Genomic DNA, 108,332 nt, shown 5'->3' on the forward strand with positions numbered 1-108,332 from the left:
GGATTGCCACGATCCATGCGGTTATGGAACCTGGATTTTCAATTTGGCTCACCCCGGGCTTTTTCAGGGTTTACGCCGTCTTAAAGTCTTGCAGTCGATAATGCGCCTCAATCCGGTCGGAGGGGCTTTCCGCCTCGCCGGCAGCTCTCTACAGGAGCAGGCAAGGTGCGGGCACTTACGGCAGAAATCTCGACGATCCCCGGCATCCGTCATTATGGCCGGGTGGCGAGCATCCAGGGCCTCATGGTGGAGGTGGCCGGGCCGCTGCATGCCATGGGCGTGGGCAGCCGCCTTTCGGTGACCACGCGCGCGGGTGACGAAGTCATCTGCGAAGTGGTCGGCTTTCGCGACGATCATGCGCTTTGCCTTCCTTTCGGTCCCCTGACGGGTATCGGTGTCGGCTGCAAGGCGGAGCTGTGTGCCGAGGAACCGCATGTCTATCCCTCCAGCGCCTGGCTCGGCCGCGTCGTTAATGCGATGGGCGAGCCGATCGACGGCAAGGGGCCGATCGCGCAAGGGGCGGAGCCGTGTCCGCTACGCAATGCGCCGCCGCCTGCCCATCTGCGTCAGCGGGTGCGGGGCAAGGTCGATCTTGGCGTCAAGGCGCTCAATACATTCATCAGCTGTTGCCGCGGGCAGCGCATGGGCATTTTCGCAGGCTCCGGCGTCGGCAAATCGGTGTTGATGTCGATGCTGGCGCGCAATACCGATTGCGACGTCTCCGTTATCGGCCTTATCGGCGAACGCGGCCGCGAAGTGCAGGAATTCATCGAGGACGATCTGGGCCCTGAGGGGCTGGCGCGTTCCGTCGTGGTTGTGGCGACATCCGACGAGCCGGCGCTGATGCGCCGTCAGGCCGCGCTCATGACGCTGACGCTTGCCGAATATTTTCGCGACAAGGACCAGGATGTGCTCTGCATGATGGATAGCGTGACCCGCTTTGCCATCGCGCAGCGCGAAATCGGCCTTGCGACCGGCGAGCCGCCGACCAGCAAGGGCTATACGCCGACCGTATTCGCGGAATTGCCGAAACTTCTCGAGCGCGCGGGCCCCGGGACGGGGAGTGGCTCCATTACCGGCCTTTTCACCGTGCTGGTGGATGGCGACGACCATAATGAGCCGGTGGCCGACGCGGTACGGTCCATTCTCGACGGGCATATCGTTATGGAGCGCTCGATTGCCGAGCGTGGACGCTATCCGGCGATCAATGTGCTGAAATCGGTGTCGCGCACCATGCCGGGCTGCAACAGCGAGGAGGAAAACCTCCTCATCCGCCGCGCCCGCAACCTGCTCGCGACATATGACGACATGGAAGAACTGATCCGGCTCGGTGCCTACCGGCCCGGTGCCGACCCGCAGGTGGACGAGGCGATCCATTTCCAGCCGGCGCTCGACGCGTTTCTGGCACAGCGCAAGGACGAGGCGATGACGCTCGAGCAGGGCTATGCGCGGCTTGCGGAAATTCTCGCGGATCATCCGGCTGTGCCGGAGGAGGATGAGTAATGCGAAATCGCGAATCCCTGATCCGGCTCCACAAATTTCAGGTCGATGAACGCCGCCGCAAGGTCGCGGAGATCGAGCTGCTGCTGACCGAATTCCGCAACAAGGAGCGCGAGCTGGAAGCGCAGGTGCTGGCGGAACAGGAAAAGGCGGGCATTTCCGACGAGGCGCATTTCGCCTATCCGATGTTCGCCAAATCGGTGCAGAAGCGCCGGACCAATATTCTGCAGTCGATAGCCGATCTGGAAGTCCAGCTCGGCGCGGCGCAGGAAGAGCTCGCCGCCGCCTTCCGTGAACTCAAGAAATACGAACTCATGGAAGAAAGCCGCAAGCGCAAGATGCAAAAGCAGACCCAGCGTCTGGAGCAGGCGGCGCTCGATGAAATCGCGCTGCAAATTCATCGCCGCAGCTGAGGTATCCGTCTTTCGGAGCCGAATTTCCATCGAGGGCCAAGAGCGTTAGACTGTTCGCTTCACGAATAACGAGATGCGGACCCAACCTCATGCCTTCATTCGATATCGTCTCGAAGACCGACTTGGCCGAATTCGACAATGCCATTTCCAATGTGGAGCGCGAAATCTCGCAGCGCTACGACTTCAAGGGATCGCATTGCACGCTGGAGCGTAACGAGCACGAACTCACCATCAATGCCGATGACGATCTGAAGCTCAAACAGATGCATGAAGTCCTTCAGGGCCATCTGTCCAAGCGCGGGATCGAAACGGGTGTGCTTGACTACAAGACGCCTGAAAAGGCGGCAGGCCAGGCCGTGCGCCAGAAAGTGGTCATCCGAGAGGGGATCGATCGCGATCTGTCGAAGAAAATCGCCAAGGAGATCAAATCGTCAGGGGTCAAGGTGCAGGTCGCCATTCAGGGCGACGAATTGCGCGTGACCGGCAAGAAGCGTGACGATCTTCAGGCTGCGATCCAGCATGTGAAGGGGCTCAAACTGGAGCAGCCGCTTCAATATGTGAATTTCCGCGACTGATCGTCTTTAATATGGAAGTGAAAAGGCCCGGCACTGGAAGATGCCGGGCCTTTGTCGTTCGATCGAAGCGCTCTCAGCGCCTGAAGAAGAGCCGGCGCACCAGATAGATCAGGCTGATGGCGATGAGATAGCCGACAAACCGGATTGCCACGAGTTTCAGCACGTCCGGATTGAGATAGTCCGGAAGCGGGTTCGGCGCATCGGCAAGCACGCGGCGGCCGATGTTGATTGCCTCATGGACAAGCGTGGCGCCGATCGCGAACACGAAAATGCGCCTGTATTGGGTCATCAGGAACGCCGCAATGAGCGCGATGATGAGCCCCTGAATGGAATTGACGTTGTCGAATCCTTGTTGCGCCCAGGTCAGCGCGGTGTTCAGTACGTCTTGTACCGTATCCATGGAAAACCCCCTCTTGATACGCTGCCGGGAAACCCCGCCCGGCGAACAGGGTGCCACTGACGCCACCTGGCAGCGTGCACCTCTCTAACGGGGGGCAAGCCTATCCAAAAATGGGACAGGGTCCAGTGCAAAGCTTGCCGCTGGACTGTCCGCATGCGTTGCAAAAGCGTCATCGCGCCGGAAAACCGGGGCTTTCCGGCGCAACGGCGTTAATCATAACGCAGGTTAGATCGTGCCGACGGTTCGCAGTTTGGCGCGGGGATGGATTTCGCTCTGCGACATGACGAAGGTCTGAGGGCGGAACCTCTCCACAATGGAGCGCACATAGGGGCGGATGCCGGGGCTCGTCAGCAGGACCGGGATCTCGCCGCCTTGCGCGGCGTCCTCGAAGCTGGCGCGCATGTTCTGAATGAATTCCTGGAGAAGCGAGGGCTGCATGGCGAGCTGCTTTTCCTCGCCCTGACCGACCAGCGCGTCGGCGAAAGCCTGTTCCCAGTTCGCCGACAGGGTGACCAGCGGCAGGAACCCCTTGTCGTCCGTGTGGGCCGCGCAGATCTGCCGTCCGAGCCGGGCGCGCACATGCTCGGTAATGAGCGTCAGGTTCTGCGTGTGGCCGACCGCTTCGGCGATGCCTTCGAGAATGGCGGGGAGGTCGCGAATGGAGATGCGCTCGGTGAGCAGCGTCTGGAGAACGCGCTGGATACCGGTGACGGTGATCTGGGACGGCACGAGATCGTCCACCAGCTTCTTGTGTTCCTTCGGCAGTTCGTCGATCAGCTTCTGTACCTCGCCATAGGACAGGAGGTCGGCCATGTTGTCCTTGATGATCTCGGTCAGATGCGTGGTCAGCACCGTGGGCGGATCGACAACCGTGTAACCGCGGAAGGAAGCTTCCTCGCGCAAGCCTTCGTCCACCCAGGTTGCGGGCAGGCCGAAAGCGGGCTCGGTCGTGTGGAGGCCGGGAAGCTGTATCTGGCTGCCCTGCGGATCCATGACGAGGAGCTGGCCGGCATAGACTTCGCCGCTGCCGGCTTCGACCTCCTTCACGCGGAAGATGTAGTCGTTCGAGCCGAGCTGCACGTCGTCGAGAATGCGGACCGACGGCATGACGAAGCCCATATCCTGTGCGATCTGACGGCGCAGCGCCTTGATCTGATCGGTGAGCTTGCGGCTGTCCTTGCCGTTGATGAGAGGCAGCAGGGCATAGCCGATTTCAAGACGCAGCTCGTCCATGCGAAGCGCCGAGGTGATCGGTTCTTCGGGGATGGGCTTGTTGTCCTCTTCCTGCTGGACGGCGAGTTCTTCGGCCGCCGCCGTTTCCTTGCGCGATTTGGCGAGATACCAGGCCAGTCCGCCCGAGGCTCCGGCGAGCAGCAGGAAGGGGAATGTCGGCATGCCGGGCAGGATCGACATGGTCGCCATCACGAAGGACGACATGCCGAGCGCCTGGGGGTAGCCGGAGAGCTGGTCGAACAGCGCTTCGTCGGCGGCGCCCTCGACACCTGCCTTGGAGACGAGAAGACCCGCCGCCGTGGAGACGATGAGCGCCGGGATCTGGCTGACGAGTCCATCGCCGACCGTCAGCAGTGTGTAGGTGTGGGCGGCTTCGCCCATGGTCAGGTTGTTCTGCGCGACACCGACGATGATGCCGCCGATCACATTGATGAAGGTGATGAGCAATCCGGCCACGGCATCGCCGCGCACGAATTTCGAGGCGCCGTCCATGGCGCCGAAGAAGGAGCTTTCATTTTCGAGATCGGTGCGGCGGCTGCGCGCTTCCTTTTCGTCGATCAGTCCGGCGGACAGGTCGGCGTCGATCGCCATCTGCTTGCCGGGCATCGCGTCCAGGGTGAAACGGGCGGCCACTTCCGCGATACGGCCCGAGCCCTTGGTGATGACGACGAAGTTCACGATGACGAGGATCGCGAAGACGATCACGCCGATCACGAAATTGCCCTGCATCACGAAGCTGCCGAAGGCCTGAATGACATGACCCGCAGCGGAGGTGCCTTCATGTCCATGGCCGAGAATGAGGCGCGTGGAGGCAAGGTTGAGCGCGAGCCGCAGCATGGTCGCAATCAGAAGAACGGTCGGGAAGGCGCTGAATTCCAGCGGCTTCTGGATGAAAAGCGCCGTCATCAGCACCAGCACCGAGAAGGTGATGGAGATGGCGAGCGAGAAATCCAGCAGAAAAGCCGGCATGGGCAGGATGAGGACGACGATGATCGTCATCACACCCAGCGCAAGCGCGAGATCGCCGCGCTTGGCCATAGCCGTCATGATGCTCATCGGCGTTATGCCGCGCAGGTTGAAGGCTGTTCCCAGCCCGCCTCCCGTCTTTGCCTCGGCCGCACTCGCTTCGCTCATTGCCGGTCTTTCTTCAGAAAGGGGTTTCGTAAATCAGGACTGGATATCCCGGTCGGCTTTATCAGCCGGCATGGGCACGGAGTTCGCCGGGCTGAGGCACGCGGACGCCTTGCTCGGAATATTCCTTGAGCTTGTTGCGCAGGGTCCGGATGGAAATGCCGAGAATATTGGCGGCATGGGTCCGGTTGCCCAGGCAATGGTCGAGCGTGTCGAGAATGAGGTTCTGTTCCACTTCGGCGACGGTCTTGCCGACGAAGGAACGGGCCGTTGCATCCGCCACAGCGGCGGCGCGCAGGGCGACGTCGGCTTGCGGCGTGGTGTCGATGCGCGAGCCGTCCGGCAGGCGGATGGCGTCGATGCCGATTTCGTCGTCGGTGGCGAGAAGTACGGCGCGATGCATGGTGTTTTCCAGCTCGCGCACATTGCCCGACCAGTGGTGGCGGGTCAGGAAGGTTTCCGCCTCCTCGCTGAAGGGACGTTCGGCGACGCCATTGGCATGGGCGAAATGCGTGATGAAGTGTTTCGACAGCGCCAGAATGTCGGCCGGGCGTTCGCGCAGCGGCGGGATCTGGAGGTTCACGACGTTGAGGCGATAGAAAAGGTCTTCGCGGAAGTTGCCGTTGCGCGCTTCCGCGGCAAGGTCGCGGTTCGAAGTTGCGACGATGCGGATATTCACCTTGACCGGCGTCTTGCCGCCGACGCGATCGATTTCGCGCTCCTGGATTGCGCGCAGGAGCTTGGCCTGCAGGCGGACATCCATTTCCGAGATTTCATCGAGCAGCAGCGTGCCGCCATCGGCTTCCTCGAATTTGCCGATACGGCGGGCCACGGCACCGGTGAAGGCGCCTTTTTCATGACCGAAGAGTTCGGATTCCAGGAGGTTTTCCGGAATGGCCGCGCAATTGACGGAGATGAAGGGTTTGTCCTTGCGGCGGGAATGGGAGTGGATGTAGCGCGCCATCACTTCCTTGCCGGTTCCGCTTTCGCCGGTGATCAGGATGCTGGCATCCGAGCCCGCCACCTGATCGGCAAGCTTCACGACCTGGCCCATGCGCTCATCCTTGTAGATGAGGGCGTGACCGTCATCGGACACGGCGGCGAGAACGGCGGCGATGAGGTCTGCGTCGGGCGGCAAGGGGATGTATTCCTTGGCGCCGGCGCGGATCGCGCTCACCGCGGCGCGCGCATCGTTTTCGATGCCGCAGGCGACGACGGGCACGCAGATATGCTCTTCGGCCAGCCGGGCGATGAGGTTTTCGATGTCGAGCTTGACGTCCACCATGACGAGGTCGGCGCCACGGCCGGCGCGCAGCGTCTCGAGCGCCTGGTCGATCGTATCGGTATGCGTCACCTTGGCGCCCTTCGACATGGCGATCTTGGTCGCTGTCGAGAGCTGGCCGTTCAGGGTTCCTGCAATCAGAAGGCGCATCTTGGTGTACTCCGGCGTTCCAGAATTCTTGTGGTTGCGGTCAAATCGTGTGGCCGTCAGGCGAGGCCGCCCTTGATGATCTCGGTCATGGTGACGCCCAGCCGGTCCTCGACGAGGACGACTTCGCCGCGTGCGACGAGACGGTCGTTCACATAGATGTCGATGGCTTCGCCGACCTTGCGGTCAAGTTCGACCACCGTGCCGCGATCCAGCTTCAGGAGCTTGGAGACCTCGATGTCGGTCTTGCCGAGCACGGCGGAGACATTCACCGGCACGTCGAACACGGCTTCGAGATCGTGCGCCGTGCGGTGCTCCGGCGTATCTTCTTCTTCCTCTGCACCCGGTGCGACGGCCGGCAGCGCGTCGGTCTCGGTGAGGTCGGGGAGGGACATTTCATCATCCTTGTCGGCCATGGTTCTCTCTCCTCAAAAATCTGTTCAGGCGCCCGGGACGTCGCCATGCGGCGCGCTTTGGGCTTCGCCGGTCGACGCTGCGGGCTCGGGCATTTCGAGCGCGTTCGTCTCGGCAGGTTTGGGGGCGATCGTTTCGATGTAGCGGGCGATGGCCGTATCGATACGGGCGAGCATCGCGTCATAATCCCGGGTGACGCCGCCATCGGCCCATTCGACCGTGCAGTCGCCTTCTTCCATGCCGGGCTCGCCCAGCAGAATGATCCGTCCGCTCATGCCGCGTTCCATCGCCATACGGTCGACGGTTTCCTTCATGCGATCCATCATGGACGGCGCGATGCGAAGCAGAATGTGCGGCTCGCGGTTGAGGTGCGACAGGCATTCCTGCAGCACCGCCTCGATCTCCGTTTCGGGGCGCACGCCGATGGAAGCGGACGCGAGGCGCTTTGCCGTCTCGTGGGCGAGCTTCACAGCGTCGGATTTCAGATCGCCCGATATCGCGTCGAGCGAGGACAGGATCGAGGCCGCGTTCTCGGTGAGCTTGCCGAGCGTGGCGGTGATGTTTTCGTCGGCCCTGGCGACGGTGTCCTTTTGTCCCTCGGCAAAACCCTGAGCATAGCCCTCTGCGCGCGCGGCGGCGATGTCCGCCTCGGTATAGGCACGCGGCGCCTCATCCGCAGGGCGGGGTTCGACAGATCGCTTGGCGGAGGCCGGGGCCTCGCCGAACTGTCTGTCGAATGTGAATTTGACCGCCTGTTTCATGGGTTTCGCGTTGCTCTATGTGTTCCGGTGTGTGCCTGCAAAAAACCGATCAGTAGATCAGCTCGTTTTCCTCGCTGTCGGTCGCCAGCATGATTTCGCCCTTGTTGGCGAGATCCTTTGCAATGTTGACCATGGTGGTCTGCGCTTCATCGACATCCTTGAGGCGGACGGGGCCCATCAGGTTCATGTCTTCGCGCAGAATCTTGGCGGCGCGTTCGGACATGTTGGCGAAGAAGAGGTCGCGCAACGTGTCGGACGATCCCTTGAGCGCGATGCCGAGCTTGTTCTTGTCCACGGCGCGAAGGAGCGTCTGGATGCCGCCCGGATCGAGCTTGCCGAGGTCCTCGAAGGTGAACATCAGCGCCTTGATCTTCTCCGCGCTGGGCGCGGCGCGCTCTTCCAGCATGGCCAGGAAGCGGGTTTCGGTCTGGCGGTCGAAATTGTTGAAGATTTCGGCCATCAGCTCATGGGAGTCGCGGCGGTTGGTGCGCGACAGGTTCGACATGAACTCCGAACGCAGCGTCTTTTCGACCTTGTCGAGGATTTCCTTCTGTACCGATTCCATGCGCAACATGCGGGTGACGACTTCGAGAGCGAAATCTTCCGGCAGGCAGGTCAGGACACGCGCGGCATGCTCGGTGCGGATTTTCGAGAGGACGACGGCGACGGTCTGCGGATATTCGTTCTTCAGATAGCTGGCGAGCACGGTCTCGTGCACATTGCCGAGCTTTTCCCACATGGTGCGGCCTGCCGGGCCGCGGATTTCGTCCATGACGTTGGTGACGCGTTCTTCGGGCAGGAATTTCAACAGCAGGCGTTCGGTCGATTCATACGAGCCCACCAGCGCGCCCGTGCCGGAAATCTTGGAGGCGAATTCGACCAGCAGCTTCTCGACGTGATTGGCCTGAATGGTGCCCAGCGTGGACATGGTGGTGGAGAGTTCGCGAATTTCGTCGTCGTCGAACATCTCCCACAGGGAGGCTGCGTCTTCCGCGCCCAGGGCGAGCATGAAGATCGCGGCCTTCTGGGCGCCGGTCAGCTGCTTTTCTTCCTTGATCTTTGCGACGGTCGTGGCCATTCAGCCTACTCCTCAAGCGGGTTCGTGCAGCCAGGTGCGCAGGATCGAGAGCGATTCATCCGGGTGGTTGTTCACCAGTTCGCCGATCTTGCGCACGGAGGATTGCTTGACCTTGCCCGCGACCTGGGCAATGTCGATCATCATGTCTTCGGTAAGGTGTTCGTTGCCCTCGAACGAAACGTTCTCGCCTTCGCCGGACGGGCCGGCAATGGCGGCCACCGGCGTTTCCGTGCCGTCGGCAAGCGCGAGCTGCGCGTCGGCCGAAGAGGGGGCGATCTTCACAAATCCCAGGCGCGCAATCAGCGGACGAAGCACGAAGAACATGGCGACCAGGGCCAGCAATGCGATCATTGCCATTTCGCCGATGCGCATCAGGTCGGCCTTGCTCAGCCCCCACATGCCGCCTTCCGGCGCCGGCGTGGCGACCGAAGCGGCCTCGATCGTTTTCGGTGCGGCGAATTGCAGGTTCACGACTTCGACCTTGTCGCCGCGCTTCTCGTCGAAGCCGATGGCGGATTTCACCAGCGTGGCAATCTTGGCCAGCTCTTCCGGGGAGCGCGGCTGATAGGTCTTTGTGCCGTCGGCGGCGGTCGTATAGGTGCCGTCGACCAGAACGGCGACGGAAACACGCTCAACGCGACCGGGTTCTTTCGTCTCGGTGCGCTGCGTCCGCGAAATCTCGTAATTGACGGTTTCTTCGGTGCGGTTCGCGGCGTCTCGCGAGGTGGCGCCGTCGCCGGCGCCCGCCTGGTTGGCGTTCGGCAGGTTGTTGCCGACGGTGACGCCATCATTCTGTTTGCCGTTCTGGCTGGAAGAGGTGTCCTCCACCGTCTGGGTGGAGCGAACGACCTGGCCGTCGGGATCGTAGAGGTCGGAGGTCTTGACCACGCGCGTCATGTCCATCTGCGCGGTGACTTCCACGCGTGCGCCACCGGCACCGACGACACGGCCGACGATGTTTTCGACGTGGCCGCGCAAGCGGCGTTCATAGGCGATGCGGCGTTCTTCCGCCGTCGCGGTGATCATGGCCTGCCCGTCGTCGCCCATGCCGGTCGCGAGCAAAGTGCCGCGCTCATCGACGATGGAGACATGGCCGGGCGTCAGTCCTTCCACGGCGGAGGAAACGAGATACTGGATCGACTTCACCTGCTGGCCGGAGAGGGCGCGCGTGGCGAGTTTCAAAACGATGGAGGCGGTCGGGTCGCGCTTGTCGCGGGAAAAGAGTTCGCGTTCCGGCAGTACGAGGTGAACGCGTGCGCTGGAAATACCGTCGATCGAGGCGATGGTGCGCGCCAGCTCGCCTTCGAGCGCGCGCAAATGGTTGATGTTCTGAATGAAGCTGGTCGTGCCGAGCGCGTCGGCGTTGTCGAAGATTTCGTATCCGACCGTGCCGCCCGCGGGCAGGCCTTTTTCGGCCAGTTGCATGCGCAGGCGGAGGACCTGGCTTTCCGGCACGTAGATTTTCGTGCCGTCGCCCTTCAGCGTGTAGTCGACCTTCATCTGGTCGAGGGCTTCGACCATCTTGGAGGCGTCGCTGACATTGACGTCGGAAAAAAGAAGAGCTTTGGGCTCACCGGAATAGTTGGCGGCAATGACGGCAAAGAAGCCGAACAGAACTGCACCGACCACACCGAGGACGGCAAGACGCACCGGTCCAAGAGACTTCACGAGATTCTGGAGATTGCTCAAAACCCACCCCATTTGTCAGCATCCGGAAATCTTCCGCAATTCTCGGGAAGCCCTCCTTCGCCAGACACAAGACGGACTGCAATTCCTTTGCGCCCTTCAGTCCGCACCCCCGAGTTGCCCAACTCGTTGCCCAGGCGCGGTCTGCCTTTGTCAGTAGGCAATTTTTACCGGGCACCCTCTAAACAGATGTTTAACGCACACGGCAAAATTTGCCGGGCCGGGGAAAGCGCACAAAAAAGCGCCGGCGGATGATCGCCGGCGCTTCTTGGCAGCACGTACGCTGTGCGGGAAAAGTCTACTGCCTGTATTGCTGGACGCGGGTTGCGCGCAGACCTGCCAGACCATGGCGCTCGATGGAGCGCTGCCAGCTCAGAAATTCCTCCACCGTCAGCGTGTAGCGCCGGCAGGCTTCGTCCAGACTGATGAGGCCGCCACGCACTGCGGCTACCACTTCGGCCTTGCGTCGAATGACCCAGCGCTTCGTGTCCGGGGGCGGCAGATCGGCGATCGTGAGCGGGCTCCCGTCGGGGCCGATCACGTAATTCACCTTGGTTGCGTGCTGTTCACTCATGTCACCCGGATCTCCATGCTCGAAACGTGAACACAGATTAGCGCCGCGGCTTTAAAAAACGCCTAAGCTCGAGAGTAAAAAATCCTCAAAATCAAGGGGTTAGTTGTTCCAAGGCGGGACATGACGAGAGTGAATTCTTAACTTCCGGCCGCTTTTGGCTCGGCGATGCCGGTGATTTCGGAATATCGGATCTGGGCGCCGTTGATCGTCAGCAGCGGATCGGTGGTGCTCATGTCGATCGCGGTAACGATCCCCTTGGTCTTTGTATCGGCGGCCACGGCGTTGCCGTCGGCGTCATTGGCCGTCACTTTCAGGAAATAGGAGCCGTCCGGATAGCTGGAGCCGTCGCTGCCGATGCCGTCCCAGGCGAATTCGTTGGAGCCCTCCTTGCCCTCCATCTCCTCGCTGTAGACGGTGGCGCCTTGCCCGTTCACCACGGAGACCGTGGTGCTCGGCGCGTCGGCGGCGAGGTCGAAGCTCCAGTCCGCCTGGCCGTTCTTGAGCAGGGAAGCCGTACCGGACCCCTCCACCTGCTTGCCGAGCAGCGATACGGCGGTATTCGCATTGGCGATCGAGTTCGTGGTGATGAGCGTTTCCAGGTTCCTGTTGGTCTGGATCTGCTGCTCCACGCTCGACATCTGCACCAGTTGCTGGGTGAACTGGTTGCTGTCCATCGGGTTGGTGGGATCCTGGTTCTGCATCTGGGTGATCAGCATCTTCAGAAAGGCGTCGAAATTCGCATTGAGCGCCGTGGAGGCGGAACTCGACTGCGAATTGGTCGAGGACTGAAGCGAGCTGATGGTTGCGATATCCATGGGAACGGATCCTTAGATGCGGATGTCTACGCCGCCATTGGCAGCGATGTTGACGTTGTAGACGGGCGCCGGGGCGAGATCTTCGGTGCCGTCGGTGGCTCCGGCGCCGCCTGCGGTTCCGCTATTGCCATTGCCGGCAAAGGCACCCCCGCCGTCGGGGTTCTGGTCGCGCAGGGAGAAGCTCAGGGAGCTGTTGTCGGTATCGAGACCGGCATTCTGCAATGCTTGCTGGAGCGCGCGCTGGTCGCGCTGCAGAAGGTCGAGCGTGTCCTGCTTGTCGGCCATCATGTGCGCCGAAACATGGCCGTCCTTGTGGACTTCCATTTTCACGTCGATCCGGCCCATTTCAGGCGGATCGAGGCGGATTTCGAAGCGATCCACACCTTTGTTGAGGTTGCGCGCCATCTGGATGGCAAGCGCGGAGGCGGGAAGCTGGGTCGGTTGCGTCTGGCCGGGCAGGGTGCCGATGCGAACGGTGGGCGAGGCGCCGTTGCCGCGCCCACCCGATGCGGGCACGCCGGTCAGAAGGTCGTTATTCGCCGAATTGCCGTTGGAAGAGGTTCCCTGGGCCTGCTGCGGCGCGGCGGCGGCGGGCTCGGCCCTGGGTGAGGCCGCCGTCTTGGCGTGTTCATGACCGGCCTGTCCGGGCGCGGCATTGGCCGTCGGCTGGGTCTTGGCGGCGTCGCTCTTGGCCTCTGCGAGTTTCTGGGCCGCTTCGTGTCCGAGGCCTTTCTTGCCCTTCTCCGAAATCGCCAGATCGTCCTTGCCGTCGCCCGTCGCGGCCTTGCCGCTTGCCTGCGTTTCGGCATTGGCGAGGGCCTGAGCCGTGACCTTGTCGGCTGCTTTATCGGCAGGCTTGCCTTCCGCCGTCTTGCCGTCGGTCGATGCTTCGGCGGTCTTGTCCCCGGTGGCGTCCCCCTTTTGTGGCGTCGCGTCGGCGGCCCCGGCCTTGCCGGCGGCCTGCAAGGCGGCTTTCTTTTCTTCCGGGGTAAGCGGGGCCGCGGCCTTGCCGTCTGCGGCAACTGCCGTGTCCGCAGTGTCGCCCTTGGGTGTCGCTGTCTTTTCAAGCGGGGCCTGAGGATCGACGGCGGCGGCCTGCGCAGCGGGATCGTGCTGTTTTTCGTCCTTGTCGTCGGCCTTCTGGTCGTCATCGCCGGATTTGGCGTCGGATTTGTCGGCAGATGCCGTCTTATCGCCGTCACCGTCGGCTTTCGTCGCGTCGGCGGTATCGGTTTCGGCGTCGGTGACACCGCCCTCGGCGGGTGCGGACGCATCCTGCGCATCGGCCTCAGTGTCGCCGGAGCGGGCGGATTTGTCGGTGCTGTCGCTGTTCTGCTTGCGGCGTGTCTGGTCAGCGCGGTTTTCCTCGGCTTCATCCCGGCGGGCCTGCGCGGTGTCGCGCTCCCTGCGATGGCTGGGCGCCTTGGTATGCGCTTCGTCGGCGCGCGCGCGGTCCTTCGCAGCGCGGGCCAGATGTTCGGCGAACATATCCGCGCCCGTCGACGGCGTAGCCGCCACGCGCAGGGCCTCAGGGCGCAGGGAAAGCGCTTCGCCTGTCGTGCCGCTGCGTTTCACGGAGGAATTCGCAGAGGAAGATGAATAATCCATGGCCTGCCGGTCCCGTCATATTGCCGAGTATGGAGCGGAGACGGCATGAGAGCCCTCCGCGCCGGTTAGGTAGCAAGCCCCGGGCCAGCGCGATTTGTCGTTGCAGTGCAGAAAATATCTTGTATTTACAAGGGCTTCGGCATCGGTGCGTCGTCCGGCCTGTTGACGGAAGGGGCCGCTGCACCGATATTTCTGCCGGGTGGCGGCAGTTTTTGCCGCCTTTTGATTTGGATGCCCGCGCGTTTTGCGCGAGCCGGATTGTGCAATGCGCGCGAGTTTCGACGAAAAGACGGGATTGAACAGCCTCGATCTCCCCGGGCGACCGGAGGAGACGCGGGTCGTCGTCGCCATGTCGGGCGGGGTGGACAGTTCTGTCACGGCCGCGCTGCTTGCCGAGCAGGGCTATGACGTGGTGGGCATCACCATGCAGCTCTACGATCACGGCATGGCGGTACAGAAGAAGGGCGCCTGCTGCGCGGGGCAGGATATTCACGATGCCCGCCGTGTCGCCGAGCAGATCGGTATTCCGCATTACGTGCTCGATTACGAAGACCGTTTCCGCGAAGCGGTGATCGAGGATTTCGCCGATTCCTATGCGGCAGGCGAAACGCCGATCCCCTGCATTCGCTGCAATGAGCGGGTGAAGTTCCGCGATCTGCTGGAAACGGCGCGCGATCTGGGCGCGGCGGCGCTGGCTACCGGTCATTATATTGCGACGAAGCCGGGCGCGAACGGGCATCGCGAGCTGCACCGCCCGCGCGACGACGATCGCGACCAGAGCTATTTCCTCTTCACGACCACGCAGGACCAGCTCGACTATCTGCGTTTTCCGCTGGGCGACCTGACCAAGCCGGAAGCGCGGGCGATTGCCGAGCGCATGGGGCTGCATGTGGCGGCAAAGCCCGACAGCCAGGACATCTGCTTCGTACCGACGGGGCGCTATACCACCATCGTCGACCGGCTGCGCCCCAATGCGGCGATGGCCGGCGAGATCGTCCATCTGGACGGGCGCGTGCTGGGCCGCCATGAAGGGATTACGCGGTTTACCATCGGTCAGCGCCGGGGCCTCGGTATCGGTGCGGCGGAGCCGAACACCGAGCCGCTTTTCGTCGTCGGGCTCGATCCCGCCCGCAAGCAGGTTATTGTCGGGCCGCGCGAGGCCTTGCTGACGCGACGGCTGACCTTGCGAGAGGTGAACTGGCTTGGGGATGTTCCGCTGGCCGGGGTGCCGGCGGGGGGCCTCAATGTGCTCGCCAAGGTGCGCTCCACGCGGCCGCCCGTGCCGGCACGCCTCTTCGTCGAATCAGGCGCGGTGGAAGTCGAGCTCGCAAATGGCGAGGAGGGGGTGTCGCCCGGTCAGGCCTGCGTCTTCTATGGCATGGAAGATGAAGGAAGCCGGGTATTGGGGGGCGGATGGATCGCGAAAGCGTTCAATCCGGTGCTCGAAACCTTGCGGGTTGCGGAAAACATGGCGCAAGACGCCGCCGCAAGGTAGATTGCCATTGAGGCAATAGTGTCATATTGGCTCAATTCCGCCGTAATCGGTTCTTAAATGAAGAGCGCCGAACGACCGGCAGGTATCAAGGAGAGAGTAAAGTGAACGGAGCCGCCCGCATCGACGAGCAATCGGTCATCAAAGCCTATGCGCGGTGGGCGCCTGTTTATGATTTCTCTTTCGCGCATATCGCGGCCGCCGGCCGGAAATCGGCCATCGACATCATCAATCGCCGCGAGGGCACGCTGCTGGAAGTCGGCGTGGGGACGGGGGTGGCGCTGCCGCGCTATGCACCGCATCTGCGCGTGACCGGCATCGACCTGTCGCCCGACATGCTCAAAAAGGCGCATGAGCGGGTGAAGGACAAGGGCCTTGCCAATGTGCTCGGCCTTTACGAGATGGATGCAAGCGACCTCCGGTTCGAGGACGGATCCTATGAAACCGTCGTCGCCATGTATGTGATGACGGTCGTTCCCGACCCTGTGAAGGTGATGAAAGAGCTTGAGCGCGTCTGCGCGCCGGGCGGCGAGGTCGTCATCGTCAACCACTTCGCGCAGGATCACGGCGTGCGCGGGCGTGTAGAACGCTGGATGGCGCCGGCGGCGCGGGCGCTGGGCTGGCATCCCGATTTCCGGATCGAGACGATCGACAGCATCACCGATCTGGAACTGGTGGAGACGCGGGCCATCAACCCGATGAAGCTCTTCACCATGCTCCGCTTCCGCAAGCCGGAATAAGAGGCGGATCAGTCCGCCGCGCGGACGGCTATCTTCTCGTTCTGTTTCTTTCGCTCTTCATCGCGGCGTTTCAGTTCGTCCGATGTCATGCGGCTGCCGTCATGCGACCAGCCGGGCGGCGCGAAGAAATAGGCGAGACGCTGGCGTATGGTGAGCCCGCGCTGCGCAACGTCTTTCAGAATGCCCACATATTCATGCGTGGCGACGCGCAAGGGGTTGAACGTGCCGAGGTTCTTTACCAGGCCGTATTCGGCCGGTTCGGCGTCGTCCTCGGGGATGAAGCTGCCGAACAGCCTGTCCCAGACAATCAGTGTGCCCGCATAATTCGCATCGAGATATTTCGCATTGCGCGCATGGTGCACGCGGTGATGCGACGGCGTGTTGAACACCGCTTCGAACCAGCGCGGGAAGCGGCCCACCGCTTCAGTGTGGATCCAGAACTGATAGACGAGGTTCAGCGCGCCCACAAAGGCCAGCGCGGCAGGGTGGAAGCCGATCAGCGCGAGGGGCGTTTGCAGCAGGAACATGCCGCTGATGCCGCTGAGCCAGGGCTGGCGCAGCGCGGTGGAGAGATTGTAGTGCTGGCTGGAATGGTGGATCACATGGTCGGCCCAGAACCAGCGGATGCGGTGGCTGAAGCGATGCCCCCAGTAGAAGCGCATATCGTCCAGCAGAAAGAGCAGGAAGAGGCTGAGCGGCGTTGTCTGGATGGTGGTGAGGCGCATGTCATAGGCGCCGAGAAGACAGAGATAGCCGAGCCCGCCCAGCAACACGCCGCCCAGCACACTGCCCGTGCCCATGATGAGGCTTGTCAGTGTGTCGCGAGTCTCATAGTCGCCCTTCAGGCGCCGCCGATGCACCAGAGTGAGTTCGATCAGTACAAAGAGAATAAAGAGAGGCGTTGCCACCTGTTTGGGGTCCGGCAGCGTTGCCGGGTCGAGAAGCGGACCGAAGAAACTCATGCCGTCGCCTTCCGTTCGATAGGGCCGCGTTCAGGCGGCCGGGCCGCATTTTCCATGGCCTCGATCCAGCGTTCGCGCTCGTTTTCATCGGCGAGCGCGATGGTGAGGCGGGGCATCGTGTAGTCGGCCAGGATCAGGCGCAGCCGGTTTGCCGAAAGGCGTTTCACCGCTTTTACGCTTCCGGCGGGCAGGTCGCGCGCCATCCATTTGCTGCCCATCGCATAAAGAAGTCCCGCATCGCCGTTTTCAAGCATGACGAGGGCCGCGTGCCGGTCGCCGGCAAGTCGTGCCTGGCGTGCCTCCAGATCGGGGCAGGCGGCTTGGAAGAGGCGCAGGGCGTCCTCCGTATCGCTCAGCGTTTGGCGGGCGGAGCGGCCGAGCCAATGCGCATAGGCGGCGATGACCGCGCAGGCCGCGAGACCGACGGCAATAAAGACAGGGAGCGGCATGGGCGTTCCATTTTTCCGTTTGCGTTTCTTGAGAGTGATAATATTTCAGTAAAATGACATAATAAGTGAATTATGCGACCCAATTGGTGAGCGGGCCGCTCGCTGGAAGGTTCGGCTTTCATGGATATGCGCCAGATCCGCCATTTCGACGCGCTTTACAGGCTGCGCTCCTTCCGGCTCGCCGCGGACGAGCAGGGCCTCACCCATTCGGCGCTGACCAAGAGCCTGCAAAGGCTGGAGGCCGATACGGGGCTGAGCCTTTTCGACCGGACGACGCGGCAGGTAGTCCCCACCTCGGCGGGGGAGCGGCTGGCTGCGCGGGCCCGCGAGTTGCTGCGCGGCATGGGGGATTTCGAGGCGGAAGCCCGTGCCCTCAAGGGCGGTGTGGAAGGGAACCTCAGGATCGGCGCTTCGCCCCAACCGGCGGAATCGCTTGTCATTGATGCGCTGACCCGGTTCACGCCGGCCAATCCCACCGTGCGCGTGGCGATGGAAAGCGCGCTTCAGCCGGATCTGATCGGGGCGCTGATGGCGCGCGAGATCGATTTCGCCGTGCTGGGCTGGATCGCTTTTGAGCCGGTGCATTTCGAGGAGGATGTGCTGATCGAGCAGCTCGGCGCGGAACCTTCCGTCATCGTGGCGCGGGGGGGGCATCCGCTGGTGCAGGCGGGGGCGCCTTCCGAGGCCTATCTCGACTATCCTTGGGCGGCGGCGCATTTCGCCGAAGAGGACTACCGGCACTTTCCGGGCGATTTTGCGGTGGAGATGAAGCGCCGGGGGATACCGCAGCTGCGGCTTGAAAGCGTCTCGGCCTGTCTGGAGCTTTCGCGACGGACGGACATTCTGACCGGGGTCGCGCGCTCCATCGGCGAGCGGGCGGTGGAGCGGGGCGGGGTGACACTGGTGGAGTATCCCTTCGAGGTCGAGACCCGCTACGCGATCCTGCGCCGCCGGGACCGGAGCCTTCTGCCTGCGGCGGGCCGCCTGCGCGCGGAAATCGTGGAGATCGCGCGCGAAAGAGGCTGGCGCGGCCGGTAGCTCTCCCCTCGCGGCATGGCGCTTGCTCCTGTTTCTCCAACAGGCAGCTTTCTCCGCGAAAGCGGTCTTGGGTGTCTCATAATAAAACACATGGCGGATTTGCCATTGTTGCGGAGTTGAACAGATGAAACAGCTTTTCCTGAAACTGGCCATGCCGGCGTTCCGTTGGTTCAGCGGGCTGGCCCGTCTCGATCGCTGGCTGGCGGCCGGCACGTTCGGTACGGCAGTGACCGGCGGCCTTGCGCTGATGCTTTATGCATTCGTCCTGGCGACCCCCGCGGCGGCCTGCGAGAGCGGCGGTGGCGGCGGCGGCTGGTGGGGCGGCTGGTGGGGCGGCGACAGCGGCTGGAACTGGAGCTCCAACTGGAATTCGAACAGCAATTACAACGCGAATAGCTGAACCATTCGGGCGATGGGTGGCGGCAGGCGGTCCGGAAGGAATTCCGGGCCGCTTTCGCTTGTCCAGCGCCCGGATTTGAGGGCGAAAGACCGGCATTTCGCCGCGTGTGCCTGTCTTGCTTGACAGGGCCAGCCGACGCCCCTTATATCCCGGAACTCTCGCGCAACCGGGGGCCTCAAGGTCTCCCGAAAGCGCCGGATCAGGCCCTCCCCGGGCCACGCCTTACGGCGCATGGGGCGGAGTAGCTCAGCTGGTTAGAGCAGCGGAATCATAATCCGCGTGTCGGGGGTTCGAGTCCCTCCTCCGCTACCAACTCAAACCCACTATGTGACAACGTTCCGGCCGGATCAGGCCGTCTCCAGCAGCGCCTCGCTGATTTCCCAGAGGCGTTCGGCCGCGTCGTCGCTGCACGCATGGGCATCGACGCCGCGGAATCTTGCAAAGGGGCTTTCGGGGTCGGTGGGTTCCGCGATGTCGCAATCCTCGCAATAGACGCCGGGCTTGCCGTCGAGCAGCGGTGACGTCGCCGCCCAGGCTGTGGTCGCGCAGCCTTGTTCGGGCGTCTTGAAGCCCTGCTTTGCCAGTTCCGACAATTCGCCGTTTTCGTCCAGCCAGCCGAGCGCGATCATCTCTTCCTTTTCGAGATGGCGCTGGAGTGGCGTGAAGATGCCGCCGGGATGTACCGAGAAGGCGAGGCCGCCGCTATCGCGCAGGCGGCGTGACAGCGCATTGGCAAAGAGCGCATTCGCGGTCTTGGCCTGCCCGTAGGCCACCCATTTGTCATAGGGCGCCTTCTCGAACTGGATGTCGTCCCAAAGAATGTCGGATCGCTTGTGCCCGGTGGAGGAGAGCGCCACGACGCGCAATCCCGGTGTGGCCGTGAGCAGCGGCCACAGCGCCCTGGCGAGCGCGAAATGTCCCATATGGTTCACGCCGAACTGTGCCTCCCAGCCCGGGCCGACGCGGGTTTCGGGGCAGGCCATGATGCCGGCATTGTTGATGAGAAAATCGAGCCGGGATGTGGCGTCGTTCACTTGCTTTGCAAAGCGGCGCACGGAGGCGATGTCGCCAAGATCCATCTCATGAGTGACGATGTCGCCCGCGATCCCGGCAAGGCTTTCCCGGGCTTTCTCCGGCGAGCGGACGGGCACGATGATCTTCGCGCCTTTCTTCGCCATGGCGCGCACCAGTTCCAGCCCGATACCGCTGTATCCGCCGGTGATGATGGCGGTCTTGCCCGTCAGCTCGGCACTGTCCAGCACCTCGTCGACCGTTGTCTTGCCGTCGAAGCCCGAACGGACCGGTTGTTGATCGCCTGTGCTCATGTCGTCCTCCCTGCTGCGGGCCGCTGCCTGCTGCCCGGCCGGGCGTGGCATTGGCGCGTTTCTTTGGGCCCGCGTGTCTGAACCATACGCCGACCTCGGGGGCGTGTAACCGGCACGACATCGGTCTTTATCGTTTCTGAACGAATTTACGGAATGATAACACCGGCTTGGCGGCGGCATATATTTGCGATGGTCGAGGTCGGAGCAGTTCTTCGTAACCTTAAATTTACCGCATCGGCCCGCTTGCCCGGATTCGTTAAAATTCGAATGATCCTGGTTATCCCGGCTTAAAGGGAGCCTCCTCATACTCCGGCATGGCCAGAGTGAAACGGGGCAGCTCTATGACAACTGACGAGGACGCCATTCTACGGCGTTATCTCCTAAGCTGGATCGAGTTCCAGGACCGTTTGTTCCTGCTGCGTTTCCCGTATTATCCGCTCCTTATCGGCTATGTCGGATGGGATGCCTGGGGCAATTTATCGGCCGCGCTTGCGTCGGGGCTGGTGCCGGCCATCATCGAACTCGCGGCGCGGGAATGGCGCAAGACGATCAAGCGCGAGATCGAGACGATCGACCTCGAAGTGCACCTGCGCGAACTCGCAATCTATGTTGGCGTCATCTACCTGATGCTTCTGCTGCCGCTGATCGCGGCGCTTTTTGCCCCCGGTTTCAAGCAGACATTTCTGGTGGCATGTCTTGCCGCCACGCAGATCGCGACCATGTGCGCCGATCCGCCTTTGCAGCCCAAGCACGCCATTCTGGCCGCGTCGATCGCGCTGGTCGGTTTCGTGATCCCGCCTTTTGCCGCGCAGTATCATTGGGCGGGCATCGATTTCGTTTTCTTCGGCCTTCTTGTCGCCGGCGTGGTCTCGCTTTCCGTGTCGCAGATGAACATTCGCCACGATCTGTTCAGCAACATCATCGAAAACGAGAGACATGTCCGTGAGAAACAGCTTCTGGTGCATGAACTGTCGAAGGCAAAGGTGGAAGCGGAACGCGAGCGCGATCGCGCGGAGGAAGCCAACCGCGTCAAATCCTCCTTCCTTGCCATGATGAGCCATGAAATCCGGACGCCGATGAACGCGGTGGTCGGATTTTCAGACCTGTTGGCCAACGGGAGCGAGGATGAAAAGACGCGCGAATATGGCGGGTATATTCGCAGCGCCTCGCATAATCTGCTCTCGATCCTGGACGATGTGCTCGATTTTTCGAAGATGGAAGCCGACCGTATCGAGCTGGAGCGCGAGCGGCTGCGGCTCGACGATTTCATGGAGAGCATGAGCTTCTGGGCGCGCCGTGCCGGCGACAAGCAGGTCGAATTCGACAGCCATTACGAAACGCTGGACGGGCTCATCGTTCTCGGGGACGAGGGCCGGCTGCGCCAGATCCTTTCCAATCTCATTTCCAATGCCGTGAAATTCACGCCGGAAGGCGGCCGCGTGTCGTTGAACGCTTTCATCGTGTCCTCCGACAGCAAGAAAGTGAAAGTACGGTTCGAGGTGGCGGATACAGGGATCGGGTTTTCGGACGATGTCGCCCGCAAGCTTTTCCGGCCCTTCGTTCAGGCCAACAGCGCGGTGTCGAAAAATTTCGGCGGCACGGGACTTGGTCTCGCCATCTGCTCCAAGCTCGTCTCGCTGATGGATGGCGAAATCGGCGCCACGGGGCGCGAGGGCGAGGGGGCTCTCTTCTGGTTCGAGCTGCCGTTCGAGCGCGCTGAATGCGGCGGCGCGCACGCGGTGGACGCTGCCTGAGGGTTATCCCTCAGGCAGCTGTTCCGTTCATTCTTCCATTTTGCCGAAGCCCTTGCCGTCATCGCGCAGCCAGACATAGATGGCCGGGATGACGAGGATCGTCAGCGCGGTGGATGAGGCGAGGCCGAAGACCATCGAAATCGCCAGTCCCTGGAAGATCGGATCCGTCATGATGAAGGCGGCGCCGATCATGGCCGCGCCCGCGGTAAGCACGATGGGCTTGAAGCGGATCGCACCTGCTTCCAGCAGGGCTTCGCGCAGCACCGAGCCCGCCGCCTGTCGATGGCGGATGAAATCCACCAGCAGGATCGAGTTTCGCACGATGATGCCTGCCAGTGCGATGAAGCCGATCATCGAGGTTGCGGTGAAAGCCGCATGGAAGAGCCAGTGGCCAAGCACGATGCCTATCAGCGTCAAAGGCACAGGCACGAGGATGACGAGCGGCAGCTTGAACGAGCCGAACTGGCCGACCACCAGCAGATAGATGCCGAGGATCGCCACCGCGAAGGCCGCGCCCATATCGCGGAAGGTGATGTAGGTCACTTCCCATTCGCCGTCCCAGAGCAGGGTGGTGGTGGATTCATCCAGCGGCTGCCCATGGAACGAGATGACGGGCGGGCCGTCCTTGCCCCAGTCCATCGCGTCGATCCGGTCCTCCACGGCGAACATGCCGTAGATGGGCGCTTCATATTCGCCGGCGACTTCCGCCATCACCATTTCGGCAAAGCGACCATTGTGGCGGAACAGCGGATAGGAGCCGCGCTCGGTCTTCAGGGTCACGACGTCGCCCAGCTCGACATTCTTGCCGGTGCGTGTGGTGCCGCCCGCGGGCAGCGGCGTGGAGAGGATGCGCTCTCCCATGAACTGTGCCGCTTTCGGCAATTGCAGCACGATCTCGTAAGGCTTGGCGCCATGGCCGCGCTGCGAGAAACCGATCTGCGTGCCGCCGACGATGGTGGCGATGGTGTCGTAGACCGCCTGCTGCTCGACGCCGTAAAACTCCAGCTTCTCCTGATCGATGATGAAGCGCAGGCGCGGACCGGGTTCATGGAAGGTCGTGTCGATGTCGCGCACGAAGGGCACTTCCCGGAAAGCGTTCAGGACCTTTCGGGCGGCATCGCGGCGCGCCTGCTCGGTGGGCCCATAGACCTCGGCCAGCAGCGTTGCCAGAACGGGCGGTCCGGGCGGCACTTCCACCACGCGGATATAGGTGCCCTTGGGGTGAGGGAGACTTGCCAGCCGCTGACGCACATCGAGTGCGATCTCATGGCTTTCGCGCGAGCGCTCGCCCTTGGGCAGCAGATTGACCTGCAAATCGCCCTGTTCGGGTCTGTTGCGCATGTAGTAGTGGCGCACCAGCCCGTTGAAGTTGAAGGGCGCTGCCGTGCCCGCATAGGCCTGAATGGAGGTGAGTTCCGGCAGGTCCTTCAGCTTGTCGGCGGCGGCATGAAGGAAACGGTCCGTTTCTTCCAGCGTGGAGCCTTCGGGCAGATCGACGACCACCTGCAGTTCCGACTTGTTGTCGAAGGGCAGTAGTTTCACCGTCACGCTTTTCGTGACGAAGAGAACGCAGACGGCGGCGGTCAGCGCCGCGACAATGATCACGAAGCGTTTGGCCGTTTTCCGCTCGCGCAGCAATGGGCGTGAAATGCGCAGATAAAGTTTTTCCAACCTGCCGAGGTCGTGATGCGCTTCGACGTCAGCTGCCTCAGGCGCTTCATGCACATGTTCAAAGCGCTTGCCCGCGATCTTCAGCAAGAGCCATGGTGTGATGATCACCGCCACGAAGAAGGAGAAGATCATCGCCATGGAGGCGTTGGCCGGGATGGGGCTCATATAGGGGCCCATCATGCCGCTGACGAACATCATGGGCAGGAGTGCTGCGATGATGGTGAGCGTTGCGATGATGGTCGGATTGCCGACTTCGGCCACGGCTTCGATGGCCGACTGCACCAGCGTCTTCTGGCCCCGCATCTTCCAGTGGCGGATGATGTTTTCCACCACCACGATGGCGTCGTCCACGAGGATGCCGATGGAAAAGATGAGCGCGAAAAGGCTCACGCGGTTGATGGTGTAGCCCATCATCCATGATGCGAAGAGCGTGAGCAGGATGGTGGTCGGAATGATGACGAAGACCACCGCGCCCTCGCGCCAGCCGATCGCCAGCGTGATGAGGATCACGATGGAGACAGTGGCAAGCGCGAGGTGGAAGAGAAGTTCGTTGGCCTTTTCCGTCGCCGTCTCGCCATAGTCGCGGGTGACATGCACTTCCACATCGCCGGGGATAAGGCGCGTTTGCAGCACGTCCAGCCGCTGCAACAGGTCATGCGCGACGGTCACGGCGTTGGCGCCCTTGCGTTTGGCAAAGGCGATGGTAACGGCAGGGCGGCTGGTCAGCTCCGTTTTGTCGTTTCCCGTCTCGCTGCTTTCCGTCTTGCCATCCTCTTGGGGCTTGGCCACCGTCAATTGCCAGGCGCGGTGATCGCTTTGGCTCGATCCCACTACGATATCGGCGACATCCTTCACGTAGACGGGGCGTCCGTCGCGCGAAGTGAGCAGGAGATTGCCGATATCGGGCACACCCTGCAGGCTCTCGCCCGCGGTCACCTGTGTGGTGATGTCGAGCTGGGTAAAGGCGCCCGCATTCATGGTGCGGTTGGCGTTCTGCACCTTGTCCACGAGCTGGTTGAGCGTGATCCCGTAAAGCGAAAGCCGTTCGGGGTCGGGCTCGATGCGGATCTGGTTGGGGCTGCCGCCGACGATGTAGGTGAGGCCGACATTATCGACCTTCATCAGCTCGTGCTGCAGCTCGCGGGCGATCTGGTGCAGGCCGTTGTCGGTCCAGCGGTTCGCCGCGTCCGGTTTCGGCGTCAGGGTCAGCGTCACGATGGCGACGTCATTGATGCCGCGTCCGACGATGAAAGGCTCGGGAATGCCCTTGGGAAGCCTGTCGATATTGGCGCGGATCTTTTCATGCACACGCAGCAGCGCCGTATCCTGATCGGTACCGACGAGGAAACGCGCTGTCACCAGCACATTGTCGTCCTGGGTGGTGGAGTAGGTGTGCTCCACCCCGTTGATCCCCTTGACGATGTCTTCCAGCGGTTTGGTGATGAGTTCCACCGCGTCGCGGGCGCGATAGCCGTTGGTGGAGACCATGATGTCGATCATCGGCACGCTGATCTGCGGCTCCTCCTCGCGCGGCAGCGAGATGAGCGCAACGCTGCCCACCACCAGCGAGGCGATGAGCAGGAGTGGCGTCAGCGGCGACTGAATGAAAGTGCGTGTCAGCGTCCCGGAGATACCAAGCTTCATGAGCGCTCACCCGTCTCGTCATTAGCGGCGGAGAGCTGCGGCATCGTCACCTTGTCCCCGGCCTTCAGCCCGGCAAGGATTTCGATTTCCTTTTCGCCCGTTGCGCCGGTGGGGGCGGTGCCCGCGGGCTCGCCGACCTGCACCACGACTTCCGTACCGTCGGCCAGCGTGACATAGCTGACGCCGAAGCGGCGATAGACGAAACGCTCGGGCAGGATGAGCGCCTGACGCTTGCCGGTGGCGACCCAGACGCGGGTGCGTTCGCCGACGAAATAGTCACCAAGGTCTTTGACCGAGACGTCTGCGATCACGCGGCCATCCCGGATTTCAGGATAGACGAGCGTTACCTGGCCCTCCCGCACCTCTTTGCCCGGATCTGGGTCCATGCCGCGCGTGCCGACAAGGATGGTGTCGCCCGCTTTCAGGAAGCGCGCATGACGCTCGGGGAGTTGCAGGCGGAGAATGTAGTCGTCGACGGCGAGTGTGGCGACGGTTTCGCCAGCCATCACGACGCTGCCGCCTTGCAGCGGCACGGTCAGGATGCGGCCATCGCCGGGGGCAAGCACGGCGCCTTCCTCGCTTTGCTGATTCACGACTTCACGGTCGGAGCGGGCGGCCTCCAGATTGCGTTCGGCAACCCGCAGCGCGGTCCGTGCGTTGTCGAGATAGGCCTGCGCCACCGTGCCGGACTTGCGCAGCTTCGCGGCGCGCTGATAGTCGAGCTGCGCCTTGGTGAGTTCCGCCTTGCGTGCCTCCACGCGCTGCTCCAGCCCCTGCATCTGAAGGGCGAGCTTCTCATCCGTGACCAGAGCGATTTCATCGCCGGCCTTGACGAGGTCGCCTTCGCGCACGCTCAGGGATGCGATGGTGCCGGCGATCCGGGTCCGCGCCACCAGGTCGTGCTTGGGTTCCACCGTCGCGACGACCGCCTTGCGGTCGTCCAGCGTCACCTGGCGCACAATAGCCGTGTCCGCCGCGGCCGTATCCGATGCCGCATCCGCCGCGTTGGCGGGCAGGGCGGCTGCCGAGACGAGGGCAAGTGCGAACGCGGTCAGCATCAGGCCGAGGCGGGCGGGCCTGCGATGAGGGCGATTGGTCATGCGGTTTTCTCCCTGTCGAATATCAGTTGACCAATATATAAGTAATAACTAAATTACAAGAGCCAGCCGCGAGTTCGGCGACGCGAAAGGCGACATTATCGACGTAGCTTAATGTCGCGTGGTTAGCGCTGGCATAGATCAAAAACAGCCGCTCAAACGGAGGGTTTGGATATGTCGCTCGATCGTGCCGTGATGGCCTTTGCCGGATTTATGGTTCTGCTCAGCCTCGCGTTGGCTCAATTCCACAGCGAATACTGGCTGCTTCTGACCGTCTTTGTCGGCCTCAATCTCATTCAAGCCTCTTTCACGGGGTTCTGTCCCGCCGCGCTTGTGCTGAAGCGGCTTGGGGTGCGTCCGGGCGTTGCCTTCTCCTGACGTCCGGCGAGGCGGCGGTGTCTCCCCCCTCGGACGCCGCCGCCTTTCTTATTCGTTCGATGAATTAACGAGCGGCGCTCAGCCGCCATTGCGGAGGAAATTTTCATGAGCCGGATCGTGGTACTCGGCGGCGGCATTGGCGGTATCGCCATGGCCTATGAGTTACGCAGCGTTGTCGGTCGCAAGGCCGATATTACAGTCGTTTCCAATACCGAATGGTTCCATTTCGTGCCGTCCAATCCGTGGGTGTCGGTGGGCTGGCGCGAGGCGAAGGACATCAAGGTCCATCTGCCGGAAACGCTCGGCAAATATGGCATCAAGTTCAATGCCGCCGGCGCGACCAGGGTCGTCGCGTCTGAAAACAAGCTCGTCCTCGGCGACGGCAGCGACCTTGAGTATGACTATCTGGTGATCGCGACCGGTCCCGACCTTGCTTTCGACGAGATCGAAGGGCTCGGCCCCCAGGGGCATTCTTCGTCCATCTGCCATGTCGACCATGCGGAAGAGATGAACGAGAAATGGGACGCCTTTTGCGAGGATCCCGGCCCGATGGTGGTGGGTTCGGTGCAGGGCGCATCCTGTTTCGGTCCGGCCTATGAATTCGCGCTGATCGCCAATGCGGATCTGCGCAAGCGGAAGATCCGCGACAAGGTACCGCTGACTTTCGTCACCTCCGAGCCCTATATCGGGCATCTCGGCCTTGGCGGCGTCGGCGATACGAAATCGCAGCTGGAATCCCTGATGCGCGACCGCGACATCAAATGGATCACCAATGCGAAGGTGGAGCGCGTCACGCCGGAGGCCGTGGAAGTCGTCGAGGTCAATGACGACGGCACGGAGAAGAAGCGTCACACGCTGCCGAGCAAGCTCAACATGTTCATCCCGGGCTTCCGCGGCGTGAATTGCATGATGGACGAGACGGGCAAGGGCATCGAAGGCCTGTGCAATCCGCGCGGTTTCGTGCTGGTGGACGAGTATCAGCGCAATCCGACCTTCAAGAACGTCTATGCGGTGGGCGTTTGCGTCGCCATTCCGCCGGTCGAGCAGACGCCGGTACCGGTGGGTGTGCCCAAGACGGGCTACATGATCGAGTCCATGGTGGCCGCCGTCGGGCGTAACATCCAGCACCAGATCGAAGGTCGCGAGCCGACCGACCGGCCGACGCTCAATGCCGTCTGCCTGGCGGACTTCGGCGATAGTGGCGTGGCTTTCGTGGCGTTGCCGCAAATCCCGCCGCGCAACGTCAACTGGTCGGGCGAGGGCTATTGGGTGCATCTCGCCAAGGTCGGTTTCGAGAAATATTTCCTGCACAAGGTGCGGTCGGGCTCCGGCGAGCCGGGCTATGAGCGCGTCGTGCTGAAGGCGCTGGGTATCGAACGGCTGAAGAGCTGACGCTCAGTTTCGCTGGCTGAGGCGCGCGACACAGGCGGCGAGCGTGTCGCGGGCGCGCGCCCGGTTGGCCGGCGTGAAATTGACGGCGGCCTGAAGGCCGAGTCCGTCCGCGATGCCGGAAAGGATGTCGGCTTCGTGGGCAGCGTCCGTCCCGGGCGCCAGTGCTTCGATCAGCGGAACGAGCGATTTGCGCCAGAGTTGATGACTTCGGTCGTTTTCGGCCGCAAGCTCCGGATTGCTCGCCGCCGCGCTCCAGAAGGCGATCCAGACCTTCCATTCCCTGAGACGCTTTGCGTCGAGCGGCAGCGTTTCTTCCAGATGGAGCAGCAGTTTTTCGGCGGGGGGCAGGTTGCTCTTTGCCGCCTCTGCCATGCGTTCCCCGGCGGCATCGTAGACGGCTCTCAATGCCGCCAGCACCAGCTCTTCCCGGTTCTCGAAATAATGAGTGATGCGGCCCGTGGTGCAGCCCGCCGCCGCTGCCACCTTGCGCATGGTGAGCGCTTCCAGCCCCTCATCGACGATGACCTGCCAGCTCGCTTCCACGAGTTCCCGGCGGCGCAGATCGTGATCTATCCGTTTCGGCATGGCGGCAGGTTAGGGCTTCCTCCCCTTACGCACAACAAATGTTTTGCAAAAATTGTTTACGTAACATATGTTTTGCGAAACAAGGGATATAGAGGATCGTCATGCTGGAATTTCTGCAAGGACTGCTGGCAATCAGGGATGTGGACCAGCTCGGTTTTCTGCTGGCTTTTTTGGGCGCGGAGCTGCTTTTGACGCTGATAATGGGGCGGCCCTACTACAATGCCAGGGACAGTCTCTGCTCTGTGACGATGGGGCTGGCCTATGCAGCCAGCATCGCGCTGTCGGCGGGGATCATGCTGGCTATGTTGTTCTGGGTGCAGCAATTCGCCTTCGTCCAGATGGACTGGACGTCGAGCGCCGGGCTTATTCTGGCAGCTTATGTGATCGTCGATTTTCTGTTTTACGCCTATCACCGCGTCATTCATGAGGTGCGGCTGGGTTGGGCGGCGCATGTAAACCATCACTCCAGCCAGCATTTCAATGGCGGCACGGCACTCAGGAGTTCCTTCGTTGAAGCCTGGATAGAACCGTTCTTTCTGATCCCGGCGGTGCTCATCGGCATTCACCCGGTGATGGCGGTGGCGCTCGTCTCGCTCAACCATCTCTACCAGTACTGGATCCACACCCGTTTCATCGGCAAGCTCGGCCCGTTCGAATGGGTGTTCAACACGCCGTCGCATCATCGCGTGCATCATGCGAGCAACGTCCAGTATTGCGATCGGAACTACGCGGGCACCCTCATCATCTGGGACAGGCTGTTCGGCACGTTCGAACGGGAAGAGGAGGAGCCGGTCTTCGGTATCCGTCATCAGCTCAACACCTGGAATCCGATCAAGGCGACGTTCCACGAGTGGATCGCGATCGGCCGAGATCTTCTGCGCGCGCGGTCTCTGAGAGAGGTCGGCGGTTATCTGTTCCAGCCGCCGGGCTGGTCGCCCGAGGGAGATGGGGAGACGACCCGGGTCATGCAGGCGCGCTATCGGGAGGAGCAGGCCATGGCCGCACCGCGCCAAGCGGCGGCCGATTAGGCAAAGTGGGGGAGAGCACGCCGGTCGGGGATCAGTAGTGAGGGGGAGGCGGTTCCTGGCCGGCGGGCTTGCTGCTGTCGCGTTCGACCGATTCCATGCGCTCCTGGAGCAGGCCGAGCTTGCGTTTCAGCACATCGATTTCGTGCCACTGACGGATGATGGTTTCATTCAGCTCCTCGACGGTCCGGTCCTGATGGCTCAGCCGGATTTCGAGGTTGGCGATGCGCGTTTCCGCGTCGGCCGGGATTTCTTTTCCGTTTCCGGACATGGGCTGCTTCCCTGGTAAGCGTTCTGGCGGGCGAGGTTTCTCTTGGCCTCGGGCGTGAGGCGTTTCACCGCATATTCGGCTCGCGAGGCTTCCGAGCGTGTTTCGTAGCGCTGCGTCATCAATATGCGCACCGGCCGGTAGGCGCGGGTGAACTTGGCACCACGCCCTTCGCGATGCGCGCGGAAGCGGGCCTCCACATCCACGGTGATGCCTGTGTAGAGGCGGTCGCCGGTGCACTCAAGAAGATAGAGAAACCAGGGCTTTGTCATGTCGGCGACTATAGGCCGATGGCCCGATTCGGTGCGAGACAGGCAGAAAACCCATGTTTTACGTGGGGTTAACCCGGATCGGCTAGGTTTCGCGCCAGGGAAGGAGATTCGGTTGATGACACGGCGCACCACAAACATGTCGGTTGCCGAGCTGAATTCGCTTATCGCGGAAGCGGCAAGCGAATTGCCGGATGGATTCCTCATTTACGATTCCGATTATCGCGTTCTTTTTGCAACCGACCGCTCCAAAGAGGATTTCGCGCCGACAGTCGATGCTCTGGAGCGCGGTGCGACCTATCTGGACGCGACAATGGCGGGGGTGCGGTCGGTCTATCCCGATATCGACGACGACGACTGCCGGGTGCTGAGCGAAGAGATCGTGTCTACGCTCGAAAGCGGCAAGCCTGTGGAACTTCAGACATCCGGTGGCCGTATCGTGAAGGTCACCTATCGCGATCTGAAGGATGGGCGGCGTGTGGCGGTGGGCGCCGATGTCACCGAACTGCGCGAGCGCGAGCGGGAACTGCAGGCAGCGCGCAAGGCGGCGGAAGCCGCCAGCAAGGCGAAGACGACTTTCCTCGCCAATATCAGCCATGAAATCCGGACGCCGCTTAACGCCATGCTGGGCATGGCGCAGATACTCGGGTCGGCGAAGCTCGAAGACGAGCAGCGCGAACAGGTCGCTGCCATACTCGATTCCGGTCAGGTGCTGATGGCGATGCTGAACGATCTGCTCGACCTGTCGAAGATCGAGGCGGGACGTTTCGAGATCGCGCCGGTGGAAAAAGACATCAATGTCGTTATCCATCGCATGATGCGGATCTGGACCCCGCGCGCTCAGGAAAAGGGTATATCGCTGACCTCATCCATCGATGAGAATGTGCCGTTGCGGCTGATGTTCGATCCGATCCGCATCCGGCAATGCGTGTCCAACCTACTTTCCAACGCGATCAAATTCACCGGTAAGGGCGAGGTCGGCTTGCGGGTTTCCGCACAGCCTCTGGAAGAATGCGGTATATGGCGGATTGCCATTGCCGTGAGCGATACCGGCATCGGCATGGATGAGGAGACGATCGGCCGCCTCTTCCAGCCCTTTTCACAGGCGGATGCGTCTATCGGCCAGACCTATGGAGGGACGGGGCTCGGGCTTGCGATCACCAGGCAGCTTGCCGAACTGATGGGCGGGGAGGTGACGGTTGTCAGCACACCGGGAAAAGGATCGCTCTTCACGCTGACATTGGTGGCGGAAGAAGTGGCCATGGCCGCGCATCCCGCCGAAGGGGAGGCGGGGAATGGAGAGCTTGCCACCGAAAACGGGTGGCGGGACGGGTTGCGTGTCCTCATCGCCGACGACCACCCCCTGAACAGGAAACTGGTGCGTCTGTTTCTGGAGCCCCACGGTGCCATCGTCACCGAGATTTCGGACGGTGATGAAGTGCTGGATGCTCTGCGCAAGGACGAGTTCGACATTGTGCTGCTCGACGCGCATATGCGCCGGATGGACGGGATCGATGCGGTGCGCGAGATAAGGGCCGCCGGGGAAGTGTGGTCGGCCATCCCGACCGTCATTCTGACGGCGGATGCCATGACCGGCGACCGCGCGCGCTATATCAATGCAGGCGCCGATGGCTATGTGGCCAAGCCCATCGATCAGCGCGAACTCGCTGCGGAAATGAGCCGCGTGCTCTGGCCGGGCAAAATCCAGGCCGCCGACTGAGTTTCATCTCTTTCACACAACCGACCGTGTACAGGGACTTGTCCTGCCGGACAGGGCGGGGGTGCGCTGCGGAAAGTGGCGGATTCTCGCCAATAATCAATTGCTGACACCGGCGTCATTTTCTTGTATATTTTGCGTATCTTGACTACACACTTGAATAGGCTAACGCAGCGGAGAACTGGCACGAAGCCAGCGGCGCAGCGTTCAGGCACCGGAGGAAACGAATGAGCGAAGCTGCCGTCGATATCAGCACGAGTTCGGCCAATGAAATTGCGCCGGGTATTCCCGATCCCTATTCGCTGCCGCTCGACAAGATCGACGTCTCGCAGGGCGAGCTTTTCCGGCAGGATGCGCACTGGAAATATTTCGAGCGCCTGCGCAAGGAAGACCCGGTGCATTTCTGTGCCGAGAGCGAGAACGGCCCCTATTGGTCGGTGACGAAATATCGCGACATCATGCATGTCGACACCCATCACCAGATCTTTTCGTCGGAAGGCAGCATCACCATCCGCGATCAGCTGGAAGACTTCGTCCTGCCGATGTTTATCGCGATGGACCCGCCCAAGCATGACGAACAGCGTAAGGTGGTGAGCCCCATCGTGGCGCCGGACAATCTGGCGAAGATGGAAGGTCTGATCCGCGAGCGCGCGGGCAAGATCCTCGACGGGCTGCCGCACAATGAAGAATTCAACTGGGTCGATCGTGTGTCGATCGAACTGACGACGCAGATGCTCGCGACGCTGTTCGACTTCCCGTTCGAGGATCGCCGCAAGCTGACGCGCTGGTCCGACGTGGCGACGGCCGACCTCAATTCCGGCCTTGTGGAATCCGAAGAAGCCCGCCAGGCGGAGCTTCTGGAATGCGCCGAATATTTCATCGGGCTGTGGAACGAGCGCGTCAACTCCGAGCCGGGCAGCGATCTGATCTCCATGCTGGCGCATGGCGAGTCCACGCGGAACATGGACAAGATGGAGTATCTCGGCAATCTGATCCTGCTCATCGTGGGCGGCAACGACACGACCCGGAACTCCATCTCCGGCGGCGTGCTGGCGCTCAACCAGAACCCCGGCGAGTACAAGAAGCTGCTGGAAAACCCGGAGCTGATCCCGAACATGGTTTCGGAAATCATCCGCTGGCAGACGCCGCTTGCCCATATGCGCCGTACCGCGCTTGAAGATACCGAGCTTGGCGGCAAGCAGATCAAGAAGGGCGACAAGGTCATCATGTGGTACGTCTCGGGCAACCGGGACGGCGAGGTCATCGACCGTCCGGACGAGTTCATCATCGACCGTCCGCGGGCGCGCCAGCACATGTCCTTCGGCTACGGCATCCACCGCTGCGTGGGCAACCGGCTGGCCGAGATGCAGCTTCGCATCATCTGGGAAGAGATCCTGAAGCGCTTCAAGAAGGTCGAAGTTGTGGGTGAGCCCAAGCGCATCCTGTCGAGCTTCGTGAAGGGGTATGAGACGCTTCCGGTGAAGGTCCACCCGCTTTGATCGTGGCTTTGACCTGACATTACCGTAATGTCCCGAAACGGGTCGGCTGTTGCCGGCCCGTTTTTCGTGGTCTTTGGCGGGTTGGGGCAATCCTGCGGTGACGGGGCGCAATCAAACGTGTTAAACGCCTTGCTGACGTACCTTTAACGGGCGTCGGGTATAACGGCGCGGACATGAAAAAAAGACGCAGCGGAACGCTTCGGGGCCTGGCACAGGTCGGCACACGCAAGCGCCCGGACGAGAGCACATTCGGAGATATTCTTGCTTCGCTCGGCGATCGCAGCTTCGGCTGGGGCTTCGTCATGGGCGGGCTTTTGAACATGCTGCCGCTGCCGCCGGGGTCGAACCTGCTTTTAGGGCTTCCGCTCGTTTTCGTTTCCGTGCAGATGGCGCTGGGGCGCGAGATTCTCTGGCTGCCGGACTTCATCACCAACCGGTCGTTCGGCCGCAAGAAGTGGCGGGCCGGGGCACTCTATGTCCTGCCCATTGCGCGGGTGTTGTCGCGCATGACGCGACGGCGGGTACTCTGGTTTTTCGAAGGCCCGGGCGAACGTATCGTCGGCGTACTCTACGTTATCACCGCCTTCAATCTATGCGTTCCGATCCCGTTCAGCGGATGGCTTCCGGCCGTGTGCTTCTTCATCGTGGGCGTGGGGCTGGTGGAACATGACGGGCTGATCGTGGCGGCGGGGACGTTGCTCTGCGTCGTTTCGCTTGCCGTCTCCGCCTCCATGATTCTCGCCATCTTTTTCGGCTTCCACCACTTCCTTATGTGATCAGCTCCGGGTCCCGAGCGCATAGGGGCCGCCGCGCTCGATTGCCCGGCGATAGGCGTCGCGCGCCTGCATGGCGGCGAGGTAGCGCTTCAGGTTCGGATAATTGTCGAGAAGCCCGTTCGCGTCGGCCGCCTCCAGCACGAAGGTGAGCTGAACGTCCGCGCCGGTGAGATCGTCGCCGACGAAATAGGCGCGGTGCCCGAGTGCGTTTTCCATATAGCTCAGATGATTGTCCATCTCCGAAAAGATGCGCGGCCAGAGCGGCTCGGCCGCCTCGCCCAGACGGCCCGCATAAAGCCCCATCAGGAAGGGCAGCATGGCGGAGCCTTCCGCGAAGTGCAGCCAGTGCTCGTAGTCGAGGAAGTCTTCGCTGTCGGGTGCCGGGCGGAAACGGCCATTGCCATGGGTCCGGACGAGATAGTCGATGATGGCGCCCGATTCCGCCACGGTGCGTTCGCCATCGGTGATGACGGGCGACTTGCCGAGCGGGTGCACGGCTTTGAGCTCCGGCGGTGCAAGCTGCGTTTCGCTGTCGCGCTGATAGAGAGCGATGTCGTAGTCGAGACCGAGCTCTTCCAGCAGCCAGAGAATGCGCTGGGAGCGGGAATTGTTGAGATGGTGCAGCGTGATCATGGCGTGTCCTTTGTTGCTGGCCGCATGTTGGCGCAGACGGGGTGCGGGGGACAAACGAATATGAGAGACTTCACGAATGAGTGATCGCGCCATGACAGACGAGGAGCTGGCGGTCTTGCGGGCAGAGCTTGCGGCAAAGCTCGAGACCTTGCGTGCGAGCAGCGAGACCTCGGCCGACGACCGCAAGCCGGTCGCGCTCGACCAGCAATCGGTGGGGCGCCTGTCTCGCATGGATGCGATGCAGATGCAGGCCATGGCTCAGGCGTCCGAACAGCGCCGCAAACAGGAAGTCATGCGTATCGAATCCGCCATCAGGCGGATCGATGAAGGCGAGTACGGGTATTGCGTGACCTGCGGCGATGAGATTTCGGAGAAACGGCTGAAGGCCGACCCGACCATTCCGACCTGCATCAATTGTGCGAAGTAACCGGCGTCTTCCAAATTCAGTCACATTCCCGGTTTTATATCAGGAATATCTGAAACAAGGAGTGAGGCCATGTCCTACTATCACAGCCGGATCGTCGATGCCTCTGTCGGCGAGGCGGAAGCGCGGATCAAGCAGAGCCTTGCCGCTCAGGGGTTCGGCGTTCTGACCGAAGTGGATGTCGCGGCGACGATGAAGAAGAAGCTCGGCAAGGAGATGGGCGATTATCGCATTCTGGGCGCCTGCAATCCTGTGATGGCATTCGAGGCGCTGTCGCTCGAAGACAAGATCGGCACCATGCTGCCCTGCAATGTGATCGTGCGCGCAGCCGGCGACGGCAAGTCGGAGATCGCCGCCATTGATCCGGTTGTTTCCATGTCCGGTGTCGGCAACGACCAGCTTGCCTCGGTGGCGGGCAAAGTCCGCGAGATGCTCAACAAGGCGGTGGACGAGGCGTGAGGCCGGTCAGACCGCGCGAAGGGCGTGGACGCTGAAATAGTTCCGTTCGTCCGTCCATACACGCTCGGGTTCATAGCCCGCTTCGCGTGCCAGCGCGCGGAAGCCCTCGATACGGTATTTGTGAGAGCTTTCGGTATGGATGGTTTCGCCCTTGCGGAAGGCGAAGCGATTTTCGCCGATGGTGACCGTCTGATCCGTCTTCGAGATGAGATGCATTTCGATGCGTTCCAGCTCGGGGTTCCAGCGCGCATCGTGCTCGAATGCAGCGAGGTCGAAATCGGCGTCCAGTTCGCGATTGATCCGCTTCAGGAAATTCAGGTTGAACGCAGCCGTCACGCCCTTTGTGTCGTTATAGGCGGCGCGCAATGTGTCGATGTCCTTCACCAGATCGATCCCGATGATCATCGTGGCGTCGCGGCCGAGCAGGCGGCGCGTCAGCGCCAGGAACTTCACCGCTTCGTCGCGGGTGAAATTGCCGATGGTCGAGCCGGGGAAGAAGCCCGCGATATTGGCAGGCGTTTCGCTTTCCAGGTCGGGCAGGGTGAAGGGCTGCGTGTAGTCTGCGCAGACAGGGGCGATACGCAGCGCCGGAAAATCGCTGGCGAGGTTCGCAGAGGCCGCCAGCAAATGCTCGCGTGAAATTTCCACGGGCATATAGGCGACCGGGTCGGTCAGGGCGGAAAGCAGCAGGCGGATCTTGATGCCTGCGCCGGACCCGAACTCGACGATCTGGGTCCGCGGACCGATGACGCTTGCGATGTCGGGCGCATGACTCTCGAGAATGCCGATCTCGGTGCGGGTCGGATAATATTCCGGGAGCTCGCAAATATCGTCGAAGAGATGCGAGCCTTCCTCGTCATAGAGAAACTTGCAGTGCAGGTGTTTTTGCGGCGCGTTCAATCCCTCGACAACGCTGCCGAGGAAATCGTCGCGCGCGGGTTCCATGTCCTGAAGGGTTTCCAGGAGCGGGGCGGTCGAATTCATGTCAGTTATCCTCGGCGAGCCTGAAGCCGCTGAACTGCCAGCGGGCTGAGGCCGGAAAGAAATTGCGATAGGAAATACGTTGATGGCCGGGCGGCGTGGCGCAGGAGCGTCCGCGCAGCACCATCTGGTTGACCATGAACTTGCCGTTATATTCGCCGACAGCGCCCTTGGCGGGCTTGAAGCCGGGATAAGGGAGGTAGGCGCTCTCCGTCCATTCCCACACATCCTGGGTAAAGCCCGGCGCCAGCGGGCGCGGATGGATGCCGGCCTGCGGGGCAAGCTCGTCTTTTTCGCCATGCAGGCGCGCCGCGACTTCCCGTTCCATTTCGGTGGGCAGCCGCTTTTCCGCCCATGCGGCAAAGGCGTTGGCTTCGTAATAGCTCACATGGGTGACGGGTTCGCATTCGCGCACGGGCTGGAGGCCGTACAGCGTGTAGGTCATCCAGAGATTGCCGTCGCGGTGCCAGTAGAGCGGGGCCTGCCAGCCTTCGGCCTGCACGGTCGCCCAGCCGTCGGACAGCCAGAATTCGGGCCGCTCGTAGCCGCCATCGGCGATGAAGTCGAGATATTCGCCGGTGCTGACAGGGCGCGAGGCGATGCGCATGTCCTGCAACAGGGTTTCGTGCGCGGGGGTCTCGTTGTCATAGGCAAAGCCATCGCCCTCATGGCCGATCCGGTAGATGCCGCCTTCGATTTCGAACCAGTTGAGTTTGGGAGCAGCCTTTTCCACGCGCTCGGCGTTGCTGTCGGATGCGTAGACCGGAAAGGTCGGATTTTCCGCAAAGGCGTGCTTGATGTCGGTGACGATCAGTTCCTGATGCTGCTCTTCATGATTGAGGCCGAGCTCGATCAGGGGGTAGAGGGCGCTGTCGCATGTGGCGATGAAAGCCTGCATCGCGGCGTCCACATGGGCGCGGTAGGCGGCGATCTCGGCGATCCCGGGGCGTGTGATCATGCCGCGGCGCGGGCGCGCGTGCCGCTCGCCGACGGCTTCGTAATAAGAGTTGAAGAGGAAGTTGTAGTCGGAATCGAAAACCTCATAGCCCGGCGCATGGGGCACCAGCAGAAAGGTTTCGAAGAACCATGTCGTGTGCGCCCTGTGCCATTTGGCCGGGCTCGCATCGGTCATGGACTGGATGGTCTGGTCCTCGGCGGAGAGCGGCGCGGTCAGCTCTTCGGTGCGCTGCCGGACACGGGCATAGGCATGCCCGAGGGCGCTGGCGGTTTCCCGTTTGTTATGCGCAGCGGCGTCGTCGCCGAGCGTTGCCGTTTCGGACATCTGGGCTCCTCTTTGTCTGCCCGTCGTCTTTGCGTTTCCTGCTCGCGCGTGACATCACGCTGCGTGAGCGACTTGACCATAGACTCGCGTTGCCTGCCCCGGCTGTCAAATTCGCGTGAGAGGCATTCGCGTTCCCATTCGTCTCCACATAGTGCGGTGAGCCCCGATTACCAGAGCGGGATCAAGCCTCTCCCGCGGATATCGCTGAAAATGCGCAGAAATGCGTCTGCTTGTTGCCAGCCTTGTGTCAGGAGCCGGACGCAATAGCAAAACGCGCCGCCCGGGGTGGGGCAGCGCGTCGGCCATTCCATCGCGAATCGCCGTGTCTCAGCTTTCGACGTTCTTTCGCACAAATGTCACAGCGTAGAACAGCTCGCCCTCGAACAGATCCTTGGGCGCTTCCATGCCCTCGATCATCTGGAACTTGCGCTGAACGATCTGGCCTTCCATCCGGTAGCCCTTCTCGCTCATGTTGCGGCGGTGAAATTCCATAGCCGCAGGCGTGAAGTCGCGGGCGAGAACGGTAATACGTTCGGGCAGGTCGGTCTTGGTGTCGTCAGCCATAGTTCTCTCTTGCTCATTCGGTCTACCGGCGGGGGCGCCGCGCGAAGCGGCACGGGATCGGGCGCAGTATGGGGCGGGGGGGCTTCATTGTCGATAGCCGGGCCGCCGCCGGGAGCGCTGCACCCCAAGGTGGAGCGCCCTATATAAACGGCCTTGCAGGCTCCGTCACGAGGGCGGCAAGCAGGAGGAGGCCGAAGGCCAGAATGACGATGCCGCCGACGAGCATCAGCCCCGCCTCCAGATAGCCGGTCCAGCGATTATCCATGCCGGAGGCAAAGCGCAGGGCAAGGCCGCGCGAGGAGACCGCCGCTACGGCAAGCGAGGAAACGGTGATAGCGGTGCCGAGCGACATGGTGAAGGCAGACAGCGCGCCTGCCAGGAAGGCGCTCTGGGTGAGGGCGAAAAGAAGCACCAGAATGGCGCCCGAACAGGGGCGCAGGCCGACCGCGAGGATCATGCCCGCCATTTCCGCGAGGGATTCCGTCTTTCTGAGATCGGCGGGGGCGGGCATATGGGCGTGGCCGCAATCCTCGCCTTCATGGCTATGGTCATGATGATGCTCGTGATCGTGGGAATGGGCATGGTGGTGCCCCTTGCCGCGCAGGCGGGAGAGGCCGCGCCAGATGACCCAGAGGCCCATCCCTATGATCAGAACGAAACTTGCCCCCTCGACATAGGGAATCGCATTGGCTGTCGCGCGCATGGTGAAGCCCAGTATCAGGGCGAGTACGCCGACCAGCACGATCGCCGTCACCGCCTGCATGAAAGCGGCGAGAAAGGCGAGCAGGACACCGCGCTTCACATCGCGCTCATCGGCGAGGAGATAGGAGGTGACGACCACCTTGCCATGGCCCGGCCCCACGGCATGGAAGATGCCGTAGAAAAAGGAGAGGGTGACGAGTGTCCATGTGGCGGCGGCGGAGCCCTGCAGCTTGAAGTTACGCAGTGCGCCCGCGAGCTTGCGGTAATAGACCTGCTGCTGCGCAATGGCCCAGCTTGTGACCCTGCCGAACCAGTCGCCGGTGCCGCTTTTGGCGGGCGCGGCCGATTGCGAGGGCGCGCCGGGCGGTGCCTGGAAGGGGCTCTCTGCCGATGCGGGGGTGGCGTGCCCGACAGCGAAAAGGACCGACAGCACAAACAGGGCGATGGCGAGGTGACGCATTGCTTCAGCCCTTTTTACAGGCGAGCGTTGCCGTCGAGGCGAAATGGGCGCCAAAGCCCTGGCCGACGGTTGCGTTGTTCCCGGTGAAGGCGGCTTCGGGCAGGTTCAGCCAGACATTTTCGACATCGGGCGTCACCACCGAAATCTTGCAGTCCCTATGCGGTCCATTGAGGAATTCGATGCCCCGCCCTTTTTCCGGATAGTCGATGGAGATGTAATAACTCGGATCGTAGATGCGGAACTGAACAGGTGCCGCGTGAGGTGTTTTTAGCGGCAGGGTGAAGGTGAGCGTCAGCCGGCCCTGTTTCTCGTTCCAGCTCGATTCCGGGTCTTTTGCGGCCGCCAAAGCGAGCTTCTTTCCGTTCGCCGTTATCTCGGTAAAGAAGTCCACTTCCTTCAGATTGGTCAGATTGACCTGGGCCAGTTCGTCCAGAACCTTTTGCGGATAGTGGCCGTTCTCATCCTTCTTGATGCCGTCCAGCGCGAAGGCGGAATAGAATTCGTCGAAGGTCCAGTGGATGCGAAGCGCTTCCAGTTGCCGGTCGGCATTCGTGACGATGCCGACTTTCATGTCGATCCAGACATGGGGATGCGCGGCAGCGGGCGTCGTAGCCCAGAATACCATCGCTGGAACCGCCCAAAGGGCCCAAAACCACCTGCCAAAACGCATCTGCCGCCACCTCCAAAGCGTTAAGAAGCCCGGAGAATGGCGGCAGGTCAAGTTACAGCGTGAGCCTGCGGCGATCAGAAGCCGTCAAGCGTGGCGTAGCGGTCGCGGTGGAAATTGGCGTCGCCCAGAGTGGCGGCCGCCACGCGGGCCCGCTTCATGAAGAGGCCGACATCGAACTGGTCGGTCATGCCCATGCCGCCATGCATCTGCAGGCCTTCATTGGTCATGACGCGGGCCGTGTCCGACAGCCGCGCTTTGGCGAGGCTGGCGATCTGCGGCACGTCGTTGCGGCGTTCCTCCACCGCGGTCAGCGCGTCGAGAACGACCGAGCGGCAGATTTCGAGCTCGGCGAAAAGATGCGAGATGCGATGCTGCAGCGCCTGGAAGGAGCCGATCGGCACACCGAACTGCTTGCGTTCCTTCAGATATTCGACCGTCGTGTCGAAGACCTGCTGCACCAGTCCCATCATTTCGGCGGACAGGCCGATACGGCCAATGTCGAGCACCTGTTCGAGCACGTCATAGCCGCCATCCGGCGACCCGAGCACGGCGCTTTCGGAGACTTCCACATTGTCGAACTCGATATTCGCCGCATTGCGGTTGTCCACCATATGGGTTCGGGTGATCTTGACGCCCGGCGCGTTCCGGTCGACGAGGAACAGGGTGATGCCGGCGCTATCGTTTTCCTTTCCACTGGTGCGTGCCGCGACGATGAGCTGGTCGGCGACGTGGCCGTCCAGCACGAATGTCTTGCTGCCCGAGATCGCATAGCTGTCGCCGCGTGCTTCGGCTTTGGTGGCGATGCGGGTGGGGTTGTGATGCGGTCCTTCCTCCAGCGCCAGCGCCATGATGCGGTCGCCCGCGGCGATGGCGGTGAGGAGTTCCTGCCGCTGATTGGCGCTGCCGGCGAGCTGTATCGCGCTGCCGCAGAGGAGCACGGTCGAAACGAGCGGGGTTGCCGCCAGCACACGGCCTGCCTGTTCCAGCACGAGGCCGAGGCCCACGGGCCCGAATTCGGTGCCGCCGTATTTTTCGGAAATCATGATGCCGGCAAAGCCAAGATCGGCCATTTCCTTCCAGATCGCGCGGTCGAAGCCTGTGTCATCCTTCTCGTCGCGCAGCTTGCGCAGGTTCTGGATGCCGACGCGCTCCTGAAAGAACTGAGTTGCCGTGTCGCGGAGCAGTTGCTGCTCCTCGGTGAGTACCAATGCCATTTGTTATCGTCCTCGGGACTGAATTTTCTGATTTTTGAGGAAAGCCGAATGTCAGCTCGGCAGTCCGAGCACGCGCTTGGACACGACGTTGAGCTGCACTTCGGAGGTGCCGCCCTCGATCGAATTGCCCTTGGACCGCAGCCAGCTTCGCGTTACGCCGAGTTCCTCCGGGGTGAAGCCTTCTCCCTCCCAGCCGAGACCTTGCGTGCCGAGAAGTTCCAGCAGCAGCTCATAGCGGCGCTTGTTCAGTTCCGTGCCGTAATATTTGAAGATCGAGGAAGCCGCACCGGGGCCGTGACCGGCCTTTGCCTCTTCCACGGAGCGCTGGAGGGTGAGCGAGAAAGCGCGGCCGTCCATCTTCTGCTGGGCGATATGCTCGCGCAGGGCCGGGCTTGCCACCCTGCCGTCGACTTCGCCGTAATATTCCTTGGCCACCTGATCGAGGCCGCCCAGTCCGCCGCCGGCCAGCGAGCCGCCAAGGCCCATGCCGGAAATCATTTCGCGTTCGTGCTGGAGCAGGCGCTTGGCGATGGTCCAGCCCTTGTTGAGTTCGCCCACCAGATGGTCCTTCGGGACCTTCACATCGGTGAAGAAGGTCTCGCAGAAGGGCGAGGCGCCGGAGATCATGGTGATGGGACGCGTTTCCACGCCTTCGCTTGCCATGTCGATCAGCAGGAAGGAAATGCCTTCATGCTTCTTCGACGAATCGGTGCGGACCAGCGCAAAAATCCAGTCGGCATGATCGGCATAGGAGGTCCAGATCTTCTGGCCGTTGATGAGGTAGTGGTCGCCCTTGTCCTCGCATTTGGTCTGGAGGCCGGCGAGGTCGGAGCCCGCGCCCGGCTCGGAGTAGCCCTGGCACCAGCGGATTTCGCCGCGCACGATGGGCGGAAGATACTCTTTTTTCTGCTCTTCATTGGCGAATTCAAGAAGCGCCGGGCCAAGCATCCAGATGCCGAAGCTCATCAGCGCCGGGCGCGCCTTGATGCGGCGAAGTTCCTGCTGGAGAATCTTGTTCTCGTCCTTGGAGAGGCCGCCGCCGCCATATTCCTTGGGCCAGGTCGGCGCGGTCCAGCCGCGGCTGGCCATATTGTCCATCCACACCTTGGAGTCCGGGTTCGGCCAGCTTGCATTGCGGCCACCCCAGGGAGATTCCTCTTCCGGCATGGGGGTGCGCATGGAGGCAGGGCAGTTTGTTTCGAGCCACTCCCTCACTTCCTGGCGGAACGTTTCGAGCGCTTCCATTAGATCCTCGCTGATATTGAGTTCTTGTCTGGGTGACACTTTATCAGCCGCCGCCCGGGCGGCAAATCTTCCGGAAACGGGACGGCTGTTCAGATCTGTGGTGCGCGCGTCCCGAGCATGACAACGGTTTCCGGCTCGCGGCCCGCGGCGAGGGCATCGAGATTTCGGGCGATGGATTCCCAGCGGCGAAGATCTGCGCCGACCGTATGGGCGGAGCAGTGCGGGGTCATGATGAGATTGTCCAGTTCGTGGAAGGGAAGTCTCGACGGCCGGGGCGAGGCCTCCGGGGTGCCGCCGGGGAGCGGGCGGTTCGGGTAGATGTACCAGGTGTCGATCACCGCCCCCGCGATCTGCCGGTTCGCCAATGCGTTATAGAGGGCCTCTTCCTCCGCGACCGGGCCGCGCGCGACATTGACGATCACGGCTTCCGGTTTCATCTGTGCGAACGCAGCCGCGTCGAAGGCGTGGCGGGTTTCGTTGTTGAGGTCGCAGGCAAGCGCGATGTAATCGCTCTCCGCCAGCAGGCGGGGCATGTCCTCCCGTGTGCCGATCCAGTCGAGGTTTTCGGGCGTTGTGTCGCGAGGGGAGCGGGCGATGGCGCAAACCTTCATGCCGAAGGCGCGGGCGCGTTTTGCCGTTTCTTTCGAGATGTTGCCATAGCCGAAAAGCCCTAGCGTCTTGCCGTAAACTTCGCCATGGAGCGAGCCCGGATCGCGGTTCGCGCCCTGATATTTCCAGGAGCCTTCGCGGAAACTAGCGTCGAGCCTGCGGAAACCGATCTCCCATTCCAGCAGGCTCGCGACGATGAACTCCGCCATGGTCTGCTCATGTCCCAGCGCATTGCAGACGAGGCAGCCCTCGGGCACACCTTCGGGTTTCATCCAGTCATAGCCTGCGAAGGGAATCTGGAAGAGTTTGAGTTTTTCCGCCTTGGGGATGAGCTGGAACGCACCGCCTGAGACGAGTGTGTCGGAGCCGACGACGATGGCATCGGCATCGCCTACCAGCGCCTCGCCCTTGTCCACCGGATCGTCGGGGAGCCAGAGGCCGATCTCCCAGTCGCTTGTCAGGCAGGCTTTCAGATGATCCAGATTGTCGGCGCAGGTCTGGCCGAGCAGGGCAAGTTTCATAAGGCGGGCTTTCGGTCTAGTCGGCGAGGTAGTCGCGAACCTCGGGCTGCTCTTTCAGTTGCCGCGCCCATTTGCGCAACACGCCATAGACCCTCGGTTCCTCGACGCCCAACTGTACCATGGCGACGCCGCCATTCACGCTTTCGCGGTAATCGGCGATGAGCCCGTCCTTCAGTTCGAAGCGGCTCATGCCGTCGATCACGACCTTGTTGCCTTCATATTCGGGCACTTTGGAGGTGAATTTCGAGAGCGACCAGGCATAGCCGAGATCGCCGTTGCAGACGGGATCGAACATCCGCCAGTCATAATCGCCCGCGTCGCGATGGAACATATGCGCCATCATATGCGCGATCTCTTCGCGGCCTTTGTGATCGCCATAGATGTAGTCGTGATAGACGGCATCTTCGGTGAAACAGGCCGCGAAGGCTTGCCCGTCGCCCGCATTGGCAGCGGCGCAGAAACGGGCAAGCAGCTTCGCGAATTCGTCCTGCGTCATCAGGCAGGCACTCCAAGTTCGTCCTTGGCGAAGGCGGTCACGGACTTGTAGTCCGCCTTGCCGTTGGGCGCGCGGAAGGGCACGGAATTGCCGACCAGCACGCGCTTGGGCGTCTTGTAGCCTGCCAGGCTTTCGCGGACATGGACGCGGATGGCTTCCTCGTCGAACTGTGCGCCTTGCGCGAGGTGAATGACGGCGGTCACGGCCTGGCCCCATTTCTCGTCGGGAATGCCGACCACCAGCGCATCTTCCACGTCGGGGTGGAGCTTCAGCACTTCCTCGACTTCTTCCGGGTAGACCTTTTCACCGGCCGTGTTGATGCAGACCGAGCCGCGGCCCAGCAGCGTCAGCGTGCCGTCCGGTTCCACCAGGCACCAGTCGCCGGGAATGGAATAGCGTTCGCCCCTGACGGTCTTGAAGGTCTTGGCGCTCTTTTCCGGATCCTTGTAGTAGCCGAGCGGAATGGGCTCGCCCAGTGCGATGAAGCCCGGCTTGCCGGAGCCGGGTTCCACCGGTTCGTCTTGTTCGTCGAAGACCTTGCAGCGTTCGCCGATCTGGAAGCTCGCCGTATTGATTTCGCCGTCCTTCGTCATCAGCGAGGAACCGAGGCCGACGGCCTCCGATGCGCCGAAGCTGTCGGTCATGATGGCTTCGGGCATGTATTCCAGCAGGCCCTTCTTCACGTCGCGGCTCCACATCACGCCGGATGAGACGATGGTCGCGATGGATGAGAGGTCATAGGCGCCGGGCTTTTCCTGCAGGGCGCGCAGCATGGGCTTGGCGAAAGCGTCGCCCACGATGGAGAGCGAGTTCACCTTGTTGCGGTCCACCGCTTCCCACATTTCATGCGGCTCGAAGGAGGGCGCATCCAGCGTCACCACGCAGCCGCCGCTGACGATGGTGCCGAGCGCGGTCAGCAGGCCGGTGCCATGCATGAGCGGGCAGGCCGGGATCATGGTCTGGCCGGGGCCTTCGGTGCGGATGGCTTCGATCAGTTCGGGCATGGTTTCAGGCGCCGGGCCGAGGCGGCGCAGCGCGGAAAGCTGGGTCTCGCGCAGCGCGTTATGCGTCCACATCACGCCTTTCGGCATGCCGGTCGTGCCGCCGGTATAGATGAAGAGCATGTCGTCGGGGGAGCGCTCGATGTCGAGCTTTTCGCCGCTGCCGGTGGTGGCGAGCTTTTCGTAGTTTTCCGCGAAGGAGGCGATCGGCGCATCGGCGCTTTCGGCCACTTCGATGAAAAGCTTCACCTTGGTGAGCTGCGGACGGATTTCCTCGATGATGTCACGGAATTCCGATCCATAGACGACCACGGTCGCGTCGGAATTGTCGAAGATGTAGAGGACTTCGCCCGCCTTGTAGCGGTAGTTCACGTTCACATGCGTCAGCTGCGCCTTGAAGCAGGCCATCAGCAGTTCGCTGTATTCGGGGCGGTTGCGCATATAGAAGGCGCATTTGTCGCCGGGCTCGATGCCGCGGTCCAGCATGGCGCGGCCAAGATTGTTGGAGCGTTTGGTCGCTTCGCCCCAGGTGATGACGCGGTCGCCATGAATGAGGGCAGGGGCGTCCTGCGGCAGCTCAGGCGAGATTGCGTCGAGAATGTCCCCGAAATTCCAGGCCATTTTATTCCTCCCAAAAACTTGTTCTTGCCGGGAGCGGAATTCGTGCCCGCTTCCCTGATTTCTTTGGGCGCCATGATAACGGGAATCGAGGCGGCGTCATCTCCATCTTGCTTTCAGGAATGTCAGCAATGGGCGGTTGCCCCAACAAAAAAGGCGGCGCCCGAAAGCGCCGCCCGATTTCTTGCCGATGAAGCCGGATTATTCGGCGGCCGTCATCTTGTCGAGGGAGTAGGCGCCGCCCTCCTGGCCGTTCAGCTTCATGAGGTACTTGATGCCTTCCTCGGCGATGTCGTCGCCGACCATCCGGTCGCCCTCGCCGTAAAGCTCCTTCATGTCGATGAAGGCGGCATAGTTCATGGAGGTGCGGTCGGTGATGATGCCGGCCTTGAGAAGGGTCTTGATCAACACACGGAAGATGTTGGTGGATTCCTGCATCTCGTCGCGGATGTTGGCGTCCGTCATGGCTTCCATGAAAGCGCCCTGCACCCATTCCCAGTCGAGGCCGACGGCTTCGTAGATGTGCTTCTTCTGCTCGGGCGAGCCGAGATTGAAGAGCAGCACCTGGAAGACTTCCCAGGCCCAGTCCTCGATCGCGTCGCGCTGCTCGGGCGCGAGCTTCGGAATGGTGCGGTCGGCCCAGATCTTGCCGAACTTATGGTGGAAGGCTTCGTCCGTCATGGTCAGCTGCATCAGGTGCACCATGAGCGGGTCGCGACCGGACTTGTAGAAGGTCGCGAAGGCGCCCATGGCGAGGCCTTCGACCAGCATCTGCATGCCCACGATCTTCTTCCAGACGAGCGGCGAGTTGACGATGTCCGTGAGGATGTCGCCGAGGGCCGGGCCGACGGCCACGGGCTTGCCCCAGCGGGCCTTGATATAGTTGGAGAAGCCGGCCACATGGCGCGCTTCTTCGCGCGTCTGGTTGGCGGCGTATTCCTGCGCGCCCGGATCCTTCAGGATGTGGCAGAGGCTGGCGGACAGCGCGAGGGCGCCCGCTTCACCGTGCAGGATCGAGGAAAGCGACCACTGCGTGTCGAGATTGACGAGCTTGATCTTCTGCTTCTCGTCGAGCTTGTCGCCGACGGCGGTCTTCAGGTCGGCGAAGAGGTCGGGGTCGACGAGATACTCGTTCTCCATGTCGAACGGCTGGGAGAAATCGATGTATTTCGTGTCTTGCGGATCCCAGAAATGGTCATGGGTCGCGGAAATGATCTTGTCGAATGCGGTGGAGCGCTTGCCGTAGCGGTCCACTTCCATCATGGCGCCGAAATCGTCGGGGGCGACCGCCTCATAGGCGTCGTCGACGGTGATGTTGGTGGTGATCTTGCTGGTCATGGTTCTCCTGCCCTATTGCGTATGCAAAGACGCCCGGCGCGAAAGCCGGCTCCTCCCCGCTCGCGTTCTGGTCTCTAAAAACACTATAAAGGTAGAGGTTAATGGATGCAAAAAATAGTGACGCATATGTCATTTTTTGTATCCGGCGCGGTTCGCGTGGCGGAAAACAAAGGGAAAAGAGGGCTGGATGTCGGGAAATTTCGTGGAAACGAGCCATGGGCGCATCGCCTATGCCGAAAGCGGGGGGCAGGGCCCGGCTGTTTTGATGGTGCATGGCAACTCCTCGGCGAAGGAGATTTTCGCCCGCCAGTTCGATAGCGAACTCGGCGCGAAATACCGTCTCATCGCCATGGACCTGCCCGGGCATGGCGAGAGCGAGAATGCGCGCGATCCCTCCCAGACCTATTCCATTCACGGTTTTGCCGATGCGGCGATGGAATTTCTCGACAATCTGGGCGTCGGCAAGGCGGTCATCATCGGCTGGTCGCTGGGCGGGCATATCGCGCTGGAAATGATGGCGCGCTGGCCGGGCGCGCAGGGCGCCTGGATCACGGGGACGCCGCCGACCGGCGCCTCAGCGGAAGACATGATGGCGGCCTTCCTGCCGTCCGACGAAATGGGCTTCACCTTCAAGCCTGAATTTACGCCGGATGAAGCGCGCCAGCAGGCGCATAACGGTATCGGCACGCATATGCCGCTGGAAGACTGGATGGTAGCCGCCGCGATCCGGGCGGATGGCCGCTTCCGTCCCATGATGATGGAAAGCGCCGTGGCCGGGCTCGACATGGACGAGAAGGAAATCGTCGCCACTTCGCCGCTCCCGCTGGCGGTGGTCACGGGCGAAAAAGAGCCCTTCGTGAATAATGAATATCTTGTCGGACTGACCTACCGGAACCTCTGGGAGGGCAAGGTGCATGTGCTGGCCGGTCTTGGCCACACGCCCTTCTGGGAGGCGCCGGAGATCATCAATCCGATGATCGGGCGGTTTCTCGGCGAGGTGACCGGCTAGCCGCGGCCCGCAATTCGTCGTCTTCCGCCTTGTGGACGGTCAGCGACCGCCGGGGCGCGGGCCCGACATAGCCTTCTTTGGCCAGAATGGTGTGCTCGTCCGTCAGGGCCGCCAGAACGCGATCGTAGAGCAGCTCGGCAGTGAGCGGTTTGGCCAGATAGTCGGTGACGCCGTCGATACGCGCCTGGTCGACGGTCGCCTGACCGAGATGGCCCGAGATCATCAGAATCGGTACAGCCGGTTTCGCATCGGACGGGTCGCATGCATTGCGGATACGGCGTGTCATTTCATAGCCGTTCATCGGGGCCATGGCGCCGTCGGTGATGACGAGATCGGGGGTGTGGGCGGCGAAGGCGGCAAGTCCGGATCGGCCGTCATGCGCCTCGACGATTTCGCCGATGCCCATGCTTTCCAGAAGCGCCACGACAAGCCGCCGCATTTCGCTGCTGTCTTCGACGACGAGAATTTTCAGCCGGGCGAAGAGGTCGGATACGCTTTCCGTCATCCCGCGGCGAGCCTGGTCTGGTTCATCGTCGCCATGATCAGGTTTTCGAGGGCTCGCAGCGTTTCGGAGGCAAGGTTGGGATCGCTGTCCGGGTTCTTCAGCGCTTCGCGGATCGCCTCCACGTGAAAGCGGATGATGCTGTTTTCCAGCGGCCCGATATTGTCGTGCCCCTCGATATAGGTGCAGAGCAGATTGGCAAAGCGGCCGACCAGCGGGCGTCCGAAGGTACCGGCGAGACCGCGAATATCATGGGCGATGGTGTAGAGGTCGGCGGCGGAACGGGCATCGCCGTTGGCGGCAGGGTCGGACAATTCGATCAGGCGCGTTACCTGCTCGGAAAGAGCCTCGGCATATTTCGATTCCAGGCTCTTGATGGTGTCCTGCATCTTTTCGAGGACACGCGGATCGAGGCGCACAGGGTCGGTGATGTCCTGGCCCAGCTTGCGTTTGGCGATCGAGGGCACCTTCAGGATGCGCGTCTCGCCCTTTTGCGATGCTTTGATGAGGTCGTTCTCCGACATATCCGGACTTCCTAGAGCAAGGTGACCTGCGGGGCGGCTGCCTGCCGCCGGTCCACACCCTCGAAGGGCGTATCGCGGCGGCGGCGGTCCGGGCCGCGATAGGTGTCGGTTTCGATGAAGGCGCGGGGATAGCACACGACTTCGGCAAGCCGCCGATAGAGTGTCGCCGCGGAGATGGGTTTGGAGAGGAACGCGGTGATGCCGGCATCGCGTGCTTTTTCAACGGATGCGACGTCGGTATGGCCCGAGACCATGATGATGGGCGCGGTGCTCATCTCCGTGCAGTCGATGGCGCGAAGCCGCTTTACCAGATCGAAGCCGTCGCCCGGTTCCATGGCGGCATCGGTAATGACGACGTCGGGCCTGTGTCGCCTGTAGAGGTCCAGACCCTCTTCGCCATTCGCGCCGAGAAATGTTTTCCCGACCTCGAGCGCATTCAGCAGCCCCAGCAGCAATTGCCGCATATAGGCGCTGTCATCCACCACCAATACGCTGATTGGCCCGAATAAGGATTGTGCCGTCATACCCCACCTGCGCAGTGCCGCATCGCTTTCCGGCGGTTGCCGGTGCCCTCGCGAATACGTCAGCTTCAACAGCGCGACGATAGAACGGATTGGTTAACAAAGGGCGGACGTAAGGTTACCCCTTCGTTTACATATCCCCGGTCAGACGTTGGCTGTGACGAGCCAGACCGATCCGTTCAGGACCACGCCGCGGTCGGTATTGTGGGCGGCCAGTGCCTTGCGGACGGCGCCTATGGCCTTTTCGCGGGCGGTGTCGTCCAGGTCGACGAAAAGGCGTGAGAAGGGGCCGACCTCGAGCGATTGATGAAGCGCATCCTCCACCGCGTCGCCTGCGTCGCTGTCGGTCCGGCCCATCGTCATTTCCGCATCGAGTTGATCGATGGAGATATCGCCGAAGCCCGCGCCGCTCAGGATGGCGTTCACGCGGTCCTTGTCCTGAAAGGCGAAGGGACCCGGCGCGCCGGGTGCGGGCGGTTCTGGGGCTTCGACATGTTCGAGGGCGGCAAAGAGCGGGACATGAAACCAGCTGTTTTCGGTCAGCGGACGCCAGCAGACGAAGGCCAGCCTTCCGCCCGGCTTCATCGTGCCATGAAGATGGGCGAAGGCGCCGTCGGGATCGGCAAAGAACATCACGCCGAAACGCGAGGCCAGCATGTCGAAACCGGGACCGTCGAAATCGTGGCTGGATGCGTCGGCGAGCAGGAATTCGGCGGGATTGTTTTCCGCTGCCGCCAATGCGCGCGCATGTTCGATCATGGGGCGGGAGACGTCGACGCCGAGCGCCAGGCCTTCCTTGCCGGTGCGTTTGGCGATGGCGCGCGTGGTGACGCCGCAGCCGCAGCCGATATCGATCGCACGCTCGCCTTTCGCCGGTGCGAGGGTTTCGATCACGGCCTGAGAGTAGGGCGCGAGAACGCGGTCCATACGCGCCTGATTGGCGACCCATTTTTCGCCGCTGCGGCCGTTCCAGTATTTGATCTGGTCGTCATTGGACAGGCTTGTCTGCTCGCTCATATCTACGCGCTCCCGATGTGTTTCTTGCGCGCAGCCTAGACCGTTTTCCGGCGAGGTGGAAACATCTGCCGGATCGGGATCTGCTTTTGGGCGGCGGGAGCGGGAAGGCGAGGATGAAACGTTCAGTCCCGTTCGTCGGGATCGGCGTCATATGGATCGGAAGGGGCGGGCAGAAGCTCGTTGTCGAGGATCAACGTTTCGTCCGCGTCCTCGCCGTGATCGGCATCCTTGTCCTGATGTTGCGCTGCGAGTTCCGCGGCTTCGCCCACGCGCCGGTTCAGCCGTTCGGCCAGCGCCTGCAGCTTGTCTTCGACGGCGCTCATGTTTTCGTCCATCGCATCGGGGGTGCGCAGCGTTTCGTTCAGCGCGGTCTCGCCGTCGTCGTCGATCTGCAATTCGTCTTCCGGCGTATCGGCACCGGTCGGGACGCTGGAATCGATGTTCCGTTCGCCGGCTTCGCGGCGCAGGGCCTCGATGCGCTCGGCCACAAGCGAGGCATGGTCGGCCAGGGCCGCAGCGGCGTTTTCTGTGACATCGCGGGCGCGGTCGATTTCGCAGAGGATCATGTCGATCTCTTCATCGTGCTCGAATGCGCTGCGGGGCGGGGAGAGGGAAAGGCCCTCGGCGGATGTGGTGAGATTGACGATGGGGACGGCAATGCCGCGGCGTCCTTCGGTATCCAGGATGATTTCGAAGCTTACCGGATGGCGGGGAGAGCGCCGCCCGGCAATCAGGTTGATCCGGTTATGCGATGCGGACCCGACAATCGCGTCGATTTCGCTTCGGAGGTCGTCATAGCGTCCGGCAAGGAGCGCCCGGCGGCCGGGATCGTCGCTGCGCGCGGCATCCGCCGCGAGATCGGCGGCTTCGCGCAGCAGATCGCTCACGGCGTCGATGGCGAGCACGGCGGTTTCCACGGTGGAAAGCGAGGTCGCGATCCGCTGGCCGAGTTCGGCGGCGGAAACAGAGCCGCTATGGCGCGAGGTGCCGCGCAGGGCCCGATCCATGGCCTCCCGCGTCGCCCGGGGCGTTGCCTCGGTCGGTTCGGCTTCTCTTTGCCGCGCCCTGAAGCGCGAGAAAATCTTCATATCGTCAACTGCCCCTGGCCGCGCACCCTCGCAAAGCCCGGTCCCCGGCGGTGGGAATTCACAGCCGGGAGCCGGAAAAGAGGCTAGCGTGGAGATAGTTGACGAGTGCTAAATGCGGGATTGTCTTTCTTGCGCTACGCTCACACCCATGTCCCGGATCCGGCAATTCGCTTTCAAGCGCCTTTTCAGTCCCGCGGCGCGCCTTTACTGGCGGCTGACACGGCCGTTGACCGCGGGGGTGCGGGCGCTTGTCCGCGATGAGGAGGGACGCATTCTTCTGGTCCGCCATACCTATCTCGCGGGCTGGTATCTGCCGGGGGGCGGGGTGGACCGCTCCGAGACCATGCATCAGGCCGTCCGCCGCGAATTGCAGGAAGAAACGGGACTTATTCTGCATGGCCAGGCCCGGCTTATGGGGATTTATGCCAATTTCCGGGAGTTCAAATCGGATCATGTGGCCCTGTTCGACATAGAAGCCGATGCTTGGGAGCGCGGCGCATGGGCGCCCGACCGGGAGATTGCCGAATGGGATTTTTTCGCGCTGGACCGTTTGCCCGAAGATGTGTCGCCGGGTACGCGGCGGCGGATCGGCGAGGCGGTCGAAGGGGCGGTGCCGGACGAGTTCTGGTGATTGATCGCCGGTCCGGCCATGCTCTACTGAAAAGAAGGAGGGGGAATATGAAAACGCTGATCGGTATTTTTCTTGCGATGGTCGTTTCGGTATCCGTTCTGGCACCGGGACCGGCGTTTGCGCAGGATGAGGTCGATTGGGCGGCGCTGCCGACCGACAAGGCCGAGCTGGACGCCCTCGACACGAAACAATTGCGGATGCTTCGCGCCTCGGTGCGCTATTGCGAGGATTTCGGGCGCGAGAACCACCGCAACACGGCCTGCGTCTTTCTCGATCTCGACCGGTCCGTCAGGCAGTCCGGCGATGCGGCGCTGAAGGCCTATCACTTCGGCATGTCGCGCATGGACCGCTATAGCGAAGCCCGCAATCGCGGCGCGGTCGAGAACCGGCTGCTCCGTATGCGCGAACAGGCGCTTGCGGCTGACTAGCTTTCGAAACGGTCGCGGTCATGCGGCGCGTCGAGGTCGAGCACGGGCCCGGCGGGGATGATGCCTGTCGGGTTGATGTGGCGATGGCTTGCGTAATAGTGCCGCTTGATGTGGCCGATATTGACCGTCTCCTTCACGCCCGGCACCTGATAGAGGTCGCGCAGATAGTTCGACAGGTTCGGATAGTCGGCAATGCGGCGGATGTTGCATTTGAAATGGCCGACATAGACGGGATCGAACCGGACCAGCGTCGGGAAGAGCCGCCAATCGGCTTCCGTCGGCTGGTTGCCGGTCAGGTAGCGTCGGTGTGACAAAAGATCGTCCAGCCGGTCGAGTTCTTCGAAAAGCGCGGTGACCGCTTCTTCGTAAGCGTCCTGCGTCGTCGCAAAGCCCGCCTTGTAGACCCCGTTATTGATCTTGTCGTAGATGGATGCGTTCAGCGTATCGATTTCCTCGCGCAATCCATCGGGATAGAAGTCGAGATCTGCATCGACGCCTTCCAGCCCGTCGAAAGCCGAGTTCAGCATGCGAATGATGTCGGCGGATTCATTGCTGACGATGGTGCCGGTCTCCTTGTCCCAGAGGACGGGCACCGTCACACGACCCGAATAGTCGGGGTCGGCAAGCTGGTAGACCTCGTAGAGCCGCGTCTTGCCATTGATCGTATCGGACGTGGTGTCGTCGTCGCTATTCTTCAGCGTCCAGCCTTCATCCAGCATCAGCGGGTCGACCACGTTCAGCGAAATCTTGTCGTCGAGGCCTTTGAGCTTGCGGAAGATGAGCGTGCGATGCGCCCAGGGGCAGGCGAACGAGACATAGAGGTGATAGCGACCGGCTTCCGCCTTGAAGCCCGGCTTGCCGGTGGGGCCGGCGCTGCCATCCGCCGTTACCCAGTTACGAAAGGTGGAGGAGGGGCGCTGGAAGCGTCCCTCGCTCGTTTTGGCAATGGTTTCCTCGGTCTTCCATTCGCCGTCGACAAGCTGTCCCATTTCGCGCTCCTATCTGTCCTGCGCTTCGTTTCAATTTGTGGCGGGCGGTATATCCACCAGCACGATTTCGGCATCTTCCGTGGCCTCGATGACGAGCTTCTCGACATCGCGGATCGCCGCGCCTGCGCGTTCGGGCACATGCACACCGTTTACGGTCACGCTGCCTTTCGAGGGCACGAGATAGAGATAGCGCTCCTTGCCCGTTTCATGGGTCACCGCATTTCCGGCGGCAAGCGTTGCGCCCAGTATCTCGGCATCCGCCGCGATCCAAAGAGCGCCCGCCGGGGCGTCCGGTTTGCCGCTGGCCAGCCGCGCGAGCTTTCCTTCGCGCGTGCCTTCGGGAAACGCCGCCTGCTCCCAGCGCGGGGCGATGCCGGGGCGGTTGGTTTCGATCCAGATCTGGAAGAGCGTCGTTTCTTCGTCTTCCAGGTTCCATTCCTCGTGCCGCACGCCCTTGCCCGCGGACATCACCTGAACGTCGCCCGCTTTCGTGCGGCCTTCATTGTTCATGTGGTCGCGATGGGTGATCGCGCCTTTGCGCACGAAAGTGACGATCTCCATGTTGCGATGGCCATGCGGGGGGAAGCCCGTTTTCGGCGCGATGCGGTCGTCGTTCCAGACGCGCAGCGCACCCCAGCCCATCCGCGCAGCGTCGTGATACTGCCCGAAGGAAAAATGATGCCGGGCGTCCAGCCAGCCATGGTCGGCATGCCCGAGGCTTTCGAAATCGCGAATTTCGATCATGACCTTGTTCCTCTCTCCTCCCGAATGATGGGGACCGCCACGCGCCCCTTTATGCAATACGGGGGAGGGACGCGTGGCGGGCTGTACCTTGCGGAAGTGGGGGGAGGGGGAGAGCCTTCCGCAAGGCAGGTATTTGTCAGGTCAGGCTTTCTCTAGCCTTTGAGTTTCCGGGCGATAGAGGCGACATGTGCGCCCTGCTTCCGCGCCATGGAAAGTTCCTTCTCGGACGGCTGGCGGGATCCGTCGCCGCCGGCCAGCGTCGAGGCGCCATAGGGCGAGCCGCCGCGCACTTCCGAGATGTCGAAGGGTTCGTTCGCCACCGCGTAGGGCAGGCCGACAATGACCATGCCGTGGTGGATCAGCGTGTTGTGGAACGAGGTGATGGTCGTCTCGTTGCCTGCGCCGGTGCCGGTGGAGGTGAAGACGCTGCCCACCTTGCCGGTGAGCGCGCCCTTGGCCCAGAGACCGCCGGTCTGGTCGAGGAAACTGCGCATCTGGCCCGTCATGTTGCCGAAACGGGTGGGCGAGCCGAAGATCACCGCGTCATATCCCGCAAGCTCATGCGGGGCGGCCACGGGGGCTTCCTGATCGGTTTTCATGCCCGCTTCGTTCATCAGGTCTTCGGGCATGGTCTCCGGCACGCGCTTCAAATCCACGCTGACGCCGCTTTCGCTCGCCGCGCCTTCGGCCACGGCCTTGGCCATGGTTTCGATATGGCCGTAGGAGCTGTGATAGAGCACCAGAATTTTCGTTTCGTCCGCCATGTCGCTCTCCTTTGACTGGGATGTCGTTCGAGGGTGTTTCGTTCGCTGAGTGAAATGTATTTGCTTCTCCGAAAGTTCCAATCCATCATTTCTTCAATAGATTGTTTCAATGGTGAGAAAATGACGCTGGACCTCAATGCCTTCGCCGTTTTTGCGCAGGTGGTGGAGACGGGCAGTTTCACCGCCGCGGCGGAAGCCCTGCACTTGTCCAAAAGCATGGTGAGCCGTCAGGTCGCCGCGCTGGAGGAGGGGCTGGGCGTGCGCCTTCTCAACCGGACGACGCGGCGGCTCAGCGTAACCGAGGCAGGCGCGGTGGTTTACGAGCGCGCGCAGCGCATCGTGGCGGAGGCGGCGGATGCGGAGGCCTGCGTCACCCATGTGCAGGGCGCCGTGCAGGGCCGTTTGCGCGTCAACGCACCGATGACCTTCGGGATCCGGCAATTGTCGAGTGTGATGCCGGAGTTTCTCGAACGCTATCCGGACCTCACCGTGGACCTCGCGCTCAACGACCGGCGCGTGGACCTCATCGAAGAAGGGTTCGACGTGTCCTTGCGCGTTTCGGAGCTGGAGGATTCAAGCCTGATCGCACGCCAGCTTGCGCCTGTGCGCCGCTTGCTGGTGGCCGCGCCCGCCTATTTCGAGAAGCATGGCCGGCCGCAAACACCGGACGAGCTGAAGAGCCATCGTTTCATGTTCTATTCGATCCAGCCCCGACCGGAGGTCATTCGCCTTCGCTCGCCCTCCGGCAAGCGGATCGAGGTCGAGCGGGAAGGCCAGCTTTATTGCAACAATGCGGATGCCATGGTGCCGATGCTGAAGGCGGGGCAGGCAATGGGCTTCTTCCCGGACTTCATCATTGCCGATGAATTGCGTTCCGGTGCGATCGAGGCGGTGATGACCGACTGGGAGGACGAGCCGCTACGCCTTCACGCCATCTATCCGCATACGCATCTTCTGGCGCCTAAGGTCCGGGCCTTCGTCGATTTCGCGGTGGAGAAGTTCGGCCCGGGCGTCGCGCCGTGGGAGATTTATGATAATGGGGGATTGGAATTATGAAAGAAGCGACTGTTCTTTACTCTTCGAGCCGGATTCACAAAGAAATTAAACGGATATTTTCTCAGCCTCAGCCCAACGAACGAAGAGTTGCTCTTGTTGCCTATGTAAGTGACGGTGCGGAGAAGTACCTACCAAACGTTGACGGTTTGGAGGTGATTTGCTGTCTGGAGCCTGGGGCCACGAGCGCTAACGCATTAGGGAGGTTAAGGGATCGAGGTGCTGTCGTTAGAAAATCGGAACGGCTTCATGCAAAAGTCTACTGGTCTAGTCGCAAAGGTTGCGTGATATGTTCGGCAAATCTCTCTTCAAATGCTTTAGGGAAAGATGGGACCAAAGAAGCAGGTGTGTTTTTTGAACCTGGTATAGTGGACATTGAAAAATTCATTCAAGAAACAAGACCTAGAACGATATCTGATGGAGATTTAGAAACGCTGAACCATCAATCGAAGGTTTTGGGTGTGGCTCGCGGCGTTAGCGCCAAGAAAGCCAAGCGTAGGGCAGTTAGTTTTTCCGATTGGTATGAAGCTTCGTTCCGGGAACCTTGGAAGCTTGGATGGTCATCGGACGAAGGCGGAGTGTCCGAAGCCGCTGTCATCGAAGCAAAAAATATATACGGAGTTCGTCAGCCCCAAAATCATATCAATGTTGACGAAGATCAAGTTAGCAGCGGTGATTGGCTGCTTTGCTTTTCTTTGCCGGAAGGTGAGGAAGTGGAATGGATGTATGTTGATTTTGTGGTGCCCGTTTCTCTTGATGACGAAGACGCCTACGAGAAGGATTATCCATTCCAAGCAGTGCAGGCCCACAAATTATTATTCTATCCTACGCCGCCATTCCAGATAAACAGAGGGTTTCAAGTCGCACTTCAGAGTGCGCTTGAAAAGCATGGAAGTAGCAAAATCGAGAGGCAAAAATCTTTGAAGCCTTCAAAGGCTTTCTTGGAACTTATCAACAGGGAATTCAAAGCTAGGTAGCAAAGATGTTGTGTTTCCTTGGACTGTAAAAAACCTCTCGAACAGATAGAAAAGGCCGCCAAAGAGGCGGCCTTTTCTCATTCGCTAGCGTGTCTCTTACACCGGTTCCCAGGTGAAGACCGACGCCGTGGCGCCGAGGTCGGTGTAGCCGCCTTCCATGGCCGGGATGCCGTGGGAGAGGATCGTCTCCGGCGTCCAGCCGTCGATGCGGGCAACGCTCTTCACGGGGCGGGGCTGCGAGAACAGCACGATCTCGTTGCCGCGCACGGAGAAGATCTGGCCGCTCGTCTTGCATTCGGGCGAGGCCAGCGCGACGGAGAAATTCGCAACCTGCTCGGCGCGCATCGCATTCTTCATGCGTTCCACGCGCTGGGCGGAAGCTTCGTCCTTCACCGGGATGGTGGCGATCATGCGCGTCCAGGCGAAGGGCGCGATGATGTTGGAGCGCACATTCTTCTTCTCGCCTTCCATGGCGATGATGCGCGACAGGCCCGCAATGCCCATCTTGGCGGCGGCATAGTTCGCCTGGCCGATATTGCCGATCAGGCCCGAGGTCGAGGTGAAGAGGACGAAATTGCCTTCTTCCTGATCGCGGAAATGATTGATGGCCGCGCGGGTGATGTTGTAGCTGCCCTTCAGATGGACTTCGAGAACCGCGTCCCAGTCCTCATCGGGCATCTTGTGGAACATGCCGTCGCGCAGGATGCCGGCGGGCGAGATGATGGAGTGCAGGCCGCCGAATGTGTCGAGCGCCTGCGCGATCATGTTTTCCGCGCCGGACTTCACCGCCACGCTGTCGGAATTGGCGACCGCTTCGCCGCCCGCGGCCTTGATCTCGTCCACGGTTTTCTGCGCCGCGCTCGCATTGCCTTCGTCGCCGCCGGACACGCTGCCGCCCAGATCGTTCACCACCACCTTGGCGCCCTGCGCCGCCGCGATCATTGCGCATTCCTTGCCGATGCCGCCTGCGGCACCCGTAACCAGCACTACCTTGCCGTCGAGAAGTCCCATCTTTTCCTCCGTGAAAAGCCTCGTTCGGTGTCGTTTATATGCCGGGCAAGCTAGCTAAAGGGGCGGGCGAGGGCCAGAGGTTTTGCCTCTCCCGAATGCCGGAACTTTACGGGACGGGCGGGCCGTGCTATCCGCTTTCCCTCTTTCAGGCGGCGGAAGCATGAATCTGCCGTAAGGGATATGGACGTTATGACGCGTTTGGCTGCACAGCGACGACGAATCCGGGCCGGAGGCTACGCCCTCCGATCCGTGCGTGCCCCTGCGCGCCGTCCGAGCCGGGCCTGACAGCCGGTTCCGGCGGAAAGGGGCCCGAGCGGCCAACCGATCCGTCAACGACCGGCCCATAGCAGATGTTCACGGCCGATCTGCCTGAGAGACCCTGAATCCCATGTTTGAAATCCTTCATGAGCGGCCCGAACACCGGCCCGACATCGACGCGCTGCTGGACCTTTCATTCGGCCCCGGCCGTTTTGCCAAGACCGCGCAGCGCCTGCGCGAGGGCAATCACCCGGTGCCGGAGCTTTGCTATGTCGCCTTTTCCGAAGAGGGCGGCGAGCGGCACATGGTCGGCTCGTTGAGCTTCTGGCCGATCGCGATCGGCGACACGCCCGCCCTGATGCTGGGGCCGCTTGCCGTGGAGCCCGCGCTTCGCGGCAAGGGCGCGGGCCTCCTCCTGATGCGGCGGGGGCTTGAGGATGCGAAAGCGCTGGGCTGGCGGATCGTCATCCTTGTCGGCGACGAACCCTATTACTCGAAAGTGGGGTTCGGCCCGGTGCCGCCGGGGCGTGTCGTCATGCCGGGACCGGTGGACCCGCGGCGGCTTCTCTACCGGGAACTCGATCTCGGGGCGTTCTCCGGTGTCTCGGGCGCGGTGCGTGTTCTCAATTCGGGGGGAGAAGGTCAGTTCTTCTCCATCGCCGCGACCAGCCTCGGCACATTGACGCGGAACATGTCGAGATAGGTCGGCGCCTCGCCATCGGGCGGGGACAGGGCGTCGGAATAGAGTTCGCCGCCTTCTTCCGCGCCGGTCTCGCGCGCGATGGTCTGCATCATGCGCGGGTCGGACATGTTTTCGATGAAGAGCGCCTTGATCTTTTCCCGTTTCATCTGGTCGACCAGACGTGCGAGGTCCTTCGCGCTCACTTCCGCTTCGGCGTTGATGCCTGTAGGCGCATGGAAGCTCACGCCATAGGCGTCGCCGAAATAGCCGAATGCGTCATGCGTGGTGATGACCTTGCGCTTGGCTGCGGGCACCTTGCCGATTTCGGCGCGCACCCATTTGTCGAGCGCGTTGATTTCGTAAATGTAGTTGCGGGCCGCCGTCGCATAGATGTCGGCATGGTCCGGATCGGCCTTTTCCAGCGCCGCCTCGATATTGCCGACATAGATCTTGCCGTTGCTCAGGTCCTGCCAGGCATGGGGGTCATAGTCGCCATGATGGTTTTCATGCGCCTCGTGATCCTCATGGCTGTCATGCTCATGCTCATGTTCGGCTTCTTCCGGCGTCAGGCGGCGCGGGTGAACGCCTTTGCTCGCAACGATCACCGGCCCCTTGTAACCGGAGGCGTCGATCAGGCGCTGCATCCAGCTTTCAAGCGCAAGGCCGTTGACGACGACGAGGTCGGCCTCGGCCAGCGCCCGGGCGTCTGCCGGGCTCGGCTCGAAGGAATGCGCATCGCCGTTCGCCGGGACGAGGGAGATCACCGTCGCGTTGTCGCCGGTGATCTGCTGCGTCATGTCGGCGAGGATCGAAATGCTCGTCACCACTTTCAGCGGCGCGGCCTGCGCCGGCGATGTCAGAAACGACGAGACGGACAGGAAAAGCGTGGCGCAGGCGAGCAGCAAAAGGCGTTTCATTTCATGGTTTCCTTATCCGGGACGAGGGGGCTGTCTTTGACCTCATGAAAATGAGGGCGGTGCATGTACCGGCTTGTCAGGCTCGAATGGCGACCGGCGATCACCGAGAAGATGTAGGCCGCGCCCGCCGTCAGGATGATGGCGGGGCCGGAGGGCAGGCCGAAATGATAGGAGACGAGCAGTCCCGCCACGCCGGAACCGAAGGCGATGGCGACTGCCGCTGCGATCAGCGACCAGACCTCGCGCGCCCAGAAGCGCGCCGCGGCGGCGGGCAGCATCATCAGGCCGAGCGCCATCAGCGTTCCGAGTGCCTGAAAGCCCGCGACGAGGTTCAGCACCACCAGCGCGAGAAAGACGAAGTGGAACACGCCCGCGCCGCGCATGGTGGCAGGCAGGAAGATCGGATCGAAGCAATCGATCACCAGCGCGCGATAGATGACCGCCAGCACGATCAGTGTCAGCGAGGCGATGCTTGCGACCAGCAGCAGGGCATTGTCGTCGACGGAGAGAATGGTGCCGAAAAGCACATGCAGCAGGTCGATATTGGAGCCGCGCATGGAGACGAGGAGGACGCCGAAGGCAAGGCTGATCAGGTAGAAGCCCGCAAGGCTCGCATCCTCGCGCAGAAGCGTCGTGCGACTGATGACCCCCGCCAGCAGAGCGACCGACAGTCCGGCAAAGAGGCCGCCCGCGCTCATCGTCCAGATGGAGAGCCCGGCCACGAGAAAGCCGATGGCGGCGCCGGGCAGGATCGCATGGCTGATCGCATCGCCCATCAGGCTCATGCGGCGCAATACGAGGAAGACGCCGATGGGCGCGCCGCCAAGCGCAAGCGCGAGGCAGGCGACCAGGGCGCGGCGCATGAAGGCGTAGTCGAAGAAGGGCTGCACCAGCTGGTCGTAAATTATCATGCCGCGCGCCCCCAGCCGTCGGAGATGTAGCGGGCACGGGCGAGATTGTCGGTGCCGAGCGTCTCTTCGACGCCTCCCCACGCCACGGGCTCGCGGGCAAGCAGCAAGGCGTCGTCGAAGGCGGTCCGCGCCATGGCGAGGTCGTGCAGTACGGCGATCACGATGCGGCCTTCCTCCCGCCAGCGGCGCATCACCGCCAGCAATTCCTGCACGGTGCGTTCGTCCACCGCAGCGAAAGGTTCGTCGAGCAGGATCGCCTTGGCGTTCTGGATCAGAAGTCGCGCGAAAAGAACGCGCTGAAGCTGGCCGACGGAGAGGTTGGTCACGGGGCGCTCGCCGAAGCCGGGCAGGCCGACCGTTTCGAGCGCTTCGTTGACGCGGGCCGTGCGGGCCGCGTCGATGCGACCAAAGAGCCCGAGTTCCTGCCAGAGACCCATGGCCACCACGTCGAAAACGGTGATGGGGAAACTCGTATCGAGATCGGCATGTTGCGGCAGGTAGGCGATTTCCCGCCGCGCGAGGCCGGAGAGACCGATATCGCCTTCATCGAGCGGCAAAAGACCGACAAGGCTTTTCAGTAATGTGCTTTTGCCCGCGCCGTTCGGTCCCATCACGGCGGACAGGCGGCCGCCCTGAAAGGCGCCGGAGAGATGATGCACCGCCGGCATCCGCTCATAGGAGATGGTGAGGTCGCGCAGGCGGATTTCGGCAGGACCGGTCATGCGATCGCCCACCAGACGCCAAGCCAGATGAGTGCGATGCCGAGCCCGGCCAGCGCCAGCCTCTCGCCGATTCCCGTGCCGAAGGCGGAATGGCGTGCGGGCGCGTGGCGGGAGGTGGGATCGCTCATCGGTTTGTCCGGGAATGTGATATTATAACGTCGCGCAACCTAGGCCGAATTCCGCGGGTCGGCAAGGGGGGAGGGAAGCGGCGTTTATTTGGCGCTATCGCCCTTCGCGGTGCCAGGCCAGTGCGATGCTGCCGAGAATGAGGGCGAGAGCGAGGAAACCGGTCATCAGCGGTACCTGACGGACCGCATTGACGAGATATTGCTCGTTGCGGCGCAGGCCGAACCAGCCGCTTCCCGCAGCGTCATGGCCCGCGCGCACCATGCGCAGGGACGGCATGTTCTCGGTCTTGTCACCCAGCCACCAGAGCCCGCCGCCCGTTTCCGCCGTCAGGTCTTTCAGCTTGGCATCGGTCGCGCGGACATCGGCGAACTCTCTGGGGTTGAGCGGTCCTGCCGCCGCGACGGCGGATAGCTTGCCCTGGTGGATGCGATAGAGGCCCAGCTCTTCGGCCTGCAGGTTCGCTTCGAAGCGGCCGGGGGCGGTTTGCGTCAGCTTCAGCTCCCGCGTCTTGCCGGAGGGAAGCGTGATCTCGGCGGGGGGCGTTTCGTCGGCCATGGTGCGGCGGCTGATGGTCATGACGCCGTTCTTCGTGGACGCGGAGAGGCGTTCCTCCTCCAGGTCGGGTTCCTTCATCAGCCAATGGGCGAGGCGGCGCAGCAGTTCGGCATAGGGGCCGCCGCCCTCGAAGCCGCGCGACCAGAGCCAGACCTGGTCGGAGAGGAGCTGTGCCACACGGCCTTCGCCGGCGCGGTCGAGCACGACGAGGGGTTTGCCGTTCGGCGTGTCCATCACCGTTTCGCCGCTGTCGGTCATCGTGTCGATGGTCCGGAACCAGCGGCCCCAATCAGCTTCGGCCCCGGCATCGCCGGCGGGGCGCTCGCCGGGCAGGTCTGCGGTGACGGGGTGTTTGCGTCCCGTCTTCGTGACTTCCGGTTTGAAACCGCCGATGGAAATGTCGCCTGTCGGGCGGGCGGGCAGGATGCTCGCCAGCGGTGTGCGGTAGATCGAGTAGGGCGAGGCGAAGGCCGGGCCGGCTGCCGCGAGGATGGCGCCGCCCTTTTCCACATAGTCGACAATGTTGGACAGATAGGCGAGCGGCAACACACCGCGCCGCTTGTAGCGGTCGAAGATGATGAGATCGAACTGGTCGAGCTTTTCGGAAAAGAGTTCGCGCGTCGGGAAGGCGATCAGCGACAATTCGCTGACGGGCGTCGCATCCTGTTTTTCCGGCGGGCGCAGAATGGTGAAATGGACGAGATCGACCGCGGGGTCGGCCTTCAGCAGGTTGCGCCATGTCCGCTCGCCCGGATGCGGTTCGCCGGAGACAAGCAGAACGCGCAGGCGGTCGCGAATGCCGTTGGCGACCACCACGGCGCGATTGTTCAGCATCGTCAGCTCTTCGGGGCCCGGGGCGACATCGACTTCGATGACGTTGGGGCCGCCATGGCTGAGCGACAGGGTGACGGTCGTGGTCTGGCCGATCGTGGCATTGGCGGTGGTCATCTTCTCGCCATCGACCGAAATCGTCACCGGCGCGATCCCTTCCGATTTCGCGCCCGTTTCGTCGACACGGAATGAAAGCGAGAGCGGTTCGTCCACGATGCCGAAGCGCGGTGCCTCGACGATTGTCAGACGGCGGTCATGTTCGTTCTTGTGGCCAGTGATAAGGGCGTGAACGGGCGCATCGAAGCCGAGCGCCCGGGCGCTTTTCGGCACGTCGTGGACCTGGCCGTCGGTCAGGAGCACGGCGCCGGCGATACGTTCGCGCGGCACGTCGGTCAGCGCATTTTCGAGCGCGGCGAAAAGCTCCGTGCCGTTTTCCGACCCGGGATCGTTCCCGACGCGCACGATGCGCGTTTCGATGTCGCCCGTCGCGGCGATTTGCTTTTCGAGTTTCGCGAGCGCGGCTTCCGTCTGGGCGGGGCGCTCGCCGATCTGCTGGCTCTGGCTTTCATCGACCACGATGGCGGCGACATCGGGCACCGGGGTCCGGTCTTCCTGTCTGATGGTCGGGTTCAGCAGCGCCAGCATCAGAAGGGCGAATGCACCGGCCCGCCAGGGCGCGCCGCGCGCTCGCCGCCAGAAGGAAAAGATCAGCACGATGACGGCAGTGACGCCCAAAGCGGCAAGCAGCACGGGGGGCAGTGCAGGTTCGAAAACGATATCCCAGTTCATGATGCCAACCCCTATTGCCCAAGCCGCTCGAGAAGAGCGGGGATATGCACCTGATCGGATTTGTAGTTGCCGGTCAGTGCATACATGACGAGGTTGATGCCGACACGTTCTGCCATTTCGCGCTGGCGTTCGCCGCCGGGCACGACCGGGTAGCGCGCGCGCCCGCTATTATCCACCGCCCAGGCGGCGGCATAGTCGTTGGAGCCGACAATGATGGGCGAGACGCCGTCATTGGTGCGGGCGGTCAGGCTGGTCGTATCCGTCGAGCCGCTATCGCTTGCCGCGACCCATAGCTGTCCGCCGGCCCAGCGACCGGGAAAATCCTTCAGCAAATAGAAGCTGCGCGTCAGCACATGATTGGAGGGAACCGGTTCCAGTGCGGGAAGGTCGAGCCCCGCCAGAAGGCGTTGCAGCGTCTGGGCGCCGGGGCCGTTGCCGCCTGCGCCCGACAGTGCTTCCTGCTGGTCGCGCGTATCGAACAGGATCATGCCGCCGTTTTTCATATAGGCGTCGATCTTGCCGAGCGTTTCGGGGGAGAGGGGCGGTTGTTTCGCCGTCATCGGCCAGTAGAGCAGGGGGAAGAAGGCGAGTTCGTCCTTTGCGACATCGACGCCCATCGGATCGCCGGGTTCGAAGGCGGTGCGCTGTCGCAAGGCATTGGAAAGCCCGTTCAGCCCCTCGCGGCTCACCTCGTCTACCTGCGTGTCGCCGGTGATGACATAGGCAAGACGTGTCTCGGTGGAGGCGGCGATGTCGAAATTATCGTTATCCGCAGCGAAGGCTTTCGGCGCGGCGGCCAGCACGAGGCCGAGAAGCAGCAGCGGCAGAAGGTTGCGTCCGAGCCGCCCGCGGCGGATCTCTCCGGTCTCGAACAGGCCGGTGACCCAGAGCGCGGCGATGCCGTCCGCGATCAGCAGCAGCAGCGCCAGTCCCAGCAGCGGCGGGCGCAGGCCGATTTCGGCGCCGGCGGCAAAGCCGCGCCGCTCCGACAGGCCGGGAAGGTCGGTGGTGGGCGTCAGCTTCAGCGTGTCGCTCGCAAGGTTGCGCGCGCGCGGCGCATCCTGCGGGCCGTAAAGGCCGGGCGGGTGGCGCGGGTTGTTGTCCGTCCGGCCAAGCTCCCGCGCGGGGATGGCGGTCACCGTCGGCGAGGGAGTACCGAGGCGGCCGAACCCGTTCAGCGTGGCGACGGGGCTCAGCGTTTCATCGCCGTCCTTGCCGGATGCGGGTTCGGCGACGTTCTGGGCCTTGGCGACGACACGGCGGAGCATGTCGACGAAGAGGCCGGAGATCGGCAGGTTCGACCAGTCGGTATTCGCGGTCACATGAAAGAGCACGATGCGGCCCTTGCCGCGTTTCGCCGCGGTGACGAGCGGCGTCCCGTCGGTGAGGCGCGCCCATGTCTTGTCGCCGAGGTCGAGCGTCGGTTCGGCCAGCACTTGGCGCGAGACGTTTACATCCTTCGGCACGGTGAGGCCCGCAAAGGGGCTGTTCTCGTCAAAGGGGGCGAGATGCTGCGGCTCCGTCCAGGAGAGCGCGCCGCCAAGTGCGCGTCCGCCATGGCGCAGCGGCACAGGGATCAGGCTGTCGCTTTGCGCGGCAAGATGCGGGCCTGCGAAGCGTACCAGCGTGCCGCCTTTTTCCACCCAGTCCGCGACGCGTTTTTCGTCCGCCTTCGTCAGCGTGCCGACATCGGCAAGCACAAGGGCGGATAGCGGGCGGGACAGAAGCTCCGCGACGCTTGAGCTGCCGGTTCCGGTACCCGCTTCGCGCAGCTCCGCATAGGGCGCAAGCGCCTTGCGAATGTAATAGAGGTCGGAAAGCAGCGCCTGTGCCTTGTTCGTGCCGGAGCCTGAAACGAGACCGACCGCGCGGCGGCGCCAGCGCTCGTCGAGCAGCGTGACGGCGCCGGCCGAGTTCTCGTTCACGATCTGCAGCCGGTCGATCCGGTTGCGCAGTTCAAGAGGAAGCTGGAGGCGCGCATTGGTTTCCAGCGCGCCGTTCTCGAATTTGAAAGAAGCTGTCGCAAGCACATTGCCTTTGGTTCCGATGGCCTGCACCGTGCCTTCGCCCGGATCGCCGGGGCTGGCGCGGCGGACCTTCGACACAAGCGCATCGCCATCCGATTCAGGCGGCAGCAGCGCCAATGCGCGCTGGGCGGGTTCGATCAGCGTCACGCCGTCCTTGCCCGCAATCCGCGCGAGCGCTTGGGAGAAGTCGGCCGCCTTGCCATAGTCGAGCCCGTCGCCGATCCAGACGATATGCGGTGCGGCCTTTTTGAGCGCAGGCGCTTTTTCGAGTCTTTCGGCCAGTGCCATGCGATCGGGGGCAAAGGGGCGCGGCTCCATGGCGCGGGCGCGGGAGGCGGCATCGTCGGGTGAGGAAAAGTCGATATCGCCGGGGGTGAGGCGCGGTGCGGTGCCGACCGTCAGCACCGGGCGGTCTTCGCGCCGCGCGGCGGCGATGAGGCTGTCGCGCGCGTTCTGCCGGTCGTTCCAGTCCGCGGCCGCGGCCCATCCATCGTCGATCACGATCAGCAGGGGACCGCCGCCGGACACTTTCGGGGCCGGATTCCAGAGCGGCTCGGCCAGCGCGATAATGACGATGGCGGCGAGCAACATGCGCAGGATCAGCAGCCAGAGCGGCGTATGGGCGGGCGTTTCCTCTTCATTGGAAAGGCCTTGCAGCAGGCGGATGGCGGGAAAGCGGATGCGCTTGGGCGAGGGCGGGGCAATGCGCAGCAGCCACCAGATCGCGGGCAGCGCGATGAGGCCGGTCAGCACCCAGGGGGCGGCGAAAGCGAGAGGTCCGAGCGTGAGCATTGCCGGTCAGCCTCCCGCGCGGGGCGGCTGCACCGCGTCCAGCGCGCCGGACAGCGCACCGTAAAGCGCCAGCAATGCATGATGCGGCGGCCGGTCGGTCCGGTGCGTTGCAAAGGTGAAGTTCAGGCGCTGCACGGCCTCTTCGATGTGGCTGCGATGCGTGGCGAGACGCTTGTGATAGGCGCTGCGCAGGCTTTCCGCGCGGCCCACCATCAGGCGGGTTTCTTCCTCGATGCCTTCGAATTCGGTACGCCCGGAAAAGGGCAGGTCTTCCTCGGCCGGATCGAGCACCTGAATCAGATGGCCCTTGATGCCCTCTGAGGCATAGCTGCGGATACGCGCGGCGATCTCCTCGGCGGGGGAGAGAAAATCGCCGATCAGCACGATCTGCGCATAGCGCGGCAAATGTTGCGGCGGCGGCAGGCTTTCGAGCGCGGTGTCTTCGCGGCGGTCCAGCATGGCATGGGCCATACGGTGAAAGGCGGTGCGGCCCGTGGAGGGCTGCGCACCGCTGCCCAGCGGCGCGATGTTCTCGCCGCCCTGCACGAGAAGCGAGGAGAGGGCGAGCGCCAGCACGGTCGCGCGGTCGCGTTTGCGGCAGGGAGCGAAATCGGAGGCGTAGTCCATGGAGGCCGAGCCGTCGCGCCATATCCAGACGCTTTCGGCGGCTTCCCATTCCTTTTCGCGCACATAGAGATGGCGCGTGCGGGCGGAGTGGCGCCAGTCCACCGAGGAGGCGGTGTCGCCCTCGCGGAAGCGGCGATATTGCCAGAAGGTTTCGCCGGTGCCTGCGCGGCGGCGGCCATGCAGCCCTTGCGCAACGGTGCGCGCGACATGTTCGGCCTCCGCCACCAGAGGCGGCAGTGCTTCGGCAAGCGTCTCGGCCTGTTCGCGCAGGCCGGTCGCGGGCGCATGGGGCGCATTGTCACTCGGCGGCCGCATGATGCGCGCTCCGGTCAGACGATGGTCCGGCAGAGCCTGTCGATGACGCCGCTGACAGTCACGCCCTCCGCCCGTGCCGAGAAATTGAGTGCCATGCGATGGCGCAGAACGGGGGCGGCCAGCGCCACCACATCCTCGACGGATGGCGAGAAGCGGCCGTCGATCAGCGCGCGGGCGCGCACGGCCAGCATCAGCGCCTGGCTGGCGCGCGGGCCGGGCCCCCAGGCCACATGGCGTTCCACCTCTTCCGATGCGCCTTCCTCGGGCCGCGTGGCGCGCACCAGTTCCAGAATGGCGGCCACCACCTTTTCGCCGACCGGCACGCGGCGCACCAGCGCCTGCGCTTCCATCAGGTCTTTCACCGTCATGGATTGCGAAACATCGACCGTCTTTTCGCCCGTGGTCGAAAGCAGCATGCGCCGCTCGGCTTCGTAGTCGGGATAATTCACATCGATCTGCATCAGAAAGCGGTCGAGCTGGGCTTCCGGCAGCGGGTAGGTGCCTTCCTGCTCCAGCGGGTTCTGCGTCGCGAGCACATGGAAGGGGGTGGGCAGTTCGTAGCGCACGCCGGCCACCGTCACGTTCTTTTCCTGCATGGCCTGCAAGAGGGCGGACTGGGTGCGCGGGCTTGCGCGGTTGATTTCGTCGGCCATCAGGAGCTGGCAGAAGACCGGCCCCTTGATGAAGCGGAAGCTGCGCCCGCCGGAATCGGATTCTTCCAGCACTTCCGAGCCCACAATGTCGGCGGGCATCAGGTCGGGAGTGAACTGGATGCGCTTGTCCTCAAGGCCCAGCACCTTGCCCATGGTGTGGACGAGCAGCGTCTTGGCGAGGCCCGGCACGCCGACAAGCAGCGCATGACCGCCTGCGAGCACGGTCACGAGGGTCTGGTCGATGACCGTTTCCTGCCCGTAAATGACCTCGCCGATGGCCTCGCGCGCGGCGGCGATTTTCGCGCCCGCGGCTTCGATTTCCTCGACGGCGGTGCCGTCGGCTTCACTGACTGTCTGCATTGACCTACATATTGGGTGGTACGGTGCCTTTCGGGCGCCGCACGGGCCTCGTTTCGCTCACGGCTGAGCGCCGCATCATAAGCGCTTGGTATCTTGACGATAATATGGCCCGGCGTCTGCGCGAAAGGCAGGAATCCGCTCACCCGACGAAAGAAGGGACAAAATGACCGCAAAGCCACAAACGGCACAAGATGGCGCCCCGGATGACACCTCGGAAGATATGGGGAAAAAGAGCGAATCCGGCGGCACGATGGGGCTGAAGGGTCTCGCAGAAGCCGAGGCGGCGGGCAAGAAGGCGAAAGGCCTGCCGCCCGTGCACAAGTGGAATCCGCCTTTTTGCGGCGATATCGACATGCGGATCGCCCGCGACGGGAGCTGGTGGTATCTCGGCACGCCCATCGGACGCGAAAAACTCGTGCGGCTTTTCTCAACCGTTCTGCGTCACGACGAGGACGGCAAATATTATCTCGTCACGCCGGTGGAGAAGATCGGCATCACGGTGGAGGATGCGCCTTTCGTCGCGGTGGCCATGCAGGTGGAGGGCGAGGGCAAGGATCAGGTGCTGACCTTCCGGACCAATGTCGGCGACGAGACGGTGGCGGGCCCCGAGCATCCCATGCGATTCGAGATCGACAAGGAAACCGGCGAGCCTGCGCCCTACGTGCATGTGCGCGCGCGGCTCGATGCGCTCATCAATCGCGCCGTCTTCTACGATCTCGTGGAGCTTGGCGCGGAAGAGGAAGTCGATGGACACCAATGGTTCGGCATCTGGTCGTCGGGCGAGTTCTTTCCCTTTATGCCGGCCGATGAAGTGGGCGCACGAAAGCAGGGCGGATGAAGAACTACCGTGAGTTGATCCTCGATCATATCGATCGCGATCCTCCGTCGATGGAGGTGATGCTGGGCGAGGTGCCGGTCAATGGCGACCATGCGCTGAACCCCGATCCGGACGACTGGCTGGAGCCGGAAGACCGCAAGACATTGCGCGCCGCCGCCGTGCTGGTGCCCATCGTCGAGCATGCGCATGGCGCCCATATGCTGCTGACGCGGCGCGCGGACCATCTCGGCCAGCATTCGGGCCAGGTCGCCTTTCCCGGTGGCAAGATGGAGCCCGGCGAGACGCCGGCCGAGGCCGCGCTGCGCGAGGCGGAGGAGGAGGTCGGGCTCGACCGCTCCTTCGTGGAGGTGGCGGGCTATCTCGATCTTTACGAGACCGGCACGGGCTTTCGCATTCTGCCGGTGGTGGGGTTCGTGCGGCCCGGTTTCGAGCTGACGGTGAACCCGGGCGAGGTGGCGGATGTTTTCGAGGTGCCGCTCTCCTTTCTGATGAACCCGGAGAATCACGAGCGCCACAGCGCCGTGTGGAAGGGCAAGCGGCGGCACTATTACGCCATGCCCTATGGCGGCCAGTATATCTGGGGCGCCACGGCGGGCATGCTTCGCAACATGTATCTCAGGCTTTTCGAGCATCAGCAGGCGAGCGCCTGAGGGTCATATGACCCGGCCTTGAAGAAAATGACGCCCGCGTCATTTATGCTCTGGCCCCGCGCCGCGTGGAATGGCAGTCTGGCCGAAAACACGTGACGAGAATGATAATGCGTATGGAGGTCGCCCCCGATGAGTGCCGATAAGAAGCTCGCCAACCAGATATGGCTGAAAGCGGCCGAAACCCGCGCCGTGATGGAGGCGCTGGAAGCCGAGGGCGGCACGGCGCGTTTCGTGGGCGGCTGTGTGCGCAATTCGCTGCTGGGCGAGTCGGTGACCGATGTGGATATCGCTACCACCGAGACGCCCGACAGGGCGCAGGCGCTGCTGGAGGCGAAGGGCATCAAGGTCATTCCCACCGGCATCGAGCATGGCACGGTGACGGCGGTGGCCGAGGGGCGTCATTTCGAGATCACCACGCTGCGCGTCGATGTGGCCACGCATGGCCGCCATGCCGATGTGGAATTCACCGAGGACTGGGTGGAGGACGCCAAGCGCCGCGACTTCACCATGAACGCGCTTTATGCCGACAAGGACGGCACGCTGCACGATCCGCTGGGCGGGCAGGACGACCTGCAGGCCCGGCTGGTGCGCTTCATTGGCGATCCGCGCGAACGCATCCGCGAGGACTATCTGCGCATCCTGCGTTTCTTCCGCTTCCATGCCTGGTACGGCAAGGGCGAGCCGGACGCGGCCTCGCTCAAGGCCTGCGCGGAAGAAAAAGAAGGCATGAAGCAGCTTTCCGGCGAGCGTATCCGCGTCGAGCTTTTCAAGACGCTGACCGCCGACGAGGCGCCCGCCGCCTTCCGCCAGATGGCGGCCTCGGGCGTGTTGACGGAGGTGCTGCCCGAAGCCTCGAAGCTCGATCGCTTTGAAAATCTCGTGCGCATCGAACGCGACCAGCTGTTCACCGCCGACCCCTCGCCGGTGGTGCGTCTGGGGGCGATGCTCGATCTCGATAAGGCGGGCGTGGATGCGCTGGCCGACCGGCTGAAATTCTCCAACAAGGACCGTGAGCGCCTGACGGCCATGCTCACCGATACGACCAAGATCGTCTGCTACCTCTCCATGCGCGAGGTGCGTCGCGCGCTCTACAATATGGGGCTGGAGCTCTTCAAGGATCGCGTCATGCTGGGCTGGGCGAGCGAGAAGCCCGACCACAATGCCTTCCAGTGGCGGGCGATGCTGGCCATGGCCGATAGCTGGGAAAAGCCGCAGCTGCCGCTCGACGGCGCGATGATGAAGGCCGCCGGCGTGCCGGAAGGCCCGGAAATGGGCCGCGTCTATCGCGAGGTCGAGGAATGGTGGGTCGACAGCGACTTCACCGATGACGAGTTTTCCATCATCGAGCGGCTGAAAGCCGTGGTGCAGGCCACGATTTACTAATGTTCTCAAAGCCTTCGTGCCAAATGTCCCTGCGACATTTGGGCGAATAGGCGGGAGGCTGAGCGCGCTTTAGCTTGGCCTCATGAGACTCGACCTGATTGAAAAATACGACCTCCGGGTTCCGCGCTACACCTCCTATCCGACCGCGCCGCATTTCGGCCCGTCGGTGGACGGGGGCACCTATGCGCGCTGGCTTTCCGAGCTGGAGCCGACGGCGCCGCTGTCGCTCTATCTCCACATCGCCTATTGCGCGGAGATGTGCTGGTTCTGCGGCTGCCACACCAAGGCGACGCATAAATATGCGCCGGTGGCGGATTATCTGGATGCGGTTCAGGCCGAGGCGAAGCTCATCGCAGGCAAGCTCCCGGCACGGATGAAGGTCGATCACGTGCATTTCGGCGGCGGCAGTCCGACGCTGCTGAAGGCCGACGATTTCGCTCAGACGCTGGCGCAGCTTCGCGAGTTCTACAACGTCACGCTGGATGCCGATATCGCGGTCGAGATGGACCCGCGCACGGCAACCGAGGATTACGTTCGCGCCATGGCGAAGGCGGGCGTGACGCGCGCCTCCATCGGCGTGCAGGATTTCGACGAGCGCGTACAGAAGGCGATCAACCGCATTCAGCCTTACGACGTGACGGCGCGGGTGATCGGCTGGCTGCGCGACGCCGGTATTTCCGCGATCAATATGGATCTCGTTTACGGGCTTCCCTATCAGACGGTGGAAAGCGTGACCGAGATGGCGCGGCTTGCCGCCGGGCTCAACCCTGCGCGTATTGCGCTCTTCGGCTATGCGCATGTGCCGTGGATGAAGCCGCATCAGAAGCTCATCCCCGAAGAGGCGCTGCCGGATATGGCCGAGCGCTGGGCGCAATATGAAGCCACCGCCGATGCGCTGCTGGAGGCGGGATATGTCCGCGTCGGGCTCGATCATTTCGCCCATCCCGACGATCCGATGGCGGAAGCGGCGAAGGCCGGGGCGCTGCATCGCAATTTTCAAGGCTACACGACCGACGAAGCGCCGGTTCTCATCGCGCTGGGCGCGAGCGGCATCGGCTCGCTGCCGCAGGGCTATGTGGCGAACGAGATTGCCATCGAGCGCTACAAGGAAACGGTCCGGGCAGGGGAGTTGCCCATCACGCGCGGCATCGCCGTCAATGGCGACGACAAGCTGCGGCGCGAGATCATCGAAAAGCTGATGTGCGACATGAATGTCGACCTCGCCGCAATCGCGGGCCTGCACGGGCTCGACCCGGATGCGTTCGATCCCGAACTTGCCGCGCTGGAGCCGTTGGAAGCCGACGGCATCGTGCTGCGCGACGGCTCGCGCCTCGTCATCACCGAGGAAGGCCGCCCCCTCATGCGCGCTGTCTGCGCCGTCTTCGACCGCTATCTCGAAGCGGGCGGGGCGCGGCACTCCAAGGCTGTTTGATTTTCATTCAAGATATGAAGCGTCATGGCCCGGCTCGTCCGGGCCATCCACGTCTTCCTTGTGGCGCACTAAAGACGTGGATGCCCCGCATGAAGCGGGGCATGACGAAAAGAATTGTCATCCCGGGCTTGTCCCGGGATCCAGAGCGTCACCCTCGGCGTGTGAAGCCCCTGGGCCCCGGCATGAAGCCGGGGGGACAGCAGAGGATGTCTTACGGCCACTTCACCTCGGGCGGCATGGAGGACAGGATCGAGGTCACGTTGCCGCCGGTCTTGAGGCCGAAGACCGTGCCGCGGTCGTAGAGCAGGTTGAACTCCACATAGCGCCCGCGGCGGATGAGCTGCTCTTCGCGCTCGTCTTCCGTCCACGGCTCGTTCATGTGGCGGCGGACGAGTTCCGGATAGATTTCAAGGAAAGCCCGGCCCACATCCTGGGTAAAGGCGAAGTCCTTTTCCCAGTCGCCGGTATTGTGGTGGTCGTAGAAGATGCCGCCCGTGCCGCGCGCTTCATTGCGGTGGGGCAGGAAGAAATACTCGTCGCACCACTGCTTGAAGCGCGGATAGTAGCTTTCATCGTGCTTGTCGCAGGCGCGCTTGTAGGCGGCATGGAAATCCACCGTGTCCGGATGATCGTCGCGGCGCTGCACGTCCAGCACCGGCGTCAGGTCGCCGCCGCCGCCGAACCAGCTCTTCGTCGTATAGACATGACGCGTGTTCATGTGGACGGCGGGCACGCGCGGGTTCTGCATATGGGCGATGAGGGAGATGCCGGAGGCCCAGAAGCGCGGATCGTCTTCCGCGCCCTGCATCTGTTTGCGGAAATCTTCGGAGAACTCGCCATGGACGGTCGAGATATGGACGCCGACCTTCTCGAAGACGCGGCCATGCATGACGGACATCTCGCCGCCGCCTTCATCCTTGCTGCCGTCGCCGCGCGTCCAGGGCGTGCGCTCGAAGCGGCCGGCGGGGCGGTCGGCATATGTGCCGGTCAGCTCGTCCTCGATCTTCTCGAATTCCGCGCAGATGAGGTCGCGAAGCTCGCGGAACCAGCCGGCGGCCTTGGTCTTTCGCTCTTCTATCGTCGCCGCGTCCGTTTCAGCCATTCTCCGGTTCCTCCTTTGGGCCGTCCGCTTGCGGAAAGCCGTTTGTCTGTCTCAGCGCTTCGCCCAGCACCATGGCGCCCGACAGCGCCATATTGAGCGAGCGGGCCCCCGGCGCCATGGGGATGAGGAGGCGCGCATCCGCCACCTCATGGACCTCCTGTGGCACGCCTGCGCTCTCCCGGCCCAGAAGCAATATGTCCTAGGCTGCGAATCTGAAGGCGGTATAGGGCATATCGGCCCCGGTCGTCAGCAGGACGAGGCGGCTTTCCGCGGGGCGGGCCGCCTGAAACGCCGCCCAGTCCGCATGGCGGGTGACGGAGGCAAGCGCGGTGTAATCCATGCCCGACCGCTTCAGCGCCTTGTCCGACCAGACGAAGCCGCAGGGCTCGATCACGTCCAGACCGATGCCGAGACAGGCGGCGGTGCGGATGAGGGTGCCGGTATTCTGCGGAATGTCGGGTTCGAAAAGGGCAAGTCGCATGGCGTGTCGGGTGTCCGTATGAGCCCGTTTCGGGGCAGGGGGAAGTAAAGTTAATGCATTCGGCAGGCTGGATCGGAGCCTACTTGCGAGGGGTTCGCAAAACTGGCGCGAAACCCGCACAAAACCGGGGCCTGCGTCATCCTGCCACAGGGCGGGCGGGACTGGACAAGGGGCCGATTGAATGCCACAAACCCTTCCGCATGGGGGGGCACGCGCGGATTCGTCGCGCCTGCAATCCATGTCATGGGGTTTGCGCCGCGCCACCCAGTTCTATCGTGATCGGGACCCCCGGTTTCGGGTTTCGGTCGGAAGGGCCATCCGCCGGGATGGCTGGGGGCTTGTGGCCTATTTCAACGAGGAGACTGAACCGTGGCAGATACCCACGTGGAAGAGCCGACACGGCGCGATTTCCTGTATGTAGCCACCGGATCGTTCGCAGCCGTCGGCGCAGCTTTCGCTGTGTGGCCGCTGATCGACCAGATGAATCCGGACGCCTCCGTACTGGCGCTCGCTTCGATCGAAGTCGACATCAGCAACGTACCGGTCGGGCAGCAGATCACCGCCAAATGGCGCGGCAAGCCGGTCTTCATCCGTCATCGCACGGAAGAGGAGATCAAGGCGGCCGAAAATGTCGATATTTCGACGTTGCGCGATCCGCAGACCGACGACGAGCGCCTCAGGAAGGACCCGGAAGGGAAGCTGGAGCGCCAGTGGCTCGTCGTGATCGGCATCTGCACCCATCTGGGTTGCGTGCCGCTTTCCTATGCGGGCGAATATGATGGCTGGTTCTGTCCCTGCCATGGCTCGGTCTACGATACCTCCGGCCGTATTCGCAAAGGCCCGGCACCGCTTAATCTCGAAGTGCCGCCCTACAAGTTTGAAACCGACACGAAACTCAAGATCGGCTGAGGGGGGCACACAATATGAGTGGCGAAAGCACCTACACGCCGGGTAACGGTTTTACGCGCTGGCTCGACGACCGTCTTCCGGTCCTGCGCCTCGTCAACGACAGCTTCGTTGATTACCCGACGCCCAAGAATCTGAACTACTGGTGGACCTTCGGTGCCATTCTGAGCCTTTGTCTCGGCATCCAGATCATCACCGGCATCGTCCTTGCCATGCACTACACGCCGAATGTGGACCTGGCGTTCGCCAGCGTCGAACACATCATGCGTGACGTGAATTACGGCTGGCTGCTGCGTTATATCCACGCCAACGGCGCCTCGATGTTCTTCATCGCGGTTTATATCCACATGTTCCGCGGTCTCTATTACGGCTCCTACAAGGCGCCGCGCGAAGTGCTGTGGATTCTCGGCGTGCTGATCTACCTGCTGATGATGGCGACCGCCTTCTTCGGTTACGTGCTTCCCTGGGGCCAGATGAGCTTCTGGGGCGCCACGGTGATCACCAACCTGTTCGGTGCGATCCCGCTCATCGGCGATCCGGTCCGCGAATGGCTGTGGGGCGGCTTCTCCGTCGGCAACCCGACGCTGAACCGTTTCTTCTCGCTGCATTACCTGTTCCCGTTCCTGATCGCGGGCGTCACCATTCTCCATGTCTGGGCGCTGCATGTGACGGGGCAGAACAATCCCTCGGGCATCGAGGTCAAGGATCCGTCCAAGGACACGGTGAAGTTCACCCCCTATGCGACCGTCAAGGACGCGTTCGGCATGGCGGTCTTCCTGATCCTTTTCGCCTATTTCGTCTTCTTCAACCCGAACGGGCTGGGCGACGCCGCGAACTATGTCGAGGCCAACCCGCTCCAGACGCCGGCGCATATCGTGCCCGAATGGTACCTGCTGCCGTTCTACGCGATCCTTCGCGCCGTGCCGGACAAGCTGGGTGGCGTGCTTTTGATGTTCGCTGCCATCGGCGTGCTGTTCCTGCTGCCGTGGCTCGACACTTCCAAGGTGCGTTCGGCCCGCTTCCGCCCGCTCTATCGCCAGTTCTTCTGGATCCACGTTGTGGTCTGCATCATCCTGGGCTGGTGCGGTGCGCAGCTTCCGAGCAAGGTTCTGTTCGGCAGCGACACGCAGGTCGGCATCTACGACACGCGTAACGAGGCAATGGACGCCGTGACGGCCGCTGCCAAGGAGCAGGACCTCAGCCCCGAGGACGACTTCAAGGTCGAAGAGCATGTCGTGGACAACAAGCTTGAGTTCGTCGGCTCGCGTATCGACTTCGCGTTCGACGTGACGGACCTCGCTCGTATCCTGACGATCTACTACTTCCTGCACTTCCTGGTGCTGTTCCCGCTTCTGGGTCTTGTGGAACGTCCGCAGCCCTTGCCGGCCAGCATCTCGGAATCGGTACTCGGCAAAAAAGCCGCGACGGCCGAGGCGTAAGAGAGGGAATGGAAAAAATGATGAAAACCATGATCCAGTCCGTTCTTGGCCGCCGCGCGATGGGCGTCGTCATGGCCGGTGCGGTCGTTGCAACCGGCTTTGCCTTCGGCATTCAGCCCGCCAGCGCTGCGTCCGAAGCCCATGAGCCCGAAGCGATCGACTGGTCCTTCAACGGTCCTTTCGGCACCTACGACCGAAGCCAGCTTCGCCGCGGCTTCAAGGTGTTCAAGGAAGTCTGCGCTACCTGCCATTCGGCTCATATGCTCAAGTTCCGCGATCTCGCGGCCAAGGGCGGGCCTGAATTCACCAAGGCGCAGGCAAAGGTCATCGCGGCCGAGTACACGATCGAGGAACTGAACGGGTCTGGCGACATGGAAGAGCGTCCGCGCCTTCCCAAGGATCCGTTCCCGTCGCCTTACGACAATCCCGAGCAGGCCGCGGCCGCGCTCGGCGTGGCCCCGCCGGACCTCTCGGTCATGGCCAAGGCCCGCGAAGGCGGTCCCGATTACATTCATGCGCTGCTGACCGGCTATCAGGATCCGCCGGCGGGCCGCGAGATGGCGCCGGGCTCGCACTACAACCCGTATTTCCCGGGTGGGGCGATCGCCATGCCGCCGCCGCTTTTCGCCGATCAGGTGGAATATGAGGACGGTACGCCGACCACGCTGGACCAGGAATCGCAGGACGTTGCGGCCTTCCTGATGTGGGTTGCCGAGCCGAAGCTGGAACAGCGCCACGAGATGGGCTTCCAGGTGATGCTTTATCTCATCGCGCTTGCCGGTATTCTCTACTTCGCCACGCGCAAGGTCTGGTCCGACGTGCACTGAGCCACGGGCCGATCCATACAGATTGAAAAGGGCTCCCTTGCGGGGGCCCTTTTTTATGGCGTCATGATCTTGGTCTGTTATATCGGAAACCGAAAAACACCGGTCGTCGCACCCTCCGCGCAGCGGCATGTGGCGAATGAGAGAGGCGGGAATTGGCATGGCGAAAACTGTGTTGGGCGTCATTGGCGGCAGCGGCGTCTATGAATTTCCGGGGCTCGAAAACGAGCGCTGGGAGAGAGTGGACAGCCCCTGGGGTGAGCCCTCCGACGAGCTGCATTTCGGCGAGCTGCCGCTTTCCGGCGGGCGCCGTCTGGAGATGGTTTTCCTGCCGCGTCACGGGCGCGGCCATCCGCATTCGCCGACCAGCATCAATTACCGCGCCAATATCGATGCGATGAAGCGCGTCGGCGTCACCGACATCGTCTCGGTGTCTGCCGTGGGTTCGCTCAAGGAAGAGCTGCCGCCCGGCACCTTCGTTATCGTGGATCAGTTCATCGACCGGACTTTCCAGCGCGAGAAGAGCTTTTTCGGCGAGGGCTGCGTGGCGCATGTCTCCATGGCGCAGCCGGTCTGTCCGCGTCTGGGCGATCATCTGGAGGCGGCCTGCAAGGCGAACGACATTCCCGTGTCGCGCGGCGGTTCCTATCTCGTCATGGAGGGCCCGCAATTCTCGACGCTCGCCGAATCGGAACTTTACCGGAGCTGGGGCTGCTCGGTCATCGGCATGACCAACATGCCGGAGGCGAAACTCGCCCGCGAGGCAGAGATCCCTTACGCTACCGTCGCCATGGTGACGGATTACGATTGCTGGCATCCGCATCACGACGATGTGGATGTGTCCGTCGTTATTCAGGTGCTTTCCGGCAATGCCGACAAGTCGCGCGATATGCTGCGCAGCTTTGCGGAGAGCTTCGGACCGGAGCGCGAGCCGTCGCCCATCGACGAGGCGCTCGAGGCTGCCATCATCACCGCGCCGGACAAGATCGATCCGGCGCTTCTGAAAAAGCTCGATGCCGTGGCGGGCCGCGTTCTCGGCTGATCCGCATTATTCCGGTTGTCCGAGGGGGACAGACTTTATGGATATCACGCAGTTCATTCGCACCATCCCGGACTATCCCAAGGAAGGGATCATGTTCCGGGACATCACCACGCTCCTGCGCGACAAGACGGGGTTCCGCGCGGCGGTGGATTCGCTGGTCCAGCTTCACAAGGGCGCTGCCTTCGATGTGGTGGCGGGGATCGAGGCGCGCGGTTTCATCCTGGGCGGCGCCGTGGCGCATCAGCTCGGCCTTGGCTTTGTGCCCGTGCGCAAGAAGGGCAAGCTGCCCTGGGAGACGATCGGCGAGGAATATGAGCTCGAATACGGCACGGACATGGTGGAAATCCACGCCGATGCGGTGAAGGAAGGCGACCGGGTGCTGCTGGTGGACGATCTCATCGCCACGGGCGGTACGGCGGAAGCGGCGATCAAGCTTTTCCGCCGCGCGGGCGCGAGCGTGCCCGGCTCGAGCTTCGTGGTCGAGCTACCGGCGCTTGGCGGGCGCGAGAAGCTGGAAGCGATGGATATCGAGGTGCTCTCGCTCTGCACATTCGACGGCGAGTGATTCCGTTTCCCTGACGCTGCCCGTTTTCCTGGCCTAGAGGGACGAGAGATGAAGATCGACGGCACGCATTACCGCACCATCTGGGTGAACGAGGATGGCTGGTCGGTGGAGATCATCGACCAGACGAAACTCCCTTTCAGTTTTGAAACCGTGACGCTGAAGACGGTCGATGATGCCGCCCGCGCTATCAAGGACATGCTGGTGCGTGGGGCGCCTCTGATCGGTGCGACGGCGGCCTATGGCGTCTGCCTTGCCATGCGCGACGATGCGTCCGATGCGGGGCTTGAGGAAGCGATTGCGATGCTGGGCGCGACGCGGCCCACGGCGGTCAATCTTCATTGGGCGCTGGATCGCATGCGCGCTGCGGTGCATCCGCATGGGCACAACCTCCGCATGGAAGCGGCCTATAAGGAAGCTGCGGCCATTTGCGACGACGATGTGGAGATCTGCCGCCGCATCGGCGAGAACGGGCTGACGCTGATCGAGGCGACGGCGCGGGAGAAGGGCGGCAAGATCAATATCCTCACCCATTGCAATGCGGGCTGGCTTGCCTGTGTCGATTGGGGCACGGCGCTGGCACCGATCTATATGGCGCATGACAAGGGCCTCGACGTGCATGTCTGGGTGGACGAAACCCGGCCGCGCAATCAGGGCGCGTCGCTGACCGCCTTCGAGCTCGGGCGTCACGGCGTCCCGCATACCATCGTGCCGGACAATGCGGGCGGGCATCTCATGCAGCATGGGCTGGTGGATATGTGCATCGTCGGCACGGACCGCACCACCGCGACGGGCGATGTGGCGAACAAGATCGGCACCTATCTGAAGGCGCTTGCCGCGCGGGATAATGACGTGCCGTTCTATGTCGCGCTGCCGCACACCACGATCGACTGGACGCTGGAGGATGGCGTCAACGGCATTCCGATCGAGGAACGCTCCGCGCATGAGGTGACGCATCTGACGGGGCGCACCGACACAGGCGAGATCGTGACGATCCAGGTCTCCGCTCCCGACAGCGGTGCGGCGAATTACGGCTTCGATGTCACGCCTGCGCGCTATGTCTCCGGCCTTATCACCGAGCGCGGCGTGACGGAGGCCTCGAAAGAGGGGCTGCTGAAGCTCTATCCCGAACGCAAAGACGGCTGAGCGCCACGAGGGCTGGCGGCGCGGATAAATTTCGCCGGTATGGCCCGGCTTGTCCGGGCCATCCGCGCCTTTCTCTTTTTTCGCAAAGACGTGGATGCCCCGCATGAAGCGGGGCATGACGTTGCGCAGTACAACTACTTTCCCAGCGCCTTTTTCAGTGCGGCTTCCACTTTCGGGGCGTTCGGCTTGGTCGTGCTGGCGAACCAGTCCACGAGCTTGCCGTCTTTCCCGATGACGTATTTGTAGAAGTTCCAGCGGGGTTTGGAGAGAAAGCCACCTTGCTTCGCCAGCCACTGGAAGAGGGGATGCGCGTCGCCGCCCTTCACATGCACTTTTTCGGTGAGTGGGAAGTCGACGCCGAAATTGATCTCGCAGAACTGCGCGATCTCGTCCGACGAGCCGGGTTCCTGATTGGCGAAGTCGTTGGAGGGCACGCCCAGCACGACGAGGCCCTCATCCTTGTGCTTCTGCCAGATCGCTTCCAGCTCCTTGTATTGGGGCGTGAAGCCGCATTTGGAGGCGGTGTTGACGATCAGCAGCGGGCGGCCCGCAAACTCGCTCAGCGGCATGGGCTTGCCGTTCAGGCTCTCGAAGGTGAAGTCGTAGGCGGTCTTGTCGGACTTGTTTCCGGACATGGCTGGGCTCCTTGATGCGATGCGCGTCTATGACTGTTCCCGATAACATAGTGCAATCAATTAGATTGTGCACAATTTAAATATCACAAAGCCGTGAGCGGCGGATGCCGCATTCAGGCGGCGAGATGCGCGCGGAGCTTTTTCAGCTTCTGGCGGAGCGAGATGAGCTCGGGGACGGGCAGTCCTGCCGCAATCGCGGCCTTTTCCGGTACCTTCGCGGCTTTCCGCTTCAGCGCGCGGCCCTCCCGTGTGAGCCGGATGAGGACCTGCCGTTCATCCGCCGAGCTGCGTTCGCGGGTGATGAGGCCCGCCGTCTCTAGCCGTTTCAGCAGCGGCGTCAGCGTGCCGGAATCGAGATAGAGGCGGCCTCCCAGCGTGTTCACCGTGACGCCGTCCTCCTCCCACAGCGCCAGCATGGCGAGATATTGGGGGTAGGTGAGGCCGATCTCGGCCAGCGCCGGCTTGTAGGCCTTGGTCATCAGAAGAGAGGTGGAATAAAGCGCGAAGCAGAGCTGGTTATCGAGCGCCTGCGGGTCTTCGGGTTTCGTCATCTCTCGTTCCGCCTTCCTGAAGCTGTTCTCCTCAATATGGGCGGAAATGGCGATGACGCAATTGAATTGTGGAGGGCAATAAAAAGGGAGGCCGCAGCCTCCCTCCGAATTCCCGTTCTGTCCTATGCCGTCACGACCCGTCGAAAAGCGCCAGCGTGCGGTCGAGCGCCAGGTCGGCGGCGGTCTTGTCGTAATTGTTGCGGCGGTCGGAATTGAAGCCGTGGTCTGCGTCATAGACATAGACCTTCACTTCCGGGTGCTTCGCCTCGACCTCGCGCACGACGTCCATCGGGATCGAGTGATCCTTCTCGCCGAAATGGCAGATGGTGGGGCATTTCGGCATTTCGTCGATGAAGTCCTTGATCGCGCCGCCATAATAGCAGGAGGCCGCGTCGAGGCCCTTGGCGCGGCAGGCCGCGAGCCAGCTCACAGAGCCGCCATAGCAATAGCCGGTGATGAAGACCTTCTTGTTTCCCTGCTCGCGCAGCTTGTCGATGCACATCTGCGTGTCGAGCACGGTGTTCTCGTAGGGGTTCTTCGCGCGCAGGTCGAGCGAGGTCTGGATGTCTTCCTGGCTGTAGGTCGCCTTGAAGTCCTTCTCCTGCCGGTCGTAGAGCTGCGGCGAGATCACGTCGAAGCCGCGCGCGGCATATTCGTCGCACAGATCCTTGATGTGATCGGTGACGCCGAAGATTTCCATGATGAGGACGAGACCGGCCTTGCTGCCGTTGGGGCGGGTGCCTTCCGCTGTCACGCTGTAGCAAAGGATGTCCGCACCGTCGCCGCTTTTCAGCGTGATCATTTCACCCTTGTGAGCCATGTCCTCTCCTCCCTGGTTCGGTTTATGGATGGTCCCGCTTTTGTATGAGACCCTGGCCGATGAAGCTCATCACCAGTTCGCCGTTCTGGTTCACGCCTTTGTTGAGGCTGCGAACGATGCCGAGATTGGGCCTGCTTTTGAGGTCGACCTTCTCGATCACCTCGGTCGAATAAGCGATCGTATCACCCGCGCGCACCGGTGTCGGCCATTTGAGCTCGAGAAAGCCGGGGGAAGGACCGCCGGGCGGGCTGCCGTCGTCCTCGCCTTTGCGGGCCTTCTCCGCGATGCGGGTCTTCACCATCAGCTTCATCCAGACCGAGCAGGTATGCCAGCCGCTGGCGATGAGCTCGCCATAGGCGCTGGCCTTCGCAGCTCTTTCGTCGGTGTGAAAGGGCTGCGGGTCGAACTTCGCCGCAAAGGAGACGATGTCGTCGGCCTCGAATGTGTAGCTGCCGAGTTCCGTCTTTTCGCCGATCGCGATGTCTTCGAACCAGGGCATCAGGCCGCTCCCCCCGTTTCAACCGGCGCGGACGGGTCGCGGCGCGCATACATGGCCCAGCCCGTCATCAGCAGGCAGACCTCGTCCTTCTGGTTGACGAGTTCGGTGCGGAATTTGGTCAGGCCCATTTCCGGGCGGCTTTTCGAGGCGCGGCGGTCGATACAGGTATTGCGCACCCGGAGAACGTCATCGACATAGACGGGCTTCTGCCAGCGCACCTCATCCACGCCGGGCGCGCCCAGCGAGGCGCTTTGCAGGATGTAGCCGTCGCACATCATGCGCATCAGCATGGCGCAGCTATGCCAGCCGCTGGCGCAGAGCCCGCCGAGAATGGAGGCCGCGCCGGCCTTTTCGTCGAGATGGAAGGGTTGGGGATCGTAGTCCTTGGCGAAGTCGACGATCTCTTCGCGCGTGACGTGCTTCTCGCCGAATTCGCGGGTTTCGCCCGGTACGAAATCTTCCCAGTAGAGTTCCGGCTCGCTCATGCCACCCTCTTAGTTTGCGAAGCGGAAATGCATCACGTCGCCGTCATGCACCAGATATTCCTTGCCTTCGAGCCGCATCTTGCCTGCATCCTTCGCGCCGGTTTCGCCGCCCAGCGAAACGAAGTCGTCATAGGCGATGGTTTCCGCCCGGATGAAGCCCTTCTCGAAATCGGTATGGATGACGCCCGCCGCCGCCGGCGCGAGCGTGCCGCGCGTGATGGTCCAGGCGCGGGTTTCCTTCGGGCCGCAGGTGAAATAGGTGATGAGGTCGAGCAGCGTGTAGCCTGCGCGGATGAGGCGGTCGAGGCCGGCTTCCTCCAGCCCCAGCGTTTCGAGATATTCCGCGCGCTCCTCATTGGGGAGCTGCGCAATCTCTTCCTCGATGCGGGCGGAGATGACGACGGCTTCCGCGCCTTCCGCGCTTGCGCGTTCCATCACGCGTTCGGAGTGCTTGTTGCCGGTGCCGGCGGCCTCTTCGTCCACATTGCAGACATAGAGCACGGGCTTTGCCGTCAGAAGCTGCAGCATCTCCCATGCCTTGCGGTCTTCCTCGGAAATCTTGCCCTCCGCCGTCGCGGTGCGGGCAGGGCGGCCCTCGCGCAGATAGGTCAGCGCGGTCTCAACGAGGGCGAGAAGCTGCTTTGCTTCCTTGTCGCCGGTCTTCGCCTTCTTCTCGAGCGTGACGGTGCGCTTTTCCAGGCTTTCAAGGTCGGCCAGCATCAGTTCCGTTTCGACGATGTCAGCGTCTTCCAGCGGGTCCACCCGGCCTTCGACATGGGTTACGTCGCCGTCTTCAAAGCAGCGCAGCACATAGGCGATCGCGTCCACTTCGCGGATATTGGCGAGGAACTGGTTGCCGAGACCTTCGCCCTTGGAGGCGCCCTTCACCAGGCCTGCAATGTCCACGAAGGTGAGGCGGGTGGGGATGATCTCCTTGGAGCCCGCCGTTTCGGCGAGTTTGGGGAGGCGCGGATCGGGCACCGCCACTTCGCCGACATTGGGCTCGATGGTGCAGAAGGGATAGTTCGCGGCCTGGGCGGACGCGGTCTGTGTCAGCGCATTGAAGAGCGTGGACTTGCCCACATTGGGAAGGCCGACAATGCCGCATTTGAAGCCCATGATGAGGTCTCTTTCGTTTACTCGTTCGGTTTCTTGTCGCTTGCCGGTTTGGCCTTTTTCGGCGGCTCCGGATGGATCGCCAGATGCACCTTGTTGGCGAAGGTCGCATCCTTGCCTTCCGCCAGCATCGGCGCTGCGTCCGCGATGGCATCCAGCATGGCGTCAAGCCAGTCGGCATGCTGCGCCTTTGAAAAATCGCCCAGCACGTAAGGCATGACCGCGTCCTTGTGCCCGGGATGGCCGATGCCGATACGGACCCGGCGGAATTCGGGGCCGATATGCGAGGCGATGGAGCGGATGCCGTTATGCCCCGCCGCGCCGCCACCCGTCTTTATACGGATCTTTCCGGGGTCGAGGTCCAGCTCGTCATACATCACCACCACATCGGCAGGCGAGAGCTTGAAGAAGCGCATCGCCTCGCCGACCGCGCGGCCGCTTTCGTTCATATAGGTGTTCGGTTTCATCACCAGCACCTTCTCGCCGGAAAGCGTGCCCTCCGAGACCATGGCCTGGAAGCGCGCGCGCTCGGGCGAAAAGGAATGGCGGCGGATGATCGCATCCGCCGCCATGAATCCGACATTGTGTCTGTTGCGGGCGTATTTCGCGCCCGGATTGCCAAGGCCGACAAGGAGCAGCATGTCGCCCCGCGCCCCCGGCCGCCCTTACTCTTCCGAGCCGGAAGAGTCTTCGCCGCCTTCTTCCGCGGCAGGCGCTTCTTCCGCGGCTTCGGCCTCTTCGGCCCCTTCCTCGGATTCGGCAGACTGCACGGAGGCAGGCATCGCGATGGTGGCGATGGTGAAGTCGCGGTCGGCAATGGCCGGTTCCACCTTGGTCGGCAGCTTCACCGACGAGATGTGGATCGAATCGCCCATTTCGTAGCCGGCGAGGTCGATCTCGATGGCTTCGGGAATGGAGGAGGCCGGGCAGACGAGGTCCACTTCATGGCGAACGACGTTCAGCACGCCGCCGGCCTTGAGGCCCGGCGAGGCTTCTTCGTTCACGAAGTGAACCGGGATCGCCACGGTGATGGTGGCGTTCTTGCCAAGACGCAGGAAATCGATGTGGATGATGAAGTCGCGCACCGGCTCCAGCTGCACGTCACGCGGAATGACATGTTCCTTCTTGCCGTCGACCTCGATGTCGAGCGTGTGCGAGAGGAAAGTACCCGTGTGATAGAGCTTCGAGACCTCTTTGTAGCTGAGGTCGATCAGGATGGGGGACTTCTTGTCGCCGTAAATCACGGCGGGGACCCGGCCTTCGCGGCGGAGAGAACGAACAGCCCCCTTGCTGGTCTTCTCGCGCGAACGGGCCTCGAGCTTGAGCGTCTCGGCCATTTCAATTTCTCCAATAAAAACGGGGCCTTGGCGGCCCTCGATGGTGTCTGCATATCTCCTCCAGGGGTGTGGAAGTGCAGACAGGCCCGCCTTATAGCGCCGGAGAGCGGAAAACTCAACCGGCAGCGGGAGTTATCCGAAATCGGGAAGATCAGTCGAAAAGGCTCGAAACCGAGCGTTCCTCGGCGGTGCGCAGCATCGCTTCGCCGATCAGCGGGGCGATGGAGACGACGCGGATATTGGAGGACACGCGGACCGCTTCGGTTGCATGGATCGAGTCGGTGATGACGAGTTCCTTCAGCGCCGAGGCGGAGACGCGGGCCACCGCGCCGCCCGACAGCACGCCATGCGTCACATAGGCGGAAACCTGCGTCGCGCCCTGATCGAGCAGGGCCTGAGCGGCGTTGCAGAGCGTCCCGGCGCTGTCCACGATGTCGTCGACCAGGATACAGGAGCGGCCCTTCACGTCGCCGATGATGTTCATGACTTCCGACTCGCCCGCGCGTTCGCGGCGTTTGTCCACGATGGCAAGGTCCGCGTCGATCCGCTTGGCGATGGCGCGGGCGCGCACCACGCCGCCGACATCCGGCGAGACCACCATCAGCTTTTCGCCGTCATAATGGTTCTGGATGTCGCTGGTCAGCACCGGCGCGGCAAAAAGGTTGTCGGTCGGGATATCGAAAAAGCCCTGGATCTGCCCGGCATGGAGGTCGAGCGTCAGCACGCGGTCGGCCCCCGCCGTGGTCACCAGATTGGCCACCAGCTTCGCCGAGATCGGCGTGCGTGCCTGCGGTTTGCGGTCCTGACGGGCATAGCCGAAATAGGGCAGAACCGCCGTGATGCGTTTGGCCGAGGCACGTTTCAGCGCATCGATGATGATCAGCAGTTCCATCAGATGGTCGTTGGCGGGGTAGGAGGTCGACTGGATGACGAACACATCCTCGCCGCGGACGTTTTCCTGAATCTCCACGAATACTTCCATATCCGCGAAGCGCCGAACGACCGATTTTGTCAGCGGCAGGTTGAGGTAAGCGGCAATCGCCTCGGCGAGCGCCCGGTTCGAGTTACCAGCGACGAGTTTCATGGCGTTACCCCTGACCGTCGGTCAGGGAATGTACCCCCGACGCGAGCCCCAACAGAAAATCGCCGCCCGGACATGACGCTTGAAGACGTGACGTTCCGATGACGGCGCGAGCGCGTTTTAGCAAGGGGGCCGGGAGGTGTAAACATATGTCCGGCTCCGCTTTCCATGCTTTCGTCAGCCCTGAGCAGCTATTTTGTCCGGGGTGGGCGCGATGAGCTTCAGAATTCCCTCGGCGGCAGCGCGGGCGGCCTGATCGGCAAGCGGCCCCCACCGGCCTGCGATGGCGGCGGCCTTGACGGCACGGCTCTGGCGAACTTCGCCCAGTTTCGTGCCCTGCGGGCCCGTGAGCACCCAGCGGATGGAGACATCCGTCTGCCCGTCATTGCGCGAGGCCGTCACGACTTCTCCCGTTACCTTGTAGGGACCGCCCGTCATATCCGCCAGACGGCCCTTCAGCTTTTCGGACAGCGCCTTTTCCATGGCTGCGGTCAGCGCGCGGTCGCCATCGCCGGGGGCGGGGGCGACGTCGATGCGGAAGGGCGAGGCGGAGGCGAGCCTTTGTCCCGGTCCGCCCTTGCCGTCGGGTGTCGTGTCCGGCAGGTCGGGCCTTATGCTGCCGGTCACGAGAGCGTCGTCGGCGTCATTTCCGGCCGGGGCTTTCATGGCCACCATGCTGGCGGCGGCGGTCGCCGGGGCTTCCCGGTTCGCCTCATACCAATGCGACAGCCGGGCCATGCTTTCGCTCGCCAGCCGTTCCATATCTTCCTGCCGGACCCGCTGCCAGACATTGGATTGGGCGGATCCGGCGCCGTCTCCGCCCTGCGAGGCGGGTTTTACCGCCGCCGGTCCGGTGGCGCGGGCTTCCGTCACCACGCGGTGGAGCCGGACATCGCCTTTCCCGTGAAGGTCGATGACGGCAATCAGGTAAACGCCTTCCAGCCCCTGTCCGGCGCCCAGGGCGCCGCGCAGCGTGTAGTCCCCGCCTGCTGCCGCGTCATCGGCTTCCAGAGGCAGCTTGTCCTGCCGGGCCTGGCGGGTGAGGAGGGTGCTGAATATCTGTGCGGCGGCTTCCGGCGTGTCGCGCACGGCGCGGATTTCAACCGGGTCGGAGGATTTCGTTTGCGCGGTGGCCGCGTCCGGCGGTGTGGGGGAGGCGGCCCCTGCCGGGGCGGCATTGTCGATACAGGCGGCAAAGACCATCAGCGCCAGTGCGCTTGCCATGCTGGCCCGGCGGGTGGCGGGCGAATTGTGCCGGTGCCGCTTGCGGCGGCCCTTGCCGATCCTGCCTTTGCTTGCTGCCGATACGGCCACGCCGGTCGTCCCCCTGAATGTGCCGGGCCTCGCCCTGTCTTCGAGGGGGCGGCACATTTCGTCGATTCGGTTCGAATCTTACCGCGATTCGGGGGAATTCGACCGTTTGCCTCCTAGTCGGCGGGGCGCAGCATGATCGCCGATATCTGGCGGCCGTAATCTTTCTCCTTCCGGTGGACCGCCCGGCGATAGGAGAAAAAGCGTTTTTCTTCCTGATAGGTGCAATGGCCCGTCACCGCCACGCTCGCCAGATCGGCCTTGTGCAGGCGCGCTTCCACATATCCGGGCAGATCGAACATGAAATGCCCGTCCCGCGCGGAGAGCTGGAACCATTCGGCATTGCCGGGATCGGCGTCCATGAAATTGTCGTGGAACTCCGGCCCGACCTCATAGGCGTCGAAGGAAATGCAGGGGCCGACCGCGGCGGCGATCCGGTTGCGCTGCGCGCCGCGTTTTTCCATCTCGGCGATCGTCGCTTCCAGTATGCCGGAAAAGGCGCCCTTCCAGCCGGCATGGGCGGCGCCGACGATCCGGGCCTGCTTGTCGGCGAAAAGCACCGGCGCGCAATCGGCGGTCAGGATACCGAGCGCGATCCCGGCGCGGTCCGTCACCATGGCGTCGGCTTCCGGTCCCTCGCCGGGCGCCCAGGCTTCGTCCACATAGACGCATCTGGCCGAGTGGACCTGATGCAGGGAGATGAGCTTCTCGCTGTCCCCGTGAAGCGACGTGGCCACACGTTTCCGGTTTGCCTGAACCGCTTCCTTCTTGTCGCTGGAGCCGAGGCCGCAATTGAGCGAGGCATAGATGCCCTTCGACACGCCGCCTTCACGGGTGAAGAAACCGTGCCGGAGATGCGACAGAACCTCCATGGCCTTGGCGGTCACGGGGCGGGTTGCAAGCGCCGTTTCGGCGGATGTCAAACGAGTGGACATGGGCTTTACTCCAATCGCCACGAAGGCTCGCGGGTCGGCTTACGAACCGGTAAATCCGGCCGGCGGTTCCGCGCCGGCAGGGAGCAGCCCCAGCACCTTGAACAAGCTGCCCATCTGCTTCGGCGCGGTCAAGCGGTCGAGCGCGGTTTCGATGTCGCGGGCCTGGGAGGGCGATGCCTTGCGGGCCAGCGCTTCGGCGCGCGCCTGAATGCCGATTTCGGCGAGAAAGCGCCCCTGTTCGACGGGGCCGAATGTCGCGCAGCCGCCGGCCTGTGCAGCTGTCGCGATCATTTCGAAATCGACATGCGCCGTAATGTCGGCCTCGCCGGGATTTTCTAGCGGGTCGGTAAAACCGTGGCCCCGTATCGCCTGGAGCGTATCGCCTGCCGCGCTTCTGGCATGACCGTAGTCGATGATGAGCGCGGCCCCGCCATGGCCGGTGATGCGTGTGGCGATCTCCTGGGCGATGGCGGTGGAGGCGGGGGAGAGCTCGGCGATGCTTCCTTCCGCTGCGCCGCGCGCGCCTTGCGGGATTGTGCTTTCGTCCTTCAGCGGAACGGGGGAGAGCGCAAAGGCGAAGCGGGGCGCGTCGGTGCTTGCGCCCTCTGCGAGCGCCACATGCCGTTCGCACCAGCCTTGCGCGGTCTTGACGAATTGCCGGACGGGCAGCGCGTCGAAGAACTCGTTTGCGATGAGGAATGTCGGGCCCGCGGGCACATCGGCCAGGCGGTCGTGCCATGTCGCATCCGGCACGCGGGCTTCCTGCTCCGCGCGCAGCGCCGGGCTCGTCTCCACGAAATGGATCTGCGCGGTGTCGGTCATGCCGGGCACGCTTTTCATGGCGCGCAAGGCGTCGGCCATCAGCGTGCCGCGCCCCGGTCCCAGCTCGATAAGGTGGAAGGGAGAGGGCGACCCCGTATCCGTCCTTTGGCGCATCCAGTTGTCGGCCAGCCACAACCCGACCAGTTCGCCGAACATCTGGCTCACTTCCGGCGCGGTGATGAAGTCGCCTTTCGCGCCCAGAGGGTCGCGCGTCATGTAGTAGCCATGATCGGGATGGCCGAGCGCGATGCCCATGAATTGCGAGACGGTGATCGGTCCCGTTTCCTCGATGAGCCGGGCGATATGCAATGCCAGCGGCGTCGGCGCGCCGCTACTTTGTGCCGTCATTTCTTGTCGCTTGATTTCGCTTTGGCCGTCGCTTCGCTCTTTTTGTCGCCGTTTTTGCGCCATTCGAGGCCGAAGCCGCCCAGATAGGCAAAGAGCCCCAGCCCCAGCAACACCATGGGGGCGGAAAGCAGCATGCCCATGGTCAGCCAGTGGCCGTAGAGGAAGCCGAGCTGCTCGTCGGGCTGGCGGAAGAATTCGACGAAGGTGCGCGCCGCGCCATATCCGACCAGGAACATGGCGGCGACGGTGCCCGGTTTCCGCAGGGCGGTCGTCCTGTGCGTGAAAATGCGCAGCACGATAAAGAGCAGGATGCCTTCCAGCGCCGCTTCATAGAGCTGGCTTGGATGGCGGGGCAGGTCGCCCGCCGGGCAGAAGCCGCCATGGGTGAGCGCGATGCGCTGGTTGCAGAAGATCACGCCCCAAGACACGTCCGTCACGCGGCCCCAGAGCTCGCCATTGATGAAATTGGCGATGCGGCCGAAGAAGAGGCCGATGGGGGCGGCGGCCGTCACCAGGTCCAGCATGGTGAGCGGCTGGATTTTCCGGGAGCGGGAGAAGAGCCACATCGCCACGATCACGCCCATGGTGCCGCCATGGAAGGACATGCCGCCATGCCAGACCTTCAGCGCGTCGAGCGGGTGTTCCCAGTAGAAGGCCGGATTGTAGAACAGCACATAGCCGATACGGCCGCCGAGAATGACGCCGAGCGCGGCCCAGAGCAGCGAATCGTCGACCATTTCCCGGTCGAGCGGCGCGGGGCCTTTCCACAGGCCCGGCGTCTCCACCATGGAGACGATGTAGCGCCAGCCGATGACGAGCCCTGCGATATAGGCCAGCGCATACCAGCGAATGGCAATGGGGCCCCATGAGATCAGCACGGGATCTATGTCGGGGAAGACGATGGCGGCGCTGTGCATGGGTTTCGGTCCGGCTGGGTGGGGGCGGGCGGCGCTAGTTTGACTTTGGGCGTGGCCGAGTCAACCTCGGCTCCCTATCTATGGATAAGGCGCGTCGAATAGCGGGGTTCGCAGGACGCCGCCTGCGAGCTAGAGTGCGCGCCAGTCCCAAGGAGCCAGACCCATGACGCAGACCCAGAACAAGATTCTCGAAGAAATGAGCCGGTTTTTCACCAATGCCGCCGGTGCCGCGCAGGGTGTGCGCACGGAAGTGGAAACGGTGATCCGGTCTCAGGCCGAGCGCCTCATTGCCGATATGGATCTCGTGCAGCGCGAGGAGTTCGAGGCGGTGCAGGACATGGCCCGGCTGGCGCGCGAGGAAAACGAGGCGCTGAAGAAGCGTATCGAGGCGCTGGAAAAGGCCGCCAAGCCGGCTGCGAAGAAGCCCGCCGCCAAGAAAGCCGCCCCGAAGAAGAAGCCCGCGGCCAAGACGGCCGAATAAGCGGCGACTATCCCCAGCTAATCGCACTTGTCCCCAGCCTTGCGGGCTTTTCGGGGCCGCGCGGGCTTGCGCCGACTCAAAGCATCGGGCACGGTTAATTTGTGTTTCGGGGCCGGGTCGCCCCCCATATATGGGGTGGCCGGGCCGCAGGGGACTGCGTTTGATGCGGGGACATATATGACGGGCTCTGTGCTTCAAGCCGATGATTTCGACGCCAATCCGCTCGATCTTCTTGAACAGGTAGCCTCCATCCGCGACTGGTTTTTCGAACGCAGTCACGAGGACGAGTTGAATATCTGCGTTGCGGGCGAGTGGCGCGACTACCAGATTTCCCTCAACTGGCGGACGGATCTCGCAGGGCTTCATATCGCCTGCGCGCTGGATGTGCGCGTGCCTGCCGACAAGCGCCCCGCCATCCGTCACCTTCTGACCCTCATCAACGAGCAGCTCTGGTCCGGCCATTTCGACATCTGGTCGGAGGATGGGGTGATCCTGTTCCGCAATTCGCTGCTGCTTTGCGGTGGCGCGTCGGCGACGCCGGAACAATGCGAAGCGCTGCTGCGCCTCGCGGTGGAGGCCTGCGAGCGCTATTATCCCGCCATCCAGTTCGTGATGTGGGCCGGCAAGACCGCCGACGAGGCGATTGCCGCGGCCATGTTCGAAACAGAAGGCAATGCCTGAGCAATCGGGCCCAAGTGATCAGAGATAATCGTCATGGCAATCGATCTTGAACGTCCGCTGGTCCTTGTGGGGGCCGGCAAGATGGGCGGCGCGCTTTTGGCCGGATGGCTCGATGGCGGCGTCGCGCCCGGCCTTGTGGCCATCCGCGATCCCCACCTGTCGGATGAAATTGCCACGCTGGCAAAGGAGCGCGGCGTGCGTCTCGATGCATCCATCGACGATCTTGCCGCGCTGAAACCGGCCGCCGTGGTGCTGGCGGTGAAGCCTCAGGCCATGCCGGACGTGCTGCCGACGCTTCAGCCTCTCGTTGCGCCAGAAACGCTGTTCGTTTCCATCGCGGCGGGGATGGGGGCGGACAGGCTCGACGAATTGCTGGGCGGCGGCGCGGCGATCGTGCGGGCCATGCCTAACACGCCCGCCTCCGTGGGGCGCGGCATCACCGGCGGTTTCGCCAATGCGCGTGTGACACAGGATCAGAAAAAACTGGCCGATGCGCTTCTGGCGGCAGTCGGCGAGGCGGTCTGGATCGAGGACGAGGCGCTGATGGACGCCGTCACCGCGATTTCAGGCAGCGGTCCGGCCTATGTGTTTCATCTGGTTGAGGCGATGGCCGACGCTGGCGTGTCGCTGGGCCTGCCGGAGGAAACCGCCATGCGGCTGGCGCGCGCTACGGTGAGCGGGGCGGGCGAAATGCTCCATCGCTCCGATCTCGATGCGGGCACGTTGCGCAAGAACGTCACCTCGCCGGGCGGCACGACGGCTGCCGCGCTCGACGTGCTGATGGGTGGCGAAGCGCTGACCGAGCTGATGAAGAAAGCCGCTCTGGCCGCGCGCGATCGGGGCCGCGAGCTGGGTAAGTAATCCTCTCGGCTCGTTTTCGGCCCGCTTCCCGACTATCCTCCTTCCCTGAACGAACAGGAGAGGCGTCATGGCGCGTAAATTGACCCCGGAAGAAAAGATCGTGAATGCCGCGCTTCGGCTTGCCGGGAAGCGCGGCTGGGCGGATCTGTCGCTCGCCGACATCGCGAAGGAAGCGAAACTCGGCCTGGGCGAGCTGTCCGCTCTGTATTCCTCCAAGACGCAGATCCTCGCGGCCTATGCGCAGCGTATCGATGCGCAGGTGCTGAAGATGGCGGATGAGGAAGGGCTGGAGAACGAGCCCGTCCGCGACAGGCTTTTCGACGTCATCATGCTGCGCTTCGACGCCATGGCGAAGGACAAGCCGGCGCTGAAGCGCATTACCCGGGATCTGGAGCGCGATCCGGTGGCGGCGCTTGCGCTCATGCCCTCCACGCTCCAGTCCATGGGGTGGATGCTGGAGGCGGCGGGGATCGACAGTTCGGGCTGGCGCGGGCTTATCCGCGTGCGAGGCATGGCGCTCTTCTGGGCGCGCATTCTGAAAGTCTGGTTCGATGACGACGAGGATCAGGCGCGCACCATGGCCGCGCTCGACAAGCGGCTGCGGCAGGGCGAGGAATGGTTCGCCCGCGCGCAGGACTTCATGTCGAAGCGCCCGCGCCGCGCGTCGCCGGCCGACAAGACCGATGACGACGTGAAGGACGCGGCATGAGCGAGGATAAAGCGCCGGAGATTTCCTTCGACGATTTTATGAAAGTCGATATCCGCATCGGCACGGTGGTCGAGGCGGAGCCTTTTCCCGAGGCGCGCAAGCCCGCCATCAAGCTCCGTATCGATTTCGGTGCAGATATCGGCGTGAAAAAGAGTTCTGCGCAGATTACCGATCGCTACGCGCCGGAGACGCTTGTCGGACGGCAGGTGATGGCGGTGGTGAATTTCCCGCCGCGTCAGATCGGTCCCTTCATGTCGGAAGTGCTGACGCTCGGCTTTCCCGATGAGGAGAGAAAGATCGTGCTGGCGGGCGTCGACGGCAAATTACCGGACGGGGCGCGGCTCGCCTGATCCCATTCAGAAGTGAAACACCCGGCAGGAAGTGATCCTGCCGCCGCTCCACTCCATCGCTTCCATGACGCTCATACGGTTTGTCTCGTCGCCGTTCAGGACGCGCCAATATTCCACGGCGGCGCGGCCGGTCTCGTCATTGCCGTCCGCGATGACGTTGAAAATGTCCGCGCGGAAACTCTTTAGCGCCTTGGCCGAGGCAGTCGCATATTCGAGCACTTCTTCCGGTCCGTGCAGCGTGGCGTCTTCCTTGCCCAGTCTTTCTCGCACCACGCCGCTCATATGCGTGCCGTCCGGCGCGTAGAGAGCTGCGACCGCTTGCGGGTCGAGCGCTTCCCAAGCCGCTTTCCAGCGGGCGACCATGGCGGGCAGGGCGATCATACGGGGACGTCCACAATGGCGCGCAACCCGCCGGCAGGGCTTCGCGATAAGGTGATTTCGCCGCCATGGCCGCGCGCGATGTCGCGGGCGATGGCAAGGCCGAGGCCGGAGCCGCCTTCATCGAGATTTCGGCTGTCGTCCAGTCGATAGAAGGGGCGGAAGACTTCTTCCAGCTGGTCTTCGGGAATGCCCGGGCCGTCATCGTCCACCACGATTTCGATATCGGCGCCCGGATCGCTCATGTCGCGGAAGCCGGTAATCCAGACCGTGTCGCCATATTTGCAGGCATTGCCGACGAGATTGGCAAGGCAGCGTTTGAAGGCGCTTCGGCGCAGCGGTACGCGCAGATCGCCCTGCACGGTGACAGTGACGTTGCAGCCCTTGCGTTGCCAGTCATTGCAGGTCTCGCGCAGCAATTCGCCGAGGTCGGTTTCCTCCGTCGCCTCGCCGCGATGGCCGCGCGCAAATTCCAGATAGTCGTCCAGCATGCGCTGCATCTCGTCGATGTCCCTGCGCATTTCCTGGATCTGCGGATCGTCGCCCATCATGGCGAGTTCGAGGCGCATGCGGGTGAGCGGCGTTCTCAGGTCGTGGCTCACGCCCGCCAGCATGGCGGTGCGCTGGGCGATCTGGCGTTCGATACGATTGCGCATGTCGAGAAAGGCTTCCGCGGCGCGGCGGACTTCGGAGGCGCCGCGCGGGCGGAAGCTCGGCACGTCGCGCCCCATGCCGAAACTTTCCGCGGCTTCGGCGAGGCGTTCGATGGGGCGGATCTGGTTTCTCAGAAACAGGATCGCGACCACCACCAGCACAAAGGATGTGCCGACCATCCAGACGAGGAAGATATGCGAGTTGGTCGCGTAGACATGGCTCGCCGGCGACAGCGTCCGCATGACGCCGCCATTATAGGCGACGCGGATGTCGATATAGTCGGTGTATCTGCTGGTATCGATCCAGAAGGGACGCTTTACCTTTTCGCGCAGATTGGCGCTCAGCGAATTTTCCAGCAGGCCGCCCGAGGATGCAGGCCTGTCGGGCAGTTTCTCGCCCGGCAGGAAGGCGACCGACAGCGTCAGCGTCTCGCGCGCTTCCTTCGACAGCGTTTCGGCGCGTTCCTTTGTCGGGTTGCGCTCATACTCGTCCAGCAGCAGGGCGATCTCGGAAACGGCGCTGGCCGAGAGCCGTTCGGTGACGAGTTGCCAGTGCCGTTCCAGAAACATGTAGGTCACGACGATCTGCAAAAGCACCATCGGCGCGACGATGATGATGAGCGACCGGCCGTAAAGGCCTCGTGGCAGCATGTTCTTGATGAAACGGGTCATCGACACTCTATTCGCTCCGCTTCTTCTGTGCGCGCATCAATCCGGCATCAGCACGTAGCCTTCGCCACGCACGGTCTGCAGGTAAAGCGGATTGCGGGGATCGTCCTCGACCTTGCGGCGGAGCCGGTTGATCTGGACGTCGATCGATCGCTCGGCTGCTTCGTTCTCGCAAAGATCGAGGCGGGAAATTGTCTGGCCGGGATGGGCGGCGAAAATGCGCAGGAGCTGCACTTCGCGCGTCGTCAGCCGGACGAGCTGTCCGTCGCGGCGGAGTTCACCGCGCTGGGGATTGAATTCGCAGCCGCCGAAGGTCATCGCGCCGGAGGCCGCCTTGCCGCCCGCGGATCGGGTCCGGCGCAGAATGGTTCCGACGCGCAGCAGCAATTCGCGCGGTTCGAAGGGTTTGGCGAGATAGTCGTCCACGCCGCGCTCCAGCCCGTCGATCCGGTCGCTCGCATCGCCGCGCGCGGTCAGCATCAGGATCGGCACATTGGAGGTTCGCCGGACGGAGGTTGCGAAGTCGAACCCGTTTTCGCCCGGCATCATCACGTCGAGAACGATCAGGTCGAAGGCAAGCCCTTCCAGCCTTGCTCGCGCTTCGCTGGCGTGTTCGGCCACCGTGACGCGATAGCCGTTTTCGCTCAGGAAGCGTTTCAGCAATTCACGAATGCGCCGGTCGTCATCGACGATGAGCACATGCGGCGCGTCGTCGCCCGGCAGGGGCCCGGCGGCGGTTTCGGGCTCCCCGGCGGCGCTCATGGCTTGCGTCCTTTCGGGCGGTCCCGGCCGTCGGCGAGGCGGTCTTCCACCTCCGAACGGTTTTCCTTGTTCAGCAGCGCCAGCATCACCTTGCGCCAGGCGTCCTCGGCATCGCCGCCGGCTTCCGCACCGGCTTCCAGAAGCGCGCGGGCGACGCGCTCTCGCTGCGGGGCGGCCAGCCTGTCGTTCAGGTCGCGCCCCGCCTCGGTGAGGTAGAGCAGGCGCTGGCGGCGGTCCTTGCGTCCCGTTTCCTGCGCCACGAAGCCGCGCTCGATGAGCTGCTTCAGCACCCGCGCGAGGCTTTGCTTGGTAATACGGAGAATATCGAGGAGTTCGGCTACCGTTATGCCGGGGTTTCGCCCGACGAAATGGATCACGCGGTGGTGCGCCCGGCCGAAATCATATTCCGCCAGCAGGGCGTCGGGATCGGAGATGAAGTCCCGATAGGCGAAAAACAGCAGCTCGATCGCCTCCACAAGGCGTGTCGCATCATCGGCCTCGCCGGCCGCGTCCGCGCCTTTTTCAGCGGGGGCGGTCTCTCGGGCCCTTTCGGGGGCGGGCGTCTCCTTGGTCACGTGCTTTTTCACCGGTGTCGCAATCGGCATGATTTTATGTCAGCCATATTGACATATTTTTTCCGCAGCGCTAGCCTCTGATCGCTCGCTGGGTTGAGTAAATGCATGCCCCCGAAGGGCGGGTGGCATCCTCGATTCTTCCAGACGATAATATAGACAGCCCCATAACACCCAAGAGGGATATGCGGCCGGGCCCTGAAGAGGCTCACCGGATAGACCGAAAGAGGCAAGAGGCGGCCTGATGTCTATGGCGAAATCGAGCCAAGCGAGCCTCACAACATAACGCCAGGGAGCGGAATCATGGCAGATATTCCCTTCGACAAACGCGACGGCTACATCTGGTTCAACGGCGAATTGATGCCGTGGTCGGACGCCAAGGTGCATGTACTGACGCATGGGATGCACTATGCCAGCAGCGTATTCGAGGGCTGCCGGGCCTATGGCGGCGAGATTTTCAAGCTGCATGAACATTCGCAGCGTCTGGTCGATTCCGCGCGCATTCTCGGCTTTGAAATTCCCTATACGGTGGACGAGATCGACGAGGCCTGCCGGGCCGAGCTTGCCGCGCAGAAACTGGAAGATGCCTATATTCGTCCGGTGGCCTGGCGCGGCAGCGAGATGATGGGCGTCTCCGCGCAGAAGAACCGCATTAACCTGGCGGTCGCGGCCTGGGAATGGCCGTCCTATTTCGATCCGGAGCAGCGCCAGAAGGGCATTCGCCTCGACATTGCCGAGTACAGGCGGCCCTCGCCGGAGACGGCGCCGTCCGATGCGAAGGCGGCCGGCCTCTACATGATCTGCACCATCTCCAAGCATGCTGCCGAGGACAAGGGCTATGCCGACGCGCTGATGTATGATTATCGCGGCTATGTGGCCGAGGCGACGGGCGCCAATGTCTTCTTCATCAAGGATGGCGTCATTCACACGCCGATCCCCGACTGCTTCCTCGACGGGATCACGCGCCGCACGGTGATCGATCTGGCGAAGGCGCGCGGCATCGAGGTGATCGAGCGCCATATCTTGCCGGAAGAGATGAAGGATTTCTCCGAGTGCTTCATTACCGGCACTGCGGCGGAAGTGACGCCGGTGGGCGAGATCGGCCCGTATAAATTCACGCCGGGCGAAATCTCCGCCAATCTGTACAAGGATTATATGGCCCTGGTGTATGCGCATCAGGAAAAGGCCAAGGTCGCCAACGGCTGACATGGCCGGAACGGACTGAAGACAGGGCCGCCTTCGGGGCGGCCCTATTTTTTTGTCCAGCGCGCCGCCGCCGTGTCGTCGCTGTCGCGCGCATCCACCCAGTCGCCGCCCGAAGCCGTTTCCTCGCGCTTCCAGAAGGGTGCACGGGTCTTGAGATAGTCCATCAGGAATTCCGCCGCCTCGAAGGCCGCCTGCCGATGGGCGGAAGCGGTGACGACCAGCACGATGTTTTCGCCGGGCAGGAGGCGTCCCACGCGATGCACGATGAGGCTTGCCTCCAGCGGCCAGCGCTCCTGCGCTTCCGCCTCGATGCGCGCGAGTTCCTTCTCGGTCATGCCGGGATAATGTTCCAGTTCCAGCGCCACGAGATCGCCGGTCTTGTCGCGTACCGTGCCGGAAAAGGTCACGACGGCGCCGATGTCGTGGCGGTCTTTCGAGAGGGCGGTCACTTCGGCGCCGATGTCGAAATCCTCTGTCTGGACGCGGATCATGGGACTACCCGCCCGTCACCGGCGGGAAGAAGGCGACTTCCTGCGCGCCTGCGATCGAGGCGTCGAGATCGGCGTGTTCCTGATCGACGGCGCAGCGTATGACTTTCAGATCCTCGAATGCCGCTTCATAGCCTTCGTCGCGCTGGCGTAGCCAGTCGATCAGGCCGGTGACATCGCTCACTTCCGGCGGCAGCGTCACATCTTCCTCCGCCGTGCCGGTCTTCTGTTTTACCCAGGCGAAGTAGAGAAGCTTCATGGCGCGGCGTCTCCATCGGCCGCGCTCCCGCCGGGGGCCGCCGGTGCGCCGGCGGGGCGTTCCGGCGGGCGGGTATCGTCGATATGCCTCAGCCCGGCGCGGAAATAATCATAGCCCGTATAAAGGGTCAGGATGGCCGCGGCCCAAAGCAGGGTGAGGCCCAGTTCGGAAATGCCCGGCATGATACTGTCGCCCGCCGGACCCAGCAGCAGGAAGGCCAGTGCGATCATCTGGATCGCGGTCTTCCATTTCGCAAGCTGCGTCACCGGTACGCTCACGCGCAGGCCCGCCAGATATTCGCGCAGCCCCGAGACCAGAATTTCCCGGCAGAGAATGATGATCGCCGCCCAGAGCGAATAACCGGCAATCGTGCCCTGCCAGGTGAGCGCCAGCAGCACCACGGCGACCAGCAGCTTGTCGGCGATGGGATCGAGCATCCGGCCCAGATTGGAGGTCTGGTTCCAGGCGCGGGCGAGATAGCCGTCCAGCCAGTCTGTAATGCCCGCGATCGCAAAGAGCGCCAGCGCCGTCCAGTTGCCCGCATCCTCTTCCAGATAAAGGGCGATGACCACGAGGGGCACCAGGAGGATGCGGAAATAGGTCAGCAGGTTCGGAAGATTGGTCGCCATGGTCGTATGGGCTTTTCTTGAGCGCGGCAAAATGCGGTGTCTTCGCCGCGCACTCTATCACCCGGAGCGCATTTGTTGAGGCCGGTTCGCTATTTTCCGGCCGCGTCGCCGCTTTCGTGTCCGGCGCTTCCGTTGAAATGGTCGTAAATGGTGCGCGCCAGCGTTTCGGAAATGCCGTCCACCGCCTCCAGATCGGAGATTCCGGCGCGGGAAACGGCCCGTGCCGAACCGAAATGGCGCAGGAGCGCGCGTTTGCGGCCCGGGCCGACGCCCGGGATCTCGTCCAGCGGATTGTTGCCGATGGCCTTGGAGCGCCGCGCACGGTGGCTGCCGATGGCGAAGCGGTGCGCCTCGTCGCGCAGGCGTTGCAGGTAGTAGAGAACCGGGTTGCGGGGCTCCATCATGAAGTCGGGCTTGCCGCGCATAAAGAAGCGTTCCCGGCCCGCATCGCGTTCCGGCCCCTTGGCGACGCCGACGGCGGTCACGCTGTCGATGCCCAGCTCGTCCAGCACTTCCAGGGCGATTTTGAGCTGGCCTGCGCCGCCGTCGATCAGGATGAGGTCGGGCCAGGCGCCGCTGCGGTCCTCGCCTTCTTCCTTTTCGCCTTCCTCCTTGAGCAGCCGGGTGAAGCGCCGCGTCAGCACTTCGCGCATCATGGCGTAATCGTCGCCGCCGAACTCGCCGGCCTCCTGGCCTGCGTTTTTGATGTTGAACTTGCGGTACTGGTTTTTCATGAAGCCTTCGGGGCCGGCGACGATCATGCCGCCCACGGCGTTCGAGCCCTGAATATGGCTGTTATCATAGACCTCGATGCGCTCCGGCGCGCTTTCCATGCCGAAGATTTCCGCCACGCCTTCCAGCAGCGTGCGCTGGGTGGAGCTTTCGGCAAGACGCCGTCCCAGTGCCGAGCGGGCATTGGTCATGGCGTGTTCGACAAGCTCGCGCTTCTCGCCGCGTCGGGGGACGCCGACGGCGACCTTCCGGTCCGCGCGAAGGGTCAGCGCCTGCGCCAGCAGCTCGCGGCCGGGTATGTCATGGCTCAGCAGGACCATGCGCGGGGGCGGGCGGTTTTCGTAAAACTGAGCGAGGAAGGCGTCGAGCACGTCCTCGGGGCCCATTTCCTTGTCGTGGCGCGGAAAATAGGCGCGGTTGCCCCAGTTCTGCCCGGCGCGGAAAAAGAAGACCTGGACGCAGGTCTGGCCGCCTTCCTGATAGGCCGCGAAGACATCCGCCTCGCCCACGGTTTGCGGGTTGATACCCTGATGCTGCTGGATCTGGGTCAGGGCACGGATACGGTCGCGATAGACGGCGGCCGTTTCGTAATCCCTCTCCGCGGCGGCTTCTTCCATCAGCCGGGCCAGCTCGCCTTGCGTCTTGCGGCTGCGGCCGCGCAGAAAGTCATGCGCCTCCCGCACAAGCTCGGCGTAATCCTCCTTGGAGATTTCGCCGGTGCAGGGTGCGGAGCATCGCTTGATCTGGAAGAGCAGGCAGGGCCGTGTGCGGCTCTCGAATACGCTGTCGGAGCAGGAGCGCAGCAGGAACGCCTTTTGAAGCGCGTTGAGCGTGGCATTCACCGAGCCGGCGCTCGCAAAGGGGCCGAAATAGTCGCCCTTTCGGGAGCGCGCGCCGCGATGCTTCACCACTTGCGGGAAGTCGTGATCGCCCGTCAGCAGGATGTCGGGGAAGGATTTGTCGTCCCGCAGCAGCACGTTGTAGCGGGGCTTCAGCCGTTTGATGAGATTGGCTTCGAGGAGCAGCGCCTCGGTCTCCGTCTCCACGGTGATGAATTCCATGGAGGCGGTGGCGAGGATCATGCGGGCGATGCGGTTGGTATGCCCGCCCATTTTCGCGTAGCTCGAGACGCGCTTCTTGAGCGAGCGCGCCTTGCCGACATACAGCACGTCTCCCTTGGTGTCATACATGCGATAGACACCCGGGCTGTCGGGCAGGCGTTTCACCTGATCCGCGATGACCTCGACGCCGGTCGTCCGGGGTTTTTCACTGCCGGAAGGGCTGTCGGGGCCGCTGTTTTCGGTTTCGTCGGTCATGCTGCGCGCAGTCTAGCGGGAGACCCATTTTGGGTCCTTATCTCGTCAACAAGAGCTGTGGATAAGTTTGTGGGTTATTCCTGCAAGGATTAGGTCAACATCCTGTAATCTTTAGGTTTTGTGACAGAAGCTGTCACACACCGCGAATCGTAAGCCCTTGAAATAGATAAAACTTTTTGTTTTTTTCAAGGGAGGATGACAGGCGCGGGCGATTTATGTCAGCCGCGGATATGGTTAACGCCGCCCGTCTGCTGCTGTGCAAAATTTATCCGTGTGCGTTGTCACGTCGTACCAAGCCGTTGAATCCATTAGCGCTTTTCGGAGGCCTTTTGAGCGTTGCCGGAGAGCGTGGTTATGGCGAGCGCGCATGCGGTGGAAATCAGGGGCGAGGACGGTGCCGTTCGATCTCCACGCCGACGCCGGCGGCCTCCGGAATTACGGCAAGTTTTTCGACACGCACACGTGCCGTCTGGACGCGCTCGTCTTCCAGGCAGACGGCGGCGATCCGTTCGGCAAGCGTCTCCACAAGGTTGAGATGGCCTTCGTCGACAATGGCCTTGATGCGATCCACCACGGTGGCGTAGCAGACGACATTGTCCAGCGCATCGCCATGCGGGGCTTCGCTCACCGACAAATCCACATTCACGCGGATGGGCTGGGCGCTGCCCAGTTCATGCTTGTAGACGCCGATATGGGCATCCAGCAGCAGGTCGCGCACGAAGACATGCCGCAACCCGCGTTCGGCATCGGCAATCTTCAGCGGCGTTACATTGTCGGGCTTGTTCATTCGGTTCATTCCAGGCTCTTGGGGTCGACGCATTCTCGAGCCGCGAAAGTCTACTCACCTTCGCCGAAAATGCTTAAAGGGCGGTCCGCCTCCCCAACGGGCCTCAATCAGCTCATTTCGCGATTATTCTTTTATGCCTACGACGTCCGGGGTCTCCCAGGCAAGGTGCTGTCCGCCATCAAGGGCAATCATCTGGCCGGTCATGGCGGGCGAGGCGAGGATGAAATGCAGCGCGGCGCAGATTTCCTCCGGCGAGGTGCCCCGGCCGAGGATCGTACCCTTGACCTGTTTGGCGAAGTCCTCGGGAGACTGACGCGCATTGCGCATGGCCGGTCCCGGCCCGATGCCGTTCACACGAATGCGCGGGGCCAGCGACATCGCCATGACCTGTGTCATGTCCCACAGTGCCATCTTGCTGACGGTATAGGAGAAGAAATGCGGGGTCGGGCGCCGGACGCGCTGGTCGATGAGATTGACGATATTGCCTTCCACGCCGTCGGGAAGCTGCATGGCGAAGCTTTGCGCCAGAAAGGCGGGGGCGCGCAGATTGGTGTCGAGATGCGAGGTCCAGCTTTCCGCCGTCATGCCCGAGGCGGTGTCATGCTCGAAAAGCGAGGCATTGTTGACCAGGAGCGTGAGCGGTCCCAGCGCCTCCGCCGCGCGGGGCACCAGCCCGTCCACGTCGCGGGGCGAGGCGAGGTCGCCGGCGAGCGCGGCCGCCCGGCCGCCCGCCGCCTCGATATCGTGCACCACGGACGCCGCTTCGTCGGTCGAATGGTGGCAATGCACCGCCACGTCATAGCCCCGTTCGGCAAGCGATAGCGCCATGGCGCGTCCGAGGCGCCGTGCGCCGCCCGTCACCAGCGCCGTTCCCTTTTTCCCGTCCTGTCCCGTCACTGTAAGATCGTCGTCCCTGTCGCCGGCATGTCCATAAGGGGGAGCGCCGGTACGCTTCCCACCTCGATCGTCAGCCCCAGATAACCCGCATAGAGCAGGATGAACAAGACGCCCGACAATCGGGTCACCCGGCCGCGCGTCATTACCATGGGGAAGATGCTGGCGCCTGCCAGGATCATGATCCAGAGATAGTAGTAGAGAAATTCGCGTTCGACCGGCAGCGGCGAGATCAGGGCCGTCACGCCCAGAATGGCGAGAATGTTCATGATGTTGGAGCCGACCACATTGCCGACCACCATGTCGTCGTTCCTGCGGATCGCGGCGACCATGGCCGTGGCGAGTTCGGGCAGCGAGGTGCCGATCGCCACCAGCGACAGACCGATCACGGCATCCGATACGCCGAAATAGGAGGCGATTTCGGTGCCGCTGCTGACGATGAGGTTTGCCCCGATGGGCAGGCCGATCACGCCGATGGCGATCATGCCCCAGATAAGGCGGCGCGAGGTCTTGGCGGTGCTGAGTTCGGTATGGGTGACCGCTTCGAGCGTTTCTTCCAGCTCGGTCTCGACCTCCTGCACGCCGGTCACCATGCGATGGACGCGGTCGACCAGTACCGCGCCGCCATTGCGGCGATGGCTGCGCGCATCCCAGCCGGAAAAGAGCAGATAGGCGGCCAGAAGGCCGATCAGGATCACGCCGTCCCATTTGCCCAGGCTGCCGAACAGGCACAGAAGCACCAGCAGGAAGCTCACGCCCATCATGATGAGGGCGTTCATCGGGATGGAGCGGCCCTGGCATGAAATCGGATAGATCAGGGCGGGGATGCCGAGCACCAGCCAGATATTGGCGATGTTGGACCCGACGACATTGCCCAGCGCCATGCCTTCCGCGCCTTCCAGCGCGGCTTTGACCGACACCAGCAATTCGGGAAGCGAGGTGCCGAGTGCGACGACGGTGAGCGCGATCAGCAGGGGGGAGAGGCCGTAGCGGGCCGCCAGCGCCGTTGCGCCCCGGACCAGAATATCGCCCGAAGCCAGAAGGATCACGAAGCCGAGCAGGAGCAGAAAATAGGTCATGCCGCTCGACATCCTTTCGGTGCGGGCGTGGACGGCATTTCGCCGGGACGCGTCTTTACCTGGCTTGTGGCGATTTCAGAACCCTCCTGCTTTCCCCCATACCGTTTCATATATGGTGCCGCCGTCCCCCGGGCAACAGCGCCGGGAGCCGGATTGCGCCGGATTCCTGCAAAAAACCGGGCCGGGGAGGCTTTCAAATGCCTCTGGCCGGTGGCGCATTGCGCGCAAGGTTGCGATAGTTCCGGGATGATTGCGGAAAGGGGAAGCGCGCCTTGGATGAGTTGAGTAGCGCAGCGATCGCCGAGGCGGCGGGCAACATCCATGTGCCGTATATCAGGGAGGTCATCATCTTCCTGATCGCGGCCGTGATGGTGATGCCGCTGTTTCATTACGTCCGGGCGAGCACGGTTCTCGGTTATCTCGTTATCGGCGCCCTGATCGGACCGCATGGGCTGGCGATCATCCAGAGTTCGGACGGCATTGCCGCGCTGGGCGAGCTGGGCGTGGTCTTTCTGCTTTTCACCATCGGCCTGGAGCTTTCCTGGACGCGCCTGCGCGCCATGCGCACCCTTGTGCTGGGGCTGGGCGGTGCGCAGGTGATGCTGAGCGGGATCGTGCTGACCGGGGTCTTCATGCTGTTCGGCGTGCCGGGGGCGGGCGCCACGGTGATCGGTTTTGCGCTGGCGCTCTCTTCCACGGCCATCGTCACGCAATTGCTGATCGAGCGAGGCGAGTTCGCCTCCCGGTCGGGCCAGATCTCCTTTTCGATCCTGCTGATGCAGGACCTCGCCGTGGTGCCGCTTCTCGTCATGGTGACGATCCTTGCCGATGTGGCGAGTGGCGAGGACGTGAACATCTTCATGCTGGCGCTGTTTGCGACGCTGAAGGCCGTGGTCGCGGTGGCGCTCATCGTGACGGTCGGCCGTTATGTGCTGAGTACCGCCTACCGCTTCATCACCTGGACACGCAATCCGGAGCTCTTTCTCGCCTTGTCGCTGCTCGCCGCCTTGCTGACCGCCGTGGCGACGGGGTCGGCAGGGCTTTCCATGGCGCTGGGCGCCTTTCTCGGTGGGCTGTTGCTTTCCGATACCGAGTTCCGCCATCAGGTCGAGAGCGACATTCAGCCCTTCAAGGGCTTGCTGCTGGGGCTCTTTTTCATCTCGGTCGGCGTCGGCATGGATTTCGGCGTGCTGGCCGATAATTACGGCCTCGTCTTCGGCATTCTGGGTGCCTTTCTCGTCATCAAATCCTTCCTTGTCGGCGGGCTGGCGCTGGCTTTCGGCCAGTCGCGCATCTGTTCGGTGCGCGCGGCGCTGCTGCTTGCCTCGGGCGGCGAGTTCGCTTTCGTGGTGATTTCGTCCGCCACCGCCGACGGCGTGGTGTCGGCCAGCGTGGCGCAGCCTGTGCAGCTTGCCACCGCCATCTCCATGGCGCTGACTCCGCTGCTTGCCATGGCGGGGGCGCGGCTCGAGGCATGGCTCGATTCGCAGGCGGGCGAGCGCGAACGCGACGAGGCCGCGCTGGGCGAACTGACCGGCCATGTCATCGTGGCGGGCTATGGCCGGGTGGGGCGCACCATCTCGTCCATGCTGGAAGAGTTGCACATCCCTTATGTCGCGCTCGATCTCGATGTCGCCCGCACGCGGCTCGCCCGTCAGACGGGCGCGCATGTCTATTACGGCGATGCGGGCCGCCCGGAGGTGCTCTCGCGCCTCGGGATCAGCCGCGCGGCCGCCATCGTCGTCACGCTGGACGATGTCGCCGCGGCCAATCGCACGGTCGAGGCGGTGCGGCATCAATGGCCTGGCATCGCGCTTTTCGCCCGGGCGCGCGACAGGGCGCATATGAAGCAGCTTGTCGCCGCCGGGGCGACCCATGTGGTGCATGAGGCGCTGGAAGTCTCGCTCCAGCTTTCAGGCCATGTGATGCGCGCCATCGGTGCGCCGGTGGAGGCGTCCTCCCAGATGATCGAGCGAATCCGCTCCGAAGTAGGCGAGGACGAAAACAACGGTTCGGCCGGATCGCATACGGACAGGTCGCGGTCCGGGAAATAGCCCGTTTTGCGCCGTGGCGTCCCGGAGTTGGACATAAACCCCGTCCGGCCCGGCATTCTGCCCGTTTTTTCATCATTCGACCCGGTATTTCCATCTGGCAGAGGGCTTGCGAGGAGAGGGCAAGCTTCATTTGCGCCGTCCCAGAACGGGACGGATCGGCGCCCGACAGGGCAGAGCGGAGAGGGAAGAATGAGCAAGCCGAACGAAAGTTCCGCAGGGGCGCTTCAGCCGGGTTTCGGCGTGTCTCCCCGTCCGGTAGCGCGCCGGGGGGCGCCGGTTGCCGCGGGCATGGCACAGCGTATCGCGCATGCGTCGGGCATAAACGTCTATTCCAGTTTTGCGCAGGCCGAAAAGGCGTGGCGTGAGATGGAAGCGGAGGCGGCGGGCACCGCGTTTCAGAGTTTCGACTGGCTGTCGATCTGGCATGAGCATGTGGGGCAGCATGAAGGGGTCGAACCGGCCATCATGCTCATCTCGCGTGGCGGGCACCCCGTCATGCTGGCGCCTTTCGGCATCGAACGTCATCTGGGGTTGAGCCGTCTGGTCTGGCTGGGCGGAAAGCTTGCCGACTATAAGGCCCCGCTCATTGCGCGCGATTTCTGGACGCTGCTGCCGGAGGGTGGGTTCCCGGTGCTGTGGAAGCAGATGAAACGCGCGCTGCCGGCTTTCGATTACATCGTGTTCGAAAACCAGCCGGCCATGTTGGGCGAATTGCGTAATCCCTTTGCCGTCCTGCCCGGGGCCGAGGCGCCGGACGAGGCCTATCTTTTCGATCTGCCGGACAGTTTCGAGGAGCTGACGCACCGCTACCGCGCCGAGACGCGCCGCATGGACCGTTCCAAGCTGCGCAAGCTCGAAGCGCAGGGCGAGGTGACGTTCGAATTCGCGGAATCGCAGGACGAGCTGGTCGAGATGACCGAGGAAATTCTGATGCGCAAGGCCGACCAGCTGGCCGCGCAGGGGATTTCG

112 protein-coding genes, 1 tRNA gene and 1 pseudogene (1 of these 114 cut by a window edge) are annotated in these 108,332 nt (G+C 62.8%); 41 read left to right on the forward strand and 73 right to left on the reverse strand.

Translation table 11 applies throughout. The features are described 5' to 3' along the window. Positions 1-165: 165 nt before the first annotated feature. The 3 genes from fliI (at position 166) to ACSSVQ_RS14775 (ending at position 2,488) form a co-directional block, all read left to right on the forward strand. On the forward strand, positions 166-1,503 hold the full coding sequence (gene fliI, locus ACSSVQ_RS14765) for a flagellar protein export ATPase FliI (protein ID WP_454184129.1): 1,338 nt from the start codon (positions 166-168) through the stop codon (positions 1,501-1,503). After that, positions 1,503-1,913: a flagellar export protein FliJ gene (gene fliJ / locus ACSSVQ_RS14770; protein ID WP_293328890.1), complete on the forward strand. Its 411-nt coding sequence runs from the start codon at positions 1,503-1,505 to the stop codon at positions 1,911-1,913. Before fliI ends, fliJ begins: the two co-directional genes overlap by 1 nt. Before the next feature lie 89 nt (positions 1,914-2,002). Continuing rightward, positions 2,003-2,488, forward strand: a complete 486-nt coding sequence (locus ACSSVQ_RS14775; RefSeq protein WP_293328889.1) for a YajQ family cyclic di-GMP-binding protein — start codon at positions 2,003-2,005, stop codon at positions 2,486-2,488. A 73-nt stretch (positions 2,489-2,561) separates the two neighbouring features. Here the strand turns inward: ACSSVQ_RS14775 and ACSSVQ_RS14780 are convergent, their stop codons facing one another. The 10 genes from ACSSVQ_RS14780 to ACSSVQ_RS14825 form a co-directional block, all read right to left on the reverse strand. Further along, positions 2,562-2,888: a hypothetical protein gene (locus ACSSVQ_RS14780; protein WP_293328888.1), complete on the reverse strand. Its 327-nt coding sequence runs from the start codon at positions 2,886-2,888 to the stop codon at positions 2,562-2,564. 225 nt (positions 2,889-3,113) lie between these two features. Continuing rightward, on the reverse strand, positions 3,114-5,255 hold the full coding sequence (gene flhA / locus ACSSVQ_RS14785) for a flagellar biosynthesis protein FlhA (RefSeq protein ID WP_454184130.1): 2,142 nt from the start codon (positions 5,253-5,255) through the stop codon (positions 3,114-3,116). Positions 5,256-5,316: 61 nt separating this feature from the next. Continuing rightward, complete coding sequence (gene flbD, locus ACSSVQ_RS14790; protein ID WP_454184131.1) at positions 5,317-6,684, reverse strand: sigma-54-dependent transcriptional regulator FlbD; 1,368 nt, start codon at positions 6,682-6,684, stop codon at positions 5,317-5,319. Between the two features lie 56 nt (positions 6,685-6,740). Continuing rightward, entirely contained in the window at positions 6,741-7,097 is a 357-nt protein-coding gene (gene fliN / locus ACSSVQ_RS14795) for a flagellar motor switch protein FliN (RefSeq protein WP_454184132.1), read from the reverse strand. Between the two features lie 24 nt (positions 7,098-7,121). Then, positions 7,122-7,856: a FliH/SctL family protein gene (locus ACSSVQ_RS14800; RefSeq protein WP_454184133.1), complete on the reverse strand. Its 735-nt coding sequence runs from the start codon at positions 7,854-7,856 to the stop codon at positions 7,122-7,124. 49 nt (positions 7,857-7,905) lie between these two features. After that, a complete protein-coding gene (gene fliG, locus ACSSVQ_RS14805) occupies positions 7,906-8,934 on the reverse strand; it encodes a flagellar motor switch protein FliG (RefSeq protein WP_454184134.1) in 1,029 nt (342 codons plus the stop codon). A 12-nt stretch (positions 8,935-8,946) separates the two neighbouring features. After that, positions 8,947-10,623 carry a flagellar basal-body MS-ring/collar protein FliF gene (gene fliF, locus ACSSVQ_RS14810; RefSeq protein WP_454184135.1) on the reverse strand — a complete coding sequence of 559 codons (1,677 nt, stop codon included), beginning with the start codon at positions 10,621-10,623 and terminating at the stop codon, positions 8,947-8,949. Between the two features lie 295 nt (positions 10,624-10,918). Then, the gene (gene sciP / locus ACSSVQ_RS14815) at positions 10,919-11,194 is read right to left on the reverse strand and encodes a CtrA inhibitor SciP (protein WP_293327535.1); all 276 of its coding nucleotides are present in this window, start codon (positions 11,192-11,194) and stop codon (positions 10,919-10,921) included. A 137-nt stretch (positions 11,195-11,331) separates the two neighbouring features. Next, complete coding sequence (locus ACSSVQ_RS14820) at positions 11,332-12,009, reverse strand: flagellar hook assembly protein FlgD (RefSeq protein WP_454184136.1); 678 nt, start codon at positions 12,007-12,009, stop codon at positions 11,332-11,334. A gap of 12 nt (positions 12,010-12,021) precedes the next feature. Next, positions 12,022-13,617 carry a flagellar hook-length control protein FliK gene (locus ACSSVQ_RS14825; RefSeq protein ID WP_454184137.1) on the reverse strand — a complete coding sequence of 532 codons (1,596 nt, stop codon included), beginning with the start codon at positions 13,615-13,617 and terminating at the stop codon, positions 12,022-12,024. Between the two features lie 265 nt (positions 13,618-13,882). Here ACSSVQ_RS14825 and mnmA point away from each other — a divergent pair, with 265 nt between their 5' ends. Both mnmA and ACSSVQ_RS14835 read left to right on the forward strand, forming a co-directional pair. After that, positions 13,883-15,112 (forward strand): tRNA 2-thiouridine(34) synthase MnmA, encoded by a 1,230-nt coding sequence (gene mnmA / locus ACSSVQ_RS14830; RefSeq protein ID WP_454184138.1) that lies wholly within the window; start codon positions 13,883-13,885, stop codon positions 15,110-15,112. Positions 15,113-15,213: 101 nt separating this feature from the next. Next, entirely contained in the window at positions 15,214-15,849 is a 636-nt protein-coding gene (locus ACSSVQ_RS14835) for a class I SAM-dependent methyltransferase (RefSeq protein ID WP_454184139.1), read from the forward strand. An 8-nt stretch (positions 15,850-15,857) separates the two neighbouring features. Here the strand turns inward: ACSSVQ_RS14835 and ACSSVQ_RS14840 are convergent, their stop codons facing one another. Then, positions 15,858-16,811, reverse strand: coding sequence for a sterol desaturase family protein (locus ACSSVQ_RS14840; protein WP_454184140.1), 954 nt, complete (start codon positions 16,809-16,811; stop codon positions 15,858-15,860). Continuing rightward, positions 16,808-17,260, reverse strand: coding sequence for a hypothetical protein (locus ACSSVQ_RS14845; RefSeq protein ID WP_454184141.1), 453 nt, complete (start codon positions 17,258-17,260; stop codon positions 16,808-16,810). Before ACSSVQ_RS14845 ends, ACSSVQ_RS14840 begins: the two co-directional genes overlap by 4 nt. Before the next feature lie 120 nt (positions 17,261-17,380). Between ACSSVQ_RS14845 and ACSSVQ_RS14850 the strand changes: the two genes are divergently transcribed. The 3 genes from ACSSVQ_RS14850 (at position 17,381) to ACSSVQ_RS14860 (ending at position 19,010) form a co-directional block, all read left to right on the forward strand. Further along, on the forward strand, positions 17,381-18,298 hold the full coding sequence (locus tag ACSSVQ_RS14850; RefSeq protein ID WP_454184142.1) for a LysR family transcriptional regulator: 918 nt from the start codon (positions 17,381-17,383) through the stop codon (positions 18,296-18,298). A 124-nt stretch (positions 18,299-18,422) separates the two neighbouring features. Then, entirely contained in the window at positions 18,423-18,698 is a 276-nt protein-coding gene (locus ACSSVQ_RS14855) for a hypothetical protein (protein ID WP_293327556.1), read from the forward strand. A 235-nt stretch (positions 18,699-18,933) separates the two neighbouring features. Then, positions 18,934-19,010 (forward strand) — tRNA-Met (locus ACSSVQ_RS14860). Between the two features lie 35 nt (positions 19,011-19,045). On the opposite strand, the gene ACSSVQ_RS14865 is transcribed toward ACSSVQ_RS14860, so the two are convergent. After that, positions 19,046-20,023, reverse strand: a complete 978-nt coding sequence (locus tag ACSSVQ_RS14865) for an oxidoreductase (protein WP_454184143.1) — start codon at positions 20,021-20,023, stop codon at positions 19,046-19,048. A gap of 341 nt (positions 20,024-20,364) precedes the next feature. Between ACSSVQ_RS14865 and ACSSVQ_RS14870 the strand changes: the two genes are divergently transcribed. Beyond that, the gene (locus ACSSVQ_RS14870; RefSeq protein ID WP_454184144.1) at positions 20,365-21,777 is read left to right on the forward strand and encodes a sensor histidine kinase; all 1,413 of its coding nucleotides are present in this window, start codon (positions 20,365-20,367) and stop codon (positions 21,775-21,777) included. A gap of 27 nt (positions 21,778-21,804) precedes the next feature. Here ACSSVQ_RS14870 and ACSSVQ_RS14875 read toward each other — a convergent pair whose 3' ends face one another. Together ACSSVQ_RS14875 and ACSSVQ_RS14880 are read right to left on the reverse strand one after the other, a co-directional pair. After that, complete coding sequence (locus tag ACSSVQ_RS14875) at positions 21,805-25,092, reverse strand: efflux RND transporter permease subunit (protein ID WP_454184145.1); 3,288 nt, start codon at positions 25,090-25,092, stop codon at positions 21,805-21,807. After that, on the reverse strand, positions 25,089-26,192 hold the full coding sequence (locus tag ACSSVQ_RS14880) for an efflux RND transporter periplasmic adaptor subunit (RefSeq protein WP_454184146.1): 1,104 nt from the start codon (positions 26,190-26,192) through the stop codon (positions 25,089-25,091). Before ACSSVQ_RS14880 ends, ACSSVQ_RS14875 begins: the two co-directional genes overlap by 4 nt. Positions 26,193-26,363: 171 nt before the next feature. Between ACSSVQ_RS14880 and ACSSVQ_RS14885 the strand changes: the two genes are divergently transcribed. Continuing rightward, a complete protein-coding gene (locus ACSSVQ_RS14885; RefSeq protein ID WP_454184147.1) occupies positions 26,364-26,567 on the forward strand; it encodes a YgaP family membrane protein in 204 nt (67 codons plus the stop codon). A gap of 105 nt (positions 26,568-26,672) precedes the next feature. Further along, positions 26,673-27,959 carry an NAD(P)/FAD-dependent oxidoreductase gene (locus ACSSVQ_RS14890; protein ID WP_293327576.1) on the forward strand — a complete coding sequence of 429 codons (1,287 nt, stop codon included), beginning with the start codon at positions 26,673-26,675 and terminating at the stop codon, positions 27,957-27,959. A gap of 3 nt (positions 27,960-27,962) precedes the next feature. Here the strand turns inward: ACSSVQ_RS14890 and ACSSVQ_RS14895 are convergent, their stop codons facing one another. Beyond that, entirely contained in the window at positions 27,963-28,544 is a 582-nt protein-coding gene (locus ACSSVQ_RS14895) for a TetR/AcrR family transcriptional regulator (protein WP_454184148.1), read from the reverse strand. 101 nt (positions 28,545-28,645) lie between these two features. Here ACSSVQ_RS14895 and ACSSVQ_RS14900 point away from each other — a divergent pair, with 101 nt between their 5' ends. Next, complete coding sequence (locus ACSSVQ_RS14900; protein ID WP_454184149.1) at positions 28,646-29,572, forward strand: sterol desaturase family protein; 927 nt, start codon at positions 28,646-28,648, stop codon at positions 29,570-29,572. A 31-nt stretch (positions 29,573-29,603) separates the two neighbouring features. On the opposite strand, the gene ACSSVQ_RS14905 is transcribed toward ACSSVQ_RS14900, so the two are convergent. Together ACSSVQ_RS14905 and ACSSVQ_RS14910 are read right to left on the reverse strand one after the other, a co-directional pair. Then, the gene (locus tag ACSSVQ_RS14905; protein WP_454184150.1) at positions 29,604-29,840 is read right to left on the reverse strand and encodes a SlyX family protein; all 237 of its coding nucleotides are present in this window, start codon (positions 29,838-29,840) and stop codon (positions 29,604-29,606) included. Next, positions 29,771-30,313 carry a GIY-YIG nuclease family protein gene (locus tag ACSSVQ_RS14910; RefSeq protein WP_454184151.1) on the reverse strand — a complete coding sequence of 181 codons (543 nt, stop codon included), beginning with the start codon at positions 30,311-30,313 and terminating at the stop codon, positions 29,771-29,773. Before ACSSVQ_RS14910 ends, ACSSVQ_RS14905 begins: the two co-directional genes overlap by 70 nt. Here ACSSVQ_RS14910 and ACSSVQ_RS14915 point away from each other — a divergent pair. The 3 genes from ACSSVQ_RS14915 to ACSSVQ_RS14925 all read left to right on the forward strand — a co-directional run bounded on the left by ACSSVQ_RS14915 (position 30,225) and on the right by ACSSVQ_RS14925 (position 34,098). After that, positions 30,225-31,826, forward strand: coding sequence for an ATP-binding protein (locus ACSSVQ_RS14915; RefSeq protein WP_454184152.1), 1,602 nt, complete (start codon positions 30,225-30,227; stop codon positions 31,824-31,826). The genes ACSSVQ_RS14910 and ACSSVQ_RS14915 overlap by 89 nt on opposite strands. A 224-nt stretch (positions 31,827-32,050) precedes the next feature. Then, entirely contained in the window at positions 32,051-33,322 is a 1,272-nt protein-coding gene (locus ACSSVQ_RS14920; RefSeq protein ID WP_454184153.1) for a cytochrome P450, read from the forward strand. 173 nt (positions 33,323-33,495) lie between these two features. Next, positions 33,496-34,098, forward strand: a complete 603-nt coding sequence (locus ACSSVQ_RS14925) for an exopolysaccharide biosynthesis protein (protein ID WP_293327596.1) — start codon at positions 33,496-33,498, stop codon at positions 34,096-34,098. On the opposite strand, the gene ACSSVQ_RS14930 is transcribed toward ACSSVQ_RS14925, so the two are convergent. Further along, positions 34,099-34,731 carry a glutathione S-transferase family protein gene (locus ACSSVQ_RS14930; protein ID WP_454184154.1) on the reverse strand — a complete coding sequence of 211 codons (633 nt, stop codon included), beginning with the start codon at positions 34,729-34,731 and terminating at the stop codon, positions 34,099-34,101. It abuts the gene before it with no gap. A gap of 76 nt (positions 34,732-34,807) precedes the next feature. Between ACSSVQ_RS14930 and ACSSVQ_RS14935 the strand changes: the two genes are divergently transcribed. Continuing rightward, positions 34,808-35,158, forward strand: coding sequence for a TraR/DksA family transcriptional regulator (locus ACSSVQ_RS14935; protein WP_454184155.1), 351 nt, complete (start codon positions 34,808-34,810; stop codon positions 35,156-35,158). A gap of 69 nt (positions 35,159-35,227) precedes the next feature. Then, a complete protein-coding gene (locus ACSSVQ_RS14940) occupies positions 35,228-35,614 on the forward strand; it encodes a DUF302 domain-containing protein (RefSeq protein ID WP_454184156.1) in 387 nt (128 codons plus the stop codon). Positions 35,615-35,620: 6 nt separating this feature from the next. Here the strand turns inward: ACSSVQ_RS14940 and egtD are convergent, their stop codons facing one another. The 11 genes from egtD to ACSSVQ_RS14995 all read right to left on the reverse strand — a co-directional run bounded on the left by egtD (position 35,621) and on the right by ACSSVQ_RS14995 (position 47,315). Continuing rightward, complete coding sequence (gene egtD / locus ACSSVQ_RS14945; protein WP_454184157.1) at positions 35,621-36,598, reverse strand: L-histidine N(alpha)-methyltransferase; 978 nt, start codon at positions 36,596-36,598, stop codon at positions 35,621-35,623. Position 36,599: 1 nt separating this feature from the next. Next, positions 36,600-37,877: an ergothioneine biosynthesis protein EgtB gene (egtB, locus tag ACSSVQ_RS14950; protein ID WP_454184158.1), complete on the reverse strand. Its 1,278-nt coding sequence runs from the start codon at positions 37,875-37,877 to the stop codon at positions 36,600-36,602. Positions 37,878-38,204: 327 nt separating this feature from the next. After that, positions 38,205-38,441, reverse strand: a complete 237-nt coding sequence (locus ACSSVQ_RS14955; protein WP_293327611.1) for an AMP nucleosidase — start codon at positions 38,439-38,441, stop codon at positions 38,205-38,207. A gap of 139 nt (positions 38,442-38,580) precedes the next feature. After that, positions 38,581-39,603: a nickel/cobalt transporter gene (locus ACSSVQ_RS14960; RefSeq protein WP_454184159.1), complete on the reverse strand. Its 1,023-nt coding sequence runs from the start codon at positions 39,601-39,603 to the stop codon at positions 38,581-38,583. Positions 39,604-39,607: 4 nt separating this feature from the next. Then, the gene (locus ACSSVQ_RS14965; protein ID WP_454184160.1) at positions 39,608-40,228 is read right to left on the reverse strand and encodes a DUF1007 family protein; all 621 of its coding nucleotides are present in this window, start codon (positions 40,226-40,228) and stop codon (positions 39,608-39,610) included. 119 nt (positions 40,229-40,347) lie between these two features. Then, positions 40,348-41,487 carry an acyl-CoA dehydrogenase family protein gene (locus ACSSVQ_RS14970; RefSeq protein ID WP_293327618.1) on the reverse strand — a complete coding sequence of 380 codons (1,140 nt, stop codon included), beginning with the start codon at positions 41,485-41,487 and terminating at the stop codon, positions 40,348-40,350. A 51-nt stretch (positions 41,488-41,538) separates the two neighbouring features. After that, a complete protein-coding gene (locus ACSSVQ_RS14975; protein ID WP_454184161.1) occupies positions 41,539-42,732 on the reverse strand; it encodes an acyl-CoA dehydrogenase family protein in 1,194 nt (397 codons plus the stop codon). Positions 42,733-42,821: 89 nt separating this feature from the next. Continuing rightward, the gene (locus ACSSVQ_RS14980; protein WP_454184162.1) at positions 42,822-43,862 is read right to left on the reverse strand and encodes a 2-hydroxyacid dehydrogenase; all 1,041 of its coding nucleotides are present in this window, start codon (positions 43,860-43,862) and stop codon (positions 42,822-42,824) included. A gap of 16 nt (positions 43,863-43,878) precedes the next feature. Then, a complete protein-coding gene (locus tag ACSSVQ_RS14985) occupies positions 43,879-44,358 on the reverse strand; it encodes a nuclear transport factor 2 family protein (protein ID WP_454184163.1) in 480 nt (159 codons plus the stop codon). Beyond that, entirely contained in the window at positions 44,358-45,980 is a 1,623-nt protein-coding gene (locus ACSSVQ_RS14990; protein WP_454184164.1) for an acyl-CoA synthetase, read from the reverse strand. Before ACSSVQ_RS14990 ends, ACSSVQ_RS14985 begins: the two co-directional genes overlap by 1 nt. 198 nt (positions 45,981-46,178) lie before the next feature. After that, complete coding sequence (locus ACSSVQ_RS14995) at positions 46,179-47,315, reverse strand: ferritin-like domain-containing protein (RefSeq protein WP_454184165.1); 1,137 nt, start codon at positions 47,313-47,315, stop codon at positions 46,179-46,181. Positions 47,316-47,502: 187 nt separating this feature from the next. On the opposite strand from ACSSVQ_RS14995, the gene ACSSVQ_RS15000 reads away from it, so the two are divergent. Further along, entirely contained in the window at positions 47,503-48,324 is an 822-nt protein-coding gene (locus ACSSVQ_RS15000; RefSeq protein ID WP_293329013.1) for an alpha/beta fold hydrolase, read from the forward strand. Here the strand turns inward: ACSSVQ_RS15000 and ACSSVQ_RS15005 are convergent. From ACSSVQ_RS15005 to ACSSVQ_RS15025, 5 genes are all read right to left on the reverse strand, one after another. Beyond that, on the reverse strand, positions 48,281-48,829 hold the full coding sequence (locus ACSSVQ_RS15005) for a response regulator (RefSeq protein WP_454184166.1): 549 nt from the start codon (positions 48,827-48,829) through the stop codon (positions 48,281-48,283). The genes ACSSVQ_RS15000 and ACSSVQ_RS15005 overlap by 44 nt on opposite strands. Further along, the gene (locus ACSSVQ_RS15010; protein WP_293329015.1) at positions 48,826-49,350 is read right to left on the reverse strand and encodes a hypothetical protein; all 525 of its coding nucleotides are present in this window, start codon (positions 49,348-49,350) and stop codon (positions 48,826-48,828) included. The genes ACSSVQ_RS15005 and ACSSVQ_RS15010 overlap by 4 nt, the downstream gene beginning before the upstream one ends. 11 nt (positions 49,351-49,361) lie before the next feature. Next, positions 49,362-49,874 carry a response regulator gene (locus ACSSVQ_RS15015; protein WP_454184167.1) on the reverse strand — a complete coding sequence of 171 codons (513 nt, stop codon included), beginning with the start codon at positions 49,872-49,874 and terminating at the stop codon, positions 49,362-49,364. A 141-nt stretch (positions 49,875-50,015) separates the two neighbouring features. Further along, complete coding sequence (locus ACSSVQ_RS15020; protein WP_454184168.1) at positions 50,016-50,888, reverse strand: class I SAM-dependent methyltransferase; 873 nt, start codon at positions 50,886-50,888, stop codon at positions 50,016-50,018. Between the two features lie 122 nt (positions 50,889-51,010). Then, a complete protein-coding gene (locus ACSSVQ_RS15025; protein WP_454184169.1) occupies positions 51,011-51,976 on the reverse strand; it encodes a hypothetical protein in 966 nt (321 codons plus the stop codon). 148 nt (positions 51,977-52,124) lie between these two features. On the opposite strand from ACSSVQ_RS15025, the gene ACSSVQ_RS15030 reads away from it, so the two are divergent. Further along, entirely contained in the window at positions 52,125-52,607 is a 483-nt protein-coding gene (locus ACSSVQ_RS15030) for an NUDIX domain-containing protein (protein WP_454184170.1), read from the forward strand. A 47-nt stretch (positions 52,608-52,654) separates the two neighbouring features. After that, positions 52,655-53,035 (forward strand): hypothetical protein, encoded by a 381-nt coding sequence (locus ACSSVQ_RS15035; RefSeq protein ID WP_454184171.1) that lies wholly within the window; start codon positions 52,655-52,657, stop codon positions 53,033-53,035. Here ACSSVQ_RS15035 and ACSSVQ_RS15040 read toward each other — a convergent pair. From ACSSVQ_RS15040 to wrbA, 3 genes are all read right to left on the reverse strand, one after another. Then, the gene (locus ACSSVQ_RS15040; RefSeq protein ID WP_454184172.1) at positions 53,032-54,024 is read right to left on the reverse strand and encodes a glutathione S-transferase family protein; all 993 of its coding nucleotides are present in this window, start codon (positions 54,022-54,024) and stop codon (positions 53,032-53,034) included. The genes ACSSVQ_RS15035 and ACSSVQ_RS15040 overlap by 4 nt on opposite strands. Positions 54,025-54,054: 30 nt before the next feature. Beyond that, positions 54,055-54,768, reverse strand: a complete 714-nt coding sequence (locus tag ACSSVQ_RS15045) for a pirin family protein (protein ID WP_454184173.1) — start codon at positions 54,766-54,768, stop codon at positions 54,055-54,057. Positions 54,769-54,920: 152 nt separating this feature from the next. After that, positions 54,921-55,532, reverse strand: coding sequence for an NAD(P)H:quinone oxidoreductase (gene wrbA, locus ACSSVQ_RS15050; protein ID WP_454184174.1), 612 nt, complete (start codon positions 55,530-55,532; stop codon positions 54,921-54,923). Positions 55,533-55,652: 120 nt separating this feature from the next. On the opposite strand from wrbA, the gene ACSSVQ_RS15055 reads away from it, so the two are divergent. Further along, positions 55,653-56,588 carry a LysR family transcriptional regulator gene (locus tag ACSSVQ_RS15055; protein WP_454184175.1) on the forward strand — a complete coding sequence of 312 codons (936 nt, stop codon included), beginning with the start codon at positions 55,653-55,655 and terminating at the stop codon, positions 56,586-56,588. Continuing rightward, positions 56,585-57,562 (forward strand): phospholipase D family protein, encoded by a 978-nt coding sequence (locus ACSSVQ_RS15060; RefSeq protein ID WP_454184176.1) that lies wholly within the window; start codon positions 56,585-56,587, stop codon positions 57,560-57,562. The genes ACSSVQ_RS15055 and ACSSVQ_RS15060 overlap by 4 nt, the downstream gene beginning before the upstream one ends. Before the next feature lie 96 nt (positions 57,563-57,658). Here the strand turns inward: ACSSVQ_RS15060 and ACSSVQ_RS15065 are convergent, their stop codons facing one another. Then, positions 57,659-58,573 (reverse strand): SDR family NAD(P)-dependent oxidoreductase, encoded by a 915-nt coding sequence (locus tag ACSSVQ_RS15065; RefSeq protein ID WP_454184177.1) that lies wholly within the window; start codon positions 58,571-58,573, stop codon positions 57,659-57,661. Between the two features lie 388 nt (positions 58,574-58,961). Here ACSSVQ_RS15065 and ACSSVQ_RS15070 point away from each other — a divergent pair, with 388 nt between their 5' ends. After that, a complete protein-coding gene (locus ACSSVQ_RS15070) occupies positions 58,962-59,534 on the forward strand; it encodes a GNAT family N-acetyltransferase (RefSeq protein WP_454184178.1) in 573 nt (190 codons plus the stop codon). On the opposite strand, the gene ACSSVQ_RS15075 is transcribed toward ACSSVQ_RS15070, so the two are convergent. The 8 genes from ACSSVQ_RS15075 to ACSSVQ_RS15110 all read right to left on the reverse strand — a co-directional run bounded on the left by ACSSVQ_RS15075 (position 59,474) and on the right by ACSSVQ_RS15110 (position 69,141). Further along, positions 59,474-60,430: a metal ABC transporter substrate-binding protein gene (locus ACSSVQ_RS15075; RefSeq protein ID WP_454184179.1), complete on the reverse strand. Its 957-nt coding sequence runs from the start codon at positions 60,428-60,430 to the stop codon at positions 59,474-59,476. The two genes, ACSSVQ_RS15070 and ACSSVQ_RS15075, sit on opposite strands and share 61 nt — an antisense overlap. Further along, on the reverse strand, positions 60,427-61,341 hold the full coding sequence (locus ACSSVQ_RS15080; RefSeq protein ID WP_454184180.1) for a metal ABC transporter permease: 915 nt from the start codon (positions 61,339-61,341) through the stop codon (positions 60,427-60,429). The genes ACSSVQ_RS15075 and ACSSVQ_RS15080 overlap by 4 nt, the downstream gene beginning before the upstream one ends. Next, a complete protein-coding gene (locus tag ACSSVQ_RS15085; protein WP_454184181.1) occupies positions 61,338-62,063 on the reverse strand; it encodes a metal ABC transporter ATP-binding protein in 726 nt (241 codons plus the stop codon). Before ACSSVQ_RS15085 ends, ACSSVQ_RS15080 begins: the two co-directional genes overlap by 4 nt. Then, positions 62,060-62,191 carry a hypothetical protein gene (locus ACSSVQ_RS15090; RefSeq protein ID WP_339613825.1) on the reverse strand — a complete coding sequence of 44 codons (132 nt, stop codon included), beginning with the start codon at positions 62,189-62,191 and terminating at the stop codon, positions 62,060-62,062. Before ACSSVQ_RS15090 ends, ACSSVQ_RS15085 begins: the two co-directional genes overlap by 4 nt. Before the next feature lie 94 nt (positions 62,192-62,285). Continuing rightward, the gene (locus ACSSVQ_RS15095) at positions 62,286-64,367 is read right to left on the reverse strand and encodes a hypothetical protein (protein ID WP_454184182.1); all 2,082 of its coding nucleotides are present in this window, start codon (positions 64,365-64,367) and stop codon (positions 62,286-62,288) included. Between the two features lie 11 nt (positions 64,368-64,378). Next, complete coding sequence (locus ACSSVQ_RS15100) at positions 64,379-67,186, reverse strand: DUF4159 domain-containing protein (protein ID WP_454184183.1); 2,808 nt, start codon at positions 67,184-67,186, stop codon at positions 64,379-64,381. 6 nt (positions 67,187-67,192) lie between these two features. Then, complete coding sequence (locus tag ACSSVQ_RS15105) at positions 67,193-68,128, reverse strand: DUF58 domain-containing protein (protein ID WP_454184184.1); 936 nt, start codon at positions 68,126-68,128, stop codon at positions 67,193-67,195. A 14-nt stretch (positions 68,129-68,142) separates the two neighbouring features. Further along, positions 68,143-69,141 carry an AAA family ATPase gene (locus ACSSVQ_RS15110; protein WP_293326898.1) on the reverse strand — a complete coding sequence of 333 codons (999 nt, stop codon included), beginning with the start codon at positions 69,139-69,141 and terminating at the stop codon, positions 68,143-68,145. Between the two features lie 220 nt (positions 69,142-69,361). On the opposite strand from ACSSVQ_RS15110, the gene ACSSVQ_RS15115 reads away from it, so the two are divergent. The 4 genes from ACSSVQ_RS15115 (at position 69,362) to hemN (ending at position 73,444) form a co-directional block, all read left to right on the forward strand. After that, positions 69,362-69,979 carry a DUF1285 domain-containing protein gene (locus ACSSVQ_RS15115; RefSeq protein WP_454184707.1) on the forward strand — a complete coding sequence of 206 codons (618 nt, stop codon included), beginning with the start codon at positions 69,362-69,364 and terminating at the stop codon, positions 69,977-69,979. Further along, positions 69,976-70,629: a CoA pyrophosphatase gene (locus ACSSVQ_RS15120; RefSeq protein ID WP_454184185.1), complete on the forward strand. Its 654-nt coding sequence runs from the start codon at positions 69,976-69,978 to the stop codon at positions 70,627-70,629. Before ACSSVQ_RS15115 ends, ACSSVQ_RS15120 begins: the two co-directional genes overlap by 4 nt. 129 nt (positions 70,630-70,758) lie before the next feature. Continuing rightward, positions 70,759-72,012, forward strand: a complete 1,254-nt coding sequence (locus ACSSVQ_RS15125) for a CCA tRNA nucleotidyltransferase (protein ID WP_454184186.1) — start codon at positions 70,759-70,761, stop codon at positions 72,010-72,012. Positions 72,013-72,094: 82 nt separating this feature from the next. Continuing rightward, on the forward strand, positions 72,095-73,444 hold the full coding sequence (gene hemN, locus ACSSVQ_RS15130) for an oxygen-independent coproporphyrinogen III oxidase (RefSeq protein ID WP_454184187.1): 1,350 nt from the start codon (positions 72,095-72,097) through the stop codon (positions 73,442-73,444). Between the two features lie 211 nt (positions 73,445-73,655). Here the strand turns inward: hemN and hemF are convergent, their stop codons facing one another. After that, positions 73,656-74,546 (reverse strand): oxygen-dependent coproporphyrinogen oxidase, encoded by an 891-nt coding sequence (gene hemF, locus ACSSVQ_RS15135; protein WP_454184188.1) that lies wholly within the window; start codon positions 74,544-74,546, stop codon positions 73,656-73,658. Next, positions 74,539-75,027, reverse strand: a pseudogene (locus ACSSVQ_RS15140) (tRNA (cytidine(34)-2'-O)-methyltransferase). The gene hemF and the pseudogene ACSSVQ_RS15140 overlap by 8 nt, the downstream one beginning before the upstream one ends. 369 nt (positions 75,028-75,396) lie before the next feature. On the opposite strand from ACSSVQ_RS15140, the gene petA reads away from it, so the two are divergent. The 6 genes from petA to mtnA all read left to right on the forward strand — a co-directional run bounded on the left by petA (position 75,397) and on the right by mtnA (position 80,946). Then, on the forward strand, positions 75,397-75,936 hold the full coding sequence (petA, locus tag ACSSVQ_RS15145; protein ID WP_293326885.1) for a ubiquinol-cytochrome c reductase iron-sulfur subunit: 540 nt from the start codon (positions 75,397-75,399) through the stop codon (positions 75,934-75,936). Positions 75,937-75,950: 14 nt separating this feature from the next. Beyond that, positions 75,951-77,372: a cytochrome b gene (locus ACSSVQ_RS15150; protein ID WP_293326883.1), complete on the forward strand. Its 1,422-nt coding sequence runs from the start codon at positions 75,951-75,953 to the stop codon at positions 77,370-77,372. A gap of 8 nt (positions 77,373-77,380) precedes the next feature. Then, complete coding sequence (locus ACSSVQ_RS15155; protein WP_293326881.1) at positions 77,381-78,199, forward strand: cytochrome c1; 819 nt, start codon at positions 77,381-77,383, stop codon at positions 78,197-78,199. A gap of 157 nt (positions 78,200-78,356) precedes the next feature. After that, entirely contained in the window at positions 78,357-79,238 is an 882-nt protein-coding gene (locus ACSSVQ_RS15160) for an S-methyl-5'-thioadenosine phosphorylase (RefSeq protein WP_454184189.1), read from the forward strand. 37 nt (positions 79,239-79,275) lie between these two features. Beyond that, positions 79,276-79,803: an adenine phosphoribosyltransferase gene (locus ACSSVQ_RS15165; protein ID WP_454184190.1), complete on the forward strand. Its 528-nt coding sequence runs from the start codon at positions 79,276-79,278 to the stop codon at positions 79,801-79,803. A 48-nt stretch (positions 79,804-79,851) separates the two neighbouring features. Further along, complete coding sequence (gene mtnA / locus ACSSVQ_RS15170) at positions 79,852-80,946, forward strand: S-methyl-5-thioribose-1-phosphate isomerase (protein ID WP_454184191.1); 1,095 nt, start codon at positions 79,852-79,854, stop codon at positions 80,944-80,946. Between the two features lie 134 nt (positions 80,947-81,080). Here the strand turns inward: mtnA and ACSSVQ_RS15175 are convergent, their stop codons facing one another. The 13 genes from ACSSVQ_RS15175 to lgt all read right to left on the reverse strand — a co-directional run bounded on the left by ACSSVQ_RS15175 (position 81,081) and on the right by lgt (position 91,803). Continuing rightward, a complete protein-coding gene (locus tag ACSSVQ_RS15175) occupies positions 81,081-81,581 on the reverse strand; it encodes a glutathione peroxidase (protein WP_454184192.1) in 501 nt (166 codons plus the stop codon). Between the two features lie 113 nt (positions 81,582-81,694). Further along, entirely contained in the window at positions 81,695-82,132 is a 438-nt protein-coding gene (locus ACSSVQ_RS15180) for a MarR family winged helix-turn-helix transcriptional regulator (RefSeq protein WP_454184193.1), read from the reverse strand. A gap of 130 nt (positions 82,133-82,262) precedes the next feature. Beyond that, positions 82,263-82,952, reverse strand: a complete 690-nt coding sequence (locus tag ACSSVQ_RS15185) for a dienelactone hydrolase family protein (RefSeq protein WP_454184194.1) — start codon at positions 82,950-82,952, stop codon at positions 82,263-82,265. 22 nt (positions 82,953-82,974) lie between these two features. Beyond that, on the reverse strand, positions 82,975-83,451 hold the full coding sequence (locus ACSSVQ_RS15190) for a MaoC family dehydratase (RefSeq protein WP_454184195.1): 477 nt from the start codon (positions 83,449-83,451) through the stop codon (positions 82,975-82,977). Next, positions 83,451-83,936, reverse strand: coding sequence for a MaoC family dehydratase (locus tag ACSSVQ_RS15195; RefSeq protein ID WP_454184196.1), 486 nt, complete (start codon positions 83,934-83,936; stop codon positions 83,451-83,453). Before ACSSVQ_RS15195 ends, ACSSVQ_RS15190 begins: the two co-directional genes overlap by 1 nt. A 9-nt stretch (positions 83,937-83,945) precedes the next feature. Then, positions 83,946-85,055: a redox-regulated ATPase YchF gene (ychF, locus tag ACSSVQ_RS15200; protein ID WP_454184197.1), complete on the reverse strand. Its 1,110-nt coding sequence runs from the start codon at positions 85,053-85,055 to the stop codon at positions 83,946-83,948. A 17-nt stretch (positions 85,056-85,072) separates the two neighbouring features. After that, positions 85,073-85,693, reverse strand: coding sequence for an aminoacyl-tRNA hydrolase (gene pth / locus ACSSVQ_RS15205; RefSeq protein ID WP_293326860.1), 621 nt, complete (start codon positions 85,691-85,693; stop codon positions 85,073-85,075). A 24-nt stretch (positions 85,694-85,717) separates the two neighbouring features. Further along, on the reverse strand, positions 85,718-86,389 hold the full coding sequence (locus ACSSVQ_RS15210; protein ID WP_293326858.1) for a 50S ribosomal protein L25/general stress protein Ctc: 672 nt from the start codon (positions 86,387-86,389) through the stop codon (positions 85,718-85,720). Positions 86,390-86,540: 151 nt separating this feature from the next. Then, positions 86,541-87,473, reverse strand: a complete 933-nt coding sequence (locus ACSSVQ_RS15215) for a ribose-phosphate pyrophosphokinase (protein ID WP_293326855.1) — start codon at positions 87,471-87,473, stop codon at positions 86,541-86,543. A 174-nt stretch (positions 87,474-87,647) separates the two neighbouring features. Then, entirely contained in the window at positions 87,648-88,784 is a 1,137-nt protein-coding gene (locus ACSSVQ_RS15220) for a hypothetical protein (RefSeq protein WP_293326853.1), read from the reverse strand. Between the two features lie 113 nt (positions 88,785-88,897). Continuing rightward, positions 88,898-89,716 (reverse strand): peptidoglycan editing factor PgeF, encoded by an 819-nt coding sequence (gene pgeF, locus ACSSVQ_RS15225; protein ID WP_293326851.1) that lies wholly within the window; start codon positions 89,714-89,716, stop codon positions 88,898-88,900. 39 nt (positions 89,717-89,755) lie between these two features. Then, entirely contained in the window at positions 89,756-90,886 is a 1,131-nt protein-coding gene (locus tag ACSSVQ_RS15230; RefSeq protein WP_454184198.1) for a class I SAM-dependent methyltransferase, read from the reverse strand. Beyond that, positions 90,883-91,803: a prolipoprotein diacylglyceryl transferase gene (gene lgt / locus ACSSVQ_RS15235; RefSeq protein WP_454184199.1), complete on the reverse strand. Its 921-nt coding sequence runs from the start codon at positions 91,801-91,803 to the stop codon at positions 90,883-90,885. The genes ACSSVQ_RS15230 and lgt overlap by 4 nt, the downstream gene beginning before the upstream one ends. Before the next feature lie 163 nt (positions 91,804-91,966). Here lgt and ACSSVQ_RS15240 point away from each other — a divergent pair, with 163 nt between their 5' ends. From ACSSVQ_RS15240 to ACSSVQ_RS15260, 5 genes are all read left to right on the forward strand, one after another. Continuing rightward, positions 91,967-92,284 carry an accessory factor UbiK family protein gene (locus tag ACSSVQ_RS15240; RefSeq protein WP_454184200.1) on the forward strand — a complete coding sequence of 106 codons (318 nt, stop codon included), beginning with the start codon at positions 91,967-91,969 and terminating at the stop codon, positions 92,282-92,284. Positions 92,285-92,461: 177 nt separating this feature from the next. Next, complete coding sequence (locus ACSSVQ_RS15245) at positions 92,462-92,965, forward strand: type III secretion system chaperone family protein (RefSeq protein ID WP_293326843.1); 504 nt, start codon at positions 92,462-92,464, stop codon at positions 92,963-92,965. Between the two features lie 33 nt (positions 92,966-92,998). Further along, entirely contained in the window at positions 92,999-93,826 is an 828-nt protein-coding gene (gene proC / locus ACSSVQ_RS15250) for a pyrroline-5-carboxylate reductase (protein ID WP_454184201.1), read from the forward strand. Between the two features lie 67 nt (positions 93,827-93,893). Then, positions 93,894-94,535 (forward strand): TetR/AcrR family transcriptional regulator, encoded by a 642-nt coding sequence (locus ACSSVQ_RS15255; protein WP_454184202.1) that lies wholly within the window; start codon positions 93,894-93,896, stop codon positions 94,533-94,535. Continuing rightward, on the forward strand, positions 94,532-94,885 hold the full coding sequence (locus ACSSVQ_RS15260) for a tRNA-binding protein (protein WP_454184203.1): 354 nt from the start codon (positions 94,532-94,534) through the stop codon (positions 94,883-94,885). The genes ACSSVQ_RS15255 and ACSSVQ_RS15260 overlap by 4 nt, the downstream gene beginning before the upstream one ends. A gap of 6 nt (positions 94,886-94,891) precedes the next feature. Here ACSSVQ_RS15260 and ACSSVQ_RS15265 read toward each other — a convergent pair whose 3' ends face one another. Genes ACSSVQ_RS15265 through ACSSVQ_RS15280 form a run of 4 tightly spaced genes read right to left on the reverse strand, consistent with a single transcriptional unit; the run spans position 94,892 to position 97,952 of the window. Then, on the reverse strand, positions 94,892-95,266 hold the full coding sequence (locus ACSSVQ_RS15265) for a nuclear transport factor 2 family protein (RefSeq protein WP_454184204.1): 375 nt from the start codon (positions 95,264-95,266) through the stop codon (positions 94,892-94,894). Continuing rightward, complete coding sequence (locus tag ACSSVQ_RS15270; protein ID WP_454184708.1) at positions 95,263-96,588, reverse strand: ATP-binding protein; 1,326 nt, start codon at positions 96,586-96,588, stop codon at positions 95,263-95,265. Before ACSSVQ_RS15270 ends, ACSSVQ_RS15265 begins: the two co-directional genes overlap by 4 nt. 36 nt (positions 96,589-96,624) lie before the next feature. Then, entirely contained in the window at positions 96,625-97,347 is a 723-nt protein-coding gene (locus ACSSVQ_RS15275) for a response regulator (RefSeq protein WP_454184205.1), read from the reverse strand. Beyond that, the gene (locus ACSSVQ_RS15280) at positions 97,344-97,952 is read right to left on the reverse strand and encodes a MarR family winged helix-turn-helix transcriptional regulator (RefSeq protein ID WP_454184206.1); all 609 of its coding nucleotides are present in this window, start codon (positions 97,950-97,952) and stop codon (positions 97,344-97,346) included. The genes ACSSVQ_RS15275 and ACSSVQ_RS15280 overlap by 4 nt, the downstream gene beginning before the upstream one ends. Positions 97,953-98,222: 270 nt before the next feature. Between ACSSVQ_RS15280 and ACSSVQ_RS15285 the strand changes: the two genes are divergently transcribed. Next, a complete protein-coding gene (locus ACSSVQ_RS15285; protein ID WP_454184207.1) occupies positions 98,223-99,125 on the forward strand; it encodes a branched-chain amino acid aminotransferase in 903 nt (300 codons plus the stop codon). A gap of 44 nt (positions 99,126-99,169) precedes the next feature. Here ACSSVQ_RS15285 and moaE read toward each other — a convergent pair whose 3' ends face one another. From moaE to ACSSVQ_RS15320, 7 genes are all read right to left on the reverse strand, one after another. Next, entirely contained in the window at positions 99,170-99,616 is a 447-nt protein-coding gene (gene moaE / locus ACSSVQ_RS15290; RefSeq protein ID WP_454184208.1) for a molybdopterin synthase catalytic subunit MoaE, read from the reverse strand. Between the two features lie 4 nt (positions 99,617-99,620). Further along, complete coding sequence (gene moaD, locus ACSSVQ_RS15295; RefSeq protein ID WP_454184209.1) at positions 99,621-99,872, reverse strand: molybdopterin converting factor subunit 1; 252 nt, start codon at positions 99,870-99,872, stop codon at positions 99,621-99,623. Beyond that, positions 99,869-100,501 carry a CDP-diacylglycerol--glycerol-3-phosphate 3-phosphatidyltransferase gene (pgsA, locus tag ACSSVQ_RS15300; protein WP_454184210.1) on the reverse strand — a complete coding sequence of 211 codons (633 nt, stop codon included), beginning with the start codon at positions 100,499-100,501 and terminating at the stop codon, positions 99,869-99,871. Before pgsA ends, moaD begins: the two co-directional genes overlap by 4 nt. Positions 100,502-100,590: 89 nt before the next feature. Further along, positions 100,591-102,549 carry an excinuclease ABC subunit UvrC gene (gene uvrC, locus ACSSVQ_RS15305; RefSeq protein WP_454184211.1) on the reverse strand — a complete coding sequence of 653 codons (1,959 nt, stop codon included), beginning with the start codon at positions 102,547-102,549 and terminating at the stop codon, positions 100,591-100,593. 379 nt (positions 102,550-102,928) lie between these two features. Then, positions 102,929-103,345 (reverse strand): dihydroneopterin aldolase, encoded by a 417-nt coding sequence (gene folB, locus ACSSVQ_RS15310; RefSeq protein WP_454184212.1) that lies wholly within the window; start codon positions 103,343-103,345, stop codon positions 102,929-102,931. 114 nt (positions 103,346-103,459) lie between these two features. After that, the gene (locus ACSSVQ_RS15315) at positions 103,460-104,233 is read right to left on the reverse strand and encodes an SDR family oxidoreductase (protein ID WP_293326815.1); all 774 of its coding nucleotides are present in this window, start codon (positions 104,231-104,233) and stop codon (positions 103,460-103,462) included. Further along, positions 104,230-105,309, reverse strand: a complete 1,080-nt coding sequence (locus ACSSVQ_RS15320; protein WP_454184213.1) for a calcium/sodium antiporter — start codon at positions 105,307-105,309, stop codon at positions 104,230-104,232. Before ACSSVQ_RS15320 ends, ACSSVQ_RS15315 begins: the two co-directional genes overlap by 4 nt. A gap of 272 nt (positions 105,310-105,581) precedes the next feature. Here ACSSVQ_RS15320 and ACSSVQ_RS15325 point away from each other — a divergent pair, with 272 nt between their 5' ends. Together ACSSVQ_RS15325 and ACSSVQ_RS15330 are read left to right on the forward strand one after the other, a co-directional pair. After that, complete coding sequence (locus tag ACSSVQ_RS15325; protein WP_454184214.1) at positions 105,582-107,363, forward strand: cation:proton antiporter domain-containing protein; 1,782 nt, start codon at positions 105,582-105,584, stop codon at positions 107,361-107,363. A 189-nt stretch (positions 107,364-107,552) separates the two neighbouring features. Then, on the forward strand, positions 107,553-108,332 hold the 5' portion of the coding sequence (locus ACSSVQ_RS15330) for a GNAT family N-acetyltransferase (protein ID WP_454184215.1). The gene runs 465 nt beyond the window's last position; 780 of the gene's 1,245 nt are visible here — the first part of the coding sequence; the start codon lies at positions 107,553-107,555; its stop codon lies beyond the right edge, outside the window.

The organism is Parvibaculum sp. MBR-TMA-1.3b-4.2 (assembly GCF_053628815.1).

Coding starts and splice junctions, on each gene's coding strand:
- ACSSVQ_RS15010 (WP_293329015.1), bottom strand. CDS start 49,350: ATGTCGGAGAACGACCTCATCAAAGCATCGCAAAAGGGCGAGACGCGC.
- ACSSVQ_RS15015 (WP_454184167.1), bottom strand. CDS start 49,874: ATGACGGCACAATCCTTATTCGGGCCAATCAGCGTATTGGTGGTGGAT.
- fliG (WP_454184134.1), bottom strand. CDS start 8,934: ATGGCCACGACCGTCGCAAAGATCAAGGAAGAAAAGCAGCTGACCGGC.
- wrbA (WP_454184174.1), bottom strand. CDS start 55,532: ATGGCGGACGAAACGAAAATTCTGGTGCTCTATCACAGCTCCTACGGC.
- ACSSVQ_RS15210 (WP_293326858.1), bottom strand. CDS start 86,389: ATGGCCGAGACGCTCAAGCTCGAGGCCCGTTCGCGCGAGAAGACCAGC.
- ACSSVQ_RS15080 (WP_454184180.1), bottom strand. CDS start 61,341: ATGATAATTTACGACCAGCTGGTGCAGCCCTTCTTCGACTACGCCTTC.
- ACSSVQ_RS15060 (WP_454184176.1), top strand. CDS start 56,585: ATGAAAGAAGCGACTGTTCTTTACTCTTCGAGCCGGATTCACAAAGAA.
- ACSSVQ_RS15100 (WP_454184183.1), bottom strand. CDS start 67,186: ATGCTCACGCTCGGACCTCTCGCTTTCGCCGCCCCCTGGGTGCTGACC.
- ACSSVQ_RS14820 (WP_454184136.1), bottom strand. CDS start 12,009: ATGGATATCGCAACCATCAGCTCGCTTCAGTCCTCGACCAATTCGCAG.
- ACSSVQ_RS15165 (WP_454184190.1), top strand. CDS start 79,276: ATGGATATCACGCAGTTCATTCGCACCATCCCGGACTATCCCAAGGAA.
- ACSSVQ_RS15265 (WP_454184204.1), bottom strand. CDS start 95,266: ATGATCGCCCTGCCCGCCATGGTCGCCCGCTGGAAAGCGGCTTGGGAA.
- flbD (WP_454184131.1), bottom strand. CDS start 6,684: ATGCGCCTTCTGATTGCAGGAACCCTGAACGGCCAGCTCTCGACAGCG.
- ACSSVQ_RS14885 (WP_454184147.1), top strand. CDS start 26,364: ATGTCGCTCGATCGTGCCGTGATGGCCTTTGCCGGATTTATGGTTCTG.
- ACSSVQ_RS15005 (WP_454184166.1), bottom strand. CDS start 48,829: ATGACGGAAAGCGTATCCGACCTCTTCGCCCGGCTGAAAATTCTCGTC.
- pgeF (WP_293326851.1), bottom strand. CDS start 89,716: ATGTCCACTCGTTTGACATCCGCCGAAACGGCGCTTGCAACCCGCCCC.
- ACSSVQ_RS14895 (WP_454184148.1), bottom strand. CDS start 28,544: ATGCCGAAACGGATAGATCACGATCTGCGCCGCCGGGAACTCGTGGAA.
- ACSSVQ_RS14975 (WP_454184161.1), bottom strand. CDS start 42,732: ATGGAAGCGCTCGAAACGTTCCGCCAGGAAGTGAGGGAGTGGCTCGAA.
- ACSSVQ_RS14930 (WP_454184154.1), bottom strand. CDS start 34,731: ATGATCACGCTGCACCATCTCAACAATTCCCGCTCCCAGCGCATTCTC.
- ACSSVQ_RS15065 (WP_454184177.1), bottom strand. CDS start 58,573: ATGGGACTTCTCGACGGCAAGGTAGTGCTGGTTACGGGTGCCGCAGGC.
- moaD (WP_454184209.1), bottom strand. CDS start 99,872: ATGAAGCTTCTCTACTTCGCCTGGGTAAAACAGAAGACCGGCACGGCG.
- folB (WP_454184212.1), bottom strand. CDS start 103,345: ATGAACCGAATGAACAAGCCCGACAATGTAACGCCGCTGAAGATTGCC.
- ACSSVQ_RS15085 (WP_454184181.1), bottom strand. CDS start 62,063: ATGACCGGTCCTGCCGAAATCCGCCTGCGCGACCTCACCATCTCCTAT.
- fliJ (WP_293328890.1), top strand. CDS start 1,503: ATGCGAAATCGCGAATCCCTGATCCGGCTCCACAAATTTCAGGTCGAT.
- ACSSVQ_RS14910 (WP_454184151.1), bottom strand. CDS start 30,313: ATGAGGAATCCATCCGGCAATTCGCTTGCCGCTTCCGCGATAAGCGAA.
- ACSSVQ_RS15020 (WP_454184168.1), bottom strand. CDS start 50,888: ATGAGCGAGCAGACAAGCCTGTCCAATGACGACCAGATCAAATACTGG.
- ACSSVQ_RS14905 (WP_454184150.1), bottom strand. CDS start 29,840: ATGTCCGGAAACGGAAAAGAAATCCCGGCCGACGCGGAAACGCGCATC.
- ACSSVQ_RS15320 (WP_454184213.1), bottom strand. CDS start 105,309: ATGACCTATTTTCTGCTCCTGCTCGGCTTCGTGATCCTTCTGGCTTCG.
- ACSSVQ_RS14870 (WP_454184144.1), top strand. CDS start 20,365: ATGACAACTGACGAGGACGCCATTCTACGGCGTTATCTCCTAAGCTGG.
- ACSSVQ_RS15070 (WP_454184178.1), top strand. CDS start 58,962: ATGTTTGAAATCCTTCATGAGCGGCCCGAACACCGGCCCGACATCGAC.
- ACSSVQ_RS14990 (WP_454184164.1), bottom strand. CDS start 45,980: ATGGCCTGGAATTTCGGGGACATTCTCGACGCAATCTCGCCTGAGCTG.
- ACSSVQ_RS15055 (WP_454184175.1), top strand. CDS start 55,653: ATGACGCTGGACCTCAATGCCTTCGCCGTTTTTGCGCAGGTGGTGGAG.
- ACSSVQ_RS14920 (WP_454184153.1), top strand. CDS start 32,051: ATGAGCGAAGCTGCCGTCGATATCAGCACGAGTTCGGCCAATGAAATT.
- ACSSVQ_RS15180 (WP_454184193.1), bottom strand. CDS start 82,132: ATGACGAAACCCGAAGACCCGCAGGCGCTCGATAACCAGCTCTGCTTC.
- ACSSVQ_RS15150 (WP_293326883.1), top strand. CDS start 75,951: ATGAGTGGCGAAAGCACCTACACGCCGGGTAACGGTTTTACGCGCTGG.
- ACSSVQ_RS15120 (WP_454184185.1), top strand. CDS start 69,976: ATGAAGAACTACCGTGAGTTGATCCTCGATCATATCGATCGCGATCCT.
- ACSSVQ_RS14955 (WP_293327611.1), bottom strand. CDS start 38,441: ATGGCTGACGACACCAAGACCGACCTGCCCGAACGTATTACCGTTCTC.
- ACSSVQ_RS15030 (WP_454184170.1), top strand. CDS start 52,125: ATGTCCCGGATCCGGCAATTCGCTTTCAAGCGCCTTTTCAGTCCCGCG.
- ACSSVQ_RS15260 (WP_454184203.1), top strand. CDS start 94,532: ATGAGCGAGGATAAAGCGCCGGAGATTTCCTTCGACGATTTTATGAAA.
- ACSSVQ_RS15175 (WP_454184192.1), bottom strand. CDS start 81,581: ATGTCCGGAAACAAGTCCGACAAGACCGCCTACGACTTCACCTTCGAG.
- ACSSVQ_RS15185 (WP_454184194.1), bottom strand. CDS start 82,952: ATGGCTCACAAGGGTGAAATGATCACGCTGAAAAGCGGCGACGGTGCG.
- ACSSVQ_RS14925 (WP_293327596.1), top strand. CDS start 33,496: ATGAAAAAAAGACGCAGCGGAACGCTTCGGGGCCTGGCACAGGTCGGC.
- ACSSVQ_RS14855 (WP_293327556.1), top strand. CDS start 18,423: ATGAAACAGCTTTTCCTGAAACTGGCCATGCCGGCGTTCCGTTGGTTC.
- ACSSVQ_RS14865 (WP_454184143.1), bottom strand. CDS start 20,023: ATGAGCACAGGCGATCAACAACCGGTCCGTTCGGGCTTCGACGGCAAG.
- sciP (WP_293327535.1), bottom strand. CDS start 11,194: ATGAGTGAACAGCACGCAACCAAGGTGAATTACGTGATCGGCCCCGAC.
- ACSSVQ_RS14845 (WP_454184141.1), bottom strand. CDS start 17,260: ATGCCGCTCCCTGTCTTTATTGCCGTCGGTCTCGCGGCCTGCGCGGTC.
- ACSSVQ_RS14880 (WP_454184146.1), bottom strand. CDS start 26,192: ATGACCAATCGCCCTCATCGCAGGCCCGCCCGCCTCGGCCTGATGCTG.
- pgsA (WP_454184210.1), bottom strand. CDS start 100,501: ATGGCGACCAATCTTCCGAACCTGCTGACCTATTTCCGCATCCTCCTG.
- pth (WP_293326860.1), bottom strand. CDS start 85,693: ATGCTGCTCCTTGTCGGCCTTGGCAATCCGGGCGCGAAATACGCCCGC.
- ACSSVQ_RS15195 (WP_454184196.1), bottom strand. CDS start 83,936: ATGAGCGAGCCGGAACTCTACTGGGAAGATTTCGTACCGGGCGAAACC.
- ACSSVQ_RS14840 (WP_454184140.1), bottom strand. CDS start 16,811: ATGAGTTTCTTCGGTCCGCTTCTCGACCCGGCAACGCTGCCGGACCCC.
- ACSSVQ_RS14890 (WP_293327576.1), top strand. CDS start 26,673: ATGAGCCGGATCGTGGTACTCGGCGGCGGCATTGGCGGTATCGCCATG.
- hemN (WP_454184187.1), top strand. CDS start 72,095: ATGAGACTCGACCTGATTGAAAAATACGACCTCCGGGTTCCGCGCTAC.
- ychF (WP_454184197.1), bottom strand. CDS start 85,055: ATGGGCTTCAAATGCGGCATTGTCGGCCTTCCCAATGTGGGCAAGTCC.
- mtnA (WP_454184191.1), top strand. CDS start 79,852: ATGAAGATCGACGGCACGCATTACCGCACCATCTGGGTGAACGAGGAT.
- ACSSVQ_RS14850 (WP_454184142.1), top strand. CDS start 17,381: ATGGATATGCGCCAGATCCGCCATTTCGACGCGCTTTACAGGCTGCGC.
- ACSSVQ_RS15105 (WP_454184184.1), bottom strand. CDS start 68,128: ATGCGGCCGCCGAGTGACAATGCGCCCCATGCGCCCGCGACCGGCCTG.
- ACSSVQ_RS15090 (WP_339613825.1), bottom strand. CDS start 62,191: ATGAGCGATCCCACCTCCCGCCACGCGCCCGCACGCCATTCCGCCTTC.
- ACSSVQ_RS14800 (WP_454184133.1), bottom strand. CDS start 7,856: ATGAAACAGGCGGTCAAATTCACATTCGACAGACAGTTCGGCGAGGCC.
- ACSSVQ_RS15245 (WP_293326843.1), top strand. CDS start 92,462: ATGACGGGCTCTGTGCTTCAAGCCGATGATTTCGACGCCAATCCGCTC.
- ACSSVQ_RS15255 (WP_454184202.1), top strand. CDS start 93,894: ATGGCGCGTAAATTGACCCCGGAAGAAAAGATCGTGAATGCCGCGCTT.
- ACSSVQ_RS15075 (WP_454184179.1), bottom strand. CDS start 60,430: ATGAAACGCCTTTTGCTGCTCGCCTGCGCCACGCTTTTCCTGTCCGTC.
- ACSSVQ_RS15115 (WP_454184707.1), top strand. CDS start 69,362: ATGGGGAAAAAGAGCGAATCCGGCGGCACGATGGGGCTGAAGGGTCTC.
- ACSSVQ_RS14935 (WP_454184155.1), top strand. CDS start 34,808: ATGAGTGATCGCGCCATGACAGACGAGGAGCTGGCGGTCTTGCGGGCA.
- ACSSVQ_RS14775 (WP_293328889.1), top strand. CDS start 2,003: ATGCCTTCATTCGATATCGTCTCGAAGACCGACTTGGCCGAATTCGAC.
- ACSSVQ_RS15275 (WP_454184205.1), bottom strand. CDS start 97,347: ATGAGCGCCGCCGGGGAGCCCGAAACCGCCGCCGGGCCCCTGCCGGGC.
- fliN (WP_454184132.1), bottom strand. CDS start 7,097: ATGGCCGACAAGGATGATGAAATGTCCCTCCCCGACCTCACCGAGACC.
- uvrC (WP_454184211.1), bottom strand. CDS start 102,549: ATGACCGACGAAACCGAAAACAGCGGCCCCGACAGCCCTTCCGGCAGT.
- ACSSVQ_RS15190 (WP_454184195.1), bottom strand. CDS start 83,451: ATGCCCTGGTTCGAAGACATCGCGATCGGCGAAAAGACGGAACTCGGC.
- ACSSVQ_RS14985 (WP_454184163.1), bottom strand. CDS start 44,358: ATGACGCAGGACGAATTCGCGAAGCTGCTTGCCCGTTTCTGCGCCGCT.
- ACSSVQ_RS15035 (WP_454184171.1), top strand. CDS start 52,655: ATGAAAACGCTGATCGGTATTTTTCTTGCGATGGTCGTTTCGGTATCC.
- ACSSVQ_RS15285 (WP_454184207.1), top strand. CDS start 98,223: ATGGCAGATATTCCCTTCGACAAACGCGACGGCTACATCTGGTTCAAC.
- ACSSVQ_RS14995 (WP_454184165.1), bottom strand. CDS start 47,315: ATGACCAGCAAGATCACCACCAACATCACCGTCGACGACGCCTATGAG.
- lgt (WP_454184199.1), bottom strand. CDS start 91,803: ATGCACAGCGCCGCCATCGTCTTCCCCGACATAGATCCCGTGCTGATC.
- ACSSVQ_RS15270 (WP_454184708.1), bottom strand. CDS start 96,588: ATGACCCGTTTCATCAAGAACATGCTGCCACGAGGCCTTTACGGCCGG.
- ACSSVQ_RS15110 (WP_293326898.1), bottom strand. CDS start 69,141: ATGCAGACAGTCAGTGAAGCCGACGGCACCGCCGTCGAGGAAATCGAA.
- ACSSVQ_RS15000 (WP_293329013.1), top strand. CDS start 47,503: ATGTCGGGAAATTTCGTGGAAACGAGCCATGGGCGCATCGCCTATGCC.
- ACSSVQ_RS14825 (WP_454184137.1), bottom strand. CDS start 13,617: ATGGATTATTCATCTTCCTCTGCGAATTCCTCCGTGAAACGCAGCGGC.
- ACSSVQ_RS14965 (WP_454184160.1), bottom strand. CDS start 40,228: ATGGTATTCTGGGCTACGACGCCCGCTGCCGCGCATCCCCATGTCTGG.
- ACSSVQ_RS15040 (WP_454184172.1), bottom strand. CDS start 54,024: ATGGGACAGCTTGTCGACGGCGAATGGAAGACCGAGGAAACCATTGCC.
- ACSSVQ_RS15125 (WP_454184186.1), top strand. CDS start 70,759: ATGAGTGCCGATAAGAAGCTCGCCAACCAGATATGGCTGAAAGCGGCC.
- ACSSVQ_RS14915 (WP_454184152.1), top strand. CDS start 30,225: ATGACACGGCGCACCACAAACATGTCGGTTGCCGAGCTGAATTCGCTT.
- ACSSVQ_RS15025 (WP_454184169.1), bottom strand. CDS start 51,976: ATGAAGATTTTCTCGCGCTTCAGGGCGCGGCAAAGAGAAGCCGAACCG.
- flhA (WP_454184130.1), bottom strand. CDS start 5,255: ATGAGCGAAGCGAGTGCGGCCGAGGCAAAGACGGGAGGCGGGCTGGGA.
- ACSSVQ_RS15045 (WP_454184173.1), bottom strand. CDS start 54,768: ATGATCGAAATTCGCGATTTCGAAAGCCTCGGGCATGCCGACCATGGC.
- moaE (WP_454184208.1), bottom strand. CDS start 99,616: ATGATCCGCGTCCAGACAGAGGATTTCGACATCGGCGCCGAAGTGACC.
- ACSSVQ_RS14875 (WP_454184145.1), bottom strand. CDS start 25,092: ATGAAGCTTGGTATCTCCGGGACGCTGACACGCACTTTCATTCAGTCG.
- ACSSVQ_RS14980 (WP_454184162.1), bottom strand. CDS start 43,862: ATGAAACTTGCCCTGCTCGGCCAGACCTGCGCCGACAATCTGGATCAT.
- ACSSVQ_RS15280 (WP_454184206.1), bottom strand. CDS start 97,952: ATGCCGATTGCGACACCGGTGAAAAAGCACGTGACCAAGGAGACGCCC.
- egtB (WP_454184158.1), bottom strand. CDS start 37,877: ATGTCCGAAACGGCAACGCTCGGCGACGACGCCGCTGCGCATAACAAA.
- ACSSVQ_RS15215 (WP_293326855.1), bottom strand. CDS start 87,473: ATGAAACTCGTCGCTGGTAACTCGAACCGGGCGCTCGCCGAGGCGATT.
- ACSSVQ_RS15240 (WP_454184200.1), top strand. CDS start 91,967: ATGACGCAGACCCAGAACAAGATTCTCGAAGAAATGAGCCGGTTTTTC.
- ACSSVQ_RS14970 (WP_293327618.1), bottom strand. CDS start 41,487: ATGGCATTGGTACTCACCGAGGAGCAGCAACTGCTCCGCGACACGGCA.
- ACSSVQ_RS14780 (WP_293328888.1), bottom strand. CDS start 2,888: ATGGATACGGTACAAGACGTACTGAACACCGCGCTGACCTGGGCGCAA.
- proC (WP_454184201.1), top strand. CDS start 92,999: ATGGCAATCGATCTTGAACGTCCGCTGGTCCTTGTGGGGGCCGGCAAG.
- ACSSVQ_RS15155 (WP_293326881.1), top strand. CDS start 77,381: ATGGAAAAAATGATGAAAACCATGATCCAGTCCGTTCTTGGCCGCCGC.
- ACSSVQ_RS14960 (WP_454184159.1), bottom strand. CDS start 39,603: ATGCGTCACCTCGCCATCGCCCTGTTTGTGCTGTCGGTCCTTTTCGCT.
- egtD (WP_454184157.1), bottom strand. CDS start 36,598: ATGAATTCGACCGCCCCGCTCCTGGAAACCCTTCAGGACATGGAACCC.
- ACSSVQ_RS15230 (WP_454184198.1), bottom strand. CDS start 90,886: ATGACGGCACAAAGTAGCGGCGCGCCGACGCCGCTGGCATTGCATATC.
- ACSSVQ_RS14900 (WP_454184149.1), top strand. CDS start 28,646: ATGCTGGAATTTCTGCAAGGACTGCTGGCAATCAGGGATGTGGACCAG.
- mnmA (WP_454184138.1), top strand. CDS start 13,883: ATGCGCGCGAGTTTCGACGAAAAGACGGGATTGAACAGCCTCGATCTC.
- hemF (WP_454184188.1), bottom strand. CDS start 74,546: ATGGCTGAAACGGACGCGGCGACGATAGAAGAGCGAAAGACCAAGGCC.
- ACSSVQ_RS15160 (WP_454184189.1), top strand. CDS start 78,357: ATGGCGAAAACTGTGTTGGGCGTCATTGGCGGCAGCGGCGTCTATGAA.
- ACSSVQ_RS15095 (WP_454184182.1), bottom strand. CDS start 64,367: ATGAACTGGGATATCGTTTTCGAACCTGCACTGCCCCCCGTGCTGCTT.
- ACSSVQ_RS14940 (WP_454184156.1), top strand. CDS start 35,228: ATGTCCTACTATCACAGCCGGATCGTCGATGCCTCTGTCGGCGAGGCG.